This window comes from Nocardia sp. CNS-044, assembly GCF_059570515.1.
On record NZ_JCANSX010000010.1, the window covers coordinates 402,183 to 517,525 of the forward strand.

A 115,343-nucleotide genomic window follows, 5' to 3' on the forward strand; every position below is an offset into this window, starting at 1 on the left:
CGGACGGTTCGCCGGTGAGTTTCGGTGCGCTGCGCCAGATTCCGCGCTTGGAGGCGGTGCTGAAGGAGACGCTGCGACTGCATCCGCCGCTGATCATCCTGATGCGGGTGGCCAGGGGCGATTTCGAGGTGTGCGGTCACCACATCGCCGAGGGCGACCACGTGGCCGCCACGCCCGCCATCTCGAACCGGTTGCCCGAGGACTTCCCCGATCCCGAGACCTTCGATCCGGGCCGCTATATCGACCCGAACCAGGAGGACATCGTCAACCGCTGGACGTGGATCCCGTTCGGCGCGGGCAAGCACCGCTGCGTCGGAGCCGCGTTCGCGCTCATGCAGCTCAAGGCGATCTTCTCGATCCTGTTGCGGGACTGGGAGTTCGAGATGGCCCAGCCCTCGGACAGTTACCGCAACGACCACTCGAAGATGGTGGTGCAGCTGCAGCAGCCCTGCCGGGTGCGCTACCGCAGGCGCGGTCTCCGGCAGAACGGGTGAATGCCGGGGCGGTTCGGATCGGCACTCCGACGGACACGCTCGAACGGCCGCGGCGGCGAGTCGCGGCCGTTCGAGTGTCGCCGTCTCAGTCGTAGCGGACCTGCCAGCTCTTGACGCCGTTGATCCAGCCCGACCGCAGCCGCACCGGATCCGAGACCTGGCGCAGGTTCGGCATGGCGTCGGCGAGAGCGTTGAACATCAGGTCGATCTCCAGCCGGGCCAGGTTCGCGCCGACGCAATAGTGCGTGCCCGTTCCGCCGAAGCCGACATGCGGATTGGGATCGCGCAGGATGTCGAAGGCGAACGGGTCGGTGAACCCGTCTTCGTCGAAATTGGCCGAGCTGTAGAACAATCCGAGCCGCTGACCGGCGCGGATGCGCTGCCCGCCGAGCACCACGTCCTCGGTGGCGGTGCGCTGGAAGGCCGTCACCGGAGTGGCCCACCGGACGATTTCGTCGGGCGCGGTGCGCGGACGGCTCGCGCGGTAGATCTCCCACTGCTCCGGGTTGTCCACGAAGGCCTTCATGCCGTGCGTGATCGCGTTGCGCGTGGTCTCGTTGCCCGCGACCGCGAGCAGGATCACGAAGAAGCCGAACTCGTCGGAGGCCAGCGCCTCGCCGTCGACGTCGGCGTGCACCAGCTCGGAGACGATGTCGTGCACCGGGCACGCGCGGCGCTGCTCGGCCATGTTCCACGCGTAGCCGAGGATTTCGGCGGAGGCGACGGTCGGATCGCCGTATTCGGGATCGTCGTAGTTGAGCATCTGGTTCGACCAGTCGAAGACCTTGCGCCGATCCTCCTGCGGCACACCGAGAAGTTCGGCGATCGCCTGCAGCGGCAGCTCGCAAGCCACCTGCTGGACGAAATCGCCTCCGCCCGTTCGCTTCGCGGCGTGCACGATGCGTTCGGCGCGCTCGGTCAGCGCGGCGCGCAGGCTCTCGACCGCGCGCGGGGTGAATCCTTTGGCGACGACCCGGCGAATCTTGGAATGTTTGGGCGGATCCATGTTGACCAGCAACGCGCCGGTGAGGTCCATCTGCTCCGGGGTGATGTCACCCGGCAGCCGGATGATGGCGCCTTTGCGCTGCGAGGAGTACAGCTCCGGATGGCGCGAGATCTCCTTGACGTCCGCGAGCTTGCTCACCACCCAGTATCCGCCGTCGCGAAATCCGCCCGAGGTGTCGTCGGGCTGGGCGTTCCACCACACCGGCGCGGTGCGGCGCAGCAGCGCGAACTCCTCGACGGGGCTGCGGTTCTGCCAGAGCGCGGGGTCGGTGAAGTCGAAACCCGCGGGCAACGACGCTGCGGTCATGTCTACCTCCTGGGATGGAATGCCCTGCGGCGCAGAGCGACCCGGTTCACGTGGATCGGTGATCGGGCGCGCGGCCCGCGACGTAGTCGGTAGCCCAGCGGTAGTCGGGCTTGCCGCTCGGTGAGCGCACGATCGCCTCGGTCACCCAGATCTGTTTGGGCACCTTGTAACCGGCCAGATGGTCGCGGACGTGGTGTTCCAGCGCACCGAAATCGATCCGGCCGGGTTCGGTGCCCGCGACGACCGCTGCTACCTGGTGGCCCCAGCGCTCGTGCGGCACCCCGACCACCACCGCGTCGTAGACCTGCGCGTGCGCCTTCAGCACGCCCTCGACCTCTTCGACGAACACCTTCTCGCCGCCGGTGTTGACCACCATGTTGCCGCGCCCGATCAGGGTCACCGTGCCGTCGTCCTCCACGCGGGCCCGGTCGTCGGTCACCACGATGCGCGCGCCGTCCACCGACTGGAGCAGCCGTTCGGACTTGCCGGGATCCTTGTAATACCCGAGCGGCACCGCGCCGGTCTTCGCCAGCCAGCCTTCCGCGCCGAGCGGCACCGGATGTCCGTCGTCGTCGACCACCACCGCGCCACGACCGGTGCGCACCCTGGGGCCGCGCGCGGGATCGTCGTCCTTCTGCGCGAAACCTATTCCGCCGAAGCCCGTTTCGGACGATCCGATGGAGTCGGACACCACGGCGGAAGGGAACGTCTCCAGCAGGGTGTTCTTCATCGCCTGCGAGAGCAGGGCGGCGCCCGAGGCGATGGCCAGCAGCGAGGACGCGTCGACCGGTCGCCGCCGGTAGGCGTCGATCAGCGGACGGGCCATGGCGTCGCCGGTGATCACCAGCACCTGCGGCCGATGCCTGGCCACCCCCGCCCAGACGGCGTCGGGGTCGAAGCGGCGCTGGAAGATCACCGCGTTGCCCGACCACAGCGCCGTGAAGGTCGGCATCATCGCCGCGGCGTGGATCAGCGGCGGCAGCACGAACCAGGTGCTCGGGTCGCCCGCGGCGCCGGTGCGCGACTGCTGATACTCGTCGGCCACGGGTTCGCCGGTGTAGAAGTCGATGCCGCCGCCGAGCACCCGCCACATGTCCTCTTGCCGCCACATGACGCCCTTCGGCAGGCCGGTGGTGCCGCCGGTGTACATCATGAACAGGTCGTCGGGTCCGCGCGGGACGGATGGCCGCGCCGACGGACGATTCGCCAACGCGCTCTCGTACGGCACGGCGCTCTCGGACAGCACAGCGCCGTCGTCGGCCGGGTGGACCGTGTCGTCCTCGACGCGCAGCGCGTACCGCACGCGCGGAACCCGAGATCTGGCCTCCCGCACCGCCTCCGAGTAGCACGCGTGGTACACCAGCGCGTCCAGGTCGGCGTTGTCGTAGACGTAGGCGAGTTCCGCGGGGCCGTAGCGGTAGTTGATGTTGATCGGCACGGCGGCGAGTTTGAAGCAGGCGATCAACGTCTCCATGGTCTCGACGCTGTTGTGCATCTGGAATCCGATGTGCGCGCCCGCCCCGAGGCCGGAGGATGCCAGGTGGTGGGCCAACCGATTGGCCCTGGCGTCGAGTTCCGCGAAGCGCACGCGACGCTCGCCCTGTAGTACCGCGGTCCGGTCCGGCATGGCGTCGACGGCGTGCTCGAAGAGGTCGGCGAAGTTGTTGGCCATCTGATGTCTCGCTCGTCGGCCGTCACACCACGGTGAGCGGCAAGGGTTTTCCGCGATCGGTGAACGCGAAGTCCGCGCCGGTGCTGAATCGGGTGATGGCGACTTCGGCGGCCTCGCGGAACGGTTGGTCGGCGAGTTCGAAATCGACGGTCAGCACACCGTCGTCGCCGTCGACGGCCGTGGCGAACCAGCGCGGGTTCACCGCCCGAGCCAGCGCGTCCAGCGGCGCGAGGTGCTCGGGATCGAGCAGCGCGGGCCACGCGCCGTCGGCACCCGCGCCGCTGTCGCGCGGAATACGCAGGCGCACAGTGTCGTCCGTGCCGTAGATGGTGATGCCGGTATAGGGCAACGGGTTCAGCGCCGGATGCGCCGCCAGCACGGTGGCGAGGGCGTCCGCGTCGTCGCCGAGCCGCAGGCAGCGCCGGATGCGGTCGGCGGTGAGTCCGGCGATGCCGGTGAACTGTTTGCGCGCGATCTCCGTCGCGGCCGGCGCGTCGGCCTTGGCCCGCACGGCCACCAGGAAACCGAGGGTCAGCAGATGGTGCTGGAGACACACCTCCTCGGCCATGCGCACCAGCGCCGAATGCGAGAAGTCCGCGAAACGCAGGTCGCTCAGCAGCGGTCCGGCGTAGTCGCACCGGCCGTCGTCGGCGGGATCGATGGGCGCCAATACGGTTCGCGCGGCGGCGGACTCGGCCACCACGGCCGCGTCGCGCGGCACCGGCGGCGGTTCGTTGGCCGCGTCGATGGTGACCCGCCAGGCGCAGACCGGTCGGCGGTCGGCGGGCCGCCGTGGCGGGCGATGAATGGGGCGGACCTGCGCGTGCGGGTTCGTCGCCAGCGCGGTCGCGTCGAAGGTCGGGTCCTCGATGTCGTGGCACATCGACACCACGAAGTCCTCACCCATCGGCTCGACGTCGGCCAGCGCGCCGCAGTGGTCGAGCCAGAATTCGCCGTGCTCGTGGTCGTCCACCCGGAAGCGGAAGTCCATGAACTGCGGCGGCGCGCCGATGTCGAGCTGCAACCCCTTGAAGATGGTCGCCACGCCGTCGCCCGCGAAGCCGAGCGCCCGCTGCATCCTGCGGGTGTACACGGGACTGGCCAGCCGCCACTCCTCGATGGCCACCTCCGCCATGCCGGTTCTGCCGAACGCGGCGATGGAGTGCGCCATGCCGGAACGGTCGATGAGGTGCCCGCACAACAGCAGTTCGGGTACCAGCGCGGCCAACGTCTGCCGGGAGAACCGCGCGTAGCGGCTCGGTATCGCGCTCATCGCCGTCACCACAGCGAGGCGGGCGCTTCGCCGACGCGGTACCAGCCGGGCAGCGGCGTGCCGGAGGTCGAGCGGGCGATGCGCTGCTGCATGCCGGGGGTCAGCGCGTTGTTCGTGATCATCTCCAGGAACAACGCCGAGACGTTGCCGAAGTCGAAGAAGTCGCGCTGCCAGGACCATTGGAAATCGCCCCCGTACCGGAACCAGCTGCCGCCGATGCCCTCCGGACTGTACGGACGACCGTCGGGGCGCTGCGCGTCGGCGACCTGCTTCCAGAAACCGATCACGGTCCCGCTGCGGTCGTCGACGACGAACTCCTGGTACGGGTAGGTCCAGCCCTCGAGGCCCGACATCTCCTGTCCCAGCGCGATATCGCGGATCTCGTCGCGTCCGACCGCCATGAATTCCTGGGCCGGACCGTAGTTCCAGCCGTAGGTCGCGTCCACGGTGTACATCTCGGCGAGCGGCTTCCAGTCGCCCTTCTCCTCGCAGCGCTGGTTCTCGACGATCCAGCGGCGGATCATCTCGTCGAGCTCGGCGCGGTCGTAAGCGGCCATCAGTGTGCACCTTTCGCGGCGTCGTCGGTCTCGCCGTCGTCGGCGAGGGAGAGGGCCCTGGTCGGGCAGTAGCGGATCGCGCTCGCGACCGCTTCGCGCAGTTCCGGGTCCGGGCTCGGCTCGAGGATCTCCACCTGGCCGCGTTTGGGCACGGCGAAGACGTCGGGCGCCTCGGACTGGCAGACGGCGTGGCCCTGGCACAGGTCGAGGTCGACGGAGATCTTCACGGCGCCCTCCCCTCGCCGGGCACGGACACCCTGGCTGTCATCACACACCTCGATTTCGAGAACGGGTTCGCCCAGACCGTTCCGACGGATACAACCGTTGAGACAGATACCTGGACACGTGTCTGGACGGTACCACCGCAATCCGCGGCCAACAACGGTTTCGAGACAAGAGGGCGCGGCGGCCGAGGCGGCGCATCCACGCCACTGTCGACGAGAAGATTCACTCCCGGATCACACGCCATGCGCTACGAGGGCCGCTGGCCGAGACAGTTGGCCGTCCAAGATCACGGCGCGTTGTCAAAACCGTTATCGCACAGCGATGTTCGCGCATCTGTACTTGCATCTGTATCGAACACGGACCTACACTCGGCCCGAAAACAGAGGAGATTCACCGAGCCCGTGCCAGCGTTGCCACGAGGACTCCTCGCTACCGCCCGAAGGTCTTTCCCATGGATCAGTCGCTACATCGTTCCCGCCGACTCGGCGTCGCCGATATCGCCGCCGTCTACGGCACCGAGGCAGTGCACCGTCGCATCGCCCAGCTGCGTGCCTGCGGACAGCACTATGCGGCGGTGGCGATAGAACGCGAAATCCACAGCGCCGCAATGGAAGACGGAGGGGGATAGAGTCCGGCTCGGGAGCGAGCCATCCCCGGCGCCGACGACTCGGCCGCCGCACGGGAGCCTGTCGGCGCCGCGCACCAGCGAGACGTCGACCGGACATCCCCGCGGGGAGCCAGAGAACCGAAACGCGCCCACTTCATAGGTCCGCCGCGCTCGGCGGCAGGGCGCGGCGACTCCGAGGGCTCACACATCGGCGCGATCGACTGCGGCCGTCTGATACGCCGACGCCGATACATCCGATCCGAGCGCCGATCCGCCGGTCACCGCGATTTCGAAGCTTGCATTCGGAACTATGCACAACGGTGGTGCGATGCAACGTATCTCACCGAACCCTCCCCCTGCCCATAACCGTTTCGTATAGTGATGCAACGATTCGGGCGCAGTTCTATTTCGTCCGATGTGGCACTGGAGCACTACGTATGACCTTCACCGCGCTGGATCTGTCCGCCGACACGTCCGCAACGGCGCTCGAAATAGGCGGACAGCCGGCATCGGTGCCCCTGCAGAACACCGACGGGGTCGCCTCGCGCATGGTGGGGTACTTCGCGACCTGCGTCGCGCCGTGCCGCACGCTGCCCGGTGAGCAGATGCGCGGCGACGTCACCAAGGTGACGCGCTTCTGCCTCGCGCTGGCGGCCGAGATGTTCGATCGCCGGACGGTGCCCGACGACGCCCAGCTCGGCGAGGTCAGGGAAGCCGCGGCGCAGTGGGCGCGCGAGGCGGTCCCGCTCGGCACCATCCTGCGCGCCTACCACGAGGGCCTGCGCATCGCCTTCGGCTTGGTCACCGAGGGCGCCAAGGCCGACGACGTGGACGAGCTGATCGTCGCGACCGATCTGATGCTGGAACTGCTCGAGGTCATCACGGCCGCGGTCTCCGACGCCTACGTCGACGAGCAGCACCTCGTCGCCCGCGAGCACCAGACTGCGGCGCAGACGCTGGCCTCCGCCCTGCTCAGCGGTCGCGGCAGTTCCGCGCTCGCGAGGCAGGCGGGCATCCCGATCGCGGAGGCGTACCAAGTGGTGGCGCTCTCGGTGCCGGAGCATCCGGACGAGCGCGAGCCGCGAGTCGACGCGCAGGTCGCCGCCCGCCGCAAGCTACGCCGACTACAGTCCGCGCTGGCCACGGTCTTCCGCTCGCGCGCGCTCGCCCTGCTCTCCACCAAGGGCGGCACGCTGCTCATTCCGCTCGGCGAGGACACCCCCGCGCTCACCGCGGAATTGCTCGACACCCTCTCCGCGGGCGCCGAGGTGCCGCTCACCGCCACCGTCGTCGTCGGCGACACCGATCGGATCCCGGATTCCGCCGAACAGGCCCACGAACTGCTGAACCTGGTCCGCGTCGGCGGCCGCGCCGCCGGGCTGTATCAGATGTCCGACCTGGCCGTGGAATACCAGCTCACCCGCGGCGGGCCCGCCGCCCGGCGGATCGCGACCATCCTCGACCCGCTCGACGCGCACCCCGAACTGTTCGACACCATGCGTGCGTACCTGGGCAACGACATGAACCGCCAGCTCACCGCGCGCCAGCTGTACGTCCATCCCAACACCGTCGACTACCGGCTGCGCCGCATCGCACAGCTGACCACCATCGACCTCGCCACCTCGGCGGGCATCTCACAGGCGGCCATCGCCCTGCTGGCCAGGGACCTCGACCGCAGCGTGGCGCGGCGTTTGTAGATATCGCCCGCGCAACGATGCGGATTCGTGCTGGTCACCCGCTGCCGAACTTGCGATCCTGGAACCCCGTGAGTCTGGATGGTGAAAAGTATGCGAATCGCGGAGATCTTGCGCAGGAAAGGTAGCGACGTCGCCACGGTTCCGCCCGACACGACGGTGCGGAGCCTGCTGGCCGCTTTGGCCGAGCACAACATCGGCGCGGTGGTGGTGTCCCCCGACGGCATGCGGATCGCGGGCATCGTCTCCGAGCGCGATGTGGTGCGCCGCCTGCACGAACTCGGCGCGGACCTGCTGGACACGCCCGTCGCGGACATCATGACCGTCGAGGTCCGCACCTGCGCGCCCGACGACCACGTCGACAGTTTGCGCCGAATCATGACGGACCACCGGATCCGGCATCTGCCTGTGGTCGTGGACGACCGGCTGATCGGCATCGTCAGCATCGGCGACGTGGTCAAGAGCGCGATCTCCGAACTCGCGACCGAACGCCAGCACCTGGTCGACTATCTCCAGGGCCGGTACTGAACTCGCGCGTCCAGGCCCTGTCTAGAGCGCGGACAGGTCGCCGAGGTCGGCGGACAGCCACCGCTCGGGTCGCATGTACACCGCGACCTGCTCGCCGTACGCCTCGGCGGCCTTCAGGTAGGCGTCGACCTTGTCCGGCGGCAGGTAACGGGCGACCATCTCGCGGTGCAGTTCGTCGGTCATCGGCGTGATCCGGGTGACCGGCCCCTCCACGCTGACGTAACGCACCGTGGGCTCGAGCCGCTGCACCATCAGGCTGAAGCGGCCCGCCTGCCTGATATGCCGCATCTTCGCCGACTCCGGACCGGTCAGCACCCACACCTCGGCGCCGGGTGCGTACTGGTACCAGATCGGCACGTTCAGCGGGCCGCGATCCTGGCCCGCCGCGACGGCCAACGCCGCGATGTGCGGCTCTGCGAGAAATCGCTGACGCTCGTCCTGGCTCAATGGCATGCGGTCCAGGCTAGCGCGTGAAAGACGTTGTCCACCTGAATTCTTCGATCACCTCGGGAAAAGTGCGTATCGTTGGTGGGTGTCCAGGGCATCGGCGTGAAGGGAGCGTCACGTTGCGGTCACCCGCGCCAGGCTCGCACTTCACCCGCTCCCCGACCGTGCGCCACTCCCCCGGTCACCGGTTCCCCGCTTCGCCACCGCCCCGCACCGATATTGTCCGTGCCGACGCCGTGCGCGCGCTGTTTCCGGCGCTGACGGAATCGCCCGAGGTCTATCTGGACAGCGCGGCGACCACGCAGAAGCCGCTGCCGGTCATCGAGACGATCCACCGTTACCACTCCTCCCGCACCGCCAACGCCGGGCGCGGTACCTACGCTTGGTCGACCGAGCTGACCGCGCGGGTTGCGGACGTGCGCGCCCGCGCCGCGGCGTTCCTCGGCGCCGACCATCCCGACGAGGTGGTCTTCACCGCGGGCGCCACCGCGGCGCTCAACGCGGTCGCGCTGTCGTGGGGACTGGCCGAGCTCGCCGACGGCGACGAAATCCTCTACAACCCGCGCGATCACGCCTCCGCCGTGCATCCCTGGCACCACCTACGCCAGTTGCTCGCCCGGTTCGGCCGCCGCATCGAGCTGGTCCCCTACCGGACCACCGAACTCGGCGAGGCCGACACCGCCGACATCCTCGGAAAGCTGACCCCGCGCACCAGGCTGATCGTCACCAGCCACCTGCACCACGTCTACGGCGCGGTGACCACGCTGGAAGAACTGCACGGACGGATTGATCCGTCGGTACTGCTGTGCTTCGACTGCAGCCAGAGCGGCGGGCACCTGCCGGTCGACGTCACCGAGCTCGGCGCCGATTTCGCGGTATTCGCCGCGCACAAGATGTTCGGTGCGCCCGGAGTCGGGATCCTCTACTGCCACCGGCGGATTCACGATCGGCTGCTGCCCTTCCTGCCCGGCGGGAATTCGGGGGTGCGGCTCACCGAGTCGGGGCTGGTCGGCACGGCGATGCCCGACCTGCTCGAGGGCGGCACCCACAACATCCCCGGCATCCTGGCACTGGGCAGCGCGCTGGACGTGCTCGAGTCCTTCGGCATCGAGGCCATCGCCGCGCACAACCGCGCGCTCACCCTGCGGCTGATCGAGCGACTGCGCGCGGCGCCCGGGCTGGAGTTCCTGCCCGGGCCCGCCTACGCGCCGTGCGCGACGGGCTACGGCATCGTCTCGTTCCGCATCGCCGGAATCAGTGCCGCCGACCTGGGTTTCGTGCTCGGCGAGATGGGTTTCCTGGTGCGCACCGGACTGCACTGCACGCCCGCGGCGGGCCCCGGCGCCGACGACCTGGACTCGGTGCGGGTCAGCACGCACATCTACAACACCCTCGACGAGATCGACCGGTTCACCGCCTGCGTCACGACGATTGCCGAGGAGGTCACGTGAACACCGACACCCCGCGCTACGACCGCAGGGCGGCGTCCCGGGTTCTCGCCGGGCTCGCCCAGCCAGGGCTGTTCGGCGACGTCCCGGTGCCACCCGATCCGCGACGCGTCGAATTCACCTGTGCCGCATTGCGTCCGGAAGCGAACAGCCATCTCACGTATTCGCAGCGGCTGTACATGGAGCGGTTCATGCGGCCCTGCCGCCCGAATCAGGTGACCACCGCCACCCACCGCATCGCGTGGACCGACAGCGACGGCATCCCCAACACCGGGCACTACCGCGCCGACGGCCTCGGCCCGCTCGTGCCGATCGCAATGCGCGAGACCGTCCTCGCGCTGTGGCACGCGCTGCGGGCCGATACCGCGCTGGTGCGCCGCGCCGAGGAACTCGGCAGCCGGGAGCGCGCCGTGCTGGTGGGCACCACCACCGATCACGAACCGCTCGAGATCTTCCGCGTCGGTATCGAGGCAACCGGCCGCGCGCTCGCCCAGCACGCGCTGCTCGCGCGGCAGACGCCCTACCGCGACGCGATCGAATTCGCCACGGGCATGCGGGATTCGGGCCTGTTCGCGGCAGTCGCGACGCGCTGGTTCTGGGAGTTGCAGGCCTCCACCTACCGGCGCGGGATGATCCCGGTGACCCTGGCCGCCCAGCCCGACGGCACCGTGCGCTACACCGCCGAATCGGTGGCCACGCTGCGCGCCATGAAGGACGCCACCATCGCCGACGCGCACACTGTCATGCGGCGCGCGACCACGGTCGAGGGCCTGAGCGTCGAAGACGCGATCGCCAAGTACCACGAGGATCTCGACGTCATTTCCCGTCAGTACGCGCTGCTGCCGCCCGGTACCCGACCGACCTGCCTCGCCGCGATGCCGCATCAGCTCGACGGCGCGCACTACAGCCTGCTGCCCATCGTGGTCGACCGGTTCGTCGCGGTGTTCATTGAGATCGTGGCGAGCTGCCGCCCGGTGGAGGTCGCCGCGGCGCTGGACGAACGCACCGCCGACGATCCGGTGACGGCCGAGGATCGTGTCTTCTACGTACCGGATATGACCTGCAAGCACTGTGTCCGCACGATCACCGGCGTGCTGGAGTCGATGGGGCTCGTGGTCGCCGAGGTGGACCTGATCAGCAAGCGGGTGGTCGCCGAGTTCCGCAGCCCGCGCAACCGGGCGCGCGCCTTCGAGGCGTTGCGCGACGGCGGGTACAGCCCGGTCGCCGACAAGCCCGATCCGGCCGACGACGAAATCAGTGCGCAGCCTTCGGAATCCGCGGTATGACGGCGCCGCTACCGGCGCTACCCGCGAAGATCCATCCGCTGGTTCGTGCCTTTCTCGACGCCCGCGACGCCTTGGACGAGACGCTGATCCGATTCGGGTCTCCGGTGCATCTCGTCTTCCCCCAGGTCTTCGCGGACAACCTGGAACACTTGCGCGCCACACTGGACCTGGAGCTGCCCCGCTATCGAATCTGCTACGCGCACAAGGCCAATCAGTCCCGCGCCTTCGTCCGCACCGCCGAGCACGCGGGCATCGCCATCGACGTGGCCTCGCCGCAGGAGCTGGCCAGCGCGATCGGCGCCGGATTCGGGCCGATGCGCATCGAGGTGACCGGCCCGAAAGGTGAGGCGTTCCTGCGCGATCTGATCGACCGCGGCGCGACGATCAACGTGGACAACTTGTGGGAGCTGCGCCGGATCGCCGAACTGGCCGGTGATCGCGCCGAAGTGCCGGTGCTGCTTCGTGTCTCCGGCTTCCCCGGGTCGCCGCTGAGTCGCTTCGGGGTGCCGCTGAGCCATGCGGACCGCGCCCTGGATCTGCTCAGCGCCCATCGCGGACGAATCTCGTTCCTCGGCTTCGCCTTTCACCTCGACACCGGCGAGAACGCCGAACGGGTGCGTGCCGTCGACGCCTGCTTGGCGCTGGTCGAGCAAGCCTACGCGCACGGCTTGTCCCCCAGCGTGCTCGACCTCGGCGGCGGTCTGCGCCAAGTCTTCACCGCCGACGCCGACCGGTTCGACGGCTACGTCCGCGCGCTGCGCGAGTCGCTTCTCGGTCGCGGCGAGCCGATGAGCTGGGGGGACAACGCCTTCGGCTACCACGTCGAAGGCGGGGCGGTGCACGGCACGCCGGTGTTCCACAAGTACGCCAACACGATTCCGGCCACCAGGATGCTCGCCGAGCTGCTGACCTCGCCCCTCGAACGGCACGGCGGACGCACAGTCGCCCAGGTCGCCGCGGACAATCTGCTCGATCTCTGGCTCGAGCCCGGCAAGGCCCTCGTCGACCACGCCGGGGTGACGGTGGCGCGGGTCGTGTTCGTCAAGGAACTCGGTGACGGCACGCTGCTGGTGAACGTCGACCTCAGCCGCGACGCGGTGACACCGGCCGATCAGGAGGTGATGGTCGATCCGATCGTGCTGCCCGGCGCCGCGCACGACAGTGTCGCGCGCGAGTGGTCCGGCGACGGCGCGATCACCGCGCCGTGCTCGGCGGCCGACACCGCCCCCGCTCCGCGACCGGTGCGCGAAACCGAGCCGGTGGGAGTGTTTTTCGCCGGACGCCTGTGCCTCGAGCGCGACCTGATCACCAACCACAAGGTCTGGCTGGCGAATCGCCCGAGGGCGGGGGATCTGGTGGTCTTCCCCAACACCGCCGCCTACCACATGGACCTCTCGGCGGCCTCGGCGTCGATGCAGCCACCGCCGCCGAAACTGGCCGTGGCCCACCGCGCGGGCGGTTTCCAAGTCTGCCGCGACGCCGACTACGAACCGCACGTTCCGGCCGATCCGCTGTCGGCGCGACGGCCCGCCACGGTGCCGCGGGAAGCCGGGGCGCCCTGATGCGCTACGACCACATCACCGAGCTGATCGGCAATACGCCGCTGCTGCGCCTCGATCCCGCGGTCCACGGGCTCGAGCACGTCGAGTTGTACGCGAAACTGGAGTCGCACAACCCGTTCGGCTCGGTGAAGGACCGGGTCGCCTGGGGCATGATCAGGGACGACCTGGACGCGATCACCGCCGCGGGACAGACGCTGATCGAGGCGTCCAGCGGCAACACCGCCAAGGCGCTGCGGGTGCTCGGGGGACTCTCCGGCGTCGGGCTGCGCGCGGTGACCAATCGGATCAAGGTCACCGAGGTGCGCGATCTGCTGCGACTGCTCGGCACCGATATCGTCGAGCTGCCCGGGCTTTCCGAGTGCCCGGACCCGACCACGCCGAACGACGTGTATTCGGTGATCGAGTCGACCATGGCGAAAGAGCCCGGCGCGTATCATCATCCGTCGCAGTACACCAACGAGAAGAACGTCGAGGCGCACTGTCTGGGGACCGGGCGGGAGATCCACGAGGACCTCGCGGCCGACGGCATCGCCCGGGTGGATTATCTCGTCGGCGGGCTCGGCACCACCGGGTCCACCCGGGGTGCGGCGACGTATCTGCGCAAGCACAATCCCGAATTGCGCACGATCGCCGTCGTTTCCGAGCGCTCGGATTTCATCCCGGGCATTCGCTCGGAGACGGAGATGTGGGATGTCGGGCTGTTCCAGCCGGATTTCTACGACCGCATCGTCACCGTGACATCCGGCGACGCCGTCGACGCGACGCTGCGGCTGGCCACCGGATACGGTGTGCTGGCCGGGCCGACGAGCGGCGCGGCCTACGCGGCGGCCATGGAAACCCTTGCCGAGCTGGACCTCTCGGCGCGTGACGCGAGCGATCCGGTGGTCGCGGTGATCGTCGTCTGTGATCGGCTCGAGCCCTACCTCTCCTACATCAAGAAGCGCAGGCCGGACCTGTTCGACCGGCCGGACCGGCGTAGGGAACCGACGGCCGCCGAACTCGCGGCCACGCCACGGCTCTCGCCCGCCGAACTCGCGGAACTGGACCGCACCGGACGCCCCACCATCGTCGACACCCGGGGCGCGATGGCCTATCGCATCGGGCACGTCCCCGGCGCGGTGAACATCCGCGACGATCAGCTCGACGACATGCTGGGCCAAGGCGTCCCGTTCCCGCGCTCGCGGCCGGTGGTGTTCGTGTGTCCGGTCGGTGCGGTCTCGCTGCGCTTCGCCGCGCTCGCCCGGCACGCCGGATACGACGCGGCGAGCCTGGAGGGCGGCATCGTCAGCTGGCGCGACGCCGGAATGGCGCTGGAAAGCGGGGCCTGAACGGCCGATGTCCGGTAGGCATTACTGTGAATCGGTGCAGACAGGCCAGGAATCAGAGGACGCCGGTCCCCGCATCTGGGGTGGGACGACGCTCACCGAGCGCCGGGAGGCGCGGCGCGCCGCGCTGCTCGAGGCCGCGCTGGATCTGATCGGCGAGGCGGGAGCGGCGGGCGTCACGATGCGCGCGGTGTGCCGCCGTGCCAACCTCACCGACCGCTATTTCTACGAGAGTTTCAGCAGCCGCGACGAACTGCTCGATGTGCTGTACCGGCAGATCGCCGAGGAGTTCCTGGAGCCGATGACCGCGTTCGCCTCGGCCGACGACCCGTCCAGGGATCGGGCGCTGTCGGAAGTCCTCGTGGACAAAGTGCTGGAGGATCCGCGCAAGTCGCGCCTGTTCCTGGTCGAGCCGTATTCGAGCACCGGCCTCGGCCAGACCACCATCGCCGTGATGCCCGCCTTCACCCGGCTGATCCAGGACCACCTGTTCGTCCACATCGCGGATCCGGTCCGGCGCCGGCTGGCCGCGGTGAGCATGGCCAGCGGCAATGCCGGAATGTTCTCCGCGTGGCTGAACGGTTCGCTGCGCGCGACCCGCGAACAGATCGTCGACCACTGCGTCGCCACCCTCACGGCCTACCGCTCGATCTACCGCTCCTGACCCGAGAGATCCCACGGCCCGCCGCCTCGCCCGAGGCGGCGGGCCGTTGTCGTTGCCGGGAAAACCGCGGCAGACAATTGACGGCAGGTGCCATCACTTCTAAATTGATGGCACACGCCCTCAGATGAAAGGCAACGCGGCCATGCCCCTGTTCAATCCGAAGACCGACACCTTCGCGGAATTCGACCCGACGACCCGGCGGCTGCTGGCCTCGCTCGTCGACTTCTTCGAGAGCAAGGGCAAGCAGGCGCTCACCGCCGACGCGCACCGCGGCGAGTGGTACGACGACTGGATGGCGTACCTGGCCGACTCCCGGATCCTCGCCTACATGGCCACCCCCAAGGCGCACGCGGGCGGCGATCCGGACAAGCGCTGGGACACCGCGTTCATCTCGAAGTTCAACGAGATCACCGGGTTCTACGGCGCGCAGTACTGGTACGCGTGGGGGGTGTCGACCCTCGGCCTCGCCACCATCTGGCAGAGCGCCAACGGCAAGGCGCACGCGCGCGCCGCCGAGGAGCTGGACCGTGGCGGCATCGTCGCGTTCGGCCTGTCCGAGAAGGACCACGGCGCCGACATCTACTCCACCGACATGCTGCTCACCCCCGACGGCGCGGGCGGATTCATCGCGAACGGCAGCAAGTACTACATCGGCAACGGCAATGTCGCGCGACTGGTGCCGACCATCGGCCGCCGCACCGACGTCGAGGGCCCGGACGCCTACGTCTGGTTCCTCGCCGACAGCGGTCACCCCAGTTACACCCTGGTGAAAAACGTCATTCACGGCCAGAACTACGTCAGCGCCTACGATCTGGCGGACTACCCGGTCACCGCCGACGACGTGCTGCACACCGGCCGCAAGGCCTTCGACGTCGCACTGGCCGCGGTGAACTGCGGCAAGTTCAACATCGGCATGGTCACCCTCGGCATCGTGCAGCACTGCTTCTACGAGACCGTCGATCAGGCGGCGAACAAGATCCTGTTCGGGCATCCGGTCACCGACTTCGGCCAGGTGCGACAGATCCTGTCCGACAACTACATTCGTATCACCGCCATGAAGCTCTACCACGAGCGAGCCATCGACTACATGCGCGAATCGTCCCCGGCGGACCGGCGTTTCGTCATGTTCAACTCGATCGGCAAGATGAAGGTGACGCGCGAGGGCGAGCGCGCCTTCCGTGAACTCTCGGATGTCATCTCCGCCAAGGGTTTCGAGAAGGACACCTACTTCGCGATGGCGCGCGGCCTGATCGACTCCATGCCGCGGCTGGAGGGCACCGCGCACGTGAACATGGCGCTCACCCTGAAGTTCATGCCGAGCTTCCTCTACAACGCCGCCGACCTGCCGCCGGTGCCGGTGCGCAGGGACGCGGGCGACGACGCGGCGCTGTTCCGCCAGCCCGGCGCCGCGGGTCTGGGCAAGGTGCGCTTCGCCGACTGGCGGCCCGCGTTCGCCGACTACCGTCACCTGCCGAACGTCGCGCTGTTCCTGGAGCAGGCGGAGCGGTTCGTCCAATTCCCGGTGCAGGCGCCCGCCACCGACGAACAGCTGACCGATCTGGACTACCAGCTGGCCGTCGGCGAGTTGTTCACGCTGCTGCCCTACGGCCAGCTGATCCTGGAGCAGGCGAAGATCGCGGGCACGCCCGACGATCACGTGGACGCCATCTTCGAATTGTTCGTCCGCGACTTCTCGGCCTACGCGCTCGGAGTGTTCGGCAAGTCGTCTTCCACTGCCGCGCAACAGGAATGGGCGCTCAGCGTGCTGCGCAAGCCGATCTCCGACGCCGCGCGCGCCGATCGCGTCTACGCCGAGGTGCTCGGTCACGCGGGCGCGTACCGGATGAACCCGTAGCGTTTCAGGACGATTCGATCTCGACCAGCTGGGCGAGCCGGTCGAGATCGCCGTGCAGCGCGCGGGAACGATCGCGGTGCGCGGGAAGGAATCGGTAGATCACCCAGTCGAGCCAGACCGGAAGGGCCAGCACCCGGAAGGTCTGCTCGATGCGGGTCCCGTCGGGTGTGGGCCGCAGCCGGAAGCGCCATTCGGAGTTGTCGCCGAAGACGCCGCCGTCGGTCACCCAGACCAGTTCTCGTGGTTTGTCGACGACCGTACAAGTGCAGACGCGCCGCCAGCGCCAGATGCCCGATTTGTTGCTGCCGCGGAAGCGGGCGCCGACCTCCGCGCGAGTGCTGTCGCCGAGCCAGTGGGCGTCGCGGCATTCGTGGCTCCACTCGCCGACGCGGGTGACATCGGCGAGCACCGCCCACACCGCCTCCGGCGGCTCGGAGCAGAACACCTCGTCGCTGCCGCCCAGCGGCACGTGCAGCGGGGAGAATTCCGCGGTGTGCCAGCGCCGGAACGCGGCCTTGCGGTAGCGCTTGATCAGGACGTGCAGCATCAGCCAACGCGGGACGGCGGGGACCATCTCGCCGATCGCGGCGGCATCGGCGGGCGAGGCGTCGTCCACGAGGAACAGGCCCTCGTCGAAGAGCTCGATCGGGCCGAGGGGTTTGATGTTGTACACGTCGGCCCAACGCCGCCACTCACGTTCGGTGACGACGGCGGAGACCACCGGCATCATCTCGTGCTCTTCGCGTTCCAAGTGCGGGTACAGCACGGTCTCCAGATGGTCGAGCGCCGCGAGCACATCGGCGCGGGCCTCGGCGCTGACCCGATAGACCGCCGCCGCGCGGATCAGCCGGTCAACGGCGAGTTCGATGGCGCGGTGGTCGGCGTGCATCCGGTCGAGCAGGTGCGCCGCGGCCGGGTCGCGCTCGCGGACCAGCGGATAGAGGTACTCGTCTTCGGACTCGTGGTGATGGTGCAAGAAGCGCATGATCCAGAGCAGATGTTCCGCGATCGCGACGCGCTGCTCGTCGAACGGATAGGGCCAAGCGCTCAACGCGTTCCTGGCTCTGCGCAGATCACGGCGCATCGCCGAATGCACGATTCCTATCACGCGGGTGTCGGCGGGCCGTTCCAGGTCTGCGGAGGAAGTCATGTCGATTACTCCTCGGCGAGGTCGAGCAGCCGAATCACGGTGTCGGCCGCCCAGTTTCGATACTTGTCCGGCGTCCACGCCGATTCCTCGGTGAGCGCGAGGTAGACCTCGCCACCGAGAACAGCGCGCAGCGAGTCGGCTTCGGCGTCGGTGACGGGTCGACCCGTCACCGCCTCGAGCCCCGCCCGCATCGACGTCCAGCGATTCGCGCGGTCGCGGGCCGCGAGGACGGCCAGTTCCGCATCGGCGGCCGCGGCTTGCGCCAGCACCCGGTGCAACGCCGCCGATCTCCGGTTCACGGTCTCGAGCAAGCCCGCCAGCTTCGCGGCGCGCTCGCGGACGACGCCCGCCGCGATGGCGTGGAATTCCGGCCGCTCGAGCAGGGGCACCGGCTCGTCGTCCCCGACCACGGCCACGTCGAGCACCATTTTGAGGATCTCGCGCTTGTTGCCGACGCTGCTGTACACCGTCTCCACCGCGCAGCCCGCGCGGCCCGCGATGTCGCGCATCGAGGTGCCCGCCCACCCGCGGGCGACGAACAGTTCGGCGGCAGCGGCCAGCACCGCCGCCCTCGTCTCGTCGGCCTTCGCCTGGCGCAGGGTGGAACGGTATCGCCGAGTGCTCGTGGCCATACTCCATTGTCGAACAGGCCTGTATTCAACACAAGACTGTTCCAGCGAATTGTCGATCGAGAATGCCCGCGGCGCTTCCTTTCCCGGCGGAAAAGAGATCTCGATACGCAGGTGGTGAACTCTCCACAAAAGGCGCTTTCGAACGACGAAGCGGATAATGCGAGCTAAAGTGGCCGGGTAGCGACGGCGGCGAGGAGCGGGTGTTGGTGTCCATCGGGAAATTGGTGTCGTTCGACAGCTCTCGGGGGTTCGGGTTCATTCGACCGGAAGACGGTGGACCGGATGTGTTCGTGCACGTGAACGACATCGGACTGGACGAGGACGAACTGCGCCAGGGGCGGGTCTTCGAATTCGACGTCACCGAGGGCGACCGGGGCCCCAAGGCGGTCAATCTCAGCGCGGTCGGCGGTGCGGCCGCCGCCCCGTCCCGCCACAAGAAGGACCGATCGTCGACCGGCCAGCTCACCGCCGCCGAGCACAAGCGCCTGATCACCGAACTCCTGCTCGACGCGAGCCCCGCGCTCACCGCGGGCGAGATACTCACCATCCGCGACCGCCTCACCGCCTTCGCCGATCAACACGGCTGGTTGGATTAGGCGGGTTTACCGTTGGGATCGGGACGGTCTCTCATTGCCGGGCTGATTCAACGTCGCTGCGCAACCTGTCCCACGACCGGGACGACTCGGTCAGCACCGATGAATTCGCGTCGGCCACGACGTCGGCATGGGTGAGGACCAGACCCGAGGAGGAACGCGTGGACCTACCGGTGATGCCACCCGTCCGGCCGATGCTGGCCAAGACCGCGCCGTCGGTGCCGCGCGAGCCGGGCCTGAGCTTCGAACCCAAATGGGACGGATTCCGATGCGTGGTGTTCCGCGACGGCGACGACGTCGAACTCGGTTCCCGCAACGACCGCCCGCTGACCCGGTATTTTCCCGAGGTCGCGGAACTGCTGAAACAGGCGCTGCCCGACAAATGCGTGGTGGATGGCGAGATCGTGGTGGTCACCGAACACGGCCTGGATTTCGACACCCTGCAGAATCGGCTGCATCCGGCCGCGTCGCGGGTGAACAAGCTGGCGGTGGAGACGCCCGCGAGTTTCGTCGCCTTCGATCTGCTCGCCCTCGGCGACAAGGACCTCACCGACGAACCGTTCGCCGAGCGCAGGCGAATGCTGGAGACGATTCTGGACACCGCGCTGGCTCGCGTCCACCTGACGCCGCTGACCCGCGACCCGGACGTGGCCGAGGACTGGTTCACCCGGTTCGAGGGCGCGGGTTTCGACGGGGTCATGGTCAAGGCCGACGCTCAGCCGTACCAGCAGGACAAGCGGGTGATGCTGAAGGTCAAGCACGAGCGGACGGCCGACTGCGTGGTGGCGGGGTTCCGCTGGCACAAGGACGGTCAGGGCGTCGGCTCGCTGCTGCTCGGATTGTTCGACGACGAGGGTCGGCTGCATCACGTCGGGGTGGCGAGCAGTTTCACCGCGGCCAAGCGCGAGTCGCTCGTCGAGGAGCTGAAACCGTTGCGGGAGAACGCTTTGGCGAACCATCCGTGGCGGGACTGGGCCGACGCCGCCGCGCAGGCGAAGGCGGAGGGCAAGATGCCGGGGGGCGTGAGCCGCTGGACCGGCGGCAAGGACCTGTCCTGGGAGGCGCTGCGGCCCGAGCTGGTGGCCGAGGTTCGCTACGAGCACGTGCAGTCCGGTCGGCTGCGCCACGGCGGCAGGCTGGTGCGCTTCCGGTCCGATCGCACGCCGGAATCGTGTACCTACGCCCAGCTGGACGAGGTAGCGCCCGCCGAGCTGAGCGCCATCTTCACCGAGGCGTCACGATGACGGCGTCGGTGGACATCGAGGTCGACGGTAGAACCGTCACCATCAGCAATCCCGACAAGGTGTACTTCACCAAGCGCGGCGAGACCAAGCTCGATCTGGTGCGTTACTACCAGGCGGTGGCCGAGCCGTTCCTCGGTGTGGTGCGCGACCGGCCGCTGCTGCTGGAGCGGTATCCCGATGGGGCGTCGGGCAAGTCGTGGTTCCAGAAGCGGGTGCCCAAGTCGGCGCCCGACTGGCTGCACACCGTGGAGGTGTCGACGCCGAACGGCACCACCAGCGACGCGCTCGTCGCACACGACCTCGCGCACATTCTGTGGGCGGTGAACCAGGGGTGCCTCGGTTTCCACGTCTGGCCCAACCATGTCGCCGATCTGCGCATCGCCGACGAATTGCGGATCGATCTCGACCCCTCCCCCGGTATCGGTTTCGACGATCTCAGGCACGCCGCCGTGCTCACCAGAGACCTGTTCGCCGAACTCGGCATCGAATGCCGGGTCAAGACCTCCGGCTCGCGCGGACTGCACATCTACGTCGCGCTGCAGGAGAAATGGGACGGCTACCAGGTGCGGGCGGCCGCGGTCGCGCTGGCCAGGGAGCTCGAGCGCAGACACCCGGACCTGATCACCGCGCAATGGTGGAAAGAGGAACGCGGCCAACGGGTATTCATCGACTTCAACCAGAACGCCCCCCACAAAACGGTATTCGGCGCGTGGTGCGTGCGCCCGAAGGTCGGCGCCCAGGTCTCGACCCCGATCTCCTGGGACGACCTGGGCACCGTCGCCCCCGACGAACTCACCATCGCGACCGTCCCCGCCCGCCTCGCCGAACACGGCGACCCCTGGTCCGACCGCCAACCGCAATCCATCGCCCCCCTCCTCGAAATGTCCGACCGCGACATGGCCGCCGGCCTCATGGACGCCCCCTGGCCCCCGCAATACCCGAAAATGCCCAACGAGCCACCCCGGGTCCAACCCAGCCGCGCGAAGAAAGCGGAGTAGGAGACCTATTCCGTCCAGAGGACCCAAGCGGAAGTGCGGGATTGGGTTTCGCAGACGAGGGCGTGGTTGTCGGAGGTGCGGCCGGTTTTGGCGACGGAGGAGTCGCATTTGGTGCCCGCCTCGTAGACGCCGGTGCCGACGTTGTACGGGCCGGACCACTGGTAGCCGTCGTCGGAAGCGGCGTTGGCCAGGCACAGCAGCGTTCCGCCGTCGGACGCGGCGCCGATCAGCCCGGCTTGGGTTTCGGTGCAGGCCTCGCCCTTGCGCACCGTCGGCGGGGTGGCGGTCGGGGACGCGGTGGTCGGCGGCGGGGCCACCGGAGTCGGCGCCGAGGTGGTGGCGACCGTCGTGACCTGGGCGGTCGTGGACGCGGTCGCCTGGTTGGCGCGGGAAACGGTGTCGGGCAACATGTTCCCGGACAGTACGAAGAACCCCGCCACCGCCGCGACCTCGGCCGCGCCGAGCAGCAGCGCGAAGCAAGCCATCACCCGTCCGCGCGGATGACTGAAAGCGATGAACCCGAAGACGATCGCGACGGGAAACAACGCGAGCAACGCGGCCACCAGCGCGACGATCGCATAGGGATTGACGATCGGCCGCGGCTCGAAGGGGAACGGATCCTCCGGTTCCCGCTCGTCCGGCCAAGCCTCGGGCCAGCGCTCGCGCTCCTGCCACTGTTGCGTGCGTGCCATCCAGGTCCCTCTCGCATTCACTCATCGCGCGGAAACCCGGGCTGTCCGGTCCCGCCCGATACGCAGACAGAATACGGACGAATTGCCGCAATAAGACCGAATTGTCCGATCGATAACGAAATAGGGAACTCGGCACAACGCTCGGCACCCGGAACGTGAGGTTCGTGCCGAGCTTGCGGTGACATCGCTGGCTATGCGCTGGCGCACGCGGGAGGGACCAATGCACGGAGCACCGATTCACCGGGCCAGGACAATCGGTCCTGACGTGCGCAAGCGCGCGTGATCCGCTCGGCGATAACTACGAATTGCCCGGAACAGTGCCAGGTGTCGCAACCGTGGCGAAAAGCGCTACGGCGCAACGCCGCCCCGCGCGCCGAAGCCGACCGCGTGAACGGCCGGCTCGGACGCCACGCCGCGTGGTACGCGCGGCGAGTGCGGCGAACTCAGATACAGAAGACGACACTGCCGAGAGGCAGACAGAGGATCACGGAACCTCCGGCGGGCGTGACGGACGCGGAGACCGGAGCCGCTTCCGCGGGAGCCGGGGTCGCCGAGGCGGGCGCTGCGAGGAAGCACAGTGGCAGGGCCATGGCGGTCGCGGCGGCGGTCTTGATCATTTTGCTGGACATTGTGTAATCCCTTGATTCGATCGAGTAATTCACAAAGGCCCGCGTCGGCCGCTCATGGGTTTTCAGCCAGTTGGGCGCTGGATTGGACAGCCCGGCTGCGCCGATGATGCGGTCGCAGGCTGCCGTGCCGCGGCCAGGTGGGCGGGCGCCTGGACGCCGACCATCCGTCCGCCACCGGGAGTGTCGACTCGACGGCCACGCGACCAGATCAGCGCCCCGACAGGCAACGGGCCGGCGCCGGATCATCAGGCATCCGCCCTCCGCGGCACCCAGCGGACGAGTCGAACGTCGCGGATGTCGGCCGCGACGCGAGCGCTCCTTCGATAGTGCGGGAAGGCGTCCAGATCAGCTTACTCCCGGCTACCAAGCCCTTCCGCAGGAATCTCGGAAAGATTCGAGCGATTTTCTCCTGCCAAATGCCCGATCCAGAACCGAGATTCACGCGGATCGACCTGTATCCGCTGGTTACCGCGCGGAGCCGTGCCGAACCGGCGGGCGGATCAGCGCCGCCGGTCGACCTTGGGCATCGTCTCGGTGACCAGCGTCAGCAGCAGATCGGCGAGCAGTTCGTGCACCTGTTCCCGAGTGAGGTTGCCGCGGGTGATCCACTCCCGGCCCGCGACTTTGACCAGCCCGCCGTACGCCCGCACCATGGCCCGCAGTTCGGCACTGTGCGCCGAACCGGCCAAACCGATCATCACCAGCGTGCGCTCGGCGGCGGCGTCGTCGGCCTCGTCGAGGATCTGCTGCACCTCGGGGTCGTCGCCGACGCCCTCGTGGCTGGTGACCTTCACCCAGGTGCTGCCGTGCTCGCCGATGGTGTCCAGCAGCCAGTGCACGCTGGCGTCGACACGCTCGCGATCGGTCCCCGCGGGCACCGTCATGGCGTCGAGCTTGGGCAGGGTCACCATCCGGCGCACCACCGCCAGATACAGATCCCGCTTGTTGCCGAAGTAGTGGTTGATCAGCCCGCGGGCCACTCCGGCGCGCTGCGCGAGTTCCGCGGTGGACACCGCCGCGTACGGACGTTCGCCGAACATGTCGATCGCGCACGCGAGGATCTGCGCGCGCCGCTCGTCGGGTTCGAGCCTGCGGCGGCGCGGCGACTCGTCGGCGGCGCTCTTCGGCCCCGTCGACGCCGCTCCGCCGCTTCGGGTTTCAGAGAGACCGCGCAATGAGATCCTTCATCACTTCGTTGCTACCCGCCAGGATGCGCAGGACGCGGGCGCCGGTGTAGAGCTGGGAAATCGGATACTCCGTCATATAGCCGTAGCCGCCGAACAGTTGCAGGCAGCGATCGACCACGATACCGAGTTGATCGGTGATCCAGTATTTCGACATGGCCGCGGTCGGGATGTCGAGGTCGCCGCGCAGATGCTTGACGATCGCGTCGTCGAGGAAGGTGCGGCACACCCTGGCCAGCGTCGCGCATTCGGCCAGTTCGAACTTGGTGTTCTGCATCGCGAACAGCGGCTTGCCGAATGCCTCGCGGCCCTTGGTGTAGTCGACGGTCAACTCGACCGCCTTCTCCATCATGGCGGTGGCGAGAATGGCGGTGACGAGTCGCTCCTGGGCAAGCAGCCGCATCATCTGGTAAAAGCCCTGACCTTCGGCTTCGCCGAGCAGGTTCGCGGCGGGCACCCGGAGTCCGTCGAAGAACAGCTCGGCCGTGTCCTGGGCCTTGCCGCCGATCTTGTTCAGGATGCGGCCGCGGGTGAAGCCGGGGGTGTCGTCGCCGACCTCGGCGAAGATCAGCGAGACGCCCGCCGCGCCCTTCGCGGGGTCCGTCTTCGCGGCGATGATGATGCCGTCGCAGAGCCAGCCGTTGGTGATGAAGATCTTCGAGCCGGTGATGACGTATTCGTCGCCTTCGCGCACCGCGCGCGTCTTGATGTTCTGCAGGTCCGAGCCGGTGCTGGGTTCGGTCATGCCGATGGAGAGCACCATCTCGCCGCTGGCCGCCTTGGGCAGCACCCGCCGCTTGAGTTCCGCGGAACCGAACTCGATGAGGTACGGCGCGATGATCGAGCTGTGCACCGCCATGCCGAGCGAGCCGTCGCCCGCGAAGGCCTGCTCCTCGATGATCGCCGCCTCGTGCGCGAAAGTGCCGCCCCCGCCGCCGTATTCGGTCGGGATGGCGGTGCACAGCAGGCCGAGTTCGCCCGCGCGGTTGTACAGGTTGCGGTCGGGGTGGCCCTGCGCGACGAACTTCTCCTCGTGCGGGACGACTTCCTTCTCGAAGAACGTCCGTGCGAGGTCGCGTACGGCTTCTACCTCGTCGTCACTCCACGCGGCGCGTGCCATGGTTCGATCCTTTGCTCGCCTCGGACCGGCCTCGGCGCCGGTCCGTCGTCATCAGGTTCCAGCACTATTGGCGGCTTGTCAACAAGTGCGGTCACAGGTGCGCTCCGACAGACCGATGGAGGGGTTCAGCGCGCGGACTCCAGCGCGGCGAGCGTGGTGAAGATCGGCGAATCGGGGTCGGCGACGATGCCCTGCCCACGCAGGAATCCGTCGATCAGTCCCCAGACCAATCCGCCGGCCCGGTCGACGAATTCGGCCGTGCTCTCCGGATCGGGGCGGCCGGAATCACCCAGCCACAGATCCGTCACGGCGACGACCGAACCGACGACGGCGCGGGCGAGATAGTCGATTCCGGCGGGATCGATCGGCAGGGACTCGGCGATCTCGCGCGCCTGTCGCGTGAACCGCTCGGCCGCGGCGCGACCGAGATCGAACTGCAGCACCGAGCCGTCGCCGCGCTGGCTCATCTGCGCTCGACCGAGGAATCGGAACACGTTGGGGTGCTCGAGAATACGGTCGGCGTATCCGGTGAGCACGCGGCGCAGTGCGATGCGCGGCGGTTGCAGCACCAGGGTCATGTCGGTGCCCGCCGCGGCCGCGACGGACTTGCCCATCCGGTCACCGATCTCGGCATAGAGATCGGCCTTGTCGGCGAATCGCCGGTACAGGCGCGGCTTGGTGATGCCCGCCGCCCTGGCGATGGCGTCCATGCTCGGCCGTGGTCCGTCCCGATCGATGACCCGCACGGCGGCGTCGACGATCTCCTCGCGCGTGATCGTCGTCCTCGCGGATCTGTCGTGCGTGCGTCCCACGGCCGCAGCCTACCCGTACCGGCGGTACGCCCACCGGTCGACAGACACGGCGGACCACGAGTCCGTGATCCAGCTCATAGCGTCGACACCATTGCTTCGACGGCCGCCGTACTGGCAATATCGTGGAACGTACCGCCAGTACGTTCGGGTGCCGCGCGCCCGGCAGTGACGGACAGCGACCGAGGCGAGCCTATGACCGAATCGTTCGACAGGACCGGATCGGGCGGAACCCACCGCCCGCGACGCGAGCGCAGGGTCCGCGGCGCCGACGGCGAGCTCGCGGTCTTCGAGTGGGGTGATCCGCGCGGCGTTCCGCTGATACTGATGCACGGACTCACCGACACCCATCGGGTCTGGCGCGAGGTCGCCGCGCTGCTCGCCGACGACTTCCGGGTCGTCGCCTACGACGCCCGCGGGCACGGCCGGTCCGAAACGCCCTCCGGCCCTGGCGTCTTCCGGCTCGACAAGCTGGCCGACGATCTCTTCGCGGTGCTCGACGCGGTGAGCCCGAACCTGCCCGCGCACGTCTGCGGACACGGGTGGGGTGCGATCCAGGGCTGGGAGGCGGTCTGTGATCCGCGCGCCACCACCAGGATCGCCTCGTTCACCGCCATCTCCGGACCCAATCTCGATCACCTCGGCGTCCAGTTGCGCGAGCTGGCTCTCCGGCCGCACCGGATCCAGCGACTGCTGGCCGACCGCAAATTCTGGCGGCACGGCGCGGGCTCGGCGCGCACCGCCGCCGTCCGCGTCACCTATCCGCCACGGATGCGCACCTGGTTGATCGAGCTGCTCGGCGGCATCCCCGCCGCGTACGCGCCGATCGCGCCGACGTGGCGGGCGGACCTGGTCGCGGGCGCGCGCATCGTGCACGCCAACCTGGCGCCCCGCCTGCTGCGGCCGCGTCCCCGGCCGACCCCGGTGCCCGTGCAACTGGTGGTCGACACCACCGACGTGCTGGTGCCGCCGTTCCTCTACTACGGCAGCGCCCGCTGGGTGGACCGGCTGTGGCGCTGCTCGATCCCCGCCGACCACTGGCTACCGACCACCGAACCGCTGCTGGTCGCCGAGGCGCTCGGCAATTTCGTCGAAGACCTGACCGCCGCGGACACGAGCCTGCCCCGCGGCTGAGCTCGGCTCAGGCCTCGTGTCCCGGGGAGAGATCGAGGACGGCGGCGAGGCGCAGCGCGGGACGTGCCGAATCGGCGGCGTGTCCCGCGGTCGGTTCCAGGACGACGCCGACGTGATCGCCGAAGTCGTACCTGGCCACGATACGGCCCGTGAACCAGTGCTTCGCCGCGCTCAGGATCGGCAGCCCCTGCGGACCCTCGGTCCACGCGCAGCGCGCGAATTTGTCCGTGCTGTCTCCTGTTTCGGCGCCGAACAACCGCGCGAGCTCCCGGTCTTCCTCCGTCAGCAGGTGCACGGCGAGGTGTTCGGCGTCCGCGGCGACACGGAAGGTGTGGTTGTTCTCGGACAGCCCGACCACGAATCGCGGCGGATCGATGCTCAGCTGCGTGCCGAAGCCGACCAGACATCCCGCGCGGGTTCCGCACGCGACGGTCGTGACCACCCAGATCGGATAGTCCGCCGCGGCGAGTACCGCGTCGAAAGCGTCGCGAACCTCCGAATCGTTCGGCACAGCTGACCTCTCCTTCGATCACACGTCGGCCGCCGGCGCCGCCGAGGGATGTGCTCCGGTCCTCGACGACACCGTAGCGCGGCGGGTCACCACCTATCGGTATCGCGCGGCTCGTCGATGCCTTCGGTCTGGATGCGTTCCCTGCGCACCGTGTCGGACACGGTCCGTTCGTCGTCGACCTCGTCGACCTCGAGCCGCACCCGTTCCACCGGTACCGAGTCCTTGCGCACGGTGACCTCGTCGCGGAACAGGGTCATCTCGCGCTCGTCGTCGCCGATCTCGCCGCGCGCCGAGGACGGGTCGGCGATGGGCTCGCGCACCAGACGCGCTTCGTCGTGCTTAGTGGGCACAGCTACGGTCTGCTCGTCTTCGACCACGTACTTACGCACGCGCGCGGTGCCTGCTGCCTCGCGCTCGGTGCCGATGTCCAGCCGCTCCTCGGAACGGATCAGCTCGCCGTCGGTCCGCTCCATGCCGGTGCGCCCGTCGCCGTCGATCGCCCGGTCCGCGGCGGTGGGCTGGTTGCCCATCTGGTTCTCGCCGTAGGGCCTGCCGTAGGTCTTCCACGCCGAGAGAGCCGGGTCGATGTGGTAGTGGTCGAACAGTTCTCGCTCGCTGCGCTGGCTGATGTTGCCGTCCTCGTCCAGGTACGGCGCGGACTTGACCTCGTCCTTGCCGACCCGCACCTGCAGCGCCGAGCGGTCGCGCCGGTGTTCGGCGCCCGCCAGCGGCACCAGCGAGTCGTGGCCGAACAAGCCCGTGGAGACGGCGATCCAGGTCGGGAAGCCGCTCGCGTTGTCCACGTAGATTCTCTTGACCCTGCCGACCTTGTCGCCGTCACGGTCGTAGACGGTGCTGCCGAGTACTGAATCCAGCAAATGACTCATGGTCTCCTCCTCGATCTTTCCTCCGGACGATCGCGGCGACCAGCCGAGCGAGCGATTAGCAGGACACCGCGGACCTGCATGATCATCAGTTACACAGCGGCAACTACCCGCTCCCTTCCTGCACAAACAGCGGCCGGTCGCGCGTCGGAATCCCGCTCTGCCAGGAGAGACGTGCGCGCTCCGCACGGCCGGACCGCGACCCGACATCGGGGTTTGCGACAATGGTGACTTCGATCGCCCAGCTCACGAAGGACCTCCGCAGACCCGATGGCCGACAGCAGTATCGATCCCGACGAGCTCGCCACCTGTCTTCGGGTACTCGACCAGGCCGGACAGCTGGACAAGGAACACCCCGACTCGATCGCGGTGCAGCGTGCGGTCGGGCACATGTTCAAGAAGCTCAAGCAGCGCCGCCGCGTCGAGGCGCGCGACAAGGTCGCGACCGCGGATCGCGCGGTGGTCGCCGCCACCGCCACCGGCTCGCCGAATCGCATCGATGACGAGACCGCGGGCATCCCGCTGACCTCCACGGCCAGGGGCGCGAGCGCGGGCACCTTGATGCGCGCGCGACCCTGCTACATCTGCAAGCAGCGCTACACCCGCGTCGACGCCTTCTACCACCAGCTGTGCCCGGAGTGCGCCGAGAGCAGTCACGCCAAGCGCGACGCGCGCACCGATCTGTCCGGCCGGCGCGCGCTGCTCACCGGCGGCCGCGCCAAGATCGGCATGTACATCGCGCTGCGGCTGCTGCGCGACGGCGCGCACACCACCATCACCACCCGTTTCCCCAACGACGCCATCCGCCGCTTCGCCGCGATGGACGACAGCGCCGACTGGCTGCACCGGCTGCGCATCGTCGGCATCGACCTGCGCGATCCGGCGCAGGTGGTGGCGCTCGCCGACGACGTCGCCGCGCAGGGCCCGCTCGACATCCTGATCAACAACGCGGCACAGACCGTGCGCCGCTCCCCCGGCGCCTACAGCGCGCTGGTGGAGGCCGAGTCCGGTCCGCTGCCCGCTGGCGCGCTGCCCGACGTGGTGAGCTTCGGCAAGACCATGCAGGCGCACCCGACCGCGCTCACCGCCTCGCTGGCGCCCACGCTCACCGCCGCGGACGTCGCCGAACTCGCCTTGGTCGCGGGATCCGCCACCCCGGAACGGATTTCGCGCGGCGTGGCGATCGACGCCGGCGGGCTGGTGCCCGATCTGGCGCACACCAACAGCTGGGTGCAGACCGTCGGCGAGGTCGATCCCACCGAGCTGCTCGAAGTGCAGCTGTGCAATTCGGTGGCGCCGTTCATCCTGGTGTCGCGCCTGCGCCCGGCCATGGCGGCCGCGCCGGCGCGCCGCAAGTACATCGTGAACGTCTCCGCCATGGAGGGTCAGTTCAGCCGCGGGTACAAGGGCCCGGGACATCCGCACACCAACATGGCCAAGGCGGCGCTGAACATGCTGACCCGCACCAGCGCCAAGGAGATGTTCGAATCGGACTCGATCCTGATGACCGCCGTGGACACCGGCTGGATCACCGACGAGCGCCCGCACTACACCAAGATCCGCCTGGCCGAGGAGGGCTTCCACGCCCCGCTCGACCTGGTCGACGGCGCCGCCCGCGTCTACGATCCGATCGTGCGGGGCGAGGACGGCGACGACCTCTACGGCTGCTTCCTCAAGGACTATCAGCCCTCACCGTGGTGAGCCTCCACCGCCGGGCCGGATCGGGCGCGCAGAATCGCGGGTGACACCGGCTACCACGATCGGAGGGCGCGCATGGCGGATCACGGTGGGTCGCGGCGAACCGGACTCGGCGCGCTGCTGCGCGACAAGGCGCCGTTCCTACGCTGGTCGACGATCCGTTTCGCGCTCGGCGGACGATCCGTGCTGCGCACCGGGCAGGTCGGCGACGGCCGCGAGGAGGCCGTTCGGCAGCATGTGCTGCACACCGCGACGGCGGGCGACCCGGACAGCGTGCTCGCCGCTTTCGACGATTTCGCGCGCAACCGCAGCATCCTGATGAACGTCGGCGACGAGAAGGGCCTGCTGCTGGACGCCGCGGTCCGGCGGGCGAAGCCGCTGCTCGCGCTGGAGCTCGGCGCCTACTGCGGATACAGCGCGGTGCGGACGGGACGACTGCTGCCACCGAAAGGGCGGCTGGTCTCGGTGGAGGCCAGTGCCGCCAACGCGCCGATCGCGACCGAGGTGATCGCGCACGCCGGACTCGACGATCGAGTCGAGGTGGTGGTCGGCAAGATCGGCGACGGCGGCACGACCCTGCGCAGACTCGCCGTCGATCACGGATTCGTCTCGGGGGCGCTCGATTTCGTCTTCCTCGACCACCTGAAGACCGCGTACCTGCCCGACCTGCTCGCGCTGCTCGAGGTGCACTGGTTGCATCCGGGCAGCCTCGTCGTCGCCGACAATGTGAAGATCCCCGGCGCGCCGGACTATCTGCGCTACATGCGCGAGCACGAGGGGCTTTCCTGGCGCACCGTGGAGCATCGCACGCACGTCGAATACCAGTCGCTGCTGCACGATCTCGTCCTCGAGTCGGAATACCTCGGCTGATCGGTTTCCGCTCGGCCCACGCTGGATATCCGTGGCGAAAGCCGAGGTTCTTTCGTTCGCGTAATGCGTTTCAGGACAGACGGTTCAGCGACGGCGTGCGGGATCGTGCAGGTGCCGAGTGACGAATTCCGCCAGCGCGCCGACATGTTGGTCGAAGTAGAAGTGGCCGCCGGGGAAGTTCGCGCGCTCGAACCCGCCCGAGGTGAAGGCTCGCCACTCGTCGACTTGGTCCGGTGTGGTGGTCGGGTCCTCGGTGCTGACCAGTGCGGCGAGATCGCAGGCCAGCGGCGAGCTCTGCCGGTGCGCGTAGGTCTCCACGGCTTGGTAGTCGCTGCGCATCGCGGGCAGCACCAGGTCGGCGAGGCCGCGTTCGGTGCGCAGCAGCGCGATCGGCGCGGGATCGGCCGCGAGACGCTCCAATTCCGCGATGAGCGCCTCGTCGGATTCCAGGTGCAGGCGGCCGGATTCGGCGAAAGACGGTGCGGGACGGCCCGAGACGAACAGCGCGGTGAGTTCCTGCCCGCCGTCCTCGAGCCTGCGGGCCGTCTCGTAGGCGAGGGTGGCGCCCATACTGTGCCCGAACAGCGCGAGTCCGGACCGCGGACCGTGCGCCAGCAACTCTCCGGCGATCAGATCGGCGAGCGCGTGCAGATCCGGGACCGCCGGCTCGGCGATCCGATCTTGCCGACCCGGATATTGCACGGCCAGTACCGCCACGCCGGAACCGAGTTCGCGGGCCAGGTCACGGTAGGCGGTCGCCGAACCGCCGCCCGGCGGGAAACACACCAGGTAATGGCGCGGCGCCGGGTCGGTGCGCAGGACGCGCAGCCAGTCGGTGGCGGTGATCGTCTCGTCCACGTCGGTCTCCTTCTCCTCCGGTACGGCTAGTCTCGATCTGGTGAACGCGCACGCACGGCTGGTCCACGACTACGAAGCCGGAATCGGAGTCCCCGCTTCCGAGATTACGCACTCCCCCGATCCTGGCAGCAATCTTGCTGCGACACTGCCGGTATGGTCACTGGCCGCGGGATCGGTGGCCGCCGTGGCTGCCGCGGCCAACCGGTTGCGCGACGCGCACGGGCTGGCTCCGATGCCGCACCGGATCGATCCGGAACGGATCACCGCGGCGTTCTCCAGCGACAGCCTGCTGCGCGCGAACGGCCGCCAGGTATCGATGTTCGCCGATCTGTCCGGATTCTTCCCCACCTTCGACGGATGGGTGCGCACCCACGCCAACTACCCGCACCACCGAACCCGCCTGCTCGCCGCCCTCGGCCTACCGGAGGACGCGCCCCTCGATCTCGCGGTCGCCCACATCGCCATGAGCCGCGCCTCCGACATCGAGGACAACGCCGCGGCGGCGGGCGCGATCGCGGTTCAGGTGCGCACCGAGGACGAGTGGGCCGCGAGTCCGCAGGCGCACGCCGCCGCGTCCGGCCCGGTGGTCGCCGTGGAACCGCGGCAGGACCGCGCGGGCGCGCAATTCCGTTCCGACGCCACGCCGTTCCAGCCCTTGCGCGGCGTGCGCGTGCTCGACATGACCCGGGTGATCGCGGGGCCGGTCGCCACCAGGACGCTGGCGCTGCTCGGGGCGGAGGTGCTGCGGGTGGATCCGCCGTGGCTGCCCGAGATCCCGTGGCAGTACGCCGACACCTGCCAGGGCAAGCACTCCGCGCTCGTCGACCTGCGCGCCCAGTCGGCGGTGTTCCACGATCTGCTCGCCTCGGCCGACGTGCTCGTCAGCGGGTATCGTCCGGGCGCGCTCGACTACGCGGGACTCACCACCGCCGTGCGCCCCGGCCTGGTGCACGGCCGGGTCAGCGCGTGGGGCGAGTCCGGTCCCTGGGGCGCGCGCCGCGGCTTCGACAGCATCGTGCAAGCCGCCACCGGCATCTCCATCCTGGAGGGCGCGCCCTCGGTGCCGGGCGCTCTGCCCGCGCAGGCCCTCGACCACGCCTCCGGCTACCTGCTCGCCGCTGGCGTGATCGACGCGCTGGCCGCCCGCACCTACGACGGCATCGGCCGCGACGTGCGTGTCTCCTTGGCGCGCACGGCCTCCTGGTTGCTCACCCACCCGGCCCGCACCCTCCAGCACGGCCCGGCCACCGCCCCCAACCCCGACCTGACCGTGCGCCACGGCGGTCTCGTAACGGCCGCTCCCGCCCTGGCGGAGTACCCCGACTACGCCTGGCCCGCACCGCAATTCGGAGCTGGCGCGCCCGCTTGGCCGGTACGCACCCGGTAGGAGCGCTGCGTCCGTCGCGCGGAGGGTGCCAGGAACGGATTTCGACCGAATGCGGAGAGCACGATGGCCACCGCCTGGGCTCCGATGGCAGACGGGTCACGGCGGCCTCGTCGGGCGCGGCGATCATCGCACCGCTGAGGCTTTCGTATGCGAAGGCCCCGCGGCGGGATGACAAGACGAACAGCGGGTAGTGGCGATACTGCGAGCGACGACCGTCGCGAGTTCGGCTCGTCGCGACCGCTGTTCGACGTCTCAGTCAAACGCCGCAGGCTCCTTTGCAGCCGTCAGATCCTCGACCGTGGTACCCGCCCGGTGGTGCACTCGAGGTGGGTCGCAACACCATTCAGGCCGGCCTGATGCGTTCGCTCGGAACCGCCATTTCCTGTCGGGGATTGTCGCTAGTGTCATGCGCATGGACGCGGTGCAGGTGCAGAAGAAGCTCGAGCTCTCACCCGATGAGGATTTCATCCTCACGGCATGGCAGTACCGAATGATGCAGCGCGACATCGCCGCATCGAAGGGCAAGCACCTTGCCTCCAAGCGCGAAATCCGCAACTCCTTTCGCGACAACGCGGTTGCGGCTATCGTGCAGCGCAACCTGGACGACTGGTCCCCCGCTATTGCTGAGACTGTTCACCGGATCGCTGCGGATGGCGAGTCTCCGAATCTCGAGGCACTCGAATCCGCTGGGCCAGAGATCTCCTCGGTCGTGGCGAGAAGGTCACGAGCTCTGCTTCTGCTCATCGACCTCTATGGCTTCGAGCCGTGGGTAGAGGGCAAGTGGGAGAAGGCCGTCCGCGCCGAGGTTCTCACCGCCGTTCATGGGTCGATGGATCAACTACATCCCGAAGACCTCCATGCTGTGGAAACCGCATACAAGGACGCGATCAAGAAGCTGTCGAAGGCGAGCAACTGGAGCAAGTACGCGCTCCTCGCCGGGGCTGGCCTCGGACTCGGCGTCCTGACTGGCGGCCTTGCCGCACCAGCAATTGCCGGAGCGTACGGAGCGCTTGTTCTCGGCTATTCGGGCGCGGTTGCTACTTCTGCAGGCCTGGCCGCGATCGGCGGCGGTTCCATCGCTGCCGGTGGACTCGGCATGGCCGGTGGTGCCGCGCTCATCACCGGCTTCAGCGGCGCAGTAGGAGCCGGGGCGGCCACGCTTGCGGGCAAGGCTGCCGGGCTCACGGCAGCTCGCATCGCAGCCGACGCCATCCGACTCCACGTCGTGACTCAGCTGGTGCTCCGCGATGTCGACGGCAACGAAGAGGCAGCAAAGGCCGTCATTGTGAGCCTCCGCGAGCGTGTCACCAACCTTGGCAAGACCGTCGCGACTCTCGCCGAGCGAATCGAAAACCTTCGTGCGCAGCTCGAGACCAAGCAGGCAGAGCTGAACGCGGAGCGGGATCAACGCCTGGCGGCCGAAGATCGCGTCGCACGCTTCCGGGTCGTGGCCGACCGGCTCAAGGAGCGTGTCACGGGACCCGAGAATGACGAACTTCAAGCCTTGCTTACTGAACTCGAGGTACTCGAGGGCGAGAAGAAGACCGTCGAGACCCTTGCCCAGGGGGTCTCCGTCCTCGCAGACGACCTCGAGGACGCAGCGTGAGCCCCGCCGGGGGCAACTCCAGCGACTGGATCTCGCCGATCGATGACGACTACGTTGGCAACTTGGACGCACTCGCACGCGACCTCGACGACATCGAAATGATCGCCGCATCAGCGCTTTCGGATAAGCCGATCGACCGTGCGGTGACCAAGCGCATCGCGAGCACTCCGACAGACCTCACCTATTCCGTACTCACAGCCCATCATCAGGAGCGTCGGGAAGTCGAGGGATGGGGCGAGCCCGAAATAGCCGATATCCTCGACCCGATCGCGCTCGAGCAGCTCGATGGATGGCGGGCAGCCCAACGGCTTCCCTGGGAATGTAGCGACCTGGTAATCGTCGGCCTCTCTGGGCTCATCGGCGCACTCGGAAACCTGTACGACGACCACGTCGACGCTGCAGTGCTCAGTGGCCTGTCCTTGTTGAAGAAGACCGATCTACTGCGCCGGTGGGAGAGACAAACCGCCCGACTCCCCATCGATTACACCGGCCCGAAATTCGGCGGCCCGGCACATCGCGTCCGGTCCGCCGGCCACGACATCGGCCGGTTCTTCGCCGCCCTCAATCAGATCCGTACCGGAACCTTCGAAGGCACATGGTGGGACGACGGACAGCGGATGGTCGAACAAGTTGCAACAACTCGCTCCGGTCTGCCCTTCGCGCAAGCACCCGAGCGGCATCTCGCAGTCGCGCTTCTGTTGAAGCACTGGGCCGCCGACTTCGTCACCCCGATGAACCTTCCACTGCCGGGATGGACACTTCTCTGCGAGATGCCGAACCCCGTCCTGCGGAAATTCGCCAATGACGCTTACGCCGGCGCGAACTCCGGCGACGGGCTGAATCTCCGCTCCGGAATGCTGACACCTGGTCTAGGAATGCTCGCGACCGAAGTCGTCATCCGAACCCACACCTACCTCGGGGCCTACCGTTCCACGGGCACTTCAAGCCTGGCGACCTCGACAGCGGCCAAACACACAGAGATGCTGCTCGCCGCGCACGCCGCAGCCGGCGCGATCAGCTTGTCGAAGACCGCCGCCGCGGCAATTGCTGGTGAAACCGCAGTCGCTGCTCGACATCTCAACATTCCTGTTCTCATGCGGATCGGCATGCTCGCGCTGAAAGTCCGCTCCGATGCCGCGGCCCGTGCAGAAGCCGGAGCACCATCGTGGCAACAGCTCCTTGCTGACGAAGCGGCGACTTGGACCCTGCCCGACGCGGTCACCATCGCGGACCTGTTGACGAACTCGGTTGGCCCATCATCCGCCGACGAAGCGGTAGGTGGATGACACGGCCCGATTCCGGCAATATCTTGATCATCGCAGAGATACTGGGTACCTACCCTCTCGCTCCGTTGCGCTGCTCACCGGGTCATGGCCGACGTATCGGCATCTCTCGATGACGACCGCAACACCCTGGCCTCGCGCAAGAACCTCCGCAGCGCCAGGACCTGGGATAGCACACAGGCACGATCGAACTGGCTCGAACAAACCCTCGCCGATCGGTTGCAGTGAATCATCGACCTATCTGGCGAGCGGCGGTTTCGTAGCCGGCGGACCCACAATCGGGCCCAGTCAGCCGCACCGCACCCGATGGCAACGCCGACTCGGCCAATCGACCCCGATCGAGTTCGAGGCAAGTTATTAGCCCCCGCTCGCGGCCTGAAACACCCACACCCGCGAGTCGTTCGCGGACGTTGTGGTCGGCCCACCAGCGCCGGAATTGCGGGTTCTTGACCCAGTTCGCCGACGAGTTCGGCCAGCAGCGGGTCGTCCGGGTGGCGGCCGGCGTCCAAGCGCAGGACCGAGACGTTGTCCCCAGCGACCTCTTCCCAATCGAGGTGCAGCGCGGTCGGACTCGTCGAGGAAGGTGTAGCGCAGCAGGTTTCGGTCCCGAGGCGGGAGCGCCTCGAAGTCGGTGATCAGCGCCCGGGCGAGACGGTTTGCGGCAAGGATGTCCATGCGGCGGCCGAAGACGAAGGCAGGCATCACGTCGTCGAGCGTCTCGAGAACGCGGCGGATCCCGGGACGGACCCGCTGCACTCGCGCTGGAGTCCGGCCCCGGGCGCCGCGGATTCGCCCCGGCGATCTGGAACAGATAGGAGCGCTCCACCTTCCTCGATCGCCGCGCAGAACCTGTTCCCGACCTTCGCGGTGCATTCGGGCACCAAGGCCTACGTGACGCACCTGTCGCGGACCCTGCGCGCGGAACTCGGCGCCAAGGATGTCCGTGTCTGCGCGATCGAGCCGGGCATCGTCGGCACGGAACTGCAGAACCACGTCACCGACGCCGGTGCCCTGGAATGGCTGGGGGTTCGAAACAGGAGATGACCCGGCTCGATCCGGAAGATATCGCCGAGGCCGTCAACTTCCTGGCGGCCCAGCCCGCGCACGTGAACCTGCAGCAGGTCACGATCATGCCGACCCGCCAGCCAGCGTAAGCGAATCATCCGCGAGGGCGGGTTCGCCCACCTCGCGCAACCGGGCCGCGGTGACGGGCGTCCCTCTGGTTTCACGCGACGCCTCGTCGTCGGCGAAAACGCTTGCTGGGAGCCAATTCCAGGTGTTCCTGGGCGGCTCGGCCGAGTTGCTGCGCGTCGAGGCGGTTTGGTGGACCGGGCCGTTCAGGAGCTGGCGTGCTTGCGGCGCTGGCGAAGAGCGCGCATAGACACCTGCGATCCGCATCCCGGACTGCAGTAGCGCGCCGCCCGGTTGCGGGTGCGATCGATGAAGCCGAAGTGGCACGGCGGATTGCAGCATGCCTTGAGCCGCATCCAGTCCCCGCGCTGCGCCATCTCGGTGGCCGCGGCCAGAACGGCACCCAAAACGCCTGGGACACCGGTCGATCCGGCGACGAGCTGTGCCGTTTCCGCGGTGACGACCGTTGTGAGCGGATAGCGCACACCGGCCTGCAGCAGATACCGTTCCGCCTCGGCGACCTTGGCGTCACCGACATCTGGATCACCCGAGTGTGTCAGCAGCACCGTGACCAATGCGTCGCGAAGCTCCCGCGCAGCCGCCGCGTCGGAGTCGGTCACCACGATGGCGGCGTCGAGCAGGCCGTGCTCGATCGCCCAGTCCGCGAATCCCGAAGCAGTGCCGAAGTTCTCGACACGCCCCGCGCCGTCGGCTCTGGTGTTGACGAACTGCAACACCAGAGCAGCGGCATCCTCGTTCCACTTCGGTGCCTCACGCGTCGCCTCCACTCCCCCACGATACCAACGCGACAAGCGGATAACCCAGTTGATCACAACAACTACATTGAAACGACTTGAAACGTTGCGGGCTAAGCCGTTACGCTCGCAACATGACAAATGCTGGAAAACACTCCCCGATCTGGTTCATCACCGGCGCCTCGTCTGGCATCGGACGCGAGCTCGCAGTTCAGGCGCTAACGGCCGGAGAAACTGTGGTCGCGGTGGCTCGACACACCGAAACCCTCGGTGACTTGGGAGAACCCGACAGACTGCTCACGATCGAGGCAGATGTGCGCGACGAGACAGCCGTGGCGAAGGCGGTCGAGCAGAGCGTGGCTCGCTTCGGCCGCATCGACATCGTCGCCAACCTTGCCGGCTACGGACTGTTCGGGGCGGTCCAGGAAGCAGCCGACGCGCAGGCACGGGCGATCTTCGACACCAACGTCTTCGGCGTACTCAACGTGCTGCGCGCGACGCTGCCGGTGCTGCGGCGCCAGCGGTCCGGGCACATCCTGCAGGGCTCGTCCTACTACGGTCAGACCGCAGATCCAGGCGTCGGGCTGCTCGCAGCCACCAAGTACGCCGTCGAAGGGCTCTCCGACGCGCTCGCAATCGAAGTGGTGCCCCTCGGAATCCGCGTGACTCTCGTTCAGCCCGGCCTCACCGCAACACCTTTCCTATCCAACCTCGACACCGCTACAGCAACCCACGCCGACTACGACCAGACAGTGCGCGCCCTACTGCAGGCGATCCAAGCGCTGCCTGCCTCGGCGTTCTCCGGCGTCGATCGCGTGGCCGCCGCCATCCGCACAGCCGTGGCCGGCGACAACCCGCCCCGCCGCCTCGCCCTGGGCATCGCCGGCGCCGACAGTATGCGCGCCGCGCTCACCGCACGCCTCGCCGAACTCGACGAATGGGCCACCCTCACTAACCTGGTCGACGCCGGGCCCGGCGTTCACGTCCACACCGGGTAGACAACCCCTGCGGGCTGTCGCCGCTGTCGCAGGATGCCAATGGGGTCGGCGAAGTAGCCGGTCAGTCCTAGTCCCGTAGGGCCGGCGGCATGAGCCGCTGCGCATAGAGCCCGGAGCGGCCTCCGCGTGCGGCGGGGTTGCGAACCCCGCCCCACTCGCGGCACCCCGCAGGGCGCGGGCAGTGAGCCTGCGCGGGCTCGGCACTGACATCACCATCTGGCACAGCCAGAGGCCAATGTCTTTCGACCACACACTGCGAAGGTATGTCGCACAACACCCACCACGCCCGGAATCCACTGACCGACTTCCTACATCGCCGCGAGGGCGATGATGACCAGGCGGTCTGGTCTCTCAACCTCAGCGCCGCGGGCGAGGTCCGTGCTCCTGCGCCAGGCCGAGAGTATCGGGGAATATCGCCCTGCAAGCCTCGGATCGTGACCGGAGCCGGTAGGCCTATTGCAGCGCAACGTATTTGGTCTCGAGGTATTCGTCGATGCCTTCGCTGCCGGCTTCCCGGCCGAGGCCGGATTGTTTGATTCCGCCGAACGGGGCAGCGACGTCGGAGATGATCCCGCGGTTCACGCCGACCATACCGGCTTCGATTGCCTCCGACACTCGCAGCGCCCGGTGCAGGTCACGGGTGTAAATGTAGGCAGCCAAGCCGTATTCGGTGTTGTTGGCGGCGACGGTGCCCTGGTCCTCGTCGTCGAAGCCGGTGATAGCGGCGACCGGTCCGAATACCTCTTCACGCAGAACGCGCGCATCGGCGCTGACGTCGGTCAGCACGGTCGGGAGGTAGAAGTAGCCGTCGCCGTCGGCGTAGGCGCCGCCGGTGGTGATCACCGCGCCCTTGGTGACGGCGTCGATCACCAGTTCGTCGACCGCGTGTCGCTGCTTTTCGGTGATCAACGGGCCGACTTGCACGCCGTCGAGGTGGCCAGGGCCGACGGTGAGCCCACGCATGCGTTCGGTGAGGCGGGCAGTGAATTCGTCGCGGACCGCGTTGTCGACATGGAAGCGGTTCGCGGCGGTACATGCCTGCCCGGTGTTTCGCATCTTGGCGGCCATCGCGCCCTCGACTGCGGCGTCGATATCGGCGTCGGCGAATACAACGAACGGCGCGTTGCCGCCGAGTTCCATCGAGGTGCGCAGTACCGAGGTGGCCGCGCGGGCGAGCAGGTGTTTGCCCACTGCGGTGGATCCGGTGAAGGTGAGCTTGCGCAGCCGCGAGTCGGCCAGCATCGGGTCGGTCAGTTGCGCTGGTCGTGAGGTCGGCAGGATCGACAGGACACCGGGCGGCAGACCGGCCTCGGCGAGAATCTGGCCGAGCAGCAGCATGGTCAACGGCGTTTCGGAGGCGGGTTTGACCACCATCGTGCAGCCGGCAGCGAGCGCGGGGCCGATCTTGCGGGTGCCCATAGCCAAGGGAAAGTTCCACGGTGTGATCGCCAAGGTCGGGCCGACGGGCTGTTTGGTCACCAGGATTCGCCCGTTCCCCGATGGGGAGGGCGTGTAGCGGCCGTTGATCCGAACGGCTTCCTCTGCGAACCAGCGCAGGAATTCACCGCCGTAGCCGACCTCGGCGTAGCTGTCGGGTAGGGGCTTGCCCATTTCCAGGGTCATCAGCAGTGCGAAGTCGTGTCGGCGTGCTGTCACCAGTTCCCATGCTCGGTACAGGATTCCCGCGCGGCGGCGTGGCGGGGTCGCGGCCCACGCCGGTTGGGTGGTGGCCGCGATGGTCAGGGCCTGCGCGCCGTCGGCTGGGTCGGCGTCAGCTACCTCGACGAGAACCTTTCCGGTGGCCGGGTTGTGGACCGGGAACCTCGACCCGCTGGAGGCCGGAACTTGGTGTCCGCCGATCCACAGGTCGGTCGGCAGCGCGGCCAGGAGGGCGTCGATGTCGGTCATCGGCGGCCTGCCGCTGCGCGCAGGATATCGTCGAGCACGGTGATGGCCTCGTCGAGCAGGTCGTCGCTGATCACCAGGGGCGGCAGCAACCGGATCACGTTGGAGTGGGTGCCGCAGGCCAGCAGAACCACGCCTTGGGCGAGGGCTTCGGCCGCGATCCATTTGGTGAGGTCGGGGTCTGGATCGGTGGTTCCGGGGTGGACGATCTCGATGGCCAGCATCGCGCCGCGGCCGCGAACGTCGCCGATAACTCCGGTCCGAACGGCCGATTCCTGCAAACGCGGCTTGATCGCGTGCTCGATCGCCCGCGCCCGGGCCGGCAGGTCGAGATCGTGCATCGTGTGCAAGGTGGCCAGCGCGGCCGCGCAGGACACCGGGTTGCCGCCGTAGGTGCCGCCGAGCCCGCCCGGGTGTACCGCATCCAGTAGTTCGGCGCGGCCGGTGATCGCGGCCAGGGGCATACCGCCTGCGATGCCCTTGGCCATCGTGATGATGTCGGGCTCGATCTGCTCATGCTCACTGGCGAACCAGGCGCCGGTGCGTGCGAAACCGGTTTGCACCTCGTCGGCGATGAACACCACACCGTGCTGCTTGGCCCAATCCGCCAGCGCGGGAAGAAAACCCGGGGCCGGTGTGATGAAGCCGCCTTCGCCCTGGATCGGTTCGATGATGATCGCTGCCAGCGATTCGGCGCCGATCTGCTTGTCGATCTGCTCGATGGCGCGGCGTGCGGCGAGGTCCCCGGTCAGCCCATCGCGGTAGGGATACGAGGCCGGCATCCGGTAGACCTCGGGTGCGAACGGCCCGAACTGGGCCTTGTAGGGCATCGACTTCGCGGTCAGTGCCATGGTCAGGTTGGTGCGGCCGTGGTAGGCGTGGTCAAAGGCGACGACCGCGGTCTTGCCGGTGGCCAGCCGCGCCACCTTGACGGCATTTTCCACGGCCTCGGCGCCGGAGTTGAACAGGACCGTGCGCTTGTCGTATGCGCCAGGGGTCAGGGCCGCGAGCTGTTCGGCGACCTCGATGTAACCCTCGTACGGGGTGACCATGAAGCAGGTGTGGGTGAAGCGGCGGGCCTGCTCGGTCACCGCAGCGGCTACCTCCGGGTTGGCGGCGCCGACGGTTGTCACCGCGATCCCCGAGCCGAGGTCGATGAAGGAGTTGCCGTCGACGTCGACGATCACCCCGCCATCGGCGTCGGCGGCATACACCGGCGCCGCGGAACCGACCCCGGCCGCGACGGCCTGGCCGCGCCGCTGTGCCAGTGCGGCAGAACGCGGCCCAGGCAACGCAGTGACAATAGAGCGCTGTTGCGCGAGACGATAGGCGATATCGGTCATCAGATAACTCCAGGTGAATGGATCGGAGGGCGCCGCGGCGCTGCGCGGCACTGGTCTGTCCTCGCCTCGGAACCTGCACATGGTTCGCGCGGGGACGGTCCGGCGCCGGATACCGGGGTGTCTCAGGTGCCGGGGTTCGAAAATTGCTCCACACCAATGTGATTCGAGTGGTTCGTGGAGTAAGCCCTGCCCTGGAGTTGCCTGCGCAGCGGACGCCACGGGGGCCGGGCTGTCCAGGTGTCAGTGGAGGGTGCTCATCACATGCTTGATCCGGGTGTACTCCTCGACGCTGTAGGCGGAGAGGTCTTTGCCGTATCCGGAGTATTTGAATCCCCCGTGGGGCATTTCGGCGACCAGCGGGATGTGGCAGTTCACCCATACCGCGCCGAAGTCCAGTGCCCGGGTGAGTCGTTCGACGGTGCCGTGGTCGCGAGTCCACACGCTCGAGGCCAGGCCGTAGTGCACGTCGTTGGCGTAGTCGATGGCCTGGGACTCGGTGGCGAAGGACTGCACGGTCAGCACCGGCCCGAAGGTCTCCTGCTGCACGATCTCGTCGTGCTGACCGACACCGGTGATGATGGTGGGTTCGAGGAAGTAGCCCTGGTCTCCCACACGTTTGCCGCCGGTGACGATCCGGGCGTGCGACGGCAGCGCATCGAGTTTGTCGGTGACCGTGGTGAAGTGGTCAATGTTGTTCAACGGGCCGTAGAAGGCATTCGGGTCCTCGGGCAGTCCCGGCCGCAGGGTCTCCGCCTTCTTCACCAGCGTCTCGACCAGCTGATCGTGGACGATGTGGTGGACCAGGACCCGGGCTGCGGCGGTGCAGTCCTGTCCGGCGTTGAAGAAGGCCGCTTCGGCGATGCCGGCTGCCGCCTTGTCGATGTCGGCGTCGGCGAACACCACCGCTGGTGCGTTGCCGCCGAGTTCGAGGTGTACGCGTTTGACCTGCTCTGCCGCCGCGGCCGCGACAGCGACCCCGGCCCGCACCGATCCGGTGATCGAGACCAGGCCGAGAGCGGGACACGACACCAGTGCCGCGCCTGTGCTGCGGTCACCGAGTACCACATTGAATACCCCGTCGGGCAGGATGTCTTTGCTCAGCCGGGCGAGGACCAGGGTGCTTTCGGGTGTGGTGTCGCTGGGTTTGAGGACGACGGTGTTGCCGGCGGCCAGGGCCGGTCCGATCTTCCAGATCGCCATCATGAACGGGTAGTTCCAGGGCGTCACCTGCCCGACCACCCCGATCGGTTCCCGCCGCACGTAGGAGGTGAATCCCTCCATGTACTCGCCGGCGGCTTTTCCCTCGAGCAATCTGGCAGCTCCGGCGAAGAAGCGCAGCTGGTCGGCGGCCACTGCCACCTCCTCGGTCGCGATGACCGCCCGCGGCTGACCGGTGTTGCGGCGCTGAGCTTCGACGATGTCGTCGCTGTGCGCCTCGATCGCGTCGGCCAGTTTCAACAGCACCGCCTGCCGGAAGGCCGGGGTGGTTTTACCCCAGGTGAGAAACGCTCGTGACGCGGCGGCGACCGCTGCCTCGACATCCTCACGAGTCGAGATCGGTGCTCGGCCCACCACCCGCTCGTCCACCGGATCGACAAGGTCCATCGCCTCGGTGGACACCGAGGCCACGAACGAGCCATCGATGTAGTTGCGCAACAGCGCGATCGACATGATTCCCTCTCAGTGTTGTGCAGTGGTGGCCGGGATCGCGGGCGAGGTCGGCGTGTTCTGCGACAGTGCGCGGCCGACGTCTTCGGCCGCTCGCTGTCCCGCACTCACCGCGCCGTCGATGTAGCCCTGGTTCACGACGGCGGTCTCGGTGCCGGCCCAGTGGATGCGCCCGACCGGTCGGCGGTCGGCGTCTGTGTACTGGGTGATCACACCGGGCGGGCGGGAGCTGACACACCCACTGATCCACGGTTCGTGCGTCCAGTCCTTCTCCAGATAGGCCCTCGGGTGGGCCGCCTCGGGCCCGAACAGGGTCTGCAGGTCGGCCAGGAACATCGCGCGGCGCACCTCCGGGTTGTCGAGGATCTCATCGCTCCAGTGCAGGCCGTATCCGGATCCGGCGGTGCCGATGAAAGTGAGCAGGATCCCGACGCTGCCGTCGGGCGGGGAGTTGTCGACGACGTAGTTGGCGACCCGCAGGTCGGTGATGGCCTGGCCGTTGAATCCTTGGTCCCGCCAGAACGGCCGATCGTAGATGGCGAACAGTTTGCTCTCGGTGCCGTTGCACCAGCGACGCTGCAGCATGGCCCGGCGCGTGGGCAGGTCCGGCGCGAACCGGATGCGGTTGGCGTCCGAGGGGGCCATCGCGACAATCACCTGGTCGGCTCGAACGTCGACACGTGCGGAGGTCACCAGAACCCCGGTGCTGTCCTGGGTGATCTGCGAGACCGGCGAATCGAGTACGACCTTTCCGGGCAGGGCTTCGGCCATGCGCAGCGAGATCAGCTGGGTGCCGCCCACTACCCGGGATTCCTGAGCGCCGCCGGTGATGTTGACCAGGTGCTCGATCCCGCCACAGCCCGCGATGCGGGCCAACTGCACCAGCAGGGAGGTGCTGTGCAGGTCTTCGCCGTCGGTGACAGTGAAGGCCAGCTTGAACAGCAGCCGGACTTCCTTGGTGAAGGAGTTCGCGTCGATCCACTGGCCGAAGGTGATGCTGTCCCAGTGGCGGGCCTCGGGGGCGTTCCATGGCGCTTCGAGTGGGACGGTTTTCGCCATCCGCTCGAGACGCAGCTGCATCTGGGCGTAGTCGGCCAGCACCATCGGGTTCAACGGCGGGATCGTGCCCTCGTACAGCTTCTTCTTGCCTTTGCGCAGATAGATCGACTTGCCCTCGACGTAGGTCTTGAACGTGTCGAGGCCGAGTTCGTCCAGCAGCGCCAGCACGTGGTCCTGGCCGGGTCCGACCCACTGCCCGCCGCCCTCGGTGATCACCCCGGGGGCGACATCGAGGTTGAGGGTGCGGCCGCCGACCCGGTCACTGGCTTCGAGCACGACGACGGAATGTCCGGCTTGGTGGAGTCGGCGGGCTGCGGTGAGACCCGATACCCCGGCACCGACGATGACGACGTCGGCTGTCAGTTGCTCGCTCATGGTGTGACTCCTTTGTCTATCGGAAGCGTGGAGTGCGCCGGAGCCTGTGCGGCCGGCGGAACACTGTCAGCGCACGCGGCGGTCGAGGAGGTCGGAGAATCGATCGAGCCTCCACGCCGCACGAACTGCCGTTGGGCTGGAAGCAGGCGAGGGAGCGAACCGTGGCCGGGCGCGCCACACTGCCTGGAGGTCGTCGGAAACCTCGTCGCCGCAGAGCCGGTCGGCGAGCAGGCTTCCCAGGTAGGGGCCCTGTGCCAGCCCGTGACCGTTGCAGGCGACGGCGTAGTAGATGTTCTTGTCGGCTTCGCCGGCGACCGGGAACCACGATGCCGTCATCGCGATCCACCCGCCCCAGGCACGCTGTGGCGCCACATCGTGCAACGTTGGGAAACGAGCACGGAATCCGCGTACCAGATCGGCAACCACGCCGGGGTCCGGAGTGCGGGCGCCGAGAACGCCACGGGCGGTTTCGGGTTGGCGGACACCAAAGATGATCGTGTTGCGCGGGGTGATACGAAAGCTCTCGAGGACGAGGTGGTGGGTTGAGATTCCGACCCTGCTCGTCCACCCGGTCTCGCGCAGCCGTTCGGGGTCGATCGGTTCGGTCTCGACGAGGGTGACCCACAGCGGCGCGGTCATGTTCCGGGGCGAGATGGCCAGGTCCCGGGAATGAGCGTTGTTGGCTATCACCAGGCGCTCGGCGTGGACACGCCCCCTCGCGGTGGTGACCGTAACGCCTGTGCTCGTGGGCTGGATCGATCCGACCGGGCTGTGTTCGAAGACTTTGGCCTGTGAGTTCAGGAGTGCGCTTCGGAGGCCTCGCGCGTATTTGCCGGGGTTGAGGAGTCCGCCCGGGCGCTCGTAGATGCCGCCGAGAAAGGCTGTTGGTAGACCGAACTCTTTGCCGTCGACGAATTCGGCGTCGGCTCCAGCGTTGGCGAGGATCTGGGCGTTCCATCGTGATCGCTTGAGCTGTCCCCGGGTGACGGCGGCGATCACGTTCCCGGTTCGTTCGTAGTCACAGTCGATGCCGAGCCGATCGATCAGCCCGTCGGAATAGTTGACGGAGCCGTCGGCGAACTGGATGACCCGGCGCAGGCGCCAGGGATGCATGGCAGCAAGCATCTGTGCGTCACCGGCCAGGGTATTGGTCAGGTATCCGGCATTGCGTGAGGCCGCTCCCCACCCGCAGAATTCCGATTCCAGCAGTGCGACGTCGACGCCGCGCTCGGCGAGGCGCAAGGCGGTAGCCATACCTAGATACCCGCCGCCGACGACCACGACGTCCGCGGTGATCCCGCCTTCCAACGGTGGAGCGAAGTCGGTAGGCCGTTCGATCCAGCCGCTGAACGAGGAGTACTCGATCCCGTTGTCGGCGCGGGTATCGGTGGTCTTGTTCATCGGTTTCCTCCAGATCGCCTTGTGGCAGTGGTGCGTCGACGACGCTGTGGTGGCTTCCGTGTGGCGCAGCGCTTGTCGATGTGCGCGGCGATGCGCTCGACGATCAAGTCGGCCAGCGAGTCCGGGATGTGGTGGCCCATTCCCGCGATGACGAGATGGCGGGAGTCGGGAATGGCGGCCGCGGTCGCCTCGCCCCCGGAGGGGTCGACGAGGGGGTCACGTTCGCCGTTGATGACGAGCGTGGGCACCTGGATCGTGCGCAGCTCGACGGTGCGGTCGCCGGACGCCAGGATGGCCTGTAGCTGGCGTTGCATCCCGGCAGCGCCGTCACCGGCTGTTCTGTCCCATTGGGTAGCTGCATGCTCGGCCTCGGCGAGCTCATCAATGGGATACCCCGCGCCCGCCAAGTTGGCGGTCAGGCGAAGGTGCGCCTTGATCGCCTGCGGTTTCGTCTTCGGCGACTGAGTGGCAAGGATGAAGGTCGTCTTCAGCGATGCTCGCCCGACCGCCGGGTTGCCCGTTGTCGAGTAGATCGAGGTCAATGACGCTGCGTGCGTGGGGAATGCGGCGGCGACCGTCTGCGCGATCATGCCTCCCATCGATCGCCCGACCAGATGAGCCGGACCGACACCGAGGTGGTCGATCAGGTATGCGCAGTCGGTGGCGCAGTCGGTAAGGGTGTAGGCATCCGAGCGGGGGCGCGACGAGGCCAGCCGCAGGACCCCCGGGGCGGGATCGGAGACGAAGGTCGACCGACCGCTGTCCCGGTTGTCCATCCGGATGACGAGGAAGCCGCGGGACACGAGCGCTGTCACGAACTGCTGGGACCACATGGTCAGGTCTTCACCGAGACCACCGAGGAGCAGGACCGCGGGTTGGCCTGGCTGACCGTCGACGCGATAGCAGACACGGATGCCGCTGGGCAGACGTGTGAACTGATCCGTGCTCACCTCGGACTGGTCAGACATTGCCGGATTCCTGTGCCGCGCCGGTCAGTTGCCCGAGAGTGGATGTGTCGCCAGCGAAGGGCTGGTCGGTGCTGGCGCTGAGGTGCAAGCTTTCGTCGAACAGCGCACCCCGCAGCAGTTTGGCGTCTTCGGGGTAGGACAGTCCCATCCGCCAGGGCAGTTCGGTTCCTTGACGGGGCACGGTGTGCTGGGACCGCAGTACGTAGCCGGCACTGATGTCGAGCACAGGCCGGGTCTGCATGCCGGGCTCGGCCACCGCGACCGCGGTGTCGTAACCGTGGCTGTCCATGTGCGCGAGCAGGTCGCAGAAGTAGCGGCACATGAGGCTGATCTTCAGCGTCCACGACGAGGTCGTGTACCCGACCGCGATCGCCCAGTTGGGGACGCCGGAGAGCAGCATGCCGCGGTAGGCGATCGATTCGGCAAGGTTGACCGGAGTGCCGTCGACCTGCAAGTCCATGCCCCCGAGTAGCTGCAGGTTCAGCCCCGTCGCGGTGACGATGACGTCGGCGGGCAGCTCACGACCGGATTCGAGCAGGATGCCGGTCTGGGTGAATCGCACGACCTTGTCGGTGACCACCGAGGCATCACCCTTGCGGATCGCGGCGAAGAAGTCGCCGTCAGGTGCCAGACACAGCCGCTGGTCCCACGGATCGTAGGGCGGGTTGAAATGGGTGTCGACGTCGAAACCCTTCGGCAGCAGGCGCTTGTTGACGCGGCGGATCAGCGCACGCCCGGCCCGGGGGAACATGCGCAGGCCCTTCACGACCCCACGGTCGAGCCAGATGTTCTTGAACCGGGTCAGCGCGTAGCCGCGCTGCTCCCCGAACAGCTTGGTCAGTGTCAGCGCCAGCGAGTCCACCCGGGGCAGCGACATCACATAGGTCGGGGTGCGCTGGAGCATCGTCACGTGCTCGGCCGCGCCCGGGCCCGCGGCCATCGACGGGACGAGCGTGATCGCGGTGGCGCCGCTACCGATCACTACCACTTTCTTGCCGGCGTAGTCGTAGCCCTCCGGCCAGTGCTGGGGATGGAGGATGTCGCCGCCGAAGTCGTCACGGCCCTCGAAATGCGGGGTGAAGCCTTCGTCGTAGCGGTAGTAGCCGGTCGCGGCAAAGACCCAGTTCGCCTTGATCTGCTGGTGGGTGATCGAGTGGTCGCCATTGTCGATCCGGACCCGCAGTGTCCAGGCCGCCTCGGTCGTGGACCAGTCGGCCGAGGTCACTCGGTGTCGGAAGCGGATCAGCTTCTGGAGATCGTTCTCCTGCACGGTTTCGCGCAGGTAGTCGCGGATGAGTGGGGCGTTCGCGATCGCGGCCCTGTCCTTCCACGGCTTGAATTCGTAGCCGAAGGTGTGCAGATCCGAATCAGATCGAATACCGGGGTAGCGGAACAGATCCCACGTGCCACCGATATTGTCGCGGCTTTCCAGCACGACGACGCGTTTGTTCGGGAATGCTTTCGTGACGTAGCGGGCGGCGCCGATTCCCGAGATTCCGGCACCGATGATCACGATGTCGAACTCTTCGTTGACGATCGTCGACGTGTTCATCACATTCACCCCATTTTCCGTTGGTTAGGCGTTAACCCACCTTCCCCGCGGCTCTGCGTCGCCAACTACAGCGCCGTGCCCCCACCTGAGACCTGGACAGGTGCACAGTGCACACCGTTGGTGGGTGCGTGGTGGGTCTCACCGGACGGAACTGGGAGCCGGGACCGTCATGACCGAGTCGTCGGCCGCCGCTCAGCGGAGTAGGCCGCGCGAGGGTGGTGCGGTGTCGCATCGGCGATGGATCAAGGTGCACGGCGGCGTGGCCGACGCGCCAGGCTGGGCGCATGTCAGAATTTCACGAGTTCAGCCATCACGGCCGGTGCCGGTGGCGGCGGCAACATGGTCAACGGTCGTCGCGCAGCTGCAGATACATCAGTGCGGCGACCACACTGGTGGCGTTGTCGACCAGTGGTTTCGGCAACAGCCGGTCGACGCGGGCCAGTCGGCGCTCGATGGTATTGCGGTGGGTGAACAGGCGCTCGGCCGTGCTGGTGGCGTTGAAGCGCTCTTGCACATAGGTCAGGGCTGTATCCCGCAGCACGGTGTCGGCGGTCGCGAATTCGCCGAGGGTGTCGGTGACGAACTGTTCGCCTTGGGCCATGTCGGCAGACAGGGCCGCGATGAGCTGGATGTCTTCGTAGCGTACGACCTGGCGCGCCGAACCCAGCCGTGCCAGGACTCGCTGTGCGGTGGCCGCATCCAGGTGGGTGCGGCGAAAGCCCTCGATGTCACGTCCGGGTCGGCCCAACGCCACCCGTACACCGGACAGTGCTTTCAGCTTCGGTTGCAGCATCGACGTCGGTGGGACCTGATCGGTGGGAATCCACAACCAGAGCGCATTCGTGCTCGCCACCAACGTCAAACGCCGACTGGCGCCGCAGGCCCGCATCACGTGCTCGGCCGCCGCCTCGAGCACCTCGGAGCGTTCGGTGGAGTCCACCCAGACGATGGCGGCCACATGGGTGCCGGTGAGGGCATAGCCCAGGCGCGCCTCAGCGCGCGCACGACTGATCGGGGCGCCTTCGATCAACAGCTGCGCGGTGGCGTGCCGTTCGGCGTGGGCGCTGCGGGCGAGGTCGGTGCGTTCGGCTTCGACATATTCGGCCAGAGCGGCCATCGAGTCATCGACGAAGGTGATGATCGAATACCCCGATACCTTCAAGGTCTCACGCAGCAGTTCGTGATCACTGGTCGCGGCGAAACACTCGTCGGTCCACCGTTTCCACGAGATCCGCTGGCCGGCACGCCACGATCCCAGATCGCTGGTGTCCAGCCCTCGCCGCACGAGGTCACGGGCGAAATTCAGAGTCTCTGGATCCTCGCACGGCGGAACGCGCCGGCCAGGGTTCTGGATGGTCGCCGTGAGCCAGTGGATGAGATACGTCTTGTGCATGCGCCGGTCCCCGGCGGCGAGCACCGGGTCCTCGACGACGAACTGGTATTGGGTTCTGAGCTGGGAGGCGGAGAAGACTTCGTCGACGAGCTCCTCGGTGGTGGGCAGGATTCGTTCGGCAACGCCGCGCATCAGCGCACACACCCGCTCGCTCGGCGTGGGCCACAGTTCCTCCATGGGTGCACTGTTCACCATTGGTGGCTCGATTGCACCCGACTCTCCGAGAACCGCCACGACGGCCTCAACTCCCCCGCTGTGGCGATTGTCGGCAACGGCGGGCCTGTGCAATGCCCACGTTTCGGTCTCGGGTGGACGGGTCCCGGCTGGGAAGCTGTCCGCACGCCCGCCTGCCATGCTTCGCGCCATCGACGGCATCTACCGCTCGCCCCCAGAATTCAGGCGCGCCGTGACGCGTGCCGGGAGGCGTCTGTCGATGATCAGCGTGCGGATCTCGGCGAGGCTCAGGCACGGGCCGTCTGGACCGGATTTGCCCATGACAGCGAGAAGGACCGGCAATTCGCTGTCCATCAACGTGGGTCGATGCGGCGGCAGCGACCGGCGGCTCGGCGAAGTTGGCGTCCATCATGATGCGGATCTGATCAGCACCCAGTCCTCGCTCGCTGGTATCGGTGTCGGGTCGACACAGTCGACGGCGAATTCCTCGAACCGCTCGAGTTCAGATCCGAGTCGCGGAATCGGCATATCCGGGATGTCACCTTGCCCACTCCGAAACAGGTTGTCGAACATGATGGCGCTCCTTCGCATTCCCCCGGTGGTTCGTGGTGGCGCAGCGTCTGCCAGTTTTCGGGCAGGTCGATATCACCGGCTACGAGGAGGTGCACCGTCTTCCTAGGCGAGGCGGTGCACGCTGCACACTCCACTCCCATAGGTGGGTGCTGTTGTAGTCCCTCAGCCTTCGACGGCGTCCTGGCCAGGGAGCAGGAGTTGGCGCAGGGCGTGGCCGGCGGACAGGTCGGCGAGGGCGTCGGCGGCTTCCGACAACGGCCGACGGGCGGAGATCATCGAGGCTAGATCGAGGCGGCCTGCCATCATCTCGTCCACCAGTTCCGGGATGTCTCGGTGCGGGATGGACGAGCCGTAATTGCAGCCGAGGATGCGCTGGTCGGCTTCGGCGAGCGCGAGTGGATCGAAGGTCGCGTATTCGCCTTGGGCGGGAAGGCCGACGATCACGGCCGCGCCGCCGAGCCCGAGTGCGGCGATGGCCTGCTCGGTGGTGCGGATCTTGCCGATCGCGTCGAACACGTAGTCGTAGCCGTCGGGTACGGCCGAACGGAGCGCGGCGACCACGTCGGGCACCGCGGCGGCATCGACGGTGTCGGTCGCTCCGAGCGTGACGGCCAGTTCGAGCTTGTCGGCCACGATGTCGACCGCGACGATGCGGGTTGCTCCCGCGAGTCGCGCACCCTGGATGCACGCCAGACCGACTCCGCCGCAGCCGATCACGGCGACGGTGGACTCCGGACGGACCGCCGCGGTGTTGCGGACCGCACCGACACCGGTAGCGATGGCGCAGCCGATGATCGCGACGTCATCGAGTGGGGCGTCGTCGCGAATCTTGATCGCGCCGGACGCCGGGACCACTACTTCCTCGGCGAACGAGGACACTCCGAGATAGTGGTGGATGGGGCCGGTCGCGTCCGACAAGCGGGTCGTGCCGTCGTAGAGCACCCCGCCGGGCGCGACGATAGTCGCCACCAGCGCGCACTGCGCGGGTCGTCCGGCGCGGCAGGTGCGGCAGTGCCCGCAGCCGGGCACCCACGACAGCACGACGTGGTCGCCGATCTCGAGGTCATCGACCCCATCACCGACCGCGGTCACGATCCCTGAGCCTTCGTGCCCCAGGACAACCGGCTGTGGCACCTGCCATGCGCCAGCGGTGACGTGCAGGTCGGAGTGACAGACCCCAGCCGCGACGATCCGGACCTGCACTTCGCCGGGACCCGGGGGCGCCAGATCGACGTCCCTGAGCGTGATCTTGCCGTCGTCGTCGAGGACGACGGCGCGGATGAGAGTCGGCTGAAAGTTGGTGGTGTCGTGAGTAGGCATGTGGTGGTTCCTGATTCGTTGAGCTGTGGTGGGCCGCGCTGGCACTTTTGGCACTGCCATGGCGGCCCGTCGAGCGTGGTGTGTCAGAGGCTCAGGCGATCAGCGATCTCGTGGGCATCGGCTGTCCACAGGCCCGGTGATCCCACGGGGTACTGCGAGCGGAACCCGAGTAGTTTCTGCACCCGCACGGAGAGTCCGCGGACTGTGTCTCGGTCGATCAGCAGCGCGTGTGCCTCCTCTGGAGTCAGAAACGATGCCTGAACGGCGATGCTGACTGCCCGTCGGCACTGGTCGTGGGTCTGGTTCGCGCCGCCCCCGTGCAAGACCTTTCCGGAGAAGTACAACGCGTCACCGGCGCTCATCTCGGCCGCGACGGTTTCCTCAGGATCTCCGCGCATACCGAAGTCGTCGGCCAGATGAGTTCCCGGTAGCACTCGGGTCGCGCCATTGGCGTCGGTGAAATCGGTCAGCGCGACAAGGAGATTGGCGCTTACCTCGGGTGCGTACTTGCCCATGGCGGCGAAGGCGGGATAGTTCTCGTTGTCGCGATGCAGGAACTGGGCCCGGTTGCCGGGGCCGATCTGAATGACCTGCCCGGTCGAGAGCCACCAGTCCCCCAGATGATCGCGGAATGTTCCCTCGCCCAGGGCATGCAGGAGATCATCGTCGAGGATCTCGCTGCGAAATGTCGGGCTCTGCGCCACCAGGCCTGTCATGCGTTTGGTGTTGGCGCCGTGGAACTCCTGCATGATCGGATTCCAATGCTGCGATCCCGCCGAAACCTCTCCCAGTGCAGGGTCGAGTTCGGCGTTGAACCGGCGGACCTGATCGGTCGACAAGAATTCGCCGATGATCACCGCCCCGTCCTCTGCCACGATCTGCAAGATTTCCCGCACATCCGTCGACCGCGATACCTTACGCAAGAGCCGTGACTGACTGTCTGCCGTCGATGCCATGGTTTCACCTTCGTCTTGACTGAATGGACTCACCCAGAGCTATGGGGTCGGATGTTGTTGTTCACCACGGAGTTCCGTCTCCGACGCGGATTGCTGGGATACCCGCGGTTCGGGGCCGCCGGCGTATTGCCACTCTGCTTGCAGCGGCGTGTGTCCACCACGGCGTAGTGCCCACGGATGCACCTGAGACTGGTGCACGTTGCACACCTCGGTCGCCGAGTGTCCGATCGCGCCCCGATGCCGGCCTGGCTGCTGCAGCGCGGCCGTCCTTCGGCTCGGATTCGGCGCAGCTGGTTCGAGGAGGGTTTCGCCTTCGATATCGACGCGGGGCATCAGGCGTTCGAGTGGAGCAGGTAGCCACCATGCGTGGCGGCCGAGCAGGGCCATGTCTGCCGGGGTGAGTGTCATGCGGACGACGAGTGCGTCGAACAGCACGCCGATGCCCATGGCGAAGCCGATCGGCCCGATCATCGTGTCGTGGCTGAACAGGAATCCGGCGAAGACCGCGATCATGATCACCGCCGCGGCGGTGATGACGCGGGCGCTGCCCGCGTATCCGATGCGCACTGCTTCCAGCGCCGTGTTCTTGCCGCTGACGTAGGTCTCCCGCATTCGGGACAGGAGGAATATCTGGTAGTCCATCGCCAGGCCGAACAGCACGAGCAAGAAGGGCACCAACGCATCGGAGAGCTTGCGGGCCACGTCGATACCGATCACGGTCTCACCTGTCAGGTGCAGGGCGGCTCCCTGCTCGGTGTGTAGGGCCCCGCGGTTTCCCGGATGGCGCGCACCAGCTCAGCGGTGTGTTCGGAAGCGGGTGCGGTCGTGGGGAGTGTTGGGCTCAAAAGTTGTCGGGTCGCAGATGAAGGCTCCGCCGTTCGGTCCGCAAGTGTGTCGATCAGCACTTATCAGCATCGCTGCTGCCGACCTGCTCGTCGCCGCTCATAGGTCAATTCGATGCCACATGGATTCGTGGTGCAATGTGTTGCAGCCGCCGCGACATGTGGTTGCACGTCGCCGTTGTGGGCGTCCCTGCAAGCCCGCCACTGTGGAAGCCGCACGAGATCACGGTCACATTCAAGGAGGCGCGACGAATGCGCGAGGTACTCTTCGCGGCGGCAGACATCTGGATGCTCGCCATCGGACTCATCTGCGGCGTGAAATTCATTCGAGGACATCACAACTATTTGATCGGCCTTGAATGGATCATCATGGGCATGTCGGGAATCAATTTCCTGATCTATGGGTTGACGATGGCCGGTCCCGATTCCCCGATGTTCCACATCGCCTTCTTCCTGGACGCGTTCTCGCGCTCGATCGGGTTCACGCTGATCCTGGTCCTCGGATTGCTGGTCGTCACCCATGGGTACAAGCCGACGGCCAGGCTCGAAGTGGGCGTTTTCGCCCTCGCCGCCATTCTCGGGTTCTTTCTCTCGGAATATGCGCAGGAGATCGGCACGCCTGGGAAGGTGTTCTTCCTGATCACCGCGCTCGCGACCTCCGGCTTCCTGTGCTACTTCGCCTGGAGGCTCTGGGAGATCGGCGAGCGCGCCCACGCCGGGGCTGTGGCCGCCGCTACCGCTTTGAACGTGGCCATCGCCTCGATCTACGACTTCTGGCAGATCCCCGGCGACGACACCAACCACACCCTCTTCTATACCCTCGCACTATTCACCTGGGGACTGGCGATGCTCGTCGTCTACCGGTCCTACACCGCGTTCGCTGCCCACAACACGCGGGTCGGCGCAGGCATCGACCCCTTCGCCGCGTCACCTGTCCGAGGAGCTGAAGTCGCATGAGCACCACTGCCTGGGCGGCGGTGAAACCACCCAGACCTTGGGCGCATCAAGCCGCTCTGACACACACGACGCGAATCCGCCTCAACCAAGCGCGAAATCCGCCTCTGTAACCAGCTGGCCAGAGCAGATCCCCAGGTCACCCGCGTTCCCATCTTCGATGTGCCCCGCCGAGGGCACGAACCTGCGACGGACGACCGCCAGGCCGTTCAACTGATTGGACGTCTGGCCCGGAAACGTTGGTGTATTCCTGGTTACATATCGAGAAAAGAAGCAGGTCAAGCCTAACTATCCCCTTCGGATTGCCAACGCACCGAACTGTAGGACTCGGGCGCCACCGCGCGCCACCGAATAGATCGCCGTCCACACGGCCCAGCGGTAGCGGGCGTCGACGCGCCCCCGACGGACCACGAAAAACCCTTTGCGCTCGACCGGGCGCGGGCGATGAAATGTGAGTTCACCCGTCGTCTGCACAGACATGACAGCTAGCGACCTCGGCACGCCGGAAGGAACCCGCACCGTGGACATCGTCGACGAGAGCGTGCACAGCGAGGCGCCCGCGTTCGCCGGACGGACCGAGTGGGTGGGCCTGCTGGTGCTCGCGCTCGCCTGCCTCGTCTACGCGATGGACCTGACGGTGCTGCACCTCGCGGTGCCGATGATCAGCGCCGACCTGCATCCGACCAGCTCGCAGCTGCTCTGGATCATCGACGTCTACGGCTTCATGGTGGCCGGTCTGCTGATCACCATGGGCACCCTCGGCGACCGGATCGGCCGGCGCCGCATGTTGATGATCGGCGCGGCGTCGTTCGCGGTGGTCTCCGTGGTCGCGGCGTTCGCGCCCACCGCCGAGGCGCTGATCGTCTGCCGGGCGCTGCTCGGCATCGCGGGAGCCACGCTCGCGCCGTCCACACTGTCGTTGATCTTAAACATGTTTCGCGATCCGCGGCAGCGTTCGGTGGCGGTGGGCGTGTGGGTCGGCGCGTTCTCGGCGGGCGGCGCGGTCGGGCCGATCTTCGGTGGCGTGCTGCTGGAGAACTTCTGGTGGGGATCGGTGTTCCTGCTCGCGGTGCCGGTGATGGTGCTGCTGCTTGCGCTCGGCCCGAAGGTGCTTCCCGAGTTCCGCGACCCCGAGGCGGGGCGGCTCGATCCGATCAGCGCCGCGCTGTGCGTGGGCACCATGATCGCGGTGGTGTTCGGCATGAAGAAGATCGCCCAGGACGGTGTCGGCGCGGCGGCGCTCGCGGGCCTGATCGGTGGCGCGGCGCTCGGCGTGCTGTTCGTGCGGCGTCAGCTCACCCGCGCCGATCCGATGTTGGATCTGCGTCTGTTCCGGTTGAGCCGGTTCCGCGTCGCGCTGCTGATCAACATCGTCGGCATCTTCGTCGCGTTCGGTTACTTCCTGTTCGTCGCGCAGTACTTCCAACTGGTGCTCGCGATGTCACCGCTGGCAGCCGGTCTGGCGATGGCGCCCTCGGGTATCGGGTTCATCGTCGGATCTCAGCTGGCGCCACGGCTGGTTCAACTGGTGCGGCCCGCCTACCTGATCGGCGGCGGACTGGCCGTGGCCGGTGTCGGGCTGCTGATGATGACGCAGCTCAGCGCGTCCGGCGGCTACGGTCTGGCGCTCTCGGCTTCGGTGATCTCCGCGCTGGGATTGGCGCCGGTCTTCGGCATCACCACCGAACTCGTCGTCGGCGCCGCACCGCCCGAGCAGGCGGGCGCCGCCTCGGGCGTCTCCGAAACCGGCGCGGAATTCGGCGGTGCGCTGGGCATTTCGATCCTGGGCAGCATCAGCATCGCGATCTACCGCGGCGACCTGTCGTCCTCGCTACCCGCCGGGCTCTCCGAGGCGGACTCCGGATCCGTCCGCGATACCTTGGGCGCGGCGGTGCACGTGTCGACCCAGGTGCCGACGGCCCTCGGCGAATCCGTGCTCGCGGCGGCGCGCGAAGCATTCCTGCACGGAGTGCACATCACCGCGGGCATCGCCGGTATCGCCGCACTGGCCATCGCGGTGGTGTCGGTCCGCAAGCTGCGCGAGATCCCCGCGGGTCCGTTGACTCACGAGGAGTGACGGCCCCGGCGGCAAGAATTACCCACGAATGCGGCGCCCGTGGCATCCTTGCGCGGCGTGCAACCACCTGGCTCCCCGTCGAATCCATTTCTCGATCTAGCGGGTTCACATGGCGGTTTCGGGCGCGTCGGCCAGCGCCGCGAGGGCGGTCGACAGGGTGGCGCCGTTCGGTAGCGCGCCGTCGGGGCTGATCAACCAGAGCACCGAAAGACCCTGGGTGAGCGCGAAGTAGAGTTCGCCGATCGCTTCGGCCTGCCGCTCGGTCAAGTGCGGGTGGGTTTCGCGCAGGGTGGTGGCGAGGTCGGCGGTCGCCTGCGGGAGGCTCTCGGACATGAACCGCCGCGATTCCGGCGAGCGGGCCATGCGCAGCAGATTCTCCATGCTGGCCAGCATGCCTTCGCGATTGGCGGCGAACACCGCGGGCAGTCCATCGATCATCGAGGCGAACGCTTCGGACATCGGACGCCCCTCGGTCGCCGCGATCAGCTCACCCATGCTGTCGCCGATGCCGGTGCCGAGGGCTTCGGCCAGCGCCTCGGTGATCAACCGGTCCTTGGAACCGAAGTGGTAGCCGATGGCGGCCAGGCTGACCCCGGCCGCGTTCGCGATGTCGCGGGCGGTGGTCTTGGCGGCGCCGCGCTCCATGATCGCCTTGCGGGCTCCGGCCAAAAGGTCTTCACGGTTTCCCATGCGGACCAGGCTACCGCACGTCTCAGACGGATGTTCTAGACGTACGTACAATCAGTACGTTTGCCCGAGCGTCGCGGCGCCCCTCCGGCCATGCGTCGGACACTGGACGAACCGCACCCGGCGGCGTCGATTACTGTCGAATCGTGCGGCAGAAGATGATCGTGGACGTCGATACCGGAATCGACGATTCGCTGGCCCTGCTGTACCTGCTGGCCTCCCCCGAGGCCCAAATCCTCGGTATCGCGGCGACCGCGGGCAATGTGTCCGCCGCCCAGGTCGCCGCGAACAATCTTGCGTGGCTGGATGTATGCCGGGCGCCGGAGATGGAGGTCGCCCTCGGCGCGGCCGAACCGCTCGCCATCCCCTTGCGCACCACCGAGGACACCCACGGCCCGCAGGGCGTCGGCTACGCCGAGCTGCCTGCGACCCGACGCGCGTGTTCCGACCGCACGGCCGCGCAGATGTGGGTGGCGCTGGCCCGCGAACATCCCGGCGAGATCGTCGGCCTGTGCACCGGTCCGCTCACCAATCTCGCGCTGGCGCTGCGCATCGAACCCGAACTGCCGCGGCTGCTGCGCCGGTTGGTCATCATGGGCGGCGCGTTCAACCATCCGGGCAACACCACGCCGACCAACGAGTGGAACGTGCACGTCGATCCCGAGTCGGCCAAGGAGGTGTTCGACGCCTTCTCCGCCGCCCCGCCGGACCGCCGACCGGTGGTGTGCGCCCTCGACATCACCGAGACCGTCGAGATGTATCCGAAGCACCTGGCGCTGCTCGCCGAGCGCGCGCTCAGCCACCCGGCGGAGACGGTGTCGGAGGACGACGTGCCTGGCACCCGCTCGGCGGCGTCGAATCCCGTTGTGCGCCATGTGTCCGACGCCGTGCGGTTCTATTTCGAGTTCCATCGCGCCTACGACCAGGGCTATCTCGCGCACATGCACGACCCGTTCGCCGCGGCGGTGGCCCTCGACCCGTCCCTGGCCCGCACCAGGCCGGCGACCGTCGACGTCGAGCTGACCGGCACCTTGACGCGGGCGACGACGGTGGCCGACTGGGCGGGCATGTGGGGGCGCGAACCCAACGCGGACATCGTCGTCGGCACCGATCCCGAGCTGTTCTTCGAGCGGCTCATCGCGCGCGTCGGCGATTTCGCGAAGAACCTCTATCCCCCTCGGGAGAGCCGCGCATGACGCGAGCACTGCCCGCTTCACCCCGCCCGACGAAGGACCTCCGGTGATCGACGACGACAACGCTTACCTCGCCGACTTCCGCGCGCGACTCGACCTGCCCGGAATCATCGACGTGCACACCCATTTCATGCCGGAACGGGTGCTGAGCAAGGTCTGGTCGTACTTCGATTCGGTGGGTCCGCTGACCGGCCGCAGCTGGCCGATCGCCTATCGCGAAGACGAGCAGGTGCGACTGAAGACGCTGCGCGACTTCGGTGTTCGCGCGTTCACGTCGCTGGTGTACCCGCACAAGCCGGAGATGGCCGCGTGGTTGAACGACTGGACCGCCGAATTCGCCGCCCGCACCCCCGAGTGCCTGCACACCGCCACCTTCTATCCCGAGCCCGGCGCGGCGGACTACGTCGGCACCGCGCTCGAACGCGGCGCGCGAGTCTTCAAGGTGCACATTCAGGTCGGCGATTTCCCGCCCGGCGACCCGCTGCTGTCGCCGGTCTGGGGACTGCTCGAGGACGCCGGGGTCCCCGCGCTGATCCACTGCGGTTCCGGTCCCGCTCCCGGCCGGTTCACCGGCCCAGAGCCGATCGCCGAACTGCTGCGACGCTTTCCGCGCCTGCGGCTGATCGTCGCGCACATGGGCACCCCCGAGTACGCGCAGTTCCTCGACTTGGCGGAACGGCACGACGGCGTCTACCTCGACACCACGATGGTGTGGACGGATTTCAGCGAGGCGGACGCGCCGTTCCCCGTCACCGAGTACGGCCGCGTGCGTGAGTACGGTGAGCGCATTCTGTTCGGCAGCGATTTCCCCAACATCCCCTACGGCTACGGCCACGCCATCGAAGCCCTGGAGCGTCTCGACCTCGGTGACGATTGGTTGAGGCAGGTCTGCTATCGCAACGCGGCCGATCTCTTCTCGCTGAGCTGATTCGACGTCACTGCGCAACCTGCTCTGGTGCGTACCAGTCAGCGGGTCTCGCGCCGGGAGAGGCCGCTGGCGCGCAGCACCCTGCGGTCCACGGCGGCGCGGATCGCCTCGTCGGTGCCGATGATGCGTACGTGCTTGCGCGCCCTGGTGATCGCGGTGTAGAGCAATTCCCTGGTGAGCAGCGTGGATTCGGGTTCGGGCAGCACGACGGAGACGGTGTCGTACTGACTGCCCTGGCTGCGGTGGATGGTCATGGCGAAAACCGTGACCACCGCGGGGAATTGGGTGGGGTGCACCAGATATGGCTCGCTGCCGCGCTGGAGGGCAGCGCGCAGCGATCCGTCGGGCATGCGGACGATGACGCCGGTGTCGCCGTTGTAGATGCGCGCCTCGTGGTCGTTGGCGGTGACCAGCAGCGGCTGCCCCGGATACCAGGCCGCGTAATGTGTGTCGGGTCCCGCGCCGGAGGCCGCCGCCCAGTCCGCGGCCATCCGGTCCCAGCGCTCCACGCCGAACGGGCCCTGCCGGTGCGCGCACAGCAGCCGGTGCGATTCCAGCGCGAGCAGCGCACCGGCGGCGTCGCCGTCGACCGCGGCGTCGGTGACCGCCCGCGCCGCCCGCACCACGTCCCCGCGCACGGGCGCGGTGTCCTCCGGCGCGCACAACGACAGCTCGGGACCACCCGCGCGCAGCAGCTCCAGCGCCGCGTCGGCGTCGCCCGCGCGCACCGCGACGGCCAGATCGGCGATCCGCCCGCCGAAGCGCCGCCCCCTGGTGAGCCGGACGATGCCACCGCGCAGCCGCGTTCGCTCCAACGGCGTGAGCGCCTCCGCGTCGTGGCCCGGCTCGTGCCCGCCCGCGCCGATGATCTCATCGAGCACCGGATTCGGTTCGCCGGCAACGGGTCCGGCGACCAGATCGGCCAGCACCGCGCCCGCGTCCACCGAGGCGAGCTGGTCGGGGTCGCCCACCAGGACCAGCCGGGTGTCGGGGCGCAACGCGGCGAGCAGGCTGCTCATCATGGTGAGCGACACCATGGAGGTCTCGTCGACCACGATGACGTCGTAGGGCAGGCGGTTGAACTCGTGGTACTTGAACCGGGTGCGGCGTCCGCGCTGCCAGCCGAGCAGGCGGTGCAGCGTGGCGGCCGTCAGCTCGGGCAGGCCCAGGTCGCCCGCCTGTTCGCGGACCGCCTCCTGTAGCCGCGCGGCCGCCTTGCCGGTCGGCGCGGCGAGCGCGATACGCAGCGCGGCCGCCTTGGGATCGGCCCTGCGGTGCGACTCGAGCAGTGCGAGAACGCGGGCGATGGTGTGAGTTTTCCCGGTGCCCGGCCCGCCCGCCACGACGGTGGTCCAGTGCGTGGCGGCCAGCGCGGCGGCGAGGCGCTGGCGGTCGGGTCCTTCGCCCAGCGGACTGTCGAACAGCCGGTCCAGTTCCCGGCGTACGACGGGAACGTCGATCTTGGGATGGGTCCCCGCGCGTTCGGTGAGCACCCGCCGAATGGTCTGTTCCTGCTGGTAATAACGGTCGAGGTAGAGCAGCGGGCCGGTGTCGTCGCCACGTTGCGGCGGCACCAGTCGCAGCGGGCACAGCGGACCCGCGGGTCCTCCGCAGACCAGCGGACTGACCTTCAGCGCGGCCGTCACCGCCGCGATGTCCGGCCACGGCAGCGTCGCCGGGTCGACGCCCGCCCCCGCGTCCCAGTCCTCGTCCGCGTCGACGCCGATCTCCCGCATCCGGTTCAGCTCCAGGCACACCGAGCCCGAGCGCACCGCCCGCACGGCCAAGGCCGCCGCGAACAGCACCTCCTCGGACTCCTCCCGCCCCAACCGCCCGAGCCGCAGCGCCACGTGCACGTCCGCAGCCGACAAGACCCCGGCCTCGTTGAAGACCCGCAGCAGCCCGGTCCCGCGCTGCGCCAACTGAATCGACGTCATCGGACCTCCCCCGCGAGCAGATCCGACAGCGCCGTGATCAGCGCGACCGGCGGCGTCCAGTCGAAAACACCTCGGCCGAGCGGTGTCTCGGGTCCGACCATGCCGCGGACGAACAGGTAGCGGCAGCCGCCGAGGTGGCGGGACGGGTCGTAGCCGGGCAGCCGCCAGCGCAAGTACCGGTGCAGCGCGACCGAATACAGCAGCGCTTGCAGCGGATAGTGCGAGCGCAGCATCTCGGCGGCCATGCGCTCCCTGGTGTAGTGGTCGACGGTCAGGTCGCCGGTGCCGAGGCGGTTGGTCTTGTAGTCGACGACGACGAAACGCGTTGTGCCGTCGGGATCGGCGACGCGGAGCACGGCGTCGATGCTGCCGGTGAGGTAGCCGCGCAGCTGGATGTCGTCCAGGCCCGCCAGCAGGTCGGCGTAGGACGTCAGGTCGTCGTCCGGCGGCAGGTGCTCGCGCAGCAGATCCGCGATGCCGCGCAGCGTCGCCGCCCGCGCGGACGGGGTGTCGCCACCGGCGAGCGGGAGCTCGAACTCCAGCTCGGCGAGCTGGTCGCGGCGGGAAAGGTCGGCGAGACAACCGAATCCGAGCGGCGTGCGCAACACGGCGAGCAGCGCCGCGCCGAGCACGGCGGGATCGATGTCGGCCATCGATTCCTCGACCGCGGCGCGGCAGCGCGTGTGCACCTCGGTGTCGAGATCCGCCGCGCCGGTGTCGATCTGCTCGAGCACGCCGTGCACCAGGGTGCCGAACTCCGCGCCGTAGGGCAGCGCGTTCATCAGGGAAGGGGCGGCCACGGTGGCCGGTTCGGCGGCGTCCAGGGGCGGCGCGGACGGCTCGTCCTCCGGCCCGCGTTCGTCCTCCGGCTCGGTGTCCGTGGCGATCTCGTGCGCGCCCGCGGTGAGCGCGGAGTAGGAGGTGCGCCGCCAGTGCTGGTCCATGACGCGGTCGAAGCGCGCGGCGGCCAGGTCACCACTGGAGTGTTCGGTGCGCACCCGCCGCGGCTCGACGTCCTCGGCCGGTTCGACCGCGGTCACCGAGATCGCCTCCGGCGCGGCGGCCGCCCATGCCGCCAGCATCGGCACCGCCTGCTGATCGGCGGGCACCGCGGCCCGGCCGGGTACCGCCTCACCGCCGTCGGGACGGCCGAGGGTCATCCGATGCAGCGGCGCCGCGGCAGTGGTGATGGCGGGCGCCCACCAGGCGACGATCTGGCACATGGCGCGGGTCAGCGCGACGTAGAGCAGCCGCAGTTCCTCGCCCGCCTCCTCGGCCTCGCTGCGCAGCTTGCGCTCGGCGTAGCCCACGGCCTCCTGGCCGCCCACATCGAGGACGCGCGCGCCGTCGTCATCGTGGAACAGGAGCGTGGCCGGGTACGGGTTCTTGGCGCTGTCCCACGCGAAAGGCAGGTAGACGATGGGGAATTCGAGGCCCTTGCTGGCGTGCACCGTGGCGATCTGCACGGCCGCCGCGTCGCGGTCGAGCCTGCGGGAACGGTCGGCGACGGCGCTCGCGGCGGGGTCGCGCACCTGGTCGGCCAGCCAGCGGGTCAGCGCGGTCAAACCGAGACCCTCGGTGAGCGCGACCTGATCCAGCAGCTGAGCGATGTGCCTGAGGTCGGTGAGCTGGCGTTCGCCGTTCTCGATCGCGAGCAGCCGCGGCGCGAGACCGGTTTCGGCGGAAAGTTTTTCGAAGACTGCGGCGAATCCGGCGCGGGCGAACAACCGGGCCGCCTCGCGCAGCTGCGCGCTCACCCGTCCGACGAGATCGGCTCCGCCGCTGTCGATGTCGGCGGCCGTGCAGCCCAGGATCGGCGTGCACGCGGCCAAACGGACGCGGTCGGAACGGTGCGGCTGTTCCAGCGCGCGCAGCACCCACAGCCACTCGGTGGCGCTCGGCGTGCCGAACACACTGGTGCCGCCCGCCAGCACCGAGGCGACGCCGACGCGGTCCAGCGCCGCCCGCACCACATCGATCTGGGAGCGCGTGCGCACCAGGACGGCGATGTCGCCCGGCCCGACCGGACGGCGGACGACCCCGTCGATGTCGGTGTCCGGCACCGATTCTCGCACCTGTGCGGCCGAGTCCGCGTTCGCCTTAGGCGCGGGCACGGTCACTCGCACATCGGATTCCAGCAGGCGCACGATGTCGGCGGCGAGGTCGTCGGCGACCTTGGCGCGCTGGCGGCCGACGGACGGGAAGCCGGACTTGTTCAGCGGGCCCGCCCCGGTGCGCGGCAGGCACCGCATCCGCATCGGTGTGACGAGTTCGGCGGGCCCGGACAGGCGCGACCACGGGCGCGTCGCGGCGACCGGGTAGACGGTGATCTCGGGGTGGCCGAGCGCGGCGCCGCCCTGCAGGCGCTCCAGCGCGGCGAGCAGTCCGGCGTCGCTGCGCCAGTTGGTGGTGAGCTCGCTGCGCCGGTCGGCGTGCGCGACCGCGTCCAGGTAGCTGAGCACCTCGGCGCCGCGGAACGCGTAGATGGCCTGCTTGGGATCCCCGACCAGCACGAGAGTCGTCTCGCCGTGGAAGGAGCGGCGCAGAATGTCCCACTGGAGCGGATCGGTGTCCTGGAACTCGTCGACCAGCGCCACGCGGTAGCGATCCCGGATACGGGCGCAGGCGCGCGGACCGTGGTCGGGATCGGCGAGCACGTCGTGCAGCAGCACCAGCAGATCGTCGAAATCGCGCAGTCCCGCAAGGCGTTTGCGGCGTTCGGTCTCGGCGCGCACCGCCTCGGCGAAGGCCACCCGCTCCCCCGCGGTCCCGTCGCCGCGCGGCACCAGGCGGGCGTGCCGGTCGCGCACCGCCGCCAGCGCGAGGCTGTGTGCCTCCTTCAGCGAGAACGGCGGCGTGGCGCGGGCGTAGCGGTGCAGGTAGAGGTCGTCGGCAACGGTGCAGGTCAGCTCGTCGACCGATTCGACGAGGCGCGAACCCGGGTCGTGTTCGCCCGCGAGCCCCAGCTCGTCGAGCATGCGCTGGCAGAAGCTGTGGGTGGTGGCGATGGTGCCCGCGTCGAAATCCGAAAGCGCGGTGAGCAGCCTGGCTCGCCTGCGCCGCACTTCCGCGGCGTCGGTGTCCGCCAAGTGCCGGACCAGGTCGTCGGCGTGTGCCGGCGCCGTCTGCGCGTCGGCGAGCGCGGCCGCCACCGCCACGAACCGGTCGCGGGCGCGTTCGCGCAACTCCTGGGTCGCGGCCCGGCTGAAGGTCACCAGCAGCAGCTGTCCGATCTCGACCCCCGCCTCGGCCACGTAACGCACCGCGAGCCCGACGATGGCGTGCGTCTTGCCGGTGCCCGCGCTGGCCTCGAGCACCGTGGTGCCGGTCGGCAGCGGGCCGTACGGGTCGAACGACGCGATCGCCTCCACCGACGGGGCGCGGACCGTGTCCTGAACGGTCATGCGACACACCGCCTTTCGCCCCGCACAGGGATTTCGTCGAACCGGGCGCCGGACAATCGCCCGGAGGAATCGCACCACGTTCGCTCGGGAACGCGCGCAGACACGCCGGGACGGCGTCGGGACCTGCGCGGGGGCGGCGTCGGGATCACGGCTGCCCCTGGCTTTCCGCGCCGAGCAGCGGCGCCCACAGGCGGCGGCCCAGCGCACCGAACCGGGTGCTCTCCCCCGGCTCGCCCGCCGGAGCGGGGGCTTCCATCAAGTGCTCCAGCCGCGGCGCCGAGCCCCACACGTAGCGCAGGTGGCGGTCGGTGTGGTCGCCGAAAGCACCGGGACCGTTGGGGCCGCCGTTGAATTCGCGTTCGGCCGCGGCGAAGGCCTCCTCGGCGGTCGCGCCGCGGAAGCGACGTTCGGCGTAGGCCGCGGTCGCGGCCGGGGCGACGGGCAGCGGCTCGGTCAGACCCGCGTCGCGCAGCTTCACCAGCTCACGCAGGATCGCCACCGCGGCGGGCGCGTCCGGCGCGGTGAGTACGGAACGCCATGCCGGGCGGCCGAATTGGCCGCGCCCGGTGGTGACGGCGCGCCAGGAGCGGTCCTCGGTCGCGGCGAGCGCGAGCAGCGCGACCCACGCGGCGATGCGATGTTTCGGGGCCAAGCGCGAGAAGGTGGTGCGCACCAACGTTTCTCCGCGCACCTCGGGCACGGTGCCGGTGAGCCTACGGCCGTTGCCGAGATCGATGGCGACGTCGACGGCCCTCGCCTGTCCCTCGTAGTCCGGCAGCGAGGCGCGCACCAGCTTGTCCACGGTGTGCTCGATCTCGTCCAGCACCGCGCCGCCGAGCCCGAACGGCGGCAGGGTGCCGCGCCGCCACTCCGCGGCGCGCAGCCCGTTCGGATCGGCGCCGGTGAGCCGCGCGGTCAGCATGCGTTCGCCCAGTTCCCATTTCGCGAGGCCGTCCAGTTCGATGGGCAGGCGGTCGGCGATGTCCTCTTCGTGTTCGGGCACCCGCAGGCCGAGCCGCTGCCACAGGAAGGCGCGCACCGGATGTTCGGCGAAGGAAATCAAGTCGGCGAGCGCTACATCCGACGGTTCCGGCATGGGCAGCGGTTCCGGCAGGAAGACGGGCCGAGACTGGGGCGGGCGACCCGCGGCCAGCGCGCCCGCCAGCGCGACCGTGTCGAAGCTGAACGGCCGATCGCCGTGAAAGTTGCGACGGTCGAAGCCTTGCAGCGGGTGCCGGGTGAGCACGGCGTCCATGCCCGCCGCGCCGACGTGGGCGCGCAGCGCGTCCAGCAGTTCGGCGACCGGGATCGCCGGCGGGCGGTGCGCGCCGCTGACCGGGTCGGCGCCGGTGTGGAACAGCACCAGCTTCTCCCGCGCCGCGAGCACGGCGTCCAGCAGCAGCTGCCGATCCTCGCTGCGCGGATCGCGTTCGCCGAGAAGGGGATCGCGCGCGAGCACGTCGTCACCGTCCACGCCGCCCGCGCGCGGGAACACCTCGTCGTCGAGCCCGAGCAGCACCACCACGCGGTGCGGCACCGACCGCATCGGGACCATGGTGCACACGGTGAGCTCGCCGGTGCGGAAGTTCGCGCGGGTGGGCTGGGCGGCCAGCCTGCTCGACAGCAGCACGGCCACGTCGGCCAGTCGCAGCGGCACCGCGCCCGCGTGTTCGGTGGCCGCGGCGATCTCCCTGCGCGCCTCGGTGCGCACCCAGGCTTGACTGTCGGGGACGTCGGTGAGCAGGTCCAGCGCCCGGCCGAGCACAGCGGCCCACTCGTGCGCCGGACGCGGACCGCGCAGATCGCGCAGGCACACCGCGAGGCGATCGACGAACTCCGCGAACCGACCGGCGAGATCGACGTCGTTGCTGTCCACGTCGTCCAGCGGAAGCGCGAGATCCAGCCAGTCGTCGGCGGATTCGTCGGCGGTGACGCCGAGCAGGATCCGGTCGACCGCGCCGTTCAGCGTGTTCTGGGCGAAATCGGCCAGCCCGAACGCCTGGCGCTGGCGCTGCCCGATCCCCCAGCGAGCACCGGATTCGGCGGCCCAGCCACGCAGCCGCTCGATCGCGTCGTCGTCGAATCCGCAACGGCGGCGGACGGTTTCGGACGCGGCGAGATCGAGCACCTGGGTGACGGTGACGCGCCCGTCGGCCAGCTCCAGCAGCACGCCGATCACCGCGAGCAGCGGATTGGTCACGCCGCGGCCGCGGTCGGCCAGTCGCACCCGCAGCGAGTGCGCGGGATGGGCTGCGTCGGTGCTGGTTTCGCCGGAACCCGCGCGCGAGCCGAACGCGGCGCGCACCAGCGGCGCGTACGCCTCCACCTCCGGGCACATGATCAGCACGTCGCGCGGTTCCAGCGTGGGATCGGCCGCGAACAGGCCGAGCAGGCATTCGCGCAGGACCTCGACCTGCCTGGACGGCCCGTGGCAAGCGTGCACCCGCACGCTGTCGTCGGCGGGGACGAGCTCGGTCGGCGGCCACACGTCGTCGCGGATGCCCGCCTGCAACGCGGCGAGCAGCGAGGTCGGCGACTGCCGGACACCACGCTCCCCCGGTGCCGAGATCGCAGCCCGCACCACGTCGTTCGTGCGATCGGCCGCGATCCGCGATTCCGCTCCGGCGACATTCGCGTCATACAGCGAGAGGTGCGTATCCGACCCGGCCGCCGCGGGTCCGGACAATCGCTGCTGCAACTCGCGCACATCCCGCGCCAGCCCGGCGAGCAGCGGATGACGCACCGACCGCCCGGACGCGTCGGCCGCGCGGGACGCCGCGGGCGACAGCCGCGCGATCGCCGACCACATGACCGGGCTCGGATGTGCCAGCCACAAGTGCACGTCCCTGGTGTGCCCGAGCGCCGCGAGAACCGCCAGCTGATCGGCGGGCAACCGGGTCACCCCGAACAGCGAAAGTCGTTGCGGCAGTGCGACGAGTTCGGGTTCGGCGCGCAGCCTGGCGCAGGCCGCGTCCAATCGCTCGGCGGGACTCGGCAGGCCGATCTCGGCGCGCAACCGCCGCCACAGCGTGGGCTGCCACAGCAGATCGTCGGGGACCGGACGGCCCGCGCCATCGGTGTCGGCGCCCGCCGCCCACTCGGCGATCAGCGCCGGTCGCTGGGCGCCGTAACTGTCGAACAGCGCGGCCAGATGCGCCGCGGTGGCGTAGCGCCTGCCGATCCGGTGGTCGCGACCGGACGGGTCGGCGCCGCCCAGGTGGCGGGCGAGCACCGCGCACCACGGTTCGCCGAGCGCGGCGTCGATCACCCGCAGCAGAGTCCATACGGTGCGCTGCGGCGACCACGGATCGTCGTCCTGGGCCACACCGGCACTCGCCGCGAGCGCCTCGGCGACCAGCGCCGCCGGGGTCGGGAACCGGATATTCGCCGCGACACCGTCGCTGCCGCTTGCCGAGACGCCGAGCACCGCGGACAGCCGCTGAGTGAGCCAGCGCTCCACACCCTTGGCGGGCACCGCGACGACTTCCGCCGCGAACGGATCCGGCTGCGGCGTCGCCAACAGTTCGGCCAGCGCGTCCGCCAGGGCGTCGGCGCGCTCGGCCCGGTGGATGTGCAGCGGCATTGCACGTTTATACGCCAGCGACCGTCGCGCAACCGCGCCGCCCCGTCCGTCGACGAGTGAATTGAGCCACACGCGAACGGAATCCTCGGCCGTGTCACGCCGGACCCGTCGGACCCGTGTGCCAGAGTGCTGGTCCGGGGAGGAACGGGAGAGCTGCATCGAAAGGCTGGTTCGCGTTCATGGATGCGATGGTGATTCCCCTATTGCCGAGAGGCGGCTTCACGGTCCGCCGGATCGGTGACCGATGGGAACTCGTCAACTCACGCCACTACGGCCGCACCGTCGTCCTGCACACCTGGCCGCGCGACCGCCACACCGAGGCGTTCGAGCACTGCTATCGGCTCAACGGACGCACCGTCGAGGAACTGCGCGCCGCCTTCACCTGAATCGCGGCGCGACGAAACTCGCTGCGGTACAAGCGCGCAACGGTCGCCTTAACACACCTTCCTGCCGAGCTCAAGACGTGCGTCAGCGGCGCGGATGTGCGATCGTGGTCCCTCGTGCGTTACCCCATGGCCGCCACCCGGACAGTTCCCCGCGTGGCCGCATCCGCCTGTGTCCTGGCCGCCGCGGCGATCTTGATCCCGAGTGCGCCCGCCCTGCTCCCCGGTACCGCCGCGCCGCGCGCCTCCGCCGCGTGCCTGGCCGGCTTCGATTGCGACATGAGCAGTCGCATCGCCGCGGTCGACGCCTACCTGAAGACGCGCCCCGGCGTCACGGGCTACGTCGTGCGCGACCGGGTGACCGGCGGGGTGTACGCGAACGAGCACGCCGAGAATTCCGTGTGGACGGCCTCCACCATCAAGCTCGCGATCGCCGCCGATCTGCTGAATCGCGCCCGCGTCGGCGCCATCGCGCTCTCGCCGGAAGACCGCAATCTGCTGGAGGCCATGCTCGCCACCTCCAATGACGCCGCTGCCGACCTGCTCTGGAACAAGTACGCCGGCTTCGACCGGATGGCGTACAACAACGCCTTCCGCGCCAACGGCATGGTCTCGCTCGTCCCGCAGCCCACCAGCACCGCGCTCTTCCCCGACTGGTCGTTCCAGAAGTGCACCGCCGCCGACCTGGACCGGCTGATGGATCACGTGCTCACCGGGATGCACCCCGACGACCGCAACTACCTGCTCGACCGGATGCGCTCGGTCGACTACAACCAGCACTGGGGCGTCTGGGGCGCGGGCGCCCGCATGCGGCCGGGACTCAAGAACGGCTGGTCGGCCGAGCAGGGCGGCTGGGTGGTCAACTCGGTCGGCTTCGCCGGCCCCGACGAGCGGTACACGCTGGCGATCATGAGCTCGCTCGGCGACGCGGGCGGTTACACCGAGGGAGCCGAGACCGACACCAAGGTCGCGGAAATGCTGCTCGCCGGTCGCTGACCAGCGGTCACGCGCGGCGGCGCAGCACCATGGGGGCGCCGTCGCGCGGGAACGGAATCGTGGTGAATCCCCACGGCATTCGATAGTCGCCGGGGATCTCCCACTCGTATTCGCGCACCATCGCCGAGATCAGGGTCTTCACCTCGAAGGTGCCGAAGTGCATGCCGATGCACTTGTGCGCGCCCGCGCCGAAGGGCAGCCACGCCAGCCGGTGCGAGTGGTCCTCGCGGCGCGGTTCGGCGAAGCGCAGCGGATCGAACACCTCGGGCCTTGTCCACAGCTCGGGCAGCAGGTGGTTGACCTGATAGGCCAGGTCGACCGCGGTGCCCGCGGGAATGTAGTGGCCGAGGATCTCGGTGTCGCGCACGGCGCGGCGCACCAGACCCGGCACCGGCGGCATCAACCGCAGCGACTCCTTGACCACGAGGTCCAGATCGTGCAGGCGGTCCAGGTCCGCGATGGTCGTTGCGACGTCGCCGGTTTCGGCATCCACCGCGAGCACCTCCGCGCGTACCCTGCGCTGCCATTCCGGATGTTTGCCCAGGTAGTAGGCGACCGCGGTGGCGGTGGTCGTCGTGGTGTCGTGGGCGGCCATGATCAGGAAGATCATGTGGTTCACCACGTCGGCGTCGGAGAACACCGCGCCGTCCTCGCTGCGGGCGTGGCACAGGCCGGAGAAGAAGTCCGCGTCCTGCGAGCGCCGTTTGGCGGGCAGCATCTCGGTGAAGTACTGCTCGAGCACGCGCCTGCCACGCAGGCCCGCGCGCCAGTGCCCGCCGGGAACCGGGTGGCGCACGATCGACAGACCGGCGTGCGTGCAGTCGACGAAGGCGTCGATGAGGTCGCGCCGCCGCGCGCCGACGTCGACCGCCATGAAGGTCTCCCCCGCGATCTCGAGCGTCAACTCTTTGACGGTCGGGTAGAGCCGCACGGTGGTCCGGTCGCGGCCGGGCGGCACCCAGCGCGCCACCGCCGCCCGCGCTATCGGTGTCAGGGTCGCCAGATGCGCGGCGAGGCGTTCCCTGGTGAAGGCCTGCTGCATGATCCTGCGGTGGTACATGTGCTCGTCGAATTCGAGCAGCAGCAGCCCGCGCCGGAAGAACGGGCCGATGAAGTAGTCCCAGCCCTGGCCGAAATCGCGGCGGCGGCTGCCGAGGACCTCGTCGATCGCCTCCGGACCGGACACCAGCACCCGGTCGATGCCGAGCGAGGTGTTCAACGCCACCGGTCCGTAGCGGCGGTGGCGGTCCACCATCTCGGCGGGCCCCCACCGCATGTAGTGCAACGCGCGGCCGAGATAAGGCAGCCCGATATCGCCGTGCACCGGAACGGTCGTGCTGCCGCGCGGCGGGGCGGCCAGCACCCGGTGGCGTTCGGGCAGCCTGCGCAGCACGCGATCGATGACGCTCGCCTGGGGAATGTCGATGAGATCCGCGTTCTCCGATGCGGCGCGCACGCTGCGCTTTCGGACGGCGACCCGGTCTTCTGCGACCATCGCACACCTCCCTGAACGACAGCATTCATCGTATTCTCTTCTTCGCAGTCGTTCAGGCGGATCGGGCGCCGTGACCTTCACTTCCGCGGCCCGCCGACGGTGAGGCTTCACCGCACCACACGCCCGGATCGGGGATCTCGTCGTGACGGTCCAGGGCGGGCCGACTACGGTTGAACGTTGTCGGTAACCGTTCGCGGGGGAACGAGCCCCCCGATTGTCGAGGAGCAGGACGATGAGCACTCAGTCTGTCGAGAACCGTCGTCACAAGGTCGTGGTGATCGGCTCGGGCTTCGGCGGCCTGTTCGGCACCAAGCACCTCAAGCGCGCCGACGTGGACATCACCCTGATCTCCAAGACCTCCACGCACCTGTTCCAGCCGCTGCTCTACCAGGTCGCCACCGGCATCCTCTCGGTCGGCGAGATCGCGCCAGCGACCCGGCTCGTGCTCAGAAAGCAGCGCAACGCCCAGGTGCTGCTCGGCGACGTGATCGACATCGACCTAGCGGAGAAGACGGTCACCTCACGGTTGCTGAACCAGAACACGGTCACGCCGTTCGACAGCCTGATCGTCGCCACCGGCGCGCAGCAGTCGTACTTCGGCAACGACCAGTTCGCCACCTACGCCCCCGGCATGAAGACCATCGACGACGCGCTGGAACTGCGCGGCCGCATCCTCGGCGCGTTCGAGGGCGCGGAACTGGCGACCACCCAGGAACTGCGCGACCGGCTGCTGACCTTCGTCGTCATCGGCGCCGGACCGACGGGCGTCGAATTGGCCGGGCAGATCGCCGAACTCGCCGACCGCACGCTCGAGGGCACCTTCCACAACATCGATCCGCGCGACGCGCGGGTCATCCTGATCGAGGGCGCGGGCGCGGTGCTCGGCCCGATGGGCCCGAAGCTGGGCGGCAAGGCCAAGCGCAGGCTCGAGAACATGGGTGTGGAGATCCAGCTCAACGCCATGGTCACCGACATCGACGCGCACGGCGTCACGGTGAAAGACGCCGACGGCACGATCCGCCGGATCGAATCCGCGTGCAAGGTCTGGTCGGCGGGCGTGCAGGCGAGCCCGCTGGGCAAGATGCTCGCCGAGCGCTCCGAGGGCACCGAGGTGGACCGGGCCGGGCGCGTCGTCGTCGAACCCGATCTCACCATCAAGGGCCACCCCAACGTTTTCGTGGTCGGCGACCTGATGGCCGTGCCCGGCGTGCCGGGTCAGGCGCAGGGCGCGATCCAGGGCGCGACCTACGCCGCCAAGCAGATCAAGGCCGGGCTCAAGGGCCAGGCGCCCGCGGAACGCAAGCCGTTCAAGTACTTCAACAAAGGCAGCATGGCCACCGTGTCGCGGTTCAGCGCCGTCTGCCAGGTCGGCAAGCTGGAGTTCGGCGGCTTCATCGCGTGGCTGGCCTGGCTCGCGCTGCACCTGTACTACCTGGTCGGCTACCGCAGCCGGATCATCACGGTGATCCAGTGGTTCGTCACCTTCCTCGGACGCACCCGCGGCCAGATGGCCGCCACCGAGCAGTGGGTGTTCGCGCGGCTCGCCTTGGAACAGGTCAACGAGGATCAGGAAGAGGCCGACGAACTCGCGGCCGCGCTCGGCGCGCCGCCCGCGAGCAACGGTCGCGCGCCGGGCAAAGCGGCGACAGACCGCGCGGTCTCCTAACTTTCCCGGAGTTCCTGTCCAGCGGGGATGACATCACCCCGCCATTCGATCAGCGGTCGAATGGCGGGGTTTTCGCGTGTCCAGCAATCATCAAGCAACGCCAACTCGCCTGTCGTGTGCGCGTTTCCACCAATCCGTGCGGCCCGCGGGTCCGAATGTGGAACGTCGAGCATGTCAGCTACGAAGAAAGGTGAGTATGGCCACAGGCAAGCACAGAGCTCCCAACCCGCAGCGGCAGAAGGTGGGCTCGATGGTCGCGGCGGGTGCTGTCCCCCTGGTGTTGGCGCTCGTCGGCACCGGAACCGCCAATGCCGCGCCCGCGGAGACGAATCCGGTCACCCAGCCCGATCAGCCGGCGCAGTGGCCCGCGGCCGACGCGCCCAACACCATTCCGTACGAGGGTCTCGATATTCCCGACAACACCCTCAGTTCGCTGCAGTGGTCGCGGCCCGCGCCGGATCGAAGCTACCTCGCGCCGGTCGGTGTGCTGCACGCGCCGGTCCCGGTGGCACCGGTTCCGCCGATCGCACCGCCGCCGGGTCAGTTCCGCTTCGGTGACGTCACGGTTCCCACACCCGACTGGATCAACACCGAACAGGCGATCCAGATCAACGACAACTCCGCCATGGTCGAGGCGAATCTCGCGACGTTCCTCGACTCGATCGGCATGGAGCGCAGCCGGTCCGACCGCATCGCCAGTCAGACCGTCGGCACCGCGGCCATGGGCGCGGTGGCGGGTGCCGGCGCGGCGGTGCCGTTGGCGCTCACCTCGGCGATGACCGGCGCAGCGGTCGGTCTGGTGGCCGGTCTGGCGTTGATGCCGGTCGGCCTCGTCGCGGGTCCGGCGCTCGGTGCGGCGGTCGGCGCCGCGGCGATCACCATTCCGGCAGCCGCCCTCGGCGCGGCCGCCGGTGCCGCTGTCGGCGCGGTCTCCGCCTTCAACGCCCCTTCGCGGGTAGTCGGCGACTGAACGCGCGGAAGGCGCTTCCGGCCACCACGAAAGGTTTGCCGGAAGTCAGAGCACAGGGCGGGGTTTCGACATCAGGTCGGAGCCCCGCCCTTTCGATTTCGCGAGCGACCGGGTTCCTCAGGCACTGAAGAGCACTGCGGCTTCTCGCGTTACGCGAGAGGGTCACGCGGTGGCGGGCGCCGAAACCGCCGCGTCGCTCAGGGTTCGCGGGCTCGTCGTGGCGCTCAGCCGCGCGCCCACCGCCGTGAACAGGCTTCCGCCCGCCGCGAGCGGCAGGCGCGTCGCATGGAGTCCGAAGGTTTCGACCGGCCGATCATCGGGGTAGACGAGTTCGCTGTCCAGGGCGCGCGACGCCGAGAGGGCATCGTCTGTGGCGGCGGCGCAGCCGAGTCCGAGACGGTGGCGCAGCAGCGGAAGGCCGTCCAGGTCGGCGATCAGGTCGCCGCGCCAGGCACCTCGGTCCTCCCCGGCACGTCCGATCTGCACCCGTTCGCGTAACCGGAGACGGGCGTCGGCCGCGAGCCGAACGGTGGTGACCGCCCGGTGGTCCGCGCCGCCCGCCACGATGAGCGGTTCCGTCTCGACGTCCAGGTCGCCGCCTTCGGCGACTTCGAAACGCCAGCGCGCGAACGAGATTCGGGTCGCGGCGGCGGGCAGCGCGATGGTCGCCGCGACCGAGCGCACGGCGAGCCGGGCTCCCTGGCCCACCGTCACCGAGATGTGCAGTTCGTCGCCGCCCAGCGGGGTGGCGGCCGTGCCGACCAAGTGCACGGTATGCGGACCGGTTCGGCGCGCGGCGAGTCCGCCGGACGCGTGGATTTCCGGGAGCGCGTCCGCCGTCGCGACGATCCTGAGGTCAGTGCGCAACGGTCGCCGCGTCTCCCGCGCCGCGGTCCGGTTCCCTCGGCGCGGCATCGTGTCGCGCGGCTGCGGCGAGTTGTTCGCGCACCCAGGCCAGCACCGGGGTCGCGGCCGGGTCCTCCGTCAGCGAGAGCAGTGCGGTCGGCCTGCCCTCGCGCACCTTCGCCGCGTCGCGCTCCATCACGCCGAGGTCGGCGCCGACCAGCGGGGCGAGGTCGGTCTTGTTGACCACCAACAGATCCGAGAAGGTGACGCCGGGGCCGCCCTTGCGCGGCACCTTGTCGCCGCCCGCCACGTCGACGACGAAGATCTGCACGTCGATCAGGCCGGAGGAGAACGTCGCCGTGAGGTTGTCGCCGCCGGATTCCACCAGGATCAGATCCAGCGGCGGGTTGGCCGCGATCAGGTCGTCGATGGCGTCCAGGTTGGCGGTGATGTCGTCGCGGATGGCGGTGTGCGGGCAGCCGCCGGTCTGCACGGCGGTGATGCGCTCGTCCGGCAGCACCGCGTGGCGGCGCAGGAAGTCCGCGTCCTCGGTGGTGTAGATGTCGTTGGTCAGCACGGCGAGCGACAGTTCCCCGCGCAGCTGCCTGCACAGCGCCGCGACCAGCGCCGTCTTGCCCGAGCCGACCGGGCCGCCGATCCCGATGCGCAGCGGCTCCCCCGCCGTCCGCGCCCGCTTCGGCCGGTCGTGCGAATGATGGTGCGGTTCACTGTCGATCAGGTGCGGTGGCATGCGGCATCTCCTTGTCTCGGGAACGTCGGTCAGCTGGCGAACAGCGGCATGGCGCGGTGCCGGTGCAGTTCGGCGAGCGCGTCCTGCAGCGGATCCGACAGGGCGGCGAGACCTTCGGCCGCCTCGGCGGCGGTGCGGTCGCAGAGCTCGGCCAGCCGGACGGTGCAGGCGGCCACGGCCGCGGGATCGAGCGCGAGCAATCGCTGGGCGGCGGTGGCGGCGCCGGTGAGCGTGGTGTAGACGACGACATCGGCCGTCTCGCGCGGGGTCACCGCGCAGGCGCGACCGACCGCGCCGAATACCGTGGACAGGTGCGGGCGTGCCGCGAGCTCGTTCCAATCATGTTGTGGCCACACCTGTTTGGCCAGCCGCAACAGCCCGCGACCCTGTGCGCGGGAGGCGGACCGCGCCGCGGGCGAGGGTGTGCGGGCGTCGGCCTCCGCGTCCGCGCGGCGCGGATCGAGATCGCCCGCGCAGACCGCCGCGGCCAGCGACGCGGCGACCAGGCCGGAGGTCCGCACGCGGCGGCGCAGATACGCCTCGACCGTCGCGACGTCGCGCACCAGTCCGGCGGCAACGGCTTCTTCGACGCCGCCCGAGTGCACGTGCCCGCCGATCGGCAGCCGCGAGTCGGCCAAGGCGAACAGCGTCGCCGGGCTCGTCGCACCTGTCTGCCGCATCGCTCGACCCTATGCGCACCTTCGCCTCCGCTCCAGCCGTACGCGATTTTGCCGACCGACTACGTTCAGCCGCGCATTCTCCGAATACCTTCGCCTTCGCTCGACGCGGGATGCCGGGCTTACGCGTCGCCGCGACGGTAGGCGCGGGCCCAGAAACGCCTGGCCTGGCCCCTGGTGAGGTCGGTCCAGGCCTGAACGGGCGCCGACCACCACGGCGCGATGTCGGACGGTTTGGCGGTGACGGCGTGGCAGACGAGGTCCGACGCCTCGTCGACGGTGAGCCCGGGCACCCGGCTGAAGTCGGTGGGCGCGCTCATCCTGGTGTGCACGAGCGGCATGTAGATCGACGTGGTGGTCAGTCCGTCGATGGCGATCTCGGCGGCGACGCTGCGCAGCCACACGTCGAAGGCCGCTTTCGACGCGCCATAGGCGGCCCACCGCGGGGCGGGCGGCATCAGGACACCCCAGGTGGACATGTTGACGATGTGCCCGCTGCCCCGAGATCGCATGGCGGGCAACAGGGACAGCAGCAGGCGGACCGGACCGAGATAGTTCACGTCGATGGTCCGGGTGAAATCGTGGAAACGGTCGTAGGATTCGTCGATCGGACGGCGAATCGACTTGCCCGCGTTGTTGATCAGCACGTCGATGTGGTCGTGCGCGGCGAGCAGCTCTGCGGCGAGGCGGTCCACCGCCTCCATGTCGGTCATGTCGGTCGGATAGACGTGCGCGACGCCGCCCGCGGCGGCGATCTCGGCGGCCAGCCGTTCGAGTTCGGCGGCGGACCGGGCGACCAGCAGCACGGTCGCGCCCGCCGCGGCGAGCTTGCGCGTGCTGGCTTTGCCGATCCCGTGCGAGGCGCCGGTGATCAGCACGTTGCGTCCGGCGACCGCGGCGCGCAGGTCTTCGCCGGACGGACGCGAGTGCGGGTAGAGCAGCTTGGCGGCCACCCGTTCGGCGAGCGGTCGCCCGCGGGTGGGCTCGGTCTCGGACACTCCACCAATGTATGGCGCGCTGGGGGTTTCTACCCGGTACTAGGCGTAGAAACCCGGCGGCGCCGGGCCCTGCCGGTGCGGGAAGATTCGACGATGTCGTCACAACCTTCCCGTCCGGCGGGAATCGGCGCCTGGATCGCCAGGGTGATCGCCATCGTGCTGCTCGTTCCCGTTCGCCTGCTCTGGGAAGGCGTGCGCCTGCTCGGGCGACTGCTCGCCGCGGCCTGCTACTACTTCGTCACCCGCCTGCTCGCGCCCGTGGCCCGATTCGTCTGGTACTGGGTGATCCGTCCGATCTGGCTGTTCTTCAAGGACTTTCTCTGGGGCTGGGTGCTGCAGCACGTGCTGTGGGGTCTGGTGCTGACGCCATTGGTCGCGCTGCTGCTCGACTATTTCCTGCGTCCACTGCGCCAGGCCATCGAGCGCTGGCTGTGGCGCGCGCTGTTGCGGCCCGCACTGGCGTGGTTGTGGCGGGCGGTGCTGGAACCGCTGGTCGGCCTGCTGCTCGCGACGGTGTACTGGCTCGGCAAGTGGTGCGTGGTCTGGCCGCTGGTGCAGCTGGGGCGCTGGGTGCTGCGTCCTCTGTGGATGCTGACGCGCGCGGTGCTGAGCTACGCGTGGCGGGTGGCGACCGTCATCGTCGGGGTGCTGGTCGTGGCGCCGTGCCGTTTCGTCTACCGCACCGTGCTGCGTCCGCTGCTGCTCGTCCTGGCCGCGGTCTGGGTCGTCGTGGTCGTGCGTCCGTTGCGCTGGGTGCACGGCAATGTGATCACACCGGTCAACCGGTGGGCCGCGGAGATACTGACCGGAGTGTTCGGCCGCTGACACCGGCCGAGACAGCCGACGACAGCGCCGCCGGACGCGATCCGTCGACAGCCCGCGCACGGCGGAATTACGCCGAAACAGCACCGCCGGACGCAGTCCGTGACGAGCCCGGGCATAGCCGGAGCGAAGGCGGGAGTACACCGAAACAGCACCGCCGGACGCAGTCCGTCCGCAGCCCGCGCCGGGCGGACCGGAGGTATGCCTTACCCGGCGCGCGTCGGCCGCCGGGTCGCCACCCACGCCACGATCGCCATCAGCACCAGCAGCCCCGCGCCCGCGGTCGTCGCGACGTGCATGCCGTCGACGAACGAGGCGGCCGCGCTGTGCACCAGTTCCTCGTCGGCGCCCGCGTGCTGGATCGTCTCGCCCAGCGTCGAGTCGTAGTCGCCGCCGGAACGGAAGACCAGCGCCGCGAGCGAGCCGAGCAGCGCGAGGCCGAGCGCGTTGCCGAGTTCGAAGCTCGTCTCCGAGATGCCGACCGCCGAGCCCGCCCGCTCCGGCGGCACCGACGACACGGCGACATCGGAGACCAGGGTGAACGCCAGGCCGTATCCGACACCCGCGATGGTCGAGCCCACTAGGTACCAGCCGACCCCGCCGTCCACACCGACACCGAGCAACATCAGGTTGCCCAGCGCCGACGCGAGCAGTGCGAGCACGAAGGTGGCTCGGACGCCGATCCGCTGTCCGACGCGGGCGCCGCCCATCGAGCAGATGAACACCGCGACCGCCATCGGGATGCCGAGCAAGGCGGCGGCGAGCGGGTCGCGGCCGGTGACCGACTGCAGGTAGACGCTGGTCAGATAGCTCAGCGCCGCCAGCGACATCATGCCCACCAGACTGGAGCCGATAGCGACGGAGAACTGCGCGCGCCGGAAGAGCCGCAGGTCGAGCAGCGGTTCGGCGAGGGTGCGCTGTCTGCGCACGAAGACGATCAGCACCGCGACGCCGACCAATCCGATGACGATGCCCGCCGCGTCGATGCCTTCCGAGGCGGCGTGCTTGACGGCGTAGACCACCGGCAGGATGCCGCCGATGGACAGCGCGACGCTCGGCAGATCCAGCGGGCCGAGCGCTCCCGAGCGGTGCTCGGGCAACAGGAACGGCCCGAACGCCAGCAGGACCAGCAGCACCGGAAGGTTGATGAGAAAGACCGCGCCCCACCAGAAGTGGTGTAGCAGCAGTCCGCCGATGATCGGGCCGACCGCGGAGCCGCCCGCGAAGAACGCCGTCCACACGCCGATCGCGGCGGCCCGCTCGCGCGCGTCGGGGAAGAGACTCGAGATCAGTGCGAGGCTGGACGGCAGCAGCGTCGCGCCGCCGATGCCCATCAGCGCCCTCGCCGCGATCAGCACGCCCGCGGTGGGCGCGAAAGCCGCGAGCACCGAGGCGATGCCGAACACGGTGGCGCCGATCAGCAGGATGTTGCGCCGTCCGATCCGGTCGCCGAGATTGCCCATGGTGATCAGCAGGCCTGCGATGAGGAAGCCGTAGATGTCGAGAATCCACAACTGCTGCGCCGCGGACGGGTCGAGGTCGACGGTGAGCGTGGGCATGGCCAGGAACAGCACCGAGATGTCCATCGACACCAGCAGCACCGGCAGCAGCAGCACCGCGAGCCCGAGCCAGGCGCGCCGTGAGCCGACAGCGACGGACGACCCGTGCGCAGGCCGCACTGTCTCCAGGTCTGTCATCCCGATTTCCTCTCCCGTGTCGCGTACGCCGTACGCATGAGTCCGGGTACAGTGTACGCATCCTGGCCCGGAGCCGAAAGCGAGTCATGGGATGACCGAGCCGAAGCTGAACCGCGTCGCCATCGTCGACACCGCGATCGCCCTCGCGGACGACGAGGGACTCGACGCGGTGTCCATGCGCCGCATCGCCGATCGAATGGGCGTCGGCGCGATGTCGCTGTACCGCCACGTCGCCAACAAGGACGAACTCATCGCGGCGATGACCGACGAAGTCACCCGCCGCCACCCTTATCCGTCGACCGAAGGGCAGGGTTGGACTTGGCGCGACCGCGTCCACATCGCAGCCGAGATCGACTGGGAGCTCTACCAGCGCCACCCCTGGGTCATCCTGACCTTCGCGATGCCCCGCTACAGCTTCGGCCCGCACAGCATGGCCTGCCTCGCCTGGCTGGTCGAGGGCTTCCGTGAGCTGGACGTCACTCCGCGCGAGGCCATGCAGATGGCGTTCTCGGTGTGGAACTACATCTCGGGCGCGACCCTGCCGCAGGTCAGTTCGGCGCTGATGACTCGAAAGGGCATCGAGACCGACGGCGACAACGGGCTGCGCGCGCTGCTGGAGGGCACGCCGAACGGACCGGTCCCCGCCGCCCTCGCCGAGCTGCAAGGCGCGGGTGTCAGCGATCTCACCTCCGAGGACCTGTTGTTCTCCGGTCTCGACGCGCTGTGCGACGGATTCGCCGCGCGGGTCCGGCACCGCACGGCTTGACCCCAACCTCGCTCGAGGTTGCAGGGTGAGCACCATGCACGCGATCCGACTGCACGCCTTCGGGCCCGCCGAGAATCTCCGCTACGACACCCTCCCCGATCCCGAACCGGGGCCCGGCCAGGTCCGCATCGCGGTCGCCGCGGCCGGGGTACACGTCGTCGACACCGCGCTGCGCCGCGGTATGCCGGGACCCTATCCGGCACCGGAGTTGCCGACCGTGCCCGGCCGGGAGGTCGCGGGCACGGTCGATCGGGTCGGCGCGGGCGTCGACCCGGACTGGCTCGGGAAGCCGGTGGTCGCGCATCTCGGTTCGGCGCCCGGCGGGTATGCCGAGCTCACGGTCGTGGACGTGGCTCGCCTGCACCGGATTCCGGAGAATCTTGGCCCCGCCGAGGCGGTCGCGATGATCGGCACCGGGCGGACCACGATGGGCATCCTGCAGTTCGCCGACGTCGGTCCGGACAGCGTCGCGGTGGTGACCGCGGCCGCGGGCGGCATCGGAACCCTGCTGGTGCAATATCTGAAAGCGGTGGGCGCCACCGTGGTCGGGCTCGCGGGCGGTCCGCAGAAGGCAACTCGGGTGACCGGCAACGGCGCCGACATCGCCGTCGACTACCTGCTGCCGGACTGGCCCGAACGGGTGCGCACCCAGCTCGGCGACCGTGCCGCGACCCTCGTCTTCGACGCCGTCGGCGGCGAAACCGCAAAGGCCGCCGTCGATCTCCTCGCCAAGGGCGGCAGCCACCTGGTCTACGGTTTCGCCCGAAAAGGACCGAACGACGGCACGGCACTGACCTTCACCGAAGACGAGCTGGCCGAGCGGGGCATCACCTCGCAGGTCGTGCTCGGGCCGCCGATGCTGCGGCGAGTCGGCGGTGACATCCGCGTCCTCGAGGACCGTGCCATGGCGGAGGCGGCCGCCGGGCGCCTGCGCCCCGCGCTGCACCGCTTCGACCTCGCGGACGCGGCGGACGCACACCGCGCCATCGAAATTCGCGCCACCATGGGCAAAGTCGTGCTCATCCCCTGACCAGTGGCTGGCCTCAGCGGGCCAATCCGACCACGTTCGACAGTGGCCCGCCTCGGTGATCACCGGCCCGCCGCAGACCGCTGATTCCAGGGTTCGAACAGGAGGTACCACGCGCGTGGTACCGGCACGGTAGGATCGAGAGGTGGCCTACGAGTGGTGGTACGGCATTGTCACGGTTCTGGCGTTGGCCGGGATCGAGCGCCACGAGGTGATCGAGGTGCTCTATGCCGATCGTCGTTGGCCGCGACGTGGCGTCGATCCGACTACCGGGTTGACGGCGCTGACGATCTGGGGGCGCACCGACGACGGGCGGCCGCTGATCGTCACCCTGCGGGCGTCGGACGGCTTCGATCATCAGATCGTCGCCGCCCAGCCGATGACCTCGAATCAACTCCAGGAATTCAGCAAGTGGGAGAAGACGCGATGAGCAGCACCGAATGGCCCGACACCCCCGAAGAGATGGCCGCTCTCGCCGCACGTCTGGAGTACACCGACGAACCGGTCGAGCTGCCCCCGACGCCCGGCCCCGAAGGCATCATGGTGTCGCGGTCCCTGAAGATGCCGATCGACCTCGACGCCCGGATCAAGGCCGCGGCCGCCGATCGCGGCATCACCCAATCCATGCTGATGCGCCAACTCCTGGAGACCGGGCTGGCCGCCATCGAACACGACCACCCGATCTCGCTCACGGACGCGATCCGCGCCCTGGCCGGGCTGCCGAAATCCGCCTGAATCCTCGGCCAGCACCGGCGGCGCTGCCTGTTGTCCCGCGCCTTCCAGGTTGCCGATCGACAGGCAGTCAGCTGCTCAGGCGCCGGAAGCGGTGGACGGACAACGGCAGGAAGATCGCGATCAGCACCAGCGGCCACACGACGGCCATGAGGATCGCGTGCTCGGCGATCCAGGTGTGGTCGTTTCCGGTGGGATTGCCGAACAGTTCGCGCGCGGCGGTCGTAGTGGAAGACAGCGGATTCCATGCGGCGATGGCGCCGAGCCACGCGGGCATGGTGGCGATCGCGACGAACGGGTTGGCGAGGAAGCCGATCGGGAATTCGAGGGTGCGCACGGCGGTGACGGCTTCCGGATTGCCGTAGCACAGCAATCCGAGATAGACGCCGATCCACAGGAACGCGAACCGCAGCAGCAACAGCAGTCCGACGGCCGCGGCGGCGTCGGCGAGCCCGTTGCGCGGATGCCACCCGATGGCCAGCCCGCAGCCGAGCAGCACGGCAAGCGCGACCGTGGACTCGAGCATGTCGGCACACGCGCGGCCGAGCACCACGGCCGACGACGACACGGGCATGGAACGGAATCGGTCGGTGATGCCGCGTGCGGCGTCCGACCCGACCGCGACCATGGTGGCGCCGATGCCGAAAACCATGGTCATGGCGAACATGCCCGGTAGCAGGAATTCGCGGTAGCTGCCGCCGCCAGGGACGGTCATAGCGCCGCCGAGCAGATACCCGAACATGAGCACGATCATGATCGGGAACACCAGGGCGTTGGTCACGACAGCGCCCGGCTTGCGCCGCCAGTGCGCGAGGTCGCGGCGGGCGATCGTGCCGGCGTCGGCCAGCACCCACCCCAGTGCGCGGAGCCGGAAAGGCTTGACAGACGGGGTGATTCGCGCGGTGGAGATGGTCATACTCGGGACTCCTCGGTGGTCAGGTGCAGGAAGACTTCGTCGAGGGTGGGACGGCGAACGGCGAGGTCCTCGACCGGAATGCGCGCGTCCCGGAGGGCTTGGGCGATATCGGTGAGCCCGGCGACGGCGTCGTCGACCGGGGCGCTGACGCGGCGGGCGTCGGGGTCGACCGTCGGCGCGGTGCGCAACCGCGTCCGCAGCAAATCGACCGCCGCGCCCAGATCGCTGGTGTCCCGTGTGACGACGTCGATCCGGTCGCCACCCAGCTGGGACTTCAGCTCTCGCGGACTTCCGGTCGCGATGACGCGCCCGCGGTTCACCACCGAGATCCGCGCCGCGAGTTGGTCGGCCTCTTCCAGATATTGCGTCGTCAGCAAGACGGTCGTCCCGGCGGCGACCAGACCGCGGACCGCTTCCCACACCTGGTTGCGGTTGTGCGGGTCCAGACCGGTGGTCGGCTCGTCCAGGAAGAGCACCGTGGGCGCGACGAGGAACCCCACGGCCAGATCGAGTCGCCGCCGCATTCCGCCGGAGTACCGCTCGACCGGCTTGTCACCGGCGTCGGCCAAGCCGAACCACTCCAGCAACTCCGCGGCGCGATCGCGGGCGCGGGCGGCGCCGAGATGATAGAGGCGGCCGAACATTTCGAGGTTCTGCCGCCCCGACAACACCTCGTCCACCGCCGCCTGTTGACCGACCAGCCCGATACGGTGTCGCGCTCGCGCCGCGTCCCCCACGACGTCGAGCCCGGCCACCCGCACCGCCCCGGAGTCCGGCCGCGTGAGGGTGGTCATGATCCGCACCGCGGTCGTCTTGCCCGCACCGTTCGGCCCGAGCAGCCCGTAGACCATCCCTCGCGGCACCACCAGATCGAACCCGTCCAACGCCGCGGTGCCGCCGTAACGCTTGCGCACCTGGTCGCAGACGATCGCGTCGCCCATCTTCGACTCCAAACTCTCTACGCAGTAAGTAATTCGAGATTAGGATACGTTGTAGAGAATTCGCAAGGGTCGAAGTGTCGGGTCGCGGACCGTCGGAGATGATGTGGGCATGGACTACAGCGGAAGCGGCGATCCCCAGCGCACGATCGAGCTGCTGTGGGGACTGCCGCCGCGGCCGAAGCGTGGCCCGAAACCCAAGCTGACCGTCGACGACATCGCGGAGACGGCGATCCGGCTCGCCGACTCGGACGGGCTCGCCGCGGTCACCCTGCGCCGCGTGGCCGAGGAGCTCGGTGTCACCGCGATGTCGCTGTACGGATACGTCCCGAGCAAGGCCGAACTGCTGGATCTGATCGCGGACCGTGTCTACCGCGACTATCCGATGCCCGACGACGCGCCGTCCGGTTGGCGAGCGCGGCTCGAGGGGATCGCTCGCGCGAATCGGACTATGTACCTGACGCATTCGTGGCTGCTGCAGATCGCCGCGAGCAGGCCCATCCCCGGACCCAACTTGACCGCCAAGTACGACTACGAACTGCGCGCGGTCGACGATCTCGGCCTGTCCGACACCGAGATGGACCTCGTCGTCACCCTGGTCAACGACTACGTGCGCGGCGCGGCCCGCACCGCCGTCGACGCCGCCCGCGCCGAAGCCGAGACCGGCCGCACCGACCAGCAGTGGTGGGACGCCTACCAGCCCGCGCTCGCGGACGTCATCGATCCGGCCCGGTTTCCCACCGCCGTTCGCGTGGGCGGCGCCGCGGGCGCGGAATACGGCGCCGCATACGATCCCGACCGCGCCTTCGAATTCGGGCTGCACCGCTTGCTCGACGGCCTGGGACAGTTCGTCGACGCCCGGTGAACCACCTTGTGGGCAGCCGAAATTCGGTGGAGCCGTTGCCCTCGCTGGGCCTAATGTCGGCGGAATGAAGGACAACGCGGCACTGCTCAACGTCGTCGATGTCGAGGCGACGTGCTGGTCGGGCCGCGCTCCGGCGGGCGCGGTGAGCGAGATCATCGAGATCGGCCTGACCGTGGTCGATCTCGCGGCGCGCGAACGAATCGGCAAGCACCGCATCCTGGTTCGGCCCGAGCGCTCGTCGGTCAGCGAATTCTGCACCGAACTGACCGGACTGACCCAGGACGAGGTGGACACCGGCGTCTCGTTCGCCGAGGCCTGTCGAATCCTCGCCGCCGAGCACGATGCCGGAGCCCGCGCCTGGGCGAGCTGGGGCGATTACGACCGCAAGCAATTCGCCAGCCAGTGCGCCATGACCGGTGTCGCGTATCCCTTCGGGCAACGGCACACCAACGCGAAGCTGGTGTTCTCGGAGGCCTACGAACTCCAGCGTCGCCAGGGCATGGCGGAGGCCCTGCGAATCGCGGGTCTGCCTTTGGAGGGTCGCCACCACCGCGGCGAGGACGACGCGTGGAACATCGCCGCGCTGGTGCTCGACATGGTCGAGCGCGACGCGTGGCGCCTCACCTCGACGACCTACTGACCGCCTGAGACGACGCTGTCGGACGGCAATCCGTCACCAGACCGCGCATGATCTCTGGTCACAGGCCCTCCCGGGACCGCGGCGCGACACCGCTCGATCGTACGGCCCGGACGTCTCAGAAGCGTTGGCGCCGACCGTCATCGATGGTGGCGGGTGAAGAACTGCGCGATGGTGGCGGTCGCGTTCAGGGCCGGGGTGGGCGGGTCGGTGCCCAGGAGGCGTTCGCGCATCGGGGTGGGGTCGGCTCCCGGCCACTGGTGGCCGGCGCCGTCGATGGTGATCAAGGTGACTACCCGGCCGGTGGGGCAGGCGGCGCGGGAGGTGGTGACCGGGCCCGCGGTGGTCGTCTCCGGATCGGGGCATCCGTTGTGGCGGCGCCATTCGGTGTGCAGGTCGGGCACGGGTGGTCCGTCGATGACGGTGCTGGTGTTGTCGCCGGGGCCGCCGTCGTAGCGCACGGCCTCGTCGGCGGTGCCGTGGATGTGCAGTACCGAAATCGGTGCGGGAGTGGGACACTCGGCGAGCTGTGTCGCGGCCACCGGGGCGACGGCGGCGAAGAGCGCGGTGCGGCAGGCGAGGGTGTAGGCCATGATTCCGCCGTTGCTCATGCCGGTGAGATACACCCGGGAGGGATCGATTCCGTGGTCGTTGATGATAGCGGCGACCATCGCGGAGACGAACGCGACGTCGTCGACGGATCGGCGCTCGGCGGGCCCGCAGCAGTCGCCACCTTCGGTGTTCCATGCGCGTGCCAGGCCGTCGGGGTAGGCGACCACGAAACCGTCGGAGTCCGCTTGTTCGTTCCAGCCGTAGGCGCGTTCGGCCTGCGCGCCGGAACCGTATCCGCCGTGCAGGACGACCACCAGCGCAGCGCCGGCGCGCGCACCGGCGGGCCGGTAGACGCGGTAGTCGCGCGAGATTCCCCCGCTGTCCAGCGAGTGCTCGGTCGATCCGGTGGGCTGGGCGGCCGCGTCGCCGGGGCGGGCGGTGCAACCTGCGGCGGTGAGCAGGAGTGCTGCGGCGGTGAGGACGGCCAGCAGCGGTCGAGTCGGAGACATACGCGATTATAGACAAGGGTCTTGTCTATTTGTCGAGAGGGAGAGTGGCCTGCGAGAGTGCTGGTCATGACCATCCGCTCGCACCGCACCGTTCCCGGTCTGGTCCAAGCCCTGGCCGAGGCGAACACCCGTACCTTGCGGGGGGTGTTCGCCGACGAGGGTCTGGACGGCTTGCGTCCTGCGCACGTGCTGGTATTGGCCAGGCTTCTCGGTGGCGGTCGGCGTGCGGTGGATTTGGCCACCGACATCGGGGTGTCCCCCCAGGCGGTCGCGCAAGTCGCGGTGACGCTCGAGCGCGCCGGGTATGTGTCGCGCGTGAGCGACCCCGCCGACGCCCGCGCCAAACTGCTGTGCCTCACCGACCGCGGCCGGTACGCGCTGCGGGTGACGCGAGCCGCAGGCGAACAGGTCGAACAGCGATGGGGCCAGGCACTCGGCGAAGACGACCTGGACCGTCTGCGCCGCCTGCTGATCGCCGTGCTCGATCTCGAAAGCGGCGAACAGACCTAGGCCCTGTCTAGTCGTTCACGACCGCGTAGGCGAAACCGTCCCAACCCTTCGCGCCGACCGTTTGCAGCACCGTCGCGTCCAAACGCGGTTCGGCAGCGAGCATTTCGACCAGCTCGCGGCTCGCCCGCACCGCCGGATCCTCCGACGCGCCGTCCGCCACCGCTCCCCCGCGCACCACGTTGTCGACGATGATCGTCGAACCGGGCCGGGTCAACCGCAGTGCCCAGCGCACGTAGTTCGAGTTGTTCACCTTGTCGGCGTCGATGAACACCAGATCGAACGGCTCGGGCGCCTCGGCCTCGAGCACCGGCAGGCTTTCCAGCGCCGCGCCCACCCGAATGTCCACCCGATCGCCGACGCCCGCCTTGTCGACGTTCGCGCGCGCCACCTCCGCGTGTCGCGGGTCGAATTCGAGCGTGATCACGCGGCCCGCCTTCCCCACCGCGCGCGCCAGCCAGATCGTGCTGAATCCGCCCAGCGTGCCGATCTCGAGCACCCGGCGCGCCCCGGTCGAGCGGGCGAGCAGCGAGAGGAACTTCCCTTGCGCCGCCGACACATCGATGGCGGGCAACCCGGCCTCGGCGTTCGCCGCCAACGCCGCTTCGGTCTCCGGATCTCGCACCAGATTGTCCACGAGGTAGGTGTCCACGTCGGCCCAGCCAGAAGTCGTCATCCCTGCAGTCTGCCACCGGAAGTTGCCGAAAACCGGTCTCGCCTGGTCCGCGCCGCAGTAGTCTCGGCCACAAACAGAGACCAGCGCGTCTCACTTTCAACCTACGACCACCCGGAGTGCCACACCGCCATGACGACCGTCCGGAACCGCCGCGCCATCGCCGCCGCGGGCCTGCTCACCCTGTTCGCGGCGACCATGCACGCCCCGGCATCGGCCGCCCCCGCCGACGGCGGCGCCGAATATGTGGCGCTCGGCGATTCCGGCGCGGCGACCACGGGCGTGCAACGGTTCGACACGAGTGCCCCACCGCAGTGCGCGCGCTCCACCGCGAACACCCCCAAGCTGGTCGCCGCCGATCTCGGTCTGCGGCTCGACGACCGCACGTGCAGCTCGGCCCGGATCCCGCACCTGACCACCAGCCAAGGACCCGGCATCGCACCGCAATTCGACGGACTCGGCCCGAACACCCGGCTGGTCACCGTGCACATCGGCGCGAACGACACCGAGATGACCAGGTTCGTGGTCGCCTGTCACCTGGCCGGGCTGCGCGGCGGCACGTGCGCCGACCCGGCGTGGGATTCCGCGATCGACGCCATCTCGGGCGCGTACTCCGCCGCACTGCAACGTATTACGGCGCTCGCCCCGAACGCGAAGGTGTTCGTGGACGGTTGGCCGCTCTACGTCCGCGACGGCGGCTGCCCCGAACTGGTCGGCCTGCGGCCCCAGGACGCGGCCACCGTGCAGCGTGCCTTCGACCGCCTGAACTCCGTAGTCGCCAGCGCGGCAGCGGAATACGGGGCAACCTATATCGACACCCGCACCCCGGCCGAGGATCACGACATGTGCGCGCCGGAGGGCGTCCGCTGGTTCGATCCGCTGGTGGCCACCGAGACCCTGGTGCCGTACCACCCGACGCTCACGGGCATGCGCGGCGTCGCCGACGTCATCGTGGCAGCGGTGCGCGCATCGGGATTCGCTGGCTGAGAACGGTTTCCGGCTACACCCCGGCCTCGGCCAGCTCGTTCTCGATGCCCACGACCGCCGCGACGACCTGCGTCAGATTGCGCACCAGCGCCCCCAAGCCGATCAAGGAGCTCGCCATCTTCATCAGCATTCGGGAGACGGTCATGGTGGCGGTGGAGATCCCGAAGACGGCACGGGCGACGAGCGCCGGGGACGCCGTTCCGGCGCTCGCGATGAGGATGGCGGCGATCTCCAGCAACATTCCGGCCAGCGAGCCGAGCACCTCGGTGATGATGCCGCGGACGCCTTCCACGATCTTCGACATCTTCTCGTTCACCTTGTTCAACAGGTAGGCGAGCGCGGCTTGCCCGACGATCTCGGCGATCACCGCGTCCGCCTTGGTGCGGTAGGCGTCCGCCGTCGCGCCGACCCAGCCCGCGGCGCCTTCGGCGATCTCCTTCTTCCAGGTGTCCGCGACCTCGGCGAGCTTTGTCGACGTCGCCTGCCAGGAAGCGGAGTACGCGGCGACCATATCCTTGCTGCCCGCAAGCGAATCCAACGCTTTCCGCATCGGTTCGACGTGCTCGAGCATCCAGCCCATCAGCATCGATCCCACATAGTCGAAGGGGTCGAACTTCGCGAGGGTGATGCCCTTGGCGATATCGTCGGCGATCTCGAAGGCAGGTGACGACCCACCGACTATGACGCGGCCAGGGCACTTTCGGTTCCGTCCGAAAGCCGCGGCGGGCTCACTCCAGCCAGGACTTGCGGCGGTAGTACATGTCGTCCTCGTCCGGCTCGTCCGGCGTGACGGTCTGGTCGCGGTCGGGCTTGCGTGCGCCCTGCGGTGGCTGCGGCGGGGTGTAGGCAGTGGGCGGGGTGGAGACCGGCTCCGGCGGGGTCGGCGGGGCGGTGGGCGCCGGATCGGGGAAACGCTCGGTGTACTGGCCGACGATGGCCTGTCCCGCTCTGTCGTCGCCGACCACGCCGTGCACCAGATCGGTGACCTGGTCGCGCAGCCGGGCCTGGGCGCGGCGGGTGCATGCCATGAGTTCGGCCGCGACGGCGGCGGGATCCATGCCGCGGGTCGCCGCGGCGAGCGTGATGCCGGTGGTGACGCCGTTGGCGTCGACCGTCGCGCTGATCCGGTTGTCCGCCGAACTCTCCGTCACCGACAAGGCTTCCATCCGGCCGTGCAGGTCTTGGTACTTCTGCGCCGTGCGTTGCAGATTCTCCGCCCAGCGGTCCATTTCGTCGGCGGCCTGATTCGGATCGCTCAACACTTGCGTCCCCTTCCACGCAGTGACAACCATGTCGGCCCGAGCGCGAACGAGATCCGCCCCGGGAGTTTGCTCGCAGGACCTTACCGAGGCCGCGTGGCGGGCGGGCTACGGGCTGCGATGATTTTTCGGGGCGAACGCCGTCGGTATCGGTGTACGACAACGACACGTCGAGGAGAACACCATGCAAGCATTCGCCGCGGGAGCACCCTGCTGGTTCGATGTCACGGCTCCGGACATTCCGGCCTCCGCCGAGTTCTACTCCACCCTGTTCGGCTGGACCGCCGAGGATCGGGGCGCCGAGGCGGGCCACTACACCATCCTGCGCCAGGGCGACGCCCAGGTGGCGGGAATCGCTCCGGCCGCCGCGCCGGACGGCAGCACCTTCCCGGCGGCATGGACGCCGTATTTCTCGGTGGCCGACGCCGCCGCCACCGTCGCCGCGGCGCGGGACGCGGGCGCGTCCGTTTTCTGCGAACCGATGGACGTCTTCGGGCAGCTGACCTTCGCGGTCCTCGCCGATCCGGCGGGCGCGGACTACGCGATCGCCCAACTGATCACGCACCCCGGCACCCAGAACTGGGGCGCCGTCAACGGGCCGTGCTGGGTGGAGTACGCCGCGCCCGGCGTCCCCGCCGACGCCATGGCGCACTACGCGAAGGTTCTCGGTTGGAAGCACACCGACGCCGCCTGGGAGACCGCGGCCGAAAACCCCTACCAGGCACTCTCTCCCGGTTCCGGTGGACACGAGTTCGGCGGCGCCCACCACGCCCAGCCGGGTGAGCCCGCGCCCTCCTGGTCGACGACCATCCGCGTCGCCGATGTGGACGCCGTGGTCGCCCGCGCCGCGGAACTGGGCGGCAAGCTGCTCGCCGAACCGCAGGACATGCCGGGGCCCTCGCGCGTCGCCGCGCTCGCCGATCCGGCGGGCGCCGCGTTCGCGATCATGTCGTTCGGCGCCTGAGACCGTCGCCGGGCGTTGCTCAGAAGAGGAAATACCGTTGGGCCATGGGCAGTTCCGTCGCGGGCTGCTCGGCCCACACCTCGCCGTCGACCCGGACGGTGAAGGTGTCGGGCTCCACCTCGATGCGCGGCAACGCGTCGTTGAGCGGCATGTCGGACTTCGTCAGACGGCGAACGTTCTTGACCGGCACCAGCTTTCGGCGCACGGCGAGGCGGTCCGCCAGTCCGGCTTCGACGGCCTGCTCGGACACGAAGTGCAGCGAGGTGGCCGCCGCGACCGGCGCCGCCGCGCCGAACATCGGGCGCGGCAGCACCGGTTGCGGGGTGGGAATGGAGGCGTTGGCGTCGCCCATGGCCGCCCACGCGATCGCGCCGCCCTTGAGCACGGCGTGCGGGCGAACGCCGAAGAACGCCGGATCCCACAGCACGAGGTCGGCGAGTTTGCCGACCTCCACCGAGCCGATCTCGTGGTCCAGGCCGTGCGCGATGGCGGGGCAGATGGTGTATTTGGCGATGTAGCGGCGCACCCTGGCGTTGTCGGCGGCGCCGTCACCGGGCAGCGGGCCGCGGCGGCGCTTCATGACGTGCGCGGTCTGCCAGGTACGCAGCACCACCTCGCCGATCCGGCCCATCGCCTGAGAATCGCTGCCGATCATGGAGATGGCGCCCAGATCGTGCAGCAGGTCCTCGGCGGCGATGGTGGACGGGCGAATCCGGCTCTCCGCGAAGGCGAGATCCTCCGGAATGGACGGGCTCAGGTGGTGGCAGACCATGAGCATGTCCAGGTGCTCGTCGAGGGTGTTGACCGTGTGCGGCCGGGTGGGGTTCGTCGAACTCGGCAGCACGTTGGGATGCGAGGCGACGGTGATGATGTCGGGCGCGTGCCCGCCGCCCGCCCCCTCGGTGTGATAGGCGTGGATGCCGCGTCCGGCGATAGCGGCGAGGGTGTCCTCGACGAAACCGGCCTCGTTCAACGTGTCCGAGTGCAGCGCGACCTGCACGCCGGAGGCGTCCGCGACCCGCAGGCAGGCATCGATCGCCGCCGGAGTCGAGCCCCAGTCCTCGTGCAGCTTGAAACCCGATGCACCGGCGCGCAATTGCTCCCACATGGCCTCTTCGCTGACGGTGTTGCCCTTGCCGAGCAGCACGATGTTCAGCGGCCAGTGATCGGTGGCCTCCAGCATCCTGGCCAGGTGCCAGGCACCCGGTGTCACGGTGGTCGCCTTGGAACCTTCCGCGGGGCCCGTGCCGCCGCCGACGAGGGTGGTGATCCCGCCGCCGAGCGCCTCCTCCATCAGCTGCGGGCAGATGAAGTGCACGTGGCAGTCGATGGCGCCCGCGGTGACGATGCGGCCGTTGCCCGCGATGATCTCGGTGGACGGGCCGACCACGAGGGCCGGGTGCACGCCCGACATGGTCTCGGGGTTGCCCGCCTTGCCGATGCCGCAGACGCGGCCGTCGCGAATACCGATGTCGGCCTTGACGATTCCCCAGTGGTCGATGATCACCGCCCCGGTGATCACGGTGTCCGGCGCGCCCTCGGCGCGGGTGGCGCGGGACTGGCCCATGGATTCGCGCAGCACTTTGCCACCGCCGAAGACCGCCTCGTCGCCCGCGAGACCCGGTCCGCCGCAGCGGTCCTCGGTGATCTCGATCAGCAGATCGGTGTCGGCCAACCGGATTCGGTCGCCCACGGTCGGCCCGAACAGTTCGGCGTAGCGGGCCCTGCTCAGTTCGGTCATCGCTGCCCTTCCGCGGTCCGTGGCGCGTCCAGCGGTCCGGGCGGCGACAGGCCGATGCCGTGCACCTCGCGGGTCCCGGCCAGCGGCACCAGCGAAACCCGTTGGCCGAGGCCGGGTTCGAATCGCACCGCGGTACCCGCCGGTATATCGAGCCGACGTCCGTGCGCGGCGGCGCGATCGAAGTCGAGCGCGGGGTTGGCCTGCGGGAAGTGCACGTGGCTGCCGACCTGCACGGGACGGTCGCCGGTGTTCACCACGTCCAGCTCGACGCGATCGCGACCCGCGTTCAGCTCGATCACGCCCTCGGCGCAGAAGTATTCGCCAGGAATCATGTGTACGCCCTAGGCGATCGGATGGTGGACCGTGACGAGTTTGGTGCCGTCCGGGAAGGTCGCCTCCACCTGGACGTCGTGGATCATCTCGGGCACGCCCGCCATCACGTCGCCGCGCGCGAGCACGGTGCGCCCGGACGACATCAGCTCGGCGACGGTGCGCCCGTCGCGCGCGCCCTCGAGCACGTGATCGGTGATGAGGGCGACTGCCTCCGGATGGTTGAGCTTCAGTCCGCGGGCCTGTCTGCGCCGGGCCAGCTCGGCGGCGTAGCTCAGCAGCAGGCGCTCCTGCTCGTGCGGCGACAGTCGCATCCGGACTCCTCACCGGTCGACGGACGGGTGACGGTCATTCTGGCACGCCCGTTCCCGTCGCGCCGGTCGACGGCGCGCAGTCGGCGCTCGGGTCAGTCGCGCTTGGGCAGGTTCTGCAGCCGGACCTGACCGCGGGCCACCACGCGCTGGTCCTCGTCGGTGATCACGACCTGCCACAACTGCTGGGTGCGGCCCTGGTGCAGCGGGGTCGCCTCGCCGTAGAGGGTGCCCTCGCGCACGGCGCGCAGGAAGTCGGTGTTGTTGTTGACGCCGACGACGGTGCCGCGCTCGCCGTACCAGACGCCGCCGCCGATGCTGGCGAGCGTCTCGATGACGGTGCAGTACACGCCGCCGTTCTGGATGCCCGCGGGTTGGTAGAGGTGCGGCTTGACGACCCACTCGCCGCGCACCAGGTCCGGCCGCAGCTCGGTGTAGCGCAGACCGATCAGGTCCGCGAAGGTGCCCTCGCTGACCTTGTTCATCAGCTCCGGCGTGACATCGGCCAGCGAGCGAACGGCCCCGAACTCCTGTTGCGTCATGAACCCAGCTTTACACCACACGAAACCGTCGAACGCGGCGGGTTCAGTTCCCGGCCAGTGTGATGGTCCGGCCGTTGAGCGGCTGGGTCGGCCGGTTGCTGTGCGCGAACAGCGAGTGGTACAGCTCGATCTCCTCCGGCGCGACCGCGACCGGTTCGCTCAACACCGTCCAGGACACGCCCTCGCTGCACGGCGGCGTCGTGAGCGAACCGCGGTAGCGGAACTGATCGCGCACCGCGGGCAGGAACGCCGACGGATCCAGCGGTCCGTCGAAGGCGACCGCCGCTTCCGCGGTTCTCGGCGCGGCGGCCAGCACCGGTCCGAACACCGAGGGGCCCTGGCCTGCCTCCATCAGCACCCCGAGCACTGCGACTCGCCCGTCGGCGTTCTTGTGCACGAGGTGCAACTCCATCGCGGCGCCGTGCCCGTCGACGGTGTGCTCGCTGGGCAGATGGAAGTGGAACTGGAGCAGCTCGTAGGGTTCGCCCGCGACGAGGATGCGGTTGCGGCTGCCCGCGGGCACCTCGGCCTGAACGGTGTGGCCATTGTTGACCAACCGGACCCCTGGGATCGGCCGGTAGTCGACGTCGATGTGGTCGGCGGGGTCGAGCCGGGCGGATCCGGACAGGTCGATCGGCGACTGTTCGTGGCCGCTGCGGCAGGTCAGGAAGTCGCGGTCCAGGTCGGCCCAGTGGTCGGGCCCCTCGGCGTCGTAGTCCCAGTGCGCGGGCATGTGCGCGGGCGGACTCTCGACGTGGTCGCTCGAGGTCGACCGTTCCGCGCCGCACGAGATCGCGGCGGACACTGCGGTCACGGCCAGCAGGGCGGCAAGCGGACGCGAACGAAACGATCGAACGGACAAAGCGGATACAGCTCCTCGGCATCGGCACACGGGGTCCCGACACGTGCCCCGAACGGGCCGGTACTCGGCGGTGGTCGACGCGCCGGTCTGTACGGTTTGCGGCGAAAATCCCTTTGAGTCAGGGGATCTCGCGGTTCGTGTCGGCCGACAGAGTAGGACCGCTCCGGCGCGACACGCCAGGGGCGCGGGCGGCGAAAAATGTCACACGACAGGCGCCGAGAAACGACTTGTTGCCAAGTTAGGTAAGCCTGACCTATACTCATCTCGGCGTCAGGATCGAGAGAGTCCCGAGGGCTGCGGTGACCCCGATCCACTGCCGCGGCGGGCTCCACGTCACCACGTGGGGCCCGCCGCTCTTACTTTCGACGCCTTGTTTCCAGCTTCCTCGCGCGCGCGAACATCGCACCGCGACAGTACATGTCGAGTTCGTGTCGGCCGTCGACACACGATCGCAAAGAACTGGACACACGACCGTCCCGGAGCGTTCATCGCCGCGGGCGACGGCGGTTCATCGGGTGGACAACGCGAGTGATCAAGCTCGGGTGCGCCTCGCGGAGGCTTTCCGTCTCCACCCGCGAGGCGCAACGTTCCAACCTGATGAGGGGAAGTATGAGCATGAATCGCTCCAGCGGTCTGCGAAGCGGCGGCCGCGTCGCGGGCGTCGGCGCCGCCGCGGCCGTTGCCATGGGCCTGCTGTCCACCGGCGCGGCCGACGCGGACACCTTTGTGCCACTGCCGAACGGGGAGCGGGTCGGACCGGGCGTCACGATCGCCAGGACCGGTGAGCGCGCGGTGATCTCGCCCTCGCTGGCCGCCAACGGCGCGGGCCGGGTCGCCTGGGTCTCGGGTACCGTCGTCGCCGACGTCACGGTCACCCCGGAGGGCGAGGTCGGCCCCAACAACGGCCCCGCCAACGGAGCGGGCACCAACAACTCCTCGACGCACGGCGCCTCCCAGCTGAACACCGGCTACATCGTCGGCTGCCAGGTGAGCATCGGCGACGACGCGATCAGCGCGGGCCTCTCCGGCGGCATCGACCTCAGCGGCGGCAGCATCGGCGGCTCGATCGGCCTCGAGCTCGGCCCCGGCCAGGTGAAGTTCGTCCAGATCGACTACAAGGACATCCTGAAGCCGGGTGTGTACTCGGTCGAGTACCAGGACGTGGAGATCGAGATCCAGGGCTGCGCGGGCTACGCCCAGGCGCGCGCCTACACCGTCGTCGAGATCATCGGCGACCACTACTCCAAGACCACCCTCTACGGCGCGCCGTTCAGCATCGGCTGACGTCGGCAGTGGTCCACGAAACACACTCGCGCTGAAGCGACTTCAACCCTCGAGGGGCAATACAACCATGATCGATCGCAAGAGCATCGCACGGGCGGCGGGGCTCGGCGCCGCGGCCACCGTCGCGGTGGGCCTGTTCTCCACCGGCGCCGCGCACGCCGACACCTTCGTCCCGCTGCCCGGCGGCGAGATCACCAAGACCCTGTCCGACGGCACCGTCGTCACGGTGCGCCTGGTCGGCGAGTCCGCCACCATCAGCCCGTCGCTCGGTTCGACCCCGGTGCACCGCAACGCCTGGGTGTCGGCCAGCGCGCAGGTCGAGCTGTCCGGTCCGAACGCCAAGGGCGGCAAGATCTACCCGGGTTACGTCGTCGGCTGCCAGGTCAACATCGACGGCGGCGGCGTCGAGGGCGGCGTCAGCGGCGAGCTGGACTGGAGCGGAGACCAGGTGGAGCCGAACGTCGGCGCCGAGAGCGGCGGCGAGCTGTCGCTCGGCCCCGGCCAGGCCAAGTCGTTCTACGTCCTCGACATCGAGGAGGCCGACGACTTCGGCAACGAGTCGCACGAGAAGCGCAACAAGTTCAAGGGCACCAGCGGCAGCGTCACCTGGGCCGACACCACCATCGGCCTGTCCGGCTGCGGTGGGTACGCGCAGGCGCGCTCGTTCGTCAAGGTGAAGGTCGAGACCACCAACGTGATGTCGGTGATCACGCTGTGGGGCAAGCCCTTCAGCATCGGCTGATCTCGCCACCAGAGTCATCGGGGCCCGGCGTCGACACGCCGGGCCCCGGTCGTTTTCCATCGAAACACCCGCGCTGCCAGGCGTTCCGAAACGGACTCGGCTCGTAGCCGAAAGGCGCTCAGCGGGACCAGAGTTCGGTGTTCGGCAGCGAGGCCAGCTCCGCGTGCACCTGGTCGTCGACGGTGACGCTCACCCCGTAGCGGCCCAGTTCGACGGACAACCTGTGCGCGACGGCCGCGGAGGCGCGATATTCGAGGACGGCTCCCCCCTCGGGGAAACGCAGCCGCACGCGGACCTCGTCCGCGGACTCGTCGGCCGTCATGACCCCGCTCGACGGGCGCGCACGCCCGTTGGGGCACCGGAACCTCCGGTGGCACACCGCTGGGTTCGTCGGTCGCGCGCTCGGCTCATCGGGCGGTCGATCCGCCGAGGCACTGCGTCCTCCTCCGTGACGAACTACGGTGTCCGGCCGGGGATTCCGGTGTCCTCTTGGGTGCGCAACACTGCGATCGCGGGAACCGCGCACGACTCCACGACCGGGGCTGCCTCACGGTGATCATGGTGACCGAGCTTCATTGCGACGATTCGATCGATCAGTTTGCGATCTCATGACGAACCCGCGACCGCGGGCAGGACCACCACGAAACGCGCACCGCCCCCGGGCCGTTCGACGCATGCGATGGCGCCGCGGTGCGCGGCCACCGTCTCCGCGACGAGGGCGAGTCCGATGCCGGTGCCCGCCGTGGACCTCCTGCTCGTGCGGACCGTCGCGAAACGCTCGAAGATGCGCTCGCGGTCGGGCTCCGGGACGCCGGGACCGGCGTCGTCGACGGCCAGCACGGCGTGCTGCCCTTCCCTGCCGACCCGCACCCCCACGACGCCGTCCCCGTGCCGGTCGGCGTTCTCCAGCAGGTTCGCCACCGCGCGCTCCAGCTCGATCTTGCGGCCCTCGACGACGACGTCCGCCTCGACGTGCAGCAGCGCGGTGTCGTAGTTGCGCGCCGCGAGGGTGTTGGCCAGCAGCTCGCCGAGCGAGAGCGGCTCCAGATCCGAGCGGTGGATGCCCGCCTCCGCCCTGGCCAGCGCGAGCAGATCCTCCAGCAGGCGGCGCAGGTGGTCGAGTTCGGCGTTCACCAGGCCGAGTGCCTGGCGCGGCCGCTCGGGCAGTTCCTCGGTGTGCCTGTTCATCACGGCGACGCCGGTGGTCAGCGTGGTCAGCGGGGTGCGCAGCTCGTGGCCGATGTCGGAGACCAGCCTGCGCTCGCGCTCGATGCGCCGCTGCAGCGCGTCGACCATCGCGTTGAACGCGTCCACCGTGGTCGAGAGGTCCCGGTCGCGGGAGATCGGCAGCCGGATCTCGTGCTCCCCCGCGGCGATTCGGGCGGCGGTCCTGGCGACTTGGCGCAGCGGCTTCAGCGCGTGGTGGCTTGCCCACACGCCGAGCGCCGCGCCGATCGCGACCGCGGCGAGTCCGCAGACGATCAGCACGTTGCGCAGCATGCGCAGGGTGGCCTCCAGTTCGGTCAACGGCGCGAATTCGTAGAGCACACCGCCCTTTTCGCCCAGTACGACCCCGGTCCGCAGGAATGACTGCCCGTCGAGGGTGACGCGTTCGGTAGGTCCCGGCCCGCGCCGGCCGTGGCCCTGCGGCAGCACGACCGCGGGATCGGAATCGAAATCCGGGTCGCTGCTGAACCATTCGGAGTTCCACCGCAGCAGCAGCACGGTGTCGGGCGGCGGGTTCAACGCGCTCAGCGCGGTGGCGCCGCTCGCGCCGGGGTCGTCGAGCAGGGCGCGCAGCATTTCGGCGTGCGCCTCCGCACCCCGCTCCACCACCCGGACGCGCTGGGATTCCATGTAATCGCGGCCGATCATGAAGACGGACGCGACGAGAACCAACGCCACCAGGCTCGCGCTGGACGCGAAGGCGAAGACCACACGCCCGCGCAGACTCCGCAGCGGAACCAGCGCGCAGCGGCGATCAGTCCTGGACATCGAGGCGATAGCCGAGGCCGCGCACGGTGACGATGAGGCGAGGATCGGACGGGTCGCGCTCGATCTTGGTGCGCAGCCGCCGCAGGTGCACGTCGACGATCCGTTCGTCACCGAAGAAGCCGCGGTCCCAGACCCGGTCCAGCAGCACGGGACGACTCAACACGAAGCCGGGGTTCTCGGCCAGTTCACACAGCAGCCGGAATTCGGTGAGCGTGAGGTGCAGGTCGTCCCCGCCGCAGCGAACCGTGCCGCGCTGCGGCGAAAGCACAAGGCGGCGAGCGCCGTCCAGCACGATGTCCTGGGGCGCGTCGCGTTCGGCGGTCAGACCCGCGCGCCTGCGCAGCGCACGCATGCGGGCGGTGATCTCCTTGACCTCGAACGGCTTGGTGACGAAATCGTCCGCACCCGCCTCCAGGGCGGCCACGACGTCGTGGGTGTCGTCGCGGGCGCTGACCACGATGATCGGCACCTGGTGCTCGCGCCGGATCTCCCGGATGCAGGTGAACCCGTCCATGCCGCCGAGCATCAGATCGATGATCATCACGTCCGGTGCGCCGTTGTCGCGCAGATGATCCAGCGCTGTCTCGGCCGCTTCGGCCTCGGCGACGTCGTAGCCCTCGTCCTCCATCGCCAGCCGCAACGCGGTCCGTACCCGGTCGTCGTCCTCGACGATCATCAGCTGCGTACTCATCGCCACTCCTCGCGCTGACAATCAGAGCCTCCCGAGACACCGACGCGCCGCGTCAGCATCGGCCGCGGTTCACCGGCGCGCAGAATACCCAACCCAGATGACGGCGAAACGCCTCCGCGGCGAACGCGGGTGAACTCAGCGAGCCAGGCAGGCGGCGCGGCGGACCGGCAGTCCGCGCTCCTCCAGCGCGAGCAGCAGTCCTTGTCCGCGCCGGGCACCGTCCTCGGCGTTCGTGCGGGCCAGATCCGGCACGTAAGTCGCGGCGCCGACGAGGGATTCGCCGACCAGCGACCAGAACCGCCGCGCGCTCAGACCGGCACAACGGGCGAGGCCGTGCTGGATCAGGGTCAGCGACGGTTCGCAGCGATGCGCCAGCCAGACGAACATGGCGCGCTCGCAGGGCAGCGTCACCACACCGGGCTCCCCGCTGGATCGTTCGCCGTCGATCGCGCGAATGGTGATGTCCTCCACACCCGCCCAGTCGATGCCGCCGTCGTTGTCGTGGTGCACCCAGAGGTTCTCCAGGCCGGGATCCCATGCTTTGCCCTCGGCGACGAGCAGCGCGGCAACCCGCCCGATCACCGCGTGGATCAGCGCGGTCGCGACCACTTCGGCGGCGGTGTCGGCGCTGATCATCTCGGCGGCGTGACGGCGGTACATCAGCTCGATGCGACCTTCGCGGAGGCCTTCGGAAAGCTTCCACCACCGGCGTTTGCCCTGATCACCCATGGCGGCAACGGCATACACTCGCGGATGCTCCGGTTGCAAGGCCCGCAGCCGGGTGCAGGCACGACCGAACGCCACCTCGGCGTCGCGGACCTGACGGGTTGTCATTGGCTCGAGCATCGAACCTCCTCGGGATCGGCTCCTCATAGAGTCGAGTTCGGAAGATAGGTTAGGCTTACCCAACCTGGCAACCCCGGGGCACAACATCGGTTCAGCACCACAACGAGTCAGGAGCACTACGTCGCCGTGACACCCCTTGGCACCGTGAGGCGGCGTCGCCTGACCGGCCTTGTCCTCCTGTTCGCGCTGTTGTTCCTGGCCGCGGTGGCCAGCATCGCGCTCGGTTCCCGCTCGCTCGCGCCCGGCACCGTCTTCGACACCGTGCGCGACGCGTTGACCTGCCCGGGCGGCCCCTTCAGCTGCCCGGCGCAGACCGCCGAGGACCAGATCGTGCGGTCGCTGCGGTTGCCGCGCACGGCGCTCGCGGTGCTCGCCGGCATCGCGCTCGGCGTCACCGGCGCGCTTGTCCAGGGCTACACCCGAAACCCGCTGGCGGACGCGAGCCTGCTCGGATTGAATTCCGGCGCCGCGTTTCTCGCCGCGCTGAGCATGTACGTATTCGGCTTCACCATGCCGGAGCAGTACATCTGGTTCGCGTTCGCCGGAGCATTGCTGACCGGACTCGCCGTCTTCGGTTTCTCGTCCATCGGCGGCGGCAAGGCCAGCCCGCTCAGCCTGGTGCTCGCGGGCGCCGCGCTCACCGCGTTCCTACAGGCCATGACGAACGCCATTGTGCTGCTGGACCCCGCGGCGCTGGACACCTATCGCTTCTGGGTGGTCGGCGCGGTCGCCGGGCGGGACGCGCACGTGTTCTGGCAGGTGCTGCCGTTCTTGGCAATAGGTTTGGTGCTCGCCGTCGTGGCCGCGCCCGGTCTCAATCTGCTCACCCTCGGCGACGAGGTCGCGCGCGGACTCGGCGTGCACGTCGGCCGCAGCCGCGCGCTCGGGCTCACCGCGGTAGTGCTGCTGTGCGGCGGCGCGACCGCGGCCGTCGGGCCGATCGCCTTTCTCGGACTCATCGTCCCGCACGCCGCGCGGATGTTCACCGGACCCGACTTCCGCTGGCTCATCCCCTATTCGGGCTTGCTCGGCGCGCTGCTGCTGCTGGTCGCCGACGTCGCGGGCAGGCTCGTCGCGCGGCCCGGCGAGCTCCAGGCCGGTGTGATGCTCGCCCTCGTCGGCGCGCCGTTCTTCATCGCGCTCGTGCGCCGCCGAAAGCTGGTGAACCTGTGAGACTCGAACGCTCCGGCACCGCGACCACCGGGAGGACACGGTGAACGTCGACGTGAGAACCACGGACGCGCAGCCCGATTCGGCAGGCCTGCGGAAGGTGCGGCCCGCCTTGCGGATCGGTCCGGTCTCGCTGGTGCTGCGACCGGTGATGGTCGCGACCGTGCTAGCGCTCGCCGCGCTCGCCTTCGCGCTGTTCTGCGTGGACATCGCCGTGGGCGACACGCACATTCCGATCGGGCGGGTGCTCGACGTGCTCTCCGGCGGCGGCAGCCGATCGCAGCGCTACATCGTGCTGGACTCGCGGCTGCCGCGGGCACTCACCGCCCTGGTCGTGGGCGCGGCGCTCGGCCTGGCGGGCGCGATCACGCAATCGATCCTGCACAACCCGCTGGCCAGCCCGGACATGCTCGGCATCACCACCGGCGCCAGCCTCGGCGCGGTGTCGGTGCTCGTCGCCACCGGCGGCGCCACGACAGGTTTCGCGGCCACCCTCGGCGCGCCGCTGGCCGCGCTGCTCGGCGGATTGCTCACCGCCGCCGTGATCTACGCGCTCGCGCTCGGACGCACGGCCACCGGCGAATTCGGCGCGACCGGTCTGCGGCTGGTGCTCATCGGCATCGGCGTCAACGCGCTGCTCATGGCGGGCATCAGCTGGGTGCTCACCCTAGGGACCTGGCAGGACGCCTCCCGCGCACAGCTGTGGCTGACCGGATCGCTCAACGGTTCCACCACGAACCAGCTGGTGCCCGCGACACTGGCGCTGGCTTTCGTCGCGCTCGTCGCCGTGGGTTCGGCGCGCACACTGGCGGCGCTGCGGCTCGGCACCGAGACCACCCGTGCGCTCGGCGTGCGAATCCAGACCCAGCAGGCCATCCTGATCGGCTCGTCGGTGGTGGCCGCCTCGGTCGCGACCGCGGCCGCCGGTCCGATCGCGTTCGTCGCGCTGGCCGGGCCGCAGATCGCGCGGCGGCTGCTGCGCACGCCGGGCGAACCGTTGATCGGTTCGGCGCTGATCGGTGCGATCCTGGTGGTCGGAGCGGACGCGGCCGCGCGCACGCTGTTCCCGATCGACCTGCCCGTCGGCATCGTGACCGCCGGGTTCGGCGGACCGTTCCTGCTGTACCTGCTCGTGCGTCTGAACCGGAAGGCGACCCTGTCATGACCGTCACCACCACCGCCACCGCGCACCAGCTGGCCGCAGCGGACATCAGCCTCGGCTACGGCGACCGCGTCATCGTCGACGGACTCACCCTCGACATCACCCCCGGCGTGATCACCACCGTCATCGGGCCCAACGGCTGCGGCAAGTCCACCCTGCTGCGCTCGCTCGGCCGGTTGCTGCGGCCGCGCGAGGGCCGGATCCTGTTGGACGGCAAGGCCATTTCCTCGATGAAGACCAAGGACGTCGCGCGGGTGGTCGGCATGCTGCCGCAGACGCCGGTCGCGCCGGAGGGATTGACGGTCGCCGACCTGGTCGCGCGCGGGCGTCATCCGCACCAGTCCTGGATCCGGCAGTGGTCGGCGGCCGACGAGACGGAGGTGATGACCGCGCTCGAGCAGACCGGCATCGCCGACCTGGCCGACCGCGCGCTCGACGAGCTCTCCGGCGGCCAGCGCCAGCGCGCCTGGATCTCCATGGCGCTGGCGCAGGGCACCGACATCCTGTTGCTCGACGAGCCGACGACCTACCTCGATCTCGCGCATTCGCTCGAGGTCCTCGATCTGGTCGACCGGCTGCACGACGATCTCGGCCGCACCGTGGTGATGGTGCTGCACGACCTGAACCTGGCCATCCGGTACAGCGATCAGCTCGTCGTCATGCACGCCGGACGGATCGTCGCGCAGGGCGCCCCCGGCGACATCGTCACCGCCGCACTGCTGAAAGAGGTCTTCGGGTTGGACGCCTCGGTGCTCGAGGACCCGGTGTCCGGCAGACCGATGATCGTCCCGATCGGCACCCGGCACGTGCTGCCCAGCGCGACCGCGGATTGATCCAGCCGATTCGCGAGGTATGACCAATACCACACAGCTACCGGACAGTTACGACAGGGTGTAGTACGCATTCGTGTCGTTGGGTCCGTAAACTTGGGGAATGGCAGGACTCGGTGAACTCGAGAAAGCGGTCATGGACCAGTTGTGGTCGAGCGACGAACCGCAGACCGTCCGGCAGGTGCACGAGGCACTGGCCGCGCGCCGCGAACTCGCGTACACCACGGTGATGACCGTGTTGCAGCGACTCGCCAAGAAGAACTTGGTGGTCCAGCGGCGTGACGACCGCGCGCATCGGTACGCGCCCGTGCACACCCGCGACGAACTGGTCGCCTCGCTCATGGTGGACGCGCTGCAACAGGCCGACGCCGCGGGCAGCCGCGCCGCCGCGCTGGTGCATTTCGTGGAGCAGGTCGGACGTGACGAAGCGGATGCGCTCCGCGAGGCACTCGCTAAGCTCGAAGCATCCGAAGGCAACCAACCACCGCCCAAGTAGTATCGGGGATGGCCGCACGGCCCCCGGGCCTCACAAAGCCGTGAGCGCCAGGCCCCACAACGCAGTGAGCTGAGTCGATGAACGCAACCGCGCCGGTCTTCGCCGGTCTCGCCTTGCTTCTCGCGGGGCCCGCCCCTGCGCTGCTCAGCCGCGCGACCTGGCCGTATCGGACACCCCGCGCGGCACTGGTGTTGTGGCAGGCCATCGCGCTCGCCGCCGTGCTCAGCGCCTTCGGTTCCGGTCTCGCCATCGCCGCCGAACTGCTGGTGCCCGGGCCCGACGGACGTCCCACCACCTCCCCCACCCGCGAAATCGACGCGCTGGGCCTGCCACTGTGGCTGGCCTACGTCACCGTCTTCGCGCTGACCCTGTTGATCGGCGCGCGGCTGATCTTCTCGGTGATCCGGGTCGGGGTGCACACCCGCAGGCGCCGGGCACGGCACCGGATGCTGGTCGACCTGCTCGACCAGAGCGGTCCACACCGGCCCGCGCACGACATCCGGGTGCTCGCCGCGCCCGAACCCATCGCCTACTGCCTGCCCGGTCTGCGCCAGCGGGTCGTGCTCAGCGCGGGCACGCTGACCAACCTGGATCACTCCGAGGTCAAGGCGATCGTCAGCCACGAGCGCTCGCACCTGCGGGCCAGGCACGATCTGGTGCTCGAGGCGTTCACCGCGGTGCACGAGGCGTTTCCGCGGGTGGTGCGCAGCAAGGCCGCGCTCGGCTCGGTCAAGCTGCTCATCGAGTTGCTCGCCGACGACTCCGCCGTCAAGGTCACCGGTCCCAAACCGCTCGCGCGGGCACTGGTGGCGTGCGCGAAGTCGACCGCGCCGCAGGGCGCGCTCGCCGCGGGCGGGCCGACCACGCTGATCCGCATCCAGCGGCTGAGCGGGCGGATCGGCGATTTCCGGATCGCCTCGGCCGCGTACCTCGGCTCGGTCGCCATCCTCGTCGTTCCCACGTTGGCCGTCGCGGTACCCTGGCTGGTCGAACTCAGTCGGTTGTTCCGCCACTGACCTCCTCGATCCGGCGGTCGCGCCGGTCGCCTCGCTTCACCCCGTTCAGGACGTCGCGGTCCGCCGCGCCCGTTCGCGTGCCGAGCAGTCGTCGCGCACGTCGAAACACGAAAGGCCCCCACCCTTTGACTCCCTCGCCCGCCGCCGCGGCGCCCAGCGTCACCTTCGCTGATCTGGGCCTGCCCGTTCCGCTCGTCCAGGCGCTACGCCGCGACGGCATCGAGGCGCCCTTCCCCATCCAGGCCGCGACGGTCCCGGACACGCTGGCGGGCAAGGACGTCCTCGGCCGCGGCCCGACCGGATCCGGCAAGACCCTCGCCTTCGGGCTACCCATGCTGGCGCGGCTCGCGGGCGGCGCCGCCAAACCGGGACGGCCGCGCGGACTGGTGCTGGTGCCGACCAGGGAGCTGGCCGCGCAGATCGAGCGCGCGCTCGACGAGCCCGCGCTCGCGCTCGGCCTGCGCATCGCCTCGGTGGTGGGCGGCTCGCCGATCAAGCGCCAGGCCGATCGGTTGGCGCGCGGCGTCGACCTGCTCATCGCCACCCCCGGCCGGTTGCAGGACCTGATCCTGCAAGGCTCGGCCGACCTGTCCGACGTGCTGATCACCGCGCTGGACGAGGCCGACCACATGGCCGACATGGGCTTCCTTCCGCAGGTCACCAAGTTGCTCGACCGGACGCCGAAGGACGGTCAGCGCTTGCTGTTCTCCGCGACCCTGGACGGCGAGGTCGACAAGCTGGTCAAGCGATACCTGCGCTCGCCGGTGACGCACTCCACCGCGCCGCCGTCGGCCGCTGTCGCCACCATGTCGCACCACCTGCTGTACGTGCGCAAGAACGACAAACGCGACGTCGTCGCCGAGATCGCGTCCCGCGACGGGCTCACCATCCTGTTCGTGCGCACCAAGCACGGGGCGGACCGGCTGGCCAAGCAGCTGCGCGCGGCCGGTGTGGCGGCGGGCGCGTTGCACGGCGGCAAGGCGCAGAACAACCGGACGCGCACGCTCGCGGCCTTCGCCGACGGCAGCGTCCCGGTGCTCGTGACCACCGACGTCGCCGCGCGCGGCATCCACGTCGACGGTATCTCCCTCGTCGTGCACGTCGACCCGCCCGCTGAGCCCAAGGCCTATCTGCACCGGGCGGGCCGCACCGCCCGCGCGGGCGAGGACGGCGTCGTCGTCACCTTGGTCACCGAGGTGGAGCGGACCGACGTGGAGAAGATGACCCGCAAGGCAGGGGTGGATATCGAGGGTCTCGAGGTCGCACCCGGGGATCGCCAGCTGGCCGCGATCACGGGTGCGCGGAGGCCGTCGGGAGTTCCGATCATCCTGCCCGGCGCCGCAGTGGTGAAGTCCGAAGGGGCAGGCGAACGCGGGGCAGCGAAGTCCAACGGACGCCGGGCGTCCTCGAGTGCGAAGTCCACCAGGAACCGGAGCGCCGCGGGTGCGGATACCACCGGGAACCGGGCTGCCACAGGCGGAAAGTCCAGCCGCCGTGGGCCTGCCGCAGGTGCGAAGCTCGGCGGACCTCGAGCCGCCGCGGCGACGAAGTCCGATGGACGCACCGCTGCTGTACGTGCCGACGGTGTTCGTTCGACCGAAAGCCGCGGCCACGCAGTCGAACCCGCGCGCCGATCGACCGCGGACGGCACGTCGGCTCCGAACCGCCGTCGCACAGACACCCGCGACCGCATCGCGCCCCGCTCCGACGGCTCCGCTCCGGCCCCCCGCACTCGCTCCGGCCGCCGCTCCGCCGACCCCACGCCGACCCGCGACACCACGGGCCAGCCCCGTCGCCGCGGCACCGGCGGCCAGCGCCGCCGCAGCAGCTGACCACCTCGCGCGCACTGGGTCTCGCTCACCGACACACGGTCCCGGCTCGGCGTGTCCCGCACACCTCTCGCACGCCTCGCGCGAGCACTGCGGCTGTTCGGCCGGTAGCTGGTGGATGGCAGGCGCGACACGCCCGGGATGCATGGGCGACGCGCCGAATGGGTGCCCGCGTATCGGCAGGTCCGCTAATTCGGGGCAAACTGCTTTGATGCCGCATCATCCGTTGGGGGCCGTGGTTTGCGCGCTCGTCGCCGCGTTGTTGTTCGCGGTGGCGGCGGTGGCGCAGCAGCGGGCCGCGGCGGCGGTGCCGGAGGAGCAGTCGCTGGTCGGGGCGCTCGTGCGCAGTCCGCGGTGGTGGGCCGGTGTCGGCGGGGACGTGGGCGGGTACGGGATGCAGGTCGCGGCGCTCGCGCTGGGGCCGGTGCTGCTGGTGCAGCCGATTCTGGTCAGTTCGCTGGTGTTCGCACTGCCGCTGTCGGCGCGGCTCAATCGACGGCGGGTCGGGGCGCGCAACTGGGCGGCCGCGTCGGCGCTCGTCGCGGCGCTGGCCTGCTTCCTCCTCGTCGGCAATCCTTCCGAAGGCGATTCGACTGCGCCACTACGGGATTGGGTGGTCCCGCTGGCGGTCCTGCTCGGCGCGATCGTCGCCGCGGTCGCCGTCGCGCTCGGCAGCGCCGACCGCGGCCGCCGCGCGTTGCTGTTCGGCGCGGCGGGCGGCGCGCTGTACGGGCTGGCCGCCGCGCTGACCTCCTACGTCACCGATCTGTTCGAGCACGGCATCGGCCACGTCCTCGGCAGCTGGCAGACGTGGGCGCTGGTCGCCTCCGGCCTGGTCGGCGTCTACTTCCAGCAGCGCGCTTTCCAAGCCGGTTCGCTCACCGCGTCCCTCCCCGCCGTCACCATCGCCGAACCGCTGGCCGCCGCCTTCCTCGGCCTCACCGTGCTCGACGAAAACCTGCGCACCAACGATTTCGGAGTGCTGATCACCGCGCTCGCCGTAGTCGTCATGTGCGCCACCACAATCCAACTCTCCCGCGCACAAGCCGCCGCCTGACGACTCGAGTCGCACACGGGCCGGTGCCGATCCCCTGTCGGCGTTGTCCGCTCGAAGCACCGGCGACGAGTCCGACACACGGACGCCCAGTCCCGCCAGTTGGGACCGGCGCCCCGCTGCGCCGGAGAATCGCCGCGCAACCCCGAGCTCACGGTTAGTATGGGTCAAGTGCAGTTTCTCCCTGGACACCAGCCGCCGTACGACCTCACCTACGACGACATCTTCCTCGTCCCGAACCGGACCGACGTCGCGTCCCGATTCGACGTGGACCTGTCGACCGTCGACGGTTCCGGCACCACCATCCCCATCGTCGTGGCGAACATGACCGCGGTCGCGGGCCGCCGCATGGCCGAGACGGTCGCGCGGCGCGGCGGCATCGTCGTCCTACCGCAGGACCTGCCGATCAGCGCGGCCGCCGACACCATCGCGTTCGTCAAGAGCCGCTCGCTCACCGCCGACACCCCGGTCACGCTGGACCCGGATCGGTCGGTCTCCGAGGCCGTGGCGCTGATGCACAAGCGCGCGCACGGAGCTTTGGTCGTGGTCGAGGGCGGCAAGCCGGTCGGCGTGGTCACCGAGGGCTCCTGCACCGATGTGGACCGTTTCGCCCGGCTGCGCGAGGTGGCCGTCACCGATTTCGTGCAAGCGCCCGCCAGCACCTCCCCCCGCGAACTGTTCGATCTGCTCGAGTCCGAGCACGCGCATCTTGCCGTGCTCACCGCCGAGGACGGCTCGCTGACCGGCGTGATGACCCGCACCGGCGCCATCCGCGCGGGCATCTACCAGCCCAACGTCGACGGCAACGACCAGCTGCGCGTCGCGGCCGCGGTCGGCATCAACGGCGACGTGGCCGCGAAGGCCAAGGCGCTGGTCGACTCGGGCGCCGACCTGCTCGTCATCGACACCGCGCACGGCCACCAGGCGAAGATGCTCGAAACGTTGCGCGCCGTAGCCGATCTCGGCCTCGGCGTGCCGCTGGTCGCGGGCAATGTGGTCTCGGCGGAGGGCACCCGCGATCTCGCCGCGGCGGGCGCGGACATCGTCAAGGTCGGTGTCGGCCCCGGCGCCATGTGCACCACGCGGATGATGACCGGCGTCGGTCGCCCGCAGTTCTCGGCCGTGGCCGAATGCGCCACCGCCGCAAAGGAACTCGGCGTGCACATCTGGGCCGACGGCGGTGTCCGGCACCCGCGCGACGTGGCGCTGGCGCTGGCCGCGGGCGCGTCCAACGTGATGATCGGTTCCTGGTTCGCGGGCACCTACGAGTCCCCCGGCGATCTCCGGGTGGACCGCGACGGCAACGCCTACAAGGAGAGCTTCGGCATGGCCTCCAAGCGCGCCGTCGCCGCGCGCACCGCCACCGACAGCGGCTTCGATCGGGCGCGCAAGGCACTGTTCGAGGAGGGCATCTCCAGCTCGCGTATGCGACTGGACCCCGAGCGCCCCGGCGTGGAGGATCTGATCGACCACATCTGCTCCGGCGTGCGCAGCGCCTGCACCTACGCGGGCGCCCGCACCCTCACCGAGTTCCACGACAAGGCCGTGCTCGGCGTGCAGTCCGCGGCGGGTTTCGCGGAAGGACGTCCGCTGCCCAGCGGATGGTGAGCACCGACACGCGAACAGCGCCGTTACCGGCCGACGCGCTTCACCGCGTCGGCCGGTAACATGGTGGTTGCCGGGTCCGCCCGGCGCCACGATTCCGCATGCCGAAAGGAACAAGTTGTCACCCGCGTCCGAGGGCGCCGCACAGGAGGGCTCCTCTACCGAGCCGGGTGACAAACCCGGCGCTCTCCTTCTCGCAGCAAGCCAGCCCGAACCAGCTCGTCCCCGCGCGTCCCGTGATTCCGCGCTCCGCGGGCGGTGTTGATCGTGTCCACCGTCCTCACGATTCTCAGCCTGGTCGGGTTCGTCGCACTCACCGCAGGCACCGCGCTGTTCGTCGCGGCCGAATTCTCTCTCACCGCCCTGGAACGCAGCACCGTCGAGGCGCACGCCCGCACCGGTGACGTGCGCTCGCGGATGGTCCGGCAGGCGCACCGCACGCTGTCGTTCCAGCTGTCCGGCGCCCAGCTCGGCATCACCATCACCACGCTGATCACGGGTTACATCGCCGAGCCGGTGATCGCGCGACTGCTCGCGCCGGTGTTCACCACGATCGGCCTGAACTCGAGTGCGGCCAACGGCGTCTCACTAGCGCTCGCCCTGGTGCTGGCCACCTCGCTATCGATGATCTACGGCGAGCTGGTGCCCAAGAACATCGCCATCGCCAAGCCGATGGCGACCGCGCGGATGACCGCGGGCCCGATGGTCGGCTTCTCGGTGGTGTTCAAGTGGATGATCCACTTCCTGAACAGCACCGCGAACTGGGTGGTGCGCCGCCTCGGCGTGGAGCCCGCGGAGGAGTTGCGCTCGGCGCGTTCGCCGCAGGAGCTCGGCTCGCTGGTGCGCACCTCGGCGCAGCGCGGCGCGCTCGATCAACGCACCGCGCTGGTGATGGACCGCTCGCTGCAGTTCGGCGAGCGCAGCGCCGAGGAGCTGATGACGCCGCGGGTGAAGGTGGAGTCGCTGGACAAGTCCGACACCATCGCCGACCTGATCGCCGCCGCCAGCCGCACCGGCTACTCGCGGTTCCCGGTGATCGACGGCGATCTCGACAACACCCTCGGCGTGGTGCACGTCAAGCAGGCGTTCACCCATCCCGCGAACGCGCGGCGCACCATCCCGCTGCAGCTGCTGGCGCGTCCCGTTCCGGTGGTGCCCGCCAGCCTCGACGGTGACGAGGTGCTCGAACGCGTCCGCGCCGACGGTATGCAGGTCGCGCTGGTCGTCGACGAGTACGGCGGCACCGCGGGCATGGTCACCATGGAAGACCTGATCGAGGAGATCCTCGGCGACGTGCGCGACGAGCACGACGAAGAGGAGCGCGACGTGCGGCGGGTCTCCGACGGCTGGGACTGCTCGGGCCTGCTGCGCATCGACGAGGTCTCCCGCGCCACCGGCTACGACGCGCCCGAGGGCGAATACGAAACGCTCGGCGGCCTGGTGCTGACGGGTCTCGGCCGCATCCCGGTGGTCGGCGACGAGGTGGTGCTGCCGAATTCGAACGCCAGCCACCGACACTCGTACGAAGCCGACCAGGGCGGCTGGATCGCCAAGGTCGAACGCATGGACGGCCGCCGCATCGACCGCGTCCGCCTGATCCCCGTCACCCCGGAGGCGCTGATCGCCCACACGTCGCAGGAGCACAGCCATGGGTGATCTGTTCGGTGTCCTGCTCACGGTGGTGCTGCTCGCGGGCAACGCCTTCTTCGTCGCCGCCGAATTCGCGCTGATCTCCGCGCGGCGCGACCGCCTCGAGGCGCTGGCCGCCCAGGGCAAGCGCAACGCCACCACGGTCATTCGGGCCGGTGAGAACCTGTCGATGATGCTGGCCGCCGCGCAGCTCGGCATCACGATCTGTTCGATCCTGCTCGGCCGCGTCGGTGAACCGGCCGTCGCGCACCTGCTGGAGGGGCCGTTCGAGCTGCTCGGCCTGCCCGACCAGCTGCTGCATCCGGTGGCCTTCGCCATCGCGCTGACCATCGTGGTGATCCTGCACATCCTCTTCGGCGAGATGATCCCGAAGAACATCGCGCTGGCCGGACCGGAACGCAGTGCGCTGCTGCTCGTTCCGATGCACCTGGTGTGGTTGCGGATCGCTCGTCCGCTGATCGCGATCTACAACCTGGCGGCGAATCTCTCGCTGCGGCTGCTGCGCATCGAGCCCAAGGACGAGCTCGAGGCCACCGTGTCCAGCGTGGAGCTCGCCGAGATGATCGGCGAGTCCCGTTCGGAGGGTCTGCTCGACGAGGAGGAGCACCGCCGCCTGACCCAGGCGCTCGGCACGTCCGATCGGATCGTCGCCGACGTGATGGTGCCGCTGGCCACGACCCGCTCGGTGCCGTTGCGCGGCAACGGAACCACGCTCGGCGACATCGAGACCGCGGTCACGGAGACCGGCTTCTCCCGCTACCCGGTGCGCGCGAGCGACGGTTCGCTGGTCGGCTACCTGCACGTGAAGGACGTGCTGGACAAGGTCGCCGACGAGTCGGCGGGCCCGAACACTCCGATCCCGCGCACCGACATCCGCCCGCTGCCGACGGTCGGCACGGGCACCACGCTCTTCGAGGCACTGGCCCGTCTGCGCCGCACCAGCAGCCACTTGGGTCGCGTCGTCGACACCCGCGGCAACACCGTGGGCATCGTCGCGCTGGAGGATCTGGTCGAGGAGTTCGTCGGCACGGTTCGCGACACCACCCACCGGATCGCCGAATGACGTGGGGCGTCACCGGGGTCCAGCGCGGTATCCAGCCGCGCCGCGCGGTGGCGCCGTGCGGGTTCCCGACCGACGGTTCGGCAGCGCCCGTCGTCATGGGCGACGGTGGGGTACTGCCGCTGGTCATCGCCCGCGAATGCGCGCCAGGTGGCTCACCCGGACTCCGCCCGGCGGACTTCGCACCCGGATCGCCTTCACTCGTCCAGCCCGCGCGACGCTCGGTGACGGCGTCGTTGGTACGGCGGCGGTTCGCGGACGGCCTGCGTATCTCGCCCGATCGTCACGAGTCGCGCGAGGAGTCGGCGTGACGGTCGACAGGGTGCTGGCGGAATCGGAGTGGCGCGAGCGCGCCGCCGCGTATCGGGCGCGGTTGGACGAGCTCGTCGGACCGTATCTGGAGCGACGGGCCGCCGGTAAAACGCATCCAGTGGTCGACTTCCTGTTCACCTATTACGGCAACAAGCCCGCCCAGTTGCGCCGGTGGCATCCCGGGTTCGGTGTCGCGTTGGCCGGGGCCCGCGAGTACGAAGGGGCCCGGGGCTACCGCCGGGTCTCGGAGGCCGAGTGGTCCGGCCAGCTCGGGGCGCACGAGCTGTCCCCGCAAGTCGCCACAGCCGAGCGGTCCGGCCCGGCGGGTGCTTCTGAGCGCCCCCACCAAGTCGCGATACGCGAGCGGCCATACCTCGCCGCGGCGCTGGAGCAGTCCAGCCCGGCCGCGGCACCCGAGCGATCCAGCCCTACCGCGGCACCCGAGTTCTCCAACCAGGTCGCAGCGAGCGAGCAGACCGGCCCGGCCGCGCTTCCCGACGGAACCGGCCGGGTAGCAGCGGACGAGCTGACCGGCGAACGCACGGCCGGGCGGGGTCCGGGGGTCGTGTACGCGGCGGATCCCGCGTACCTCGCACGCCGCCGCGACACCCTTGAATTCGTCGCGAGCCTGTTGCGCGCCACGGCCTCCCGGCCCGCGCAGCTGTCCTGTTTCGGACTGCACGAGTGGGCGATGGTCTACCGCACCGACGACGTCCGCCACCGGCAGGTGCCACTGCGGCTGGGATCCGCGGGCACTGATGCGGTGGTCGAAGCGATGTCGTTGCGCTGCACCCACTTCGACGCGTTCCGCTTCTTCACGCCGGAGGCCGTCGGCCGCAACGCCCAGCCGCTCACCCGCGCCGACCAGGTCGCCAGGGAACAACCGGGTTGCCTGCACGCGAACATGGATCTCTACAAGTGGAGCTTCAAACTCGTTCCGCTGGTCCCCTCCCAGCTGGTTTTGGACTGCTTCGAATTGGCCTGCGACGCACGCGAACTCGATATGCGCGCCAGCCCCTACGACCTCACCGACTTCGGCTACACCCCGATCCCCATCGAAACCCCGTCCGGGCGTGCGGAGTACGTCCGCCGCCAGGCCGAGATCGCCGAGCGAGCCGCAACCTTGCGCACTACCTTGCTCGACGCCTGCGAACACCTGCTCGCGGCGAGTGCCGATCACGTCGCCAGGTGATCAGGCTGCCGAAAGCATAGAGAAGTCTCAACCGGCGCGCCGCAGACTCCGCACCCAGGTCATTTCACCGGTCCCCATTCGCCTTCACATTCCGGCAAGTCCGCCTGAGCTGAGAGGTGGGCTGGGGGTGGCACCGCGCAGCGATGCCACCCCCGGGTTGCCTACGCGGACCTAGCCGCGCCTGCGCTTGTTGTAGAAGTACATGGTCAACGGGAAGAAGATCACCAGTAGCACAGCCGAGGACAACAGCACGAGCAGCAACTGCCCCGCGGTCACGTCACCCTTCATCAGGCCACGGGCGGCAGTCGCCGCGTGACTGACCGGATTGATGTCGACGATGAACTGCATCCAGCGGGGCATGGTTGCCGAGTCGACGAAGACGTTGCTGAGGAAGGCCAGCACCATCAACAACATGCTGCAGGTGAGCAGTGTTTCCGTCTTCTTGGCGAGCACGCCGATCACGGTGAAGATCCACGCGAACGAGAACGAGAACACCAGCAGCAGCAGGATGGCGAAGATCAGACCGATCGCGCCCGCCTCCGGCCGGTAGCCGAGCAGCATCCCGAGACCGGCGGTGAACACC

General features: G+C 69.0%; 104 protein-coding genes and 3 pseudogenes (2 of these 107 cut by a window edge). 52 read left to right on the top strand and 55 right to left on the bottom strand.

Annotation, left to right across the window (positions count from 1 at the left end):
* Positions 1–494, top strand: the final stretch of a protein-coding gene (gene cyp51 / locus T333_RS27780) for a lanosterol 14-alpha demethylase (RefSeq protein WP_496426330.1). It extends 868 nt beyond the left edge of the window; 494 of the gene's 1,362 nt are visible here — the last part of the coding sequence; its start codon lies off the left edge, out of view; its stop codon occupies positions 492–494.
* Positions 495–579: 85 nt separating this feature from the next.
* On the opposite strand, the gene T333_RS27785 is transcribed toward cyp51, so the two are convergent.
* From T333_RS27785 to T333_RS27805, 5 genes are read right to left on the bottom strand one after another with little or no spacing between them, the layout of a single operon-like run.
* Complete coding sequence (locus T333_RS27785; RefSeq protein WP_496426331.1) at positions 580–1,806, bottom strand: cytochrome P450; 1,227 nt, start codon at positions 1,804–1,806, stop codon at positions 580–582.
* Positions 1,807–1,852: 46 nt separating this feature from the next.
* Positions 1,853–3,478 (bottom strand): acyl-CoA synthetase, encoded by a 1,626-nt coding sequence (locus tag T333_RS27790; RefSeq protein WP_496426332.1) that lies wholly within the window; start codon positions 3,476–3,478, stop codon positions 1,853–1,855.
* A gap of 22 nt (positions 3,479–3,500) precedes the next feature.
* A complete protein-coding gene (locus T333_RS27795; RefSeq protein WP_496426333.1) occupies positions 3,501–4,751 on the bottom strand; it encodes a hypothetical protein in 1,251 nt (416 codons plus the stop codon).
* A 5-nt stretch (positions 4,752–4,756) separates the two neighbouring features.
* Complete coding sequence (locus tag T333_RS27800; RefSeq protein WP_357246697.1) at positions 4,757–5,308, bottom strand: Cif family virulence factor; 552 nt, start codon at positions 5,306–5,308, stop codon at positions 4,757–4,759.
* Positions 5,308–5,535 carry a ferredoxin gene (locus T333_RS27805; RefSeq protein WP_355003588.1) on the bottom strand — a complete coding sequence of 76 codons (228 nt, stop codon included), beginning with the start codon at positions 5,533–5,535 and terminating at the stop codon, positions 5,308–5,310. Before T333_RS27805 ends, T333_RS27800 begins: the two co-directional genes overlap by 1 nt.
* A gap of 449 nt (positions 5,536–5,984) precedes the next feature.
* Here T333_RS27805 and T333_RS27810 point away from each other — a divergent pair, with 449 nt between their 5' ends.
* The 3 genes from T333_RS27810 to T333_RS27820 all read left to right on the top strand — a co-directional run bounded on the left by T333_RS27810 (position 5,985) and on the right by T333_RS27820 (position 8,362).
* Positions 5,985–6,161, top strand: a complete 177-nt coding sequence (locus T333_RS27810; protein WP_355003589.1) for a hypothetical protein — start codon at positions 5,985–5,987, stop codon at positions 6,159–6,161.
* Positions 6,162–6,577: 416 nt separating this feature from the next.
* Positions 6,578–7,837 (top strand): PucR family transcriptional regulator, encoded by a 1,260-nt coding sequence (locus T333_RS27815; RefSeq protein WP_496426334.1) that lies wholly within the window; start codon positions 6,578–6,580, stop codon positions 7,835–7,837.
* Between the two features lie 90 nt (positions 7,838–7,927).
* Positions 7,928–8,362, top strand: a complete 435-nt coding sequence (locus T333_RS27820; RefSeq protein ID WP_355003591.1) for a CBS domain-containing protein — start codon at positions 7,928–7,930, stop codon at positions 8,360–8,362.
* 21 nt (positions 8,363–8,383) lie between these two features.
* Here the strand turns inward: T333_RS27820 and T333_RS27825 are convergent, their stop codons facing one another.
* Complete coding sequence (locus tag T333_RS27825) at positions 8,384–8,815, bottom strand: pyridoxamine 5'-phosphate oxidase family protein (protein WP_355003592.1); 432 nt, start codon at positions 8,813–8,815, stop codon at positions 8,384–8,386.
* Positions 8,816–9,045: 230 nt separating this feature from the next.
* Between T333_RS27825 and T333_RS27830 the strand changes: the two genes are divergently transcribed.
* The 6 genes from T333_RS27830 to T333_RS27855 all read left to right on the top strand — a co-directional run bounded on the left by T333_RS27830 (position 9,046) and on the right by T333_RS27855 (position 16,949).
* Complete coding sequence (locus tag T333_RS27830; RefSeq protein ID WP_496426335.1) at positions 9,046–10,260, top strand: aminotransferase class V-fold PLP-dependent enzyme; 1,215 nt, start codon at positions 9,046–9,048, stop codon at positions 10,258–10,260.
* Positions 10,257–11,543, top strand: coding sequence for a heavy-metal-associated domain-containing protein (locus T333_RS27835; RefSeq protein ID WP_496426336.1), 1,287 nt, complete (start codon positions 10,257–10,259; stop codon positions 11,541–11,543). Before T333_RS27830 ends, T333_RS27835 begins: the two co-directional genes overlap by 4 nt.
* A complete protein-coding gene (locus tag T333_RS27840) occupies positions 11,540–13,105 on the top strand; it encodes an alanine racemase (RefSeq protein ID WP_496426337.1) in 1,566 nt (521 codons plus the stop codon). The genes T333_RS27835 and T333_RS27840 overlap by 4 nt, the downstream gene beginning before the upstream one ends.
* Complete coding sequence (locus tag T333_RS27845) at positions 13,105–14,433, top strand: pyridoxal-phosphate dependent enzyme (protein ID WP_496426338.1); 1,329 nt, start codon at positions 13,105–13,107, stop codon at positions 14,431–14,433. Before T333_RS27840 ends, T333_RS27845 begins: the two co-directional genes overlap by 1 nt.
* A gap of 34 nt (positions 14,434–14,467) precedes the next feature.
* Entirely contained in the window at positions 14,468–15,094 is a 627-nt protein-coding gene (locus tag T333_RS27850) for a TetR/AcrR family transcriptional regulator (RefSeq protein WP_355003597.1), read from the top strand.
* A gap of 124 nt (positions 15,095–15,218) precedes the next feature.
* A complete protein-coding gene (locus T333_RS27855) occupies positions 15,219–16,949 on the top strand; it encodes an acyl-CoA dehydrogenase family protein (protein WP_496426339.1) in 1,731 nt (576 codons plus the stop codon).
* Between the two features lie 4 nt (positions 16,950–16,953).
* Here the strand turns inward: T333_RS27855 and T333_RS27860 are convergent, their stop codons facing one another.
* Together T333_RS27860 and T333_RS27865 are read right to left on the bottom strand one after the other, a co-directional pair.
* On the bottom strand, positions 16,954–18,099 hold the full coding sequence (locus tag T333_RS27860) for a hemerythrin domain-containing protein (protein ID WP_496426340.1): 1,146 nt from the start codon (positions 18,097–18,099) through the stop codon (positions 16,954–16,956).
* Between the two features lie 5 nt (positions 18,100–18,104).
* Positions 18,105–18,731, bottom strand: coding sequence for a TetR/AcrR family transcriptional regulator (locus T333_RS27865; RefSeq protein WP_355003600.1), 627 nt, complete (start codon positions 18,729–18,731; stop codon positions 18,105–18,107).
* Between the two features lie 206 nt (positions 18,732–18,937).
* Here T333_RS27865 and T333_RS27870 point away from each other — a divergent pair, with 206 nt between their 5' ends.
* The 3 genes from T333_RS27870 (at position 18,938) to ligD (ending at position 21,566) form a co-directional block, all read left to right on the top strand.
* Positions 18,938–19,327, top strand: coding sequence for a cold-shock protein (locus T333_RS27870; RefSeq protein ID WP_372507985.1), 390 nt, complete (start codon positions 18,938–18,940; stop codon positions 19,325–19,327).
* A 158-nt stretch (positions 19,328–19,485) separates the two neighbouring features.
* On the top strand, positions 19,486–20,568 hold the full coding sequence (locus T333_RS27875; protein ID WP_496426341.1) for an ATP-dependent DNA ligase: 1,083 nt from the start codon (positions 19,486–19,488) through the stop codon (positions 20,566–20,568).
* Positions 20,565–21,566 carry a non-homologous end-joining DNA ligase gene (ligD, locus tag T333_RS27880; protein ID WP_496426342.1) on the top strand — a complete coding sequence of 334 codons (1,002 nt, stop codon included), beginning with the start codon at positions 20,565–20,567 and terminating at the stop codon, positions 21,564–21,566. Before T333_RS27875 ends, ligD begins: the two co-directional genes overlap by 4 nt.
* Before the next feature lie 5 nt (positions 21,567–21,571).
* Here ligD and T333_RS27885 read toward each other — a convergent pair whose 3' ends face one another.
* The 5 genes from T333_RS27885 to T333_RS27905 all read right to left on the bottom strand — a co-directional run bounded on the left by T333_RS27885 (position 21,572) and on the right by T333_RS27905 (position 26,003).
* Positions 21,572–22,258: a hypothetical protein gene (locus T333_RS27885; RefSeq protein ID WP_355003603.1), complete on the bottom strand. Its 687-nt coding sequence runs from the start codon at positions 22,256–22,258 to the stop codon at positions 21,572–21,574.
* Positions 22,259–22,701: 443 nt separating this feature from the next.
* The gene (locus T333_RS27890) at positions 22,702–22,887 is read right to left on the bottom strand and encodes a hypothetical protein (protein ID WP_355003604.1); all 186 of its coding nucleotides are present in this window, start codon (positions 22,885–22,887) and stop codon (positions 22,702–22,704) included.
* A 500-nt stretch (positions 22,888–23,387) separates the two neighbouring features.
* Entirely contained in the window at positions 23,388–24,062 is a 675-nt protein-coding gene (locus T333_RS27895; RefSeq protein WP_496426343.1) for a TetR/AcrR family transcriptional regulator, read from the bottom strand.
* Complete coding sequence (locus T333_RS27900; RefSeq protein ID WP_355003605.1) at positions 24,046–25,191, bottom strand: acyl-CoA dehydrogenase family protein; 1,146 nt, start codon at positions 25,189–25,191, stop codon at positions 24,046–24,048. The genes T333_RS27895 and T333_RS27900 overlap by 17 nt, the downstream gene beginning before the upstream one ends.
* Positions 25,192–25,316: 125 nt before the next feature.
* Positions 25,317–26,003 (bottom strand): TetR/AcrR family transcriptional regulator, encoded by a 687-nt coding sequence (locus T333_RS27905; protein WP_496426344.1) that lies wholly within the window; start codon positions 26,001–26,003, stop codon positions 25,317–25,319.
* Between the two features lie 192 nt (positions 26,004–26,195).
* On the opposite strand from T333_RS27905, the gene T333_RS27910 reads away from it, so the two are divergent.
* The gene (locus tag T333_RS27910; protein WP_496426345.1) at positions 26,196–27,134 is read left to right on the top strand and encodes an alpha/beta fold hydrolase; all 939 of its coding nucleotides are present in this window, start codon (positions 26,196–26,198) and stop codon (positions 27,132–27,134) included.
* A 7-nt stretch (positions 27,135–27,141) separates the two neighbouring features.
* Here T333_RS27910 and T333_RS27915 read toward each other — a convergent pair whose 3' ends face one another.
* Positions 27,142–27,645 (bottom strand): flavin reductase family protein, encoded by a 504-nt coding sequence (locus tag T333_RS27915; RefSeq protein WP_496426346.1) that lies wholly within the window; start codon positions 27,643–27,645, stop codon positions 27,142–27,144.
* An 86-nt stretch (positions 27,646–27,731) separates the two neighbouring features.
* Positions 27,732–28,532, bottom strand: a complete 801-nt coding sequence (locus T333_RS27920; RefSeq protein ID WP_496426347.1) for a PRC and DUF2382 domain-containing protein — start codon at positions 28,530–28,532, stop codon at positions 27,732–27,734.
* Between the two features lie 267 nt (positions 28,533–28,799).
* Between T333_RS27920 and T333_RS27925 the strand changes: the two genes are divergently transcribed.
* Complete coding sequence (locus T333_RS27925; protein WP_496426348.1) at positions 28,800–30,230, top strand: SDR family NAD(P)-dependent oxidoreductase; 1,431 nt, start codon at positions 28,800–28,802, stop codon at positions 30,228–30,230.
* A 72-nt stretch (positions 30,231–30,302) separates the two neighbouring features.
* Positions 30,303–31,097: an O-methyltransferase gene (locus T333_RS27930; RefSeq protein ID WP_496426349.1), complete on the top strand. Its 795-nt coding sequence runs from the start codon at positions 30,303–30,305 to the stop codon at positions 31,095–31,097.
* An 84-nt stretch (positions 31,098–31,181) separates the two neighbouring features.
* On the opposite strand, the gene T333_RS27935 is transcribed toward T333_RS27930, so the two are convergent.
* The gene (locus T333_RS27935) at positions 31,182–31,955 is read right to left on the bottom strand and encodes a thioesterase II family protein (RefSeq protein WP_355003612.1); all 774 of its coding nucleotides are present in this window, start codon (positions 31,953–31,955) and stop codon (positions 31,182–31,184) included.
* A 40-nt stretch (positions 31,956–31,995) separates the two neighbouring features.
* Between T333_RS27935 and T333_RS27940 the strand changes: the two genes are divergently transcribed.
* The 3 genes from T333_RS27940 to T333_RS27950 all read left to right on the top strand — a co-directional run bounded on the left by T333_RS27940 (position 31,996) and on the right by T333_RS27950 (position 36,234).
* Entirely contained in the window at positions 31,996–33,342 is a 1,347-nt protein-coding gene (locus T333_RS27940) for a CoA transferase (protein WP_357246643.1), read from the top strand.
* 412 nt (positions 33,343–33,754) lie between these two features.
* Positions 33,755–34,948, top strand: coding sequence for a hypothetical protein (locus tag T333_RS27945; RefSeq protein ID WP_496426350.1), 1,194 nt, complete (start codon positions 33,755–33,757; stop codon positions 34,946–34,948).
* Positions 34,945–36,234, top strand: a complete 1,290-nt coding sequence (locus T333_RS27950) for a hypothetical protein (RefSeq protein WP_496426351.1) — start codon at positions 34,945–34,947, stop codon at positions 36,232–36,234. The genes T333_RS27945 and T333_RS27950 overlap by 4 nt, the downstream gene beginning before the upstream one ends.
* 74 nt (positions 36,235–36,308) lie before the next feature.
* Here T333_RS27950 and T333_RS27955 read toward each other — a convergent pair.
* Positions 36,309–37,104, bottom strand: a pseudogene (locus tag T333_RS27955) (MmyB family transcriptional regulator).
* Between T333_RS27955 and T333_RS27960 the strand changes: the two are divergent.
* A complete protein-coding gene (locus T333_RS27960; RefSeq protein ID WP_496426352.1) occupies positions 37,099–37,275 on the top strand; it encodes an SDR family NAD(P)-dependent oxidoreductase in 177 nt (58 codons plus the stop codon). The pseudogene T333_RS27955 and the gene T333_RS27960 sit on opposite strands and share 6 nt — an antisense overlap.
* A gap of 293 nt (positions 37,276–37,568) precedes the next feature.
* On the opposite strand, the gene T333_RS27965 is transcribed toward T333_RS27960, so the two are convergent.
* Positions 37,569–38,150 (bottom strand): CGNR zinc finger domain-containing protein, encoded by a 582-nt coding sequence (locus T333_RS27965; protein ID WP_496426353.1) that lies wholly within the window; start codon positions 38,148–38,150, stop codon positions 37,569–37,571.
* 101 nt (positions 38,151–38,251) lie between these two features.
* Here T333_RS27965 and T333_RS27970 point away from each other — a divergent pair, with 101 nt between their 5' ends.
* On the top strand, positions 38,252–39,115 hold the full coding sequence (locus T333_RS27970) for an SDR family NAD(P)-dependent oxidoreductase (RefSeq protein ID WP_496426354.1): 864 nt from the start codon (positions 38,252–38,254) through the stop codon (positions 39,113–39,115).
* Between the two features lie 453 nt (positions 39,116–39,568).
* Here the strand turns inward: T333_RS27970 and T333_RS27975 are convergent, their stop codons facing one another.
* The 11 genes from T333_RS27975 to T333_RS28025 form a co-directional block, all read right to left on the bottom strand.
* Positions 39,569–41,023, bottom strand: coding sequence for an NAD-dependent succinate-semialdehyde dehydrogenase (locus tag T333_RS27975; RefSeq protein WP_496426355.1), 1,455 nt, complete (start codon positions 41,021–41,023; stop codon positions 39,569–39,571).
* On the bottom strand, positions 41,020–42,363 hold the full coding sequence (gene gabT / locus T333_RS27980) for a 4-aminobutyrate--2-oxoglutarate transaminase (RefSeq protein WP_496426356.1): 1,344 nt from the start codon (positions 42,361–42,363) through the stop codon (positions 41,020–41,022). Before gabT ends, T333_RS27975 begins: the two co-directional genes overlap by 4 nt.
* Positions 42,364–42,603: 240 nt before the next feature.
* On the bottom strand, positions 42,604–44,034 hold the full coding sequence (locus T333_RS27985) for an aminobutyraldehyde dehydrogenase (RefSeq protein WP_496426357.1): 1,431 nt from the start codon (positions 44,032–44,034) through the stop codon (positions 42,604–42,606).
* 9 nt (positions 44,035–44,043) lie between these two features.
* Positions 44,044–45,465: a flavin monoamine oxidase family protein gene (locus T333_RS27990; RefSeq protein ID WP_355003619.1), complete on the bottom strand. Its 1,422-nt coding sequence runs from the start codon at positions 45,463–45,465 to the stop codon at positions 44,044–44,046.
* A gap of 66 nt (positions 45,466–45,531) precedes the next feature.
* Positions 45,532–46,866, bottom strand: coding sequence for an NAD(P)/FAD-dependent oxidoreductase (locus T333_RS27995; protein WP_357249114.1), 1,335 nt, complete (start codon positions 46,864–46,866; stop codon positions 45,532–45,534).
* Positions 46,863–47,834 (bottom strand): alpha/beta fold hydrolase, encoded by a 972-nt coding sequence (locus T333_RS28000; protein ID WP_496426358.1) that lies wholly within the window; start codon positions 47,832–47,834, stop codon positions 46,863–46,865. Before T333_RS28000 ends, T333_RS27995 begins: the two co-directional genes overlap by 4 nt.
* The gene (locus T333_RS28005) at positions 47,827–49,386 is read right to left on the bottom strand and encodes a flavin-containing monooxygenase (RefSeq protein WP_496426359.1); all 1,560 of its coding nucleotides are present in this window, start codon (positions 49,384–49,386) and stop codon (positions 47,827–47,829) included. Before T333_RS28005 ends, T333_RS28000 begins: the two co-directional genes overlap by 8 nt.
* Before the next feature lie 343 nt (positions 49,387–49,729).
* Positions 49,730–50,956, bottom strand: a complete 1,227-nt coding sequence (locus T333_RS28010; RefSeq protein ID WP_496426406.1) for a PucR family transcriptional regulator — start codon at positions 50,954–50,956, stop codon at positions 49,730–49,732.
* A gap of 732 nt (positions 50,957–51,688) precedes the next feature.
* Positions 51,689–52,846, bottom strand: coding sequence for an alcohol dehydrogenase catalytic domain-containing protein (locus T333_RS28015; RefSeq protein ID WP_496426360.1), 1,158 nt, complete (start codon positions 52,844–52,846; stop codon positions 51,689–51,691).
* An 83-nt stretch (positions 52,847–52,929) separates the two neighbouring features.
* The gene (locus tag T333_RS28020) at positions 52,930–53,802 is read right to left on the bottom strand and encodes a phytanoyl-CoA dioxygenase family protein (RefSeq protein ID WP_496426361.1); all 873 of its coding nucleotides are present in this window, start codon (positions 53,800–53,802) and stop codon (positions 52,930–52,932) included.
* A gap of 39 nt (positions 53,803–53,841) precedes the next feature.
* Entirely contained in the window at positions 53,842–54,519 is a 678-nt protein-coding gene (locus T333_RS28025) for an MMPL family transporter (protein WP_496426362.1), read from the bottom strand.
* A gap of 377 nt (positions 54,520–54,896) precedes the next feature.
* Here T333_RS28025 and T333_RS28030 point away from each other — a divergent pair, with 377 nt between their 5' ends.
* Entirely contained in the window at positions 54,897–55,601 is a 705-nt protein-coding gene (locus T333_RS28030; protein WP_496426363.1) for a transporter, read from the top strand.
* Between the two features lie 475 nt (positions 55,602–56,076).
* The gene (locus T333_RS28035; RefSeq protein WP_496426364.1) at positions 56,077–57,675 is read left to right on the top strand and encodes an MFS transporter; all 1,599 of its coding nucleotides are present in this window, start codon (positions 56,077–56,079) and stop codon (positions 57,673–57,675) included.
* Between the two features lie 105 nt (positions 57,676–57,780).
* Here the strand turns inward: T333_RS28035 and T333_RS28040 are convergent, their stop codons facing one another.
* On the bottom strand, positions 57,781–58,365 hold the full coding sequence (locus tag T333_RS28040) for a TetR/AcrR family transcriptional regulator (RefSeq protein WP_496426365.1): 585 nt from the start codon (positions 58,363–58,365) through the stop codon (positions 57,781–57,783).
* A 155-nt stretch (positions 58,366–58,520) separates the two neighbouring features.
* Between T333_RS28040 and T333_RS28045 the strand changes: the two genes are divergently transcribed.
* Both T333_RS28045 and T333_RS28050 read left to right on the top strand, forming a co-directional pair.
* Positions 58,521–59,558, top strand: coding sequence for a nucleoside hydrolase (locus tag T333_RS28045; RefSeq protein WP_496426407.1), 1,038 nt, complete (start codon positions 58,521–58,523; stop codon positions 59,556–59,558).
* Between the two features lie 43 nt (positions 59,559–59,601).
* A complete protein-coding gene (locus tag T333_RS28050; protein ID WP_496426366.1) occupies positions 59,602–60,483 on the top strand; it encodes an amidohydrolase family protein in 882 nt (293 codons plus the stop codon).
* A gap of 38 nt (positions 60,484–60,521) precedes the next feature.
* Here the strand turns inward: T333_RS28050 and recD are convergent, their stop codons facing one another.
* The 3 genes from recD to recC all read right to left on the bottom strand — a co-directional run bounded on the left by recD (position 60,522) and on the right by recC (position 69,407).
* A complete protein-coding gene (recD, locus tag T333_RS28055; protein ID WP_496426367.1) occupies positions 60,522–62,420 on the bottom strand; it encodes an exodeoxyribonuclease V subunit alpha in 1,899 nt (632 codons plus the stop codon).
* Positions 62,417–65,824: a UvrD-helicase domain-containing protein gene (locus tag T333_RS28060; RefSeq protein WP_496426368.1), complete on the bottom strand. Its 3,408-nt coding sequence runs from the start codon at positions 65,822–65,824 to the stop codon at positions 62,417–62,419. The genes recD and T333_RS28060 overlap by 4 nt, the downstream gene beginning before the upstream one ends.
* 145 nt (positions 65,825–65,969) lie before the next feature.
* The gene (gene recC, locus T333_RS28065) at positions 65,970–69,407 is read right to left on the bottom strand and encodes an exodeoxyribonuclease V subunit gamma (protein WP_496426369.1); all 3,438 of its coding nucleotides are present in this window, start codon (positions 69,405–69,407) and stop codon (positions 65,970–65,972) included.
* Positions 69,408–69,586: 179 nt separating this feature from the next.
* On the opposite strand from recC, the gene T333_RS28070 reads away from it, so the two are divergent.
* The gene (locus T333_RS28070; protein WP_496426370.1) at positions 69,587–69,793 is read left to right on the top strand and encodes a hypothetical protein; all 207 of its coding nucleotides are present in this window, start codon (positions 69,587–69,589) and stop codon (positions 69,791–69,793) included.
* A 153-nt stretch (positions 69,794–69,946) separates the two neighbouring features.
* Positions 69,947–70,786, top strand: a complete 840-nt coding sequence (locus tag T333_RS28075) for a serine hydrolase (RefSeq protein ID WP_496426371.1) — start codon at positions 69,947–69,949, stop codon at positions 70,784–70,786.
* Positions 70,787–70,793: 7 nt separating this feature from the next.
* Here T333_RS28075 and T333_RS28080 read toward each other — a convergent pair whose 3' ends face one another.
* Entirely contained in the window at positions 70,794–72,281 is a 1,488-nt protein-coding gene (locus T333_RS28080) for a cytochrome P450 (RefSeq protein WP_496426372.1), read from the bottom strand.
* A gap of 232 nt (positions 72,282–72,513) precedes the next feature.
* Here T333_RS28080 and T333_RS28085 point away from each other — a divergent pair, with 232 nt between their 5' ends.
* Complete coding sequence (locus T333_RS28085; protein WP_355003636.1) at positions 72,514–73,947, top strand: NAD(P)/FAD-dependent oxidoreductase; 1,434 nt, start codon at positions 72,514–72,516, stop codon at positions 73,945–73,947.
* 196 nt (positions 73,948–74,143) lie between these two features.
* Positions 74,144–74,917: a hypothetical protein gene (locus tag T333_RS28090; RefSeq protein ID WP_357249164.1), complete on the top strand. Its 774-nt coding sequence runs from the start codon at positions 74,144–74,146 to the stop codon at positions 74,915–74,917.
* Positions 74,918–75,079: 162 nt separating this feature from the next.
* Here T333_RS28090 and T333_RS28095 read toward each other — a convergent pair whose 3' ends face one another.
* The 4 genes from T333_RS28095 to T333_RS28110 all read right to left on the bottom strand — a co-directional run bounded on the left by T333_RS28095 (position 75,080) and on the right by T333_RS28110 (position 78,189).
* Positions 75,080–75,784: an urease accessory protein UreD gene (locus tag T333_RS28095; RefSeq protein WP_496426373.1), complete on the bottom strand. Its 705-nt coding sequence runs from the start codon at positions 75,782–75,784 to the stop codon at positions 75,080–75,082.
* On the bottom strand, positions 75,774–76,514 hold the full coding sequence (ureG, locus tag T333_RS28100) for an urease accessory protein UreG (protein ID WP_496426374.1): 741 nt from the start codon (positions 76,512–76,514) through the stop codon (positions 75,774–75,776). The genes T333_RS28095 and ureG overlap by 11 nt, the downstream gene beginning before the upstream one ends.
* Positions 76,515–76,543: 29 nt before the next feature.
* Positions 76,544–77,194 carry an urease accessory protein UreF gene (locus T333_RS28105; protein ID WP_355003639.1) on the bottom strand — a complete coding sequence of 217 codons (651 nt, stop codon included), beginning with the start codon at positions 77,192–77,194 and terminating at the stop codon, positions 76,544–76,546.
* A gap of 119 nt (positions 77,195–77,313) precedes the next feature.
* Positions 77,314–78,189: an SDR family NAD(P)-dependent oxidoreductase gene (locus T333_RS28110; protein WP_355003640.1), complete on the bottom strand. Its 876-nt coding sequence runs from the start codon at positions 78,187–78,189 to the stop codon at positions 77,314–77,316.
* Positions 78,190–78,282: 93 nt separating this feature from the next.
* Between T333_RS28110 and T333_RS28115 the strand changes: the two genes are divergently transcribed.
* Complete coding sequence (locus T333_RS28115; protein ID WP_496426375.1) at positions 78,283–79,014, top strand: hypothetical protein; 732 nt, start codon at positions 78,283–78,285, stop codon at positions 79,012–79,014.
* A gap of 203 nt (positions 79,015–79,217) precedes the next feature.
* On the opposite strand, the gene T333_RS28120 is transcribed toward T333_RS28115, so the two are convergent.
* Positions 79,218–80,708 (bottom strand): MFS transporter, encoded by a 1,491-nt coding sequence (locus T333_RS28120; RefSeq protein ID WP_496426376.1) that lies wholly within the window; start codon positions 80,706–80,708, stop codon positions 79,218–79,220.
* A 91-nt stretch (positions 80,709–80,799) separates the two neighbouring features.
* Here T333_RS28120 and T333_RS28125 point away from each other — a divergent pair, with 91 nt between their 5' ends.
* The 4 genes from T333_RS28125 to T333_RS28140 all read left to right on the top strand — a co-directional run bounded on the left by T333_RS28125 (position 80,800) and on the right by T333_RS28140 (position 83,236).
* On the top strand, positions 80,800–81,474 hold the full coding sequence (locus tag T333_RS28125) for a TetR/AcrR family transcriptional regulator (protein ID WP_355003643.1): 675 nt from the start codon (positions 80,800–80,802) through the stop codon (positions 81,472–81,474).
* 34 nt (positions 81,475–81,508) lie between these two features.
* A complete protein-coding gene (locus tag T333_RS28130) occupies positions 81,509–82,504 on the top strand; it encodes a zinc-binding dehydrogenase (RefSeq protein ID WP_496426408.1) in 996 nt (331 codons plus the stop codon).
* Positions 82,505–82,646: 142 nt separating this feature from the next.
* Positions 82,647–82,931 (top strand): hypothetical protein, encoded by a 285-nt coding sequence (locus T333_RS28135; protein ID WP_355003644.1) that lies wholly within the window; start codon positions 82,647–82,649, stop codon positions 82,929–82,931.
* A complete protein-coding gene (locus T333_RS28140; RefSeq protein WP_355003645.1) occupies positions 82,928–83,236 on the top strand; it encodes a ribbon-helix-helix domain-containing protein in 309 nt (102 codons plus the stop codon). Before T333_RS28135 ends, T333_RS28140 begins: the two co-directional genes overlap by 4 nt.
* Positions 83,237–83,303: 67 nt before the next feature.
* Here T333_RS28140 and T333_RS28145 read toward each other — a convergent pair whose 3' ends face one another.
* Both T333_RS28145 and T333_RS28150 read right to left on the bottom strand, forming a co-directional pair.
* Positions 83,304–84,149: an ABC transporter permease gene (locus tag T333_RS28145; RefSeq protein WP_496426377.1), complete on the bottom strand. Its 846-nt coding sequence runs from the start codon at positions 84,147–84,149 to the stop codon at positions 83,304–83,306.
* On the bottom strand, positions 84,146–85,090 hold the full coding sequence (locus tag T333_RS28150; RefSeq protein ID WP_496426378.1) for an ATP-binding cassette domain-containing protein: 945 nt from the start codon (positions 85,088–85,090) through the stop codon (positions 84,146–84,148). The genes T333_RS28145 and T333_RS28150 overlap by 4 nt, the downstream gene beginning before the upstream one ends.
* Positions 85,091–85,199: 109 nt before the next feature.
* On the opposite strand from T333_RS28150, the gene T333_RS28155 reads away from it, so the two are divergent.
* Together T333_RS28155 and T333_RS28160 are read left to right on the top strand one after the other, a co-directional pair.
* On the top strand, positions 85,200–85,952 hold the full coding sequence (locus tag T333_RS28155; RefSeq protein ID WP_357249190.1) for a TetR/AcrR family transcriptional regulator: 753 nt from the start codon (positions 85,200–85,202) through the stop codon (positions 85,950–85,952).
* Positions 85,953–86,016: 64 nt separating this feature from the next.
* The gene (locus tag T333_RS28160) at positions 86,017–86,592 is read left to right on the top strand and encodes a 3'-5' exonuclease (protein WP_496426379.1); all 576 of its coding nucleotides are present in this window, start codon (positions 86,017–86,019) and stop codon (positions 86,590–86,592) included.
* A gap of 137 nt (positions 86,593–86,729) precedes the next feature.
* On the opposite strand, the gene T333_RS28165 is transcribed toward T333_RS28160, so the two are convergent.
* Positions 86,730–87,650, bottom strand: coding sequence for a CE1 family esterase (locus T333_RS28165; protein WP_496426380.1), 921 nt, complete (start codon positions 87,648–87,650; stop codon positions 86,730–86,732).
* A gap of 66 nt (positions 87,651–87,716) precedes the next feature.
* Here T333_RS28165 and T333_RS28170 point away from each other — a divergent pair, with 66 nt between their 5' ends.
* Entirely contained in the window at positions 87,717–88,160 is a 444-nt protein-coding gene (locus tag T333_RS28170; protein WP_357249195.1) for a MarR family winged helix-turn-helix transcriptional regulator, read from the top strand.
* A 7-nt stretch (positions 88,161–88,167) separates the two neighbouring features.
* Here the strand turns inward: T333_RS28170 and T333_RS28175 are convergent, their stop codons facing one another.
* Positions 88,168–88,833, bottom strand: coding sequence for an O-methyltransferase (locus T333_RS28175; protein ID WP_357249198.1), 666 nt, complete (start codon positions 88,831–88,833; stop codon positions 88,168–88,170).
* Between the two features lie 129 nt (positions 88,834–88,962).
* Between T333_RS28175 and T333_RS28180 the strand changes: the two genes are divergently transcribed.
* A complete protein-coding gene (locus tag T333_RS28180) occupies positions 88,963–89,817 on the top strand; it encodes an SGNH/GDSL hydrolase family protein (RefSeq protein ID WP_496426381.1) in 855 nt (284 codons plus the stop codon).
* A gap of 13 nt (positions 89,818–89,830) precedes the next feature.
* Here the strand turns inward: T333_RS28180 and T333_RS28185 are convergent, their stop codons facing one another.
* Positions 89,831–90,403, bottom strand: coding sequence for a hypothetical protein (locus T333_RS28185; protein WP_496426382.1), 573 nt, complete (start codon positions 90,401–90,403; stop codon positions 89,831–89,833).
* Between the two features lie 142 nt (positions 90,404–90,545).
* Positions 90,546–91,079, bottom strand: a complete 534-nt coding sequence (locus T333_RS28190; protein ID WP_496426383.1) for a YbaB/EbfC family nucleoid-associated protein — start codon at positions 91,077–91,079, stop codon at positions 90,546–90,548.
* Between the two features lie 181 nt (positions 91,080–91,260).
* On the opposite strand from T333_RS28190, the gene T333_RS28195 reads away from it, so the two are divergent.
* A complete protein-coding gene (locus T333_RS28195; RefSeq protein WP_496426384.1) occupies positions 91,261–92,040 on the top strand; it encodes a VOC family protein in 780 nt (259 codons plus the stop codon).
* A gap of 19 nt (positions 92,041–92,059) precedes the next feature.
* On the opposite strand, the gene T333_RS28200 is transcribed toward T333_RS28195, so the two are convergent.
* From T333_RS28200 to T333_RS28220, 5 genes are all read right to left on the bottom strand, one after another.
* Positions 92,060–93,781, bottom strand: a complete 1,722-nt coding sequence (locus T333_RS28200) for an urease subunit alpha (RefSeq protein ID WP_496426385.1) — start codon at positions 93,779–93,781, stop codon at positions 92,060–92,062.
* Positions 93,778–94,113 (bottom strand): urease subunit beta, encoded by a 336-nt coding sequence (locus T333_RS28205; RefSeq protein ID WP_496426386.1) that lies wholly within the window; start codon positions 94,111–94,113, stop codon positions 93,778–93,780. Before T333_RS28205 ends, T333_RS28200 begins: the two co-directional genes overlap by 4 nt.
* Positions 94,114–94,122: 9 nt before the next feature.
* A complete protein-coding gene (locus T333_RS28210) occupies positions 94,123–94,425 on the bottom strand; it encodes an urease subunit gamma (protein ID WP_355003659.1) in 303 nt (100 codons plus the stop codon).
* Between the two features lie 92 nt (positions 94,426–94,517).
* Positions 94,518–94,907: a PaaI family thioesterase gene (locus T333_RS28215; RefSeq protein WP_496426409.1), complete on the bottom strand. Its 390-nt coding sequence runs from the start codon at positions 94,905–94,907 to the stop codon at positions 94,518–94,520.
* Between the two features lie 100 nt (positions 94,908–95,007).
* Positions 95,008–95,778 carry a carbonic anhydrase gene (locus T333_RS28220; RefSeq protein ID WP_496426387.1) on the bottom strand — a complete coding sequence of 257 codons (771 nt, stop codon included), beginning with the start codon at positions 95,776–95,778 and terminating at the stop codon, positions 95,008–95,010.
* Between the two features lie 657 nt (positions 95,779–96,435).
* On the opposite strand from T333_RS28220, the gene T333_RS28225 reads away from it, so the two are divergent.
* The gene (locus tag T333_RS28225; protein ID WP_355003662.1) at positions 96,436–97,110 is read left to right on the top strand and encodes an MspA family porin; all 675 of its coding nucleotides are present in this window, start codon (positions 96,436–96,438) and stop codon (positions 97,108–97,110) included.
* A gap of 67 nt (positions 97,111–97,177) precedes the next feature.
* Positions 97,178–97,852, top strand: a complete 675-nt coding sequence (locus tag T333_RS28230) for an MspA family porin (RefSeq protein WP_355003663.1) — start codon at positions 97,178–97,180, stop codon at positions 97,850–97,852.
* Positions 97,853–97,970: 118 nt separating this feature from the next.
* Here the strand turns inward: T333_RS28230 and T333_RS28235 are convergent, their stop codons facing one another.
* From T333_RS28235 to T333_RS28250, 4 genes are all read right to left on the bottom strand, one after another.
* Positions 97,971–98,174, bottom strand: a complete 204-nt coding sequence (locus T333_RS28235) for a hypothetical protein (protein WP_355003664.1) — start codon at positions 98,172–98,174, stop codon at positions 97,971–97,973.
* Positions 98,175–98,458: 284 nt separating this feature from the next.
* Positions 98,459–99,847, bottom strand: a complete 1,389-nt coding sequence (locus T333_RS28240; RefSeq protein WP_496426388.1) for an ATP-binding protein — start codon at positions 99,845–99,847, stop codon at positions 98,459–98,461.
* On the bottom strand, positions 99,834–100,538 hold the full coding sequence (locus tag T333_RS28245) for a response regulator transcription factor (protein WP_355003666.1): 705 nt from the start codon (positions 100,536–100,538) through the stop codon (positions 99,834–99,836). The genes T333_RS28240 and T333_RS28245 overlap by 14 nt, the downstream gene beginning before the upstream one ends.
* A 135-nt stretch (positions 100,539–100,673) precedes the next feature.
* Entirely contained in the window at positions 100,674–101,384 is a 711-nt protein-coding gene (locus T333_RS28250) for a hypothetical protein (RefSeq protein ID WP_496426389.1), read from the bottom strand.
* 126 nt (positions 101,385–101,510) lie between these two features.
* Between T333_RS28250 and T333_RS28255 the strand changes: the two genes are divergently transcribed.
* The 11 genes and pseudogenes from T333_RS28255 to T333_RS28305 all read left to right on the top strand — a co-directional run.
* A complete protein-coding gene (locus T333_RS28255) occupies positions 101,511–102,557 on the top strand; it encodes a FecCD family ABC transporter permease (protein ID WP_496426390.1) in 1,047 nt (348 codons plus the stop codon).
* Positions 102,558–102,597: 40 nt separating this feature from the next.
* Positions 102,598–103,719 (top strand): FecCD family ABC transporter permease, encoded by a 1,122-nt coding sequence (locus tag T333_RS28260; RefSeq protein WP_496426391.1) that lies wholly within the window; start codon positions 102,598–102,600, stop codon positions 103,717–103,719.
* The gene (locus T333_RS28265; protein WP_355003670.1) at positions 103,716–104,549 is read left to right on the top strand and encodes an ABC transporter ATP-binding protein; all 834 of its coding nucleotides are present in this window, start codon (positions 103,716–103,718) and stop codon (positions 104,547–104,549) included. The genes T333_RS28260 and T333_RS28265 overlap by 4 nt, the downstream gene beginning before the upstream one ends.
* Before the next feature lie 100 nt (positions 104,550–104,649).
* Positions 104,650–105,042 carry a BlaI/MecI/CopY family transcriptional regulator gene (locus tag T333_RS28270; protein ID WP_067778283.1) on the top strand — a complete coding sequence of 131 codons (393 nt, stop codon included), beginning with the start codon at positions 104,650–104,652 and terminating at the stop codon, positions 105,040–105,042.
* A 77-nt stretch (positions 105,043–105,119) separates the two neighbouring features.
* On the top strand, positions 105,120–106,058 hold the full coding sequence (locus T333_RS28275) for a M56 family metallopeptidase (RefSeq protein WP_355003672.1): 939 nt from the start codon (positions 105,120–105,122) through the stop codon (positions 106,056–106,058).
* Between the two features lie 125 nt (positions 106,059–106,183).
* A pseudogene (locus tag T333_RS28280) lies at positions 106,184–107,497 on the top strand (DEAD/DEAH box helicase); the annotation flags it as partial.
* Positions 107,498–108,098: 601 nt separating this feature from the next.
* On the top strand, positions 108,099–108,944 hold the full coding sequence (locus T333_RS28285) for a DMT family transporter (RefSeq protein ID WP_496426392.1): 846 nt from the start codon (positions 108,099–108,101) through the stop codon (positions 108,942–108,944).
* A 168-nt stretch (positions 108,945–109,112) separates the two neighbouring features.
* Positions 109,113–110,549, top strand: coding sequence for a GuaB1 family IMP dehydrogenase-related protein (locus T333_RS28290; RefSeq protein ID WP_355003675.1), 1,437 nt, complete (start codon positions 109,113–109,115; stop codon positions 110,547–110,549).
* A gap of 264 nt (positions 110,550–110,813) precedes the next feature.
* Complete coding sequence (locus T333_RS28295; RefSeq protein WP_496426393.1) at positions 110,814–112,202, top strand: hemolysin family protein; 1,389 nt, start codon at positions 110,814–110,816, stop codon at positions 112,200–112,202.
* Positions 112,195–113,259, top strand: coding sequence for a hemolysin family protein (locus T333_RS28300; RefSeq protein WP_355003677.1), 1,065 nt, complete (start codon positions 112,195–112,197; stop codon positions 113,257–113,259). The genes T333_RS28295 and T333_RS28300 overlap by 8 nt, the downstream gene beginning before the upstream one ends.
* Before the next feature lie 880 nt (positions 113,260–114,139).
* Positions 114,140–114,760: pseudogene (locus tag T333_RS28305) on the top strand (3-methyladenine DNA glycosylase); the annotation flags it as partial.
* 171 nt (positions 114,761–114,931) lie between these two features.
* Here T333_RS28305 and T333_RS28310 read toward each other — a convergent pair.
* Positions 114,932–115,343, bottom strand: the end of a protein-coding gene (locus T333_RS28310; RefSeq protein WP_357249246.1) for an ABC transporter permease. 440 nt of this gene lie beyond the right edge of the window; the window shows 412 of its 852 coding nt (coding positions 441–852); its start codon lies beyond the right edge, outside the window — the gene reads right to left on this strand; it ends in the stop codon at positions 114,932–114,934.

Bases quoted from the DNA above. Each gene is read 5' to 3' on its own strand.
- T333_RS27785 (WP_496426331.1), bottom strand. From the start codon at position 1,806: ATGACCGCAGCGTCGTTGCCCGCGGGTTTCGACTTCACCGACCCCGCG.
- T333_RS27790 (WP_496426332.1), bottom strand. From the start codon at position 3,478: ATGGCCAACAACTTCGCCGACCTCTTCGAGCACGCCGTCGACGCCATG.
- T333_RS27795 (WP_496426333.1), bottom strand. From the start codon at position 4,751: ATGAGCGCGATACCGAGCCGCTACGCGCGGTTCTCCCGGCAGACGTTG.
- T333_RS27800 (WP_357246697.1), bottom strand. From the start codon at position 5,308: ATGGCCGCTTACGACCGCGCCGAGCTCGACGAGATGATCCGCCGCTGG.
- T333_RS27810 (WP_355003589.1), top strand. From the start codon at position 5,985: ATGGATCAGTCGCTACATCGTTCCCGCCGACTCGGCGTCGCCGATATC.
- T333_RS27815 (WP_496426334.1), top strand. From the start codon at position 6,578: ATGACCTTCACCGCGCTGGATCTGTCCGCCGACACGTCCGCAACGGCG.
- T333_RS27820 (WP_355003591.1), top strand. From the start codon at position 7,928: ATGCGAATCGCGGAGATCTTGCGCAGGAAAGGTAGCGACGTCGCCACG.
- T333_RS27825 (WP_355003592.1), bottom strand. From the start codon at position 8,815: ATGCCATTGAGCCAGGACGAGCGTCAGCGATTTCTCGCAGAGCCGCAC.
- T333_RS27840 (WP_496426337.1), top strand. From the start codon at position 11,540: ATGACGGCGCCGCTACCGGCGCTACCCGCGAAGATCCATCCGCTGGTT.
- T333_RS27845 (WP_496426338.1), top strand. From the start codon at position 13,105: ATGCGCTACGACCACATCACCGAGCTGATCGGCAATACGCCGCTGCTG.
- T333_RS27855 (WP_496426339.1), top strand. From the start codon at position 15,219: ATGAAAGGCAACGCGGCCATGCCCCTGTTCAATCCGAAGACCGACACC.
- T333_RS27860 (WP_496426340.1), bottom strand. From the start codon at position 18,099: ATGACTTCCTCCGCAGACCTGGAACGGCCCGCCGACACCCGCGTGATA.
- T333_RS27865 (WP_355003600.1), bottom strand. From the start codon at position 18,731: ATGGCCACGAGCACTCGGCGATACCGTTCCACCCTGCGCCAGGCGAAG.
- ligD (WP_496426342.1), top strand. From the start codon at position 20,565: ATGACGGCGTCGGTGGACATCGAGGTCGACGGTAGAACCGTCACCATC.
- T333_RS27885 (WP_355003603.1), bottom strand. From the start codon at position 22,258: ATGGCACGCACGCAACAGTGGCAGGAGCGCGAGCGCTGGCCCGAGGCT.
- T333_RS27890 (WP_355003604.1), bottom strand. From the start codon at position 22,887: ATGTCCAGCAAAATGATCAAGACCGCCGCCGCGACCGCCATGGCCCTG.
- T333_RS27900 (WP_355003605.1), bottom strand. From the start codon at position 25,191: ATGGCACGCGCCGCGTGGAGTGACGACGAGGTAGAAGCCGTACGCGAC.
- T333_RS27910 (WP_496426345.1), top strand. From the start codon at position 26,196: ATGACCGAATCGTTCGACAGGACCGGATCGGGCGGAACCCACCGCCCG.
- T333_RS27920 (WP_496426347.1), bottom strand. From the start codon at position 28,532: ATGAGTCATTTGCTGGATTCAGTACTCGGCAGCACCGTCTACGACCGT.
- T333_RS27925 (WP_496426348.1), top strand. From the start codon at position 28,800: ATGGCCGACAGCAGTATCGATCCCGACGAGCTCGCCACCTGTCTTCGG.
- T333_RS27930 (WP_496426349.1), top strand. From the start codon at position 30,303: ATGGCGGATCACGGTGGGTCGCGGCGAACCGGACTCGGCGCGCTGCTG.
- T333_RS27945 (WP_496426350.1), top strand. From the start codon at position 33,755: ATGGACGCGGTGCAGGTGCAGAAGAAGCTCGAGCTCTCACCCGATGAG.
- T333_RS27970 (WP_496426354.1), top strand. From the start codon at position 38,252: ATGACAAATGCTGGAAAACACTCCCCGATCTGGTTCATCACCGGCGCC.
- T333_RS27975 (WP_496426355.1), bottom strand. From the start codon at position 41,023: ATGACCGACATCGACGCCCTCCTGGCCGCGCTGCCGACCGACCTGTGG.
- gabT (WP_496426356.1), bottom strand. From the start codon at position 42,363: ATGACCGATATCGCCTATCGTCTCGCGCAACAGCGCTCTATTGTCACT.
- T333_RS27985 (WP_496426357.1), bottom strand. From the start codon at position 44,034: ATGTCGATCGCGCTGTTGCGCAACTACATCGATGGCTCGTTCGTGGCC.
- T333_RS27990 (WP_355003619.1), bottom strand. From the start codon at position 45,465: ATGAGCGAGCAACTGACAGCCGACGTCGTCATCGTCGGTGCCGGGGTA.
- T333_RS27995 (WP_357249114.1), bottom strand. From the start codon at position 46,866: ATGAACAAGACCACCGATACCCGCGCCGACAACGGGATCGAGTACTCC.
- T333_RS28000 (WP_496426358.1), bottom strand. From the start codon at position 47,834: ATGTCTGACCAGTCCGAGGTGAGCACGGATCAGTTCACACGTCTGCCC.
- T333_RS28005 (WP_496426359.1), bottom strand. From the start codon at position 49,386: ATGAACACGTCGACGATCGTCAACGAAGAGTTCGACATCGTGATCATC.
- T333_RS28010 (WP_496426406.1), bottom strand. From the start codon at position 50,956: ATGGAGGAACTGTGGCCCACGCCGAGCGAGCGGGTGTGTGCGCTGATG.
- T333_RS28015 (WP_496426360.1), bottom strand. From the start codon at position 52,846: ATGCCTACTCACGACACCACCAACTTTCAGCCGACTCTCATCCGCGCC.
- T333_RS28020 (WP_496426361.1), bottom strand. From the start codon at position 53,802: ATGGCATCGACGGCAGACAGTCAGTCACGGCTCTTGCGTAAGGTATCG.
- T333_RS28030 (WP_496426363.1), top strand. From the start codon at position 54,897: ATGCGCGAGGTACTCTTCGCGGCGGCAGACATCTGGATGCTCGCCATC.
- T333_RS28035 (WP_496426364.1), top strand. From the start codon at position 56,077: ATGACAGCTAGCGACCTCGGCACGCCGGAAGGAACCCGCACCGTGGAC.
- T333_RS28040 (WP_496426365.1), bottom strand. From the start codon at position 58,365: ATGGGAAACCGTGAAGACCTTTTGGCCGGAGCCCGCAAGGCGATCATG.
- T333_RS28045 (WP_496426407.1), top strand. From the start codon at position 58,521: ATGATCGTGGACGTCGATACCGGAATCGACGATTCGCTGGCCCTGCTG.
- recD (WP_496426367.1), bottom strand. From the start codon at position 62,420: ATGACGTCGATTCAGTTGGCGCAGCGCGGGACCGGGCTGCTGCGGGTC.
- T333_RS28060 (WP_496426368.1), bottom strand. From the start codon at position 65,824: ATGACCGTTCAGGACACGGTCCGCGCCCCGTCGGTGGAGGCGATCGCG.
- recC (WP_496426369.1), bottom strand. From the start codon at position 69,407: ATGCCGCTGCACATCCACCGGGCCGAGCGCGCCGACGCCCTGGCGGAC.
- T333_RS28070 (WP_496426370.1), top strand. From the start codon at position 69,587: ATGGATGCGATGGTGATTCCCCTATTGCCGAGAGGCGGCTTCACGGTC.
- T333_RS28080 (WP_496426372.1), bottom strand. From the start codon at position 72,281: ATGGTCGCAGAAGACCGGGTCGCCGTCCGAAAGCGCAGCGTGCGCGCC.
- T333_RS28085 (WP_355003636.1), top strand. From the start codon at position 72,514: ATGAGCACTCAGTCTGTCGAGAACCGTCGTCACAAGGTCGTGGTGATC.
- T333_RS28090 (WP_357249164.1), top strand. From the start codon at position 74,144: ATGGCCACAGGCAAGCACAGAGCTCCCAACCCGCAGCGGCAGAAGGTG.
- ureG (WP_496426374.1), bottom strand. From the start codon at position 76,514: ATGCCACCGCACCTGATCGACAGTGAACCGCACCATCATTCGCACGAC.
- T333_RS28105 (WP_355003639.1), bottom strand. From the start codon at position 77,194: ATGCGGCAGACAGGTGCGACGAGCCCGGCGACGCTGTTCGCCTTGGCC.
- T333_RS28115 (WP_496426375.1), top strand. From the start codon at position 78,283: ATGTCGTCACAACCTTCCCGTCCGGCGGGAATCGGCGCCTGGATCGCC.
- T333_RS28120 (WP_496426376.1), bottom strand. From the start codon at position 80,708: ATGACAGACCTGGAGACAGTGCGGCCTGCGCACGGGTCGTCCGTCGCT.
- T333_RS28125 (WP_355003643.1), top strand. From the start codon at position 80,800: ATGACCGAGCCGAAGCTGAACCGCGTCGCCATCGTCGACACCGCGATC.
- T333_RS28130 (WP_496426408.1), top strand. From the start codon at position 81,509: ATGCACGCGATCCGACTGCACGCCTTCGGGCCCGCCGAGAATCTCCGC.
- T333_RS28140 (WP_355003645.1), top strand. From the start codon at position 82,928: ATGAGCAGCACCGAATGGCCCGACACCCCCGAAGAGATGGCCGCTCTC.
- T333_RS28145 (WP_496426377.1), bottom strand. From the start codon at position 84,149: ATGACCATCTCCACCGCGCGAATCACCCCGTCTGTCAAGCCTTTCCGG.
- T333_RS28150 (WP_496426378.1), bottom strand. From the start codon at position 85,090: ATGGGCGACGCGATCGTCTGCGACCAGGTGCGCAAGCGTTACGGCGGC.
- T333_RS28155 (WP_357249190.1), top strand. From the start codon at position 85,200: ATGGACTACAGCGGAAGCGGCGATCCCCAGCGCACGATCGAGCTGCTG.
- T333_RS28160 (WP_496426379.1), top strand. From the start codon at position 86,017: ATGAAGGACAACGCGGCACTGCTCAACGTCGTCGATGTCGAGGCGACG.
- T333_RS28165 (WP_496426380.1), bottom strand. From the start codon at position 87,650: ATGTCTCCGACTCGACCGCTGCTGGCCGTCCTCACCGCCGCAGCACTC.
- T333_RS28170 (WP_357249195.1), top strand. From the start codon at position 87,717: ATGACCATCCGCTCGCACCGCACCGTTCCCGGTCTGGTCCAAGCCCTG.
- T333_RS28175 (WP_357249198.1), bottom strand. From the start codon at position 88,833: ATGACGACTTCTGGCTGGGCCGACGTGGACACCTACCTCGTGGACAAT.
- T333_RS28180 (WP_496426381.1), top strand. From the start codon at position 88,963: ATGACGACCGTCCGGAACCGCCGCGCCATCGCCGCCGCGGGCCTGCTC.
- T333_RS28185 (WP_496426382.1), bottom strand. From the start codon at position 90,403: ATGCTGATGGGCTGGATGCTCGAGCACGTCGAACCGATGCGGAAAGCG.
- T333_RS28195 (WP_496426384.1), top strand. From the start codon at position 91,261: ATGCAAGCATTCGCCGCGGGAGCACCCTGCTGGTTCGATGTCACGGCT.
- T333_RS28200 (WP_496426385.1), bottom strand. From the start codon at position 93,781: ATGACCGAACTGAGCAGGGCCCGCTACGCCGAACTGTTCGGGCCGACC.
- T333_RS28205 (WP_496426386.1), bottom strand. From the start codon at position 94,113: ATGATTCCTGGCGAATACTTCTGCGCCGAGGGCGTGATCGAGCTGAAC.
- T333_RS28210 (WP_355003659.1), bottom strand. From the start codon at position 94,425: ATGCGACTGTCGCCGCACGAGCAGGAGCGCCTGCTGCTGAGCTACGCC.
- T333_RS28215 (WP_496426409.1), bottom strand. From the start codon at position 94,907: ATGAACAAGGTCAGCGAGGGCACCTTCGCGGACCTGATCGGTCTGCGC.
- T333_RS28225 (WP_355003662.1), top strand. From the start codon at position 96,436: ATGAGCATGAATCGCTCCAGCGGTCTGCGAAGCGGCGGCCGCGTCGCG.
- T333_RS28230 (WP_355003663.1), top strand. From the start codon at position 97,178: ATGATCGATCGCAAGAGCATCGCACGGGCGGCGGGGCTCGGCGCCGCG.
- T333_RS28235 (WP_355003664.1), bottom strand. From the start codon at position 98,174: ATGACGGCCGACGAGTCCGCGGACGAGGTCCGCGTGCGGCTGCGTTTC.
- T333_RS28240 (WP_496426388.1), bottom strand. From the start codon at position 99,847: ATGTCCAGGACTGATCGCCGCTGCGCGCTGGTTCCGCTGCGGAGTCTG.
- T333_RS28245 (WP_355003666.1), bottom strand. From the start codon at position 100,538: ATGAGTACGCAGCTGATGATCGTCGAGGACGACGACCGGGTACGGACC.
- T333_RS28250 (WP_496426389.1), bottom strand. From the start codon at position 101,384: ATGCTCGAGCCAATGACAACCCGTCAGGTCCGCGACGCCGAGGTGGCG.
- T333_RS28265 (WP_355003670.1), top strand. From the start codon at position 103,716: ATGACCGTCACCACCACCGCCACCGCGCACCAGCTGGCCGCAGCGGAC.
- T333_RS28270 (WP_067778283.1), top strand. From the start codon at position 104,650: ATGGCAGGACTCGGTGAACTCGAGAAAGCGGTCATGGACCAGTTGTGG.
- T333_RS28275 (WP_355003672.1), top strand. From the start codon at position 105,120: ATGAACGCAACCGCGCCGGTCTTCGCCGGTCTCGCCTTGCTTCTCGCG.
- T333_RS28285 (WP_496426392.1), top strand. From the start codon at position 108,099: ATGCCGCATCATCCGTTGGGGGCCGTGGTTTGCGCGCTCGTCGCCGCG.
- T333_RS28300 (WP_355003677.1), top strand. From the start codon at position 112,195: ATGGGTGATCTGTTCGGTGTCCTGCTCACGGTGGTGCTGCTCGCGGGC.